The 115,343-nt window shown below is 34.2% G+C and carries 95 protein-coding genes, 4 tRNA genes and 1 riboswitch (2 of these 100 only partly in view); of the genes, 52 read left to right on the top strand and 47 right to left on the bottom strand.

Annotated features, from left to right (window positions below; genetic code table 11):
- The 10 genes from MY04_RS08095 to thrS form a co-directional block, all read right to left on the bottom strand.
- A protein-coding gene (locus MY04_RS08095; protein WP_066208467.1) for a hypothetical protein crosses the window boundary here: on the bottom strand, positions 1–15 show its beginning. The gene continues 1,344 nt to the left of window position 1, outside the view; only the first 15 of its 1,359 coding nucleotides appear in the window; the start codon lies at positions 13–15; the stop codon falls past the left edge of the window.
- A 158-nt stretch (positions 16–173) separates the two neighbouring features.
- Complete coding sequence (locus MY04_RS08100) at positions 174–1,004, bottom strand: aldo/keto reductase family protein (RefSeq protein ID WP_084005806.1); 831 nt, start codon at positions 1,002–1,004, stop codon at positions 174–176.
- 235 nt (positions 1,005–1,239) lie between these two features.
- Positions 1,240–2,514, bottom strand: coding sequence for a replication-associated recombination protein A (locus MY04_RS08105; RefSeq protein ID WP_066208471.1), 1,275 nt, complete (start codon positions 2,512–2,514; stop codon positions 1,240–1,242).
- A 172-nt stretch (positions 2,515–2,686) separates the two neighbouring features.
- Positions 2,687–4,162: an IMP dehydrogenase gene (guaB, locus tag MY04_RS08110; protein WP_066208473.1), complete on the bottom strand. Its 1,476-nt coding sequence runs from the start codon at positions 4,160–4,162 to the stop codon at positions 2,687–2,689.
- 175 nt (positions 4,163–4,337) lie between these two features.
- Positions 4,338–4,412, bottom strand: a tRNA-Val gene (locus MY04_RS08115).
- A gap of 22 nt (positions 4,413–4,434) precedes the next feature.
- Positions 4,435–4,512, bottom strand: a tRNA-Val gene (locus tag MY04_RS08120).
- Positions 4,513–4,530: 18 nt separating this feature from the next.
- A tRNA-Val gene (locus MY04_RS08125) sits at positions 4,531–4,605 on the bottom strand.
- Between the two features lie 20 nt (positions 4,606–4,625).
- Positions 4,626–4,703, bottom strand: a tRNA-Val gene (locus MY04_RS08130).
- A gap of 178 nt (positions 4,704–4,881) precedes the next feature.
- The gene (gene lhgO / locus MY04_RS08135; RefSeq protein ID WP_066208475.1) at positions 4,882–6,087 is read right to left on the bottom strand and encodes an L-2-hydroxyglutarate oxidase; all 1,206 of its coding nucleotides are present in this window, start codon (positions 6,085–6,087) and stop codon (positions 4,882–4,884) included.
- 86 nt (positions 6,088–6,173) lie between these two features.
- Entirely contained in the window at positions 6,174–8,099 is a 1,926-nt protein-coding gene (gene thrS, locus MY04_RS08140) for a threonine--tRNA ligase (protein ID WP_066208478.1), read from the bottom strand.
- A gap of 419 nt (positions 8,100–8,518) precedes the next feature.
- On the opposite strand from thrS, the gene MY04_RS08145 reads away from it, so the two are divergent.
- The gene (locus MY04_RS08145; protein ID WP_066208480.1) at positions 8,519–10,195 is read left to right on the top strand and encodes an alanine/glycine:cation symporter family protein; all 1,677 of its coding nucleotides are present in this window, start codon (positions 8,519–8,521) and stop codon (positions 10,193–10,195) included.
- 290 nt (positions 10,196–10,485) lie between these two features.
- Here MY04_RS08145 and MY04_RS08150 read toward each other — a convergent pair whose 3' ends face one another.
- Both MY04_RS08150 and MY04_RS08155 read right to left on the bottom strand, forming a co-directional pair.
- The gene (locus MY04_RS08150; protein ID WP_066208482.1) at positions 10,486–12,894 is read right to left on the bottom strand and encodes an endonuclease MutS2; all 2,409 of its coding nucleotides are present in this window, start codon (positions 12,892–12,894) and stop codon (positions 10,486–10,488) included.
- 79 nt (positions 12,895–12,973) lie between these two features.
- Positions 12,974–13,552: a DUF3109 family protein gene (locus MY04_RS08155; protein WP_066208484.1), complete on the bottom strand. Its 579-nt coding sequence runs from the start codon at positions 13,550–13,552 to the stop codon at positions 12,974–12,976.
- A gap of 118 nt (positions 13,553–13,670) precedes the next feature.
- Between MY04_RS08155 and MY04_RS08160 the strand changes: the two genes are divergently transcribed.
- A complete protein-coding gene (locus tag MY04_RS08160; RefSeq protein WP_066208485.1) occupies positions 13,671–14,654 on the top strand; it encodes a glycoside hydrolase family 5 protein in 984 nt (327 codons plus the stop codon).
- Positions 14,655–14,707: 53 nt separating this feature from the next.
- Here MY04_RS08160 and MY04_RS08165 read toward each other — a convergent pair whose 3' ends face one another.
- From MY04_RS08165 to MY04_RS08175, 3 genes are all read right to left on the bottom strand, one after another.
- Positions 14,708–15,520 (bottom strand): 2,3,4,5-tetrahydropyridine-2,6-dicarboxylate N-succinyltransferase, encoded by an 813-nt coding sequence (locus MY04_RS08165; RefSeq protein ID WP_066208486.1) that lies wholly within the window; start codon positions 15,518–15,520, stop codon positions 14,708–14,710.
- Positions 15,521–15,710: 190 nt separating this feature from the next.
- Positions 15,711–16,265 (bottom strand): DUF1269 domain-containing protein, encoded by a 555-nt coding sequence (locus MY04_RS08170; protein ID WP_066208488.1) that lies wholly within the window; start codon positions 16,263–16,265, stop codon positions 15,711–15,713.
- 103 nt (positions 16,266–16,368) lie between these two features.
- Positions 16,369–17,973 (bottom strand): glycoside hydrolase family 10 protein, encoded by a 1,605-nt coding sequence (locus tag MY04_RS08175; RefSeq protein ID WP_158297618.1) that lies wholly within the window; start codon positions 17,971–17,973, stop codon positions 16,369–16,371.
- Positions 17,974–18,219: 246 nt separating this feature from the next.
- Between MY04_RS08175 and MY04_RS08180 the strand changes: the two genes are divergently transcribed.
- The 5 genes from MY04_RS08180 (at position 18,220) to MY04_RS08200 (ending at position 23,147) form a co-directional block, all read left to right on the top strand.
- Positions 18,220–18,678: a hypothetical protein gene (locus MY04_RS08180; protein WP_158297619.1), complete on the top strand. Its 459-nt coding sequence runs from the start codon at positions 18,220–18,222 to the stop codon at positions 18,676–18,678.
- 37 nt (positions 18,679–18,715) lie between these two features.
- Complete coding sequence (locus MY04_RS08185) at positions 18,716–21,067, top strand: S9 family peptidase (RefSeq protein WP_066208494.1); 2,352 nt, start codon at positions 18,716–18,718, stop codon at positions 21,065–21,067.
- A gap of 125 nt (positions 21,068–21,192) precedes the next feature.
- Positions 21,193–21,429 (top strand): sulfurtransferase TusA family protein, encoded by a 237-nt coding sequence (locus tag MY04_RS08190; RefSeq protein WP_066208496.1) that lies wholly within the window; start codon positions 21,193–21,195, stop codon positions 21,427–21,429.
- A gap of 16 nt (positions 21,430–21,445) precedes the next feature.
- The gene (locus tag MY04_RS08195) at positions 21,446–22,051 is read left to right on the top strand and encodes a DsrE/DsrF/DrsH-like family protein (protein WP_084005807.1); all 606 of its coding nucleotides are present in this window, start codon (positions 21,446–21,448) and stop codon (positions 22,049–22,051) included.
- A gap of 1 nt (position 22,052) precedes the next feature.
- On the top strand, positions 22,053–23,147 hold the full coding sequence (locus tag MY04_RS08200; protein ID WP_066208499.1) for a PP2C family protein-serine/threonine phosphatase: 1,095 nt from the start codon (positions 22,053–22,055) through the stop codon (positions 23,145–23,147).
- 82 nt (positions 23,148–23,229) lie between these two features.
- Here MY04_RS08200 and MY04_RS08205 read toward each other — a convergent pair whose 3' ends face one another.
- Positions 23,230–24,213 (bottom strand): YhdH/YhfP family quinone oxidoreductase, encoded by a 984-nt coding sequence (locus MY04_RS08205; RefSeq protein WP_066208501.1) that lies wholly within the window; start codon positions 24,211–24,213, stop codon positions 23,230–23,232.
- 135 nt (positions 24,214–24,348) lie between these two features.
- Entirely contained in the window at positions 24,349–24,840 is a 492-nt protein-coding gene (locus MY04_RS08210; protein WP_066208503.1) for a SixA phosphatase family protein, read from the bottom strand.
- 160 nt (positions 24,841–25,000) lie between these two features.
- On the opposite strand from MY04_RS08210, the gene MY04_RS08215 reads away from it, so the two are divergent.
- The 5 genes from MY04_RS08215 to lpxB all read left to right on the top strand — a co-directional run bounded on the left by MY04_RS08215 (position 25,001) and on the right by lpxB (position 30,594).
- On the top strand, positions 25,001–26,173 hold the full coding sequence (locus MY04_RS08215; RefSeq protein WP_158297620.1) for a PorV/PorQ family protein: 1,173 nt from the start codon (positions 25,001–25,003) through the stop codon (positions 26,171–26,173).
- A 104-nt stretch (positions 26,174–26,277) separates the two neighbouring features.
- Positions 26,278–27,327, top strand: coding sequence for a tetratricopeptide repeat protein (locus tag MY04_RS08220; RefSeq protein ID WP_066208505.1), 1,050 nt, complete (start codon positions 26,278–26,280; stop codon positions 27,325–27,327).
- A 6-nt stretch (positions 27,328–27,333) separates the two neighbouring features.
- Positions 27,334–28,845 carry a PD40 domain-containing protein gene (locus tag MY04_RS08225; protein WP_066208507.1) on the top strand — a complete coding sequence of 504 codons (1,512 nt, stop codon included), beginning with the start codon at positions 27,334–27,336 and terminating at the stop codon, positions 28,843–28,845.
- An 82-nt stretch (positions 28,846–28,927) separates the two neighbouring features.
- Positions 28,928–29,347 carry a 6-pyruvoyl trahydropterin synthase family protein gene (locus tag MY04_RS08230; protein WP_066208509.1) on the top strand — a complete coding sequence of 140 codons (420 nt, stop codon included), beginning with the start codon at positions 28,928–28,930 and terminating at the stop codon, positions 29,345–29,347.
- Between the two features lie 116 nt (positions 29,348–29,463).
- The gene (lpxB, locus tag MY04_RS08235) at positions 29,464–30,594 is read left to right on the top strand and encodes a lipid-A-disaccharide synthase (RefSeq protein WP_066208512.1); all 1,131 of its coding nucleotides are present in this window, start codon (positions 29,464–29,466) and stop codon (positions 30,592–30,594) included.
- A gap of 128 nt (positions 30,595–30,722) precedes the next feature.
- Here lpxB and MY04_RS08240 read toward each other — a convergent pair whose 3' ends face one another.
- The 5 genes from MY04_RS08240 to MY04_RS08260 all read right to left on the bottom strand — a co-directional run bounded on the left by MY04_RS08240 (position 30,723) and on the right by MY04_RS08260 (position 37,257).
- A complete protein-coding gene (locus MY04_RS08240; protein ID WP_066208513.1) occupies positions 30,723–31,316 on the bottom strand; it encodes a hypothetical protein in 594 nt (197 codons plus the stop codon).
- Positions 31,286–32,515 carry a hypothetical protein gene (locus MY04_RS08245; RefSeq protein ID WP_158297621.1) on the bottom strand — a complete coding sequence of 410 codons (1,230 nt, stop codon included), beginning with the start codon at positions 32,513–32,515 and terminating at the stop codon, positions 31,286–31,288. Before MY04_RS08245 ends, MY04_RS08240 begins: the two co-directional genes overlap by 31 nt.
- Positions 32,516–32,632: 117 nt before the next feature.
- The gene (locus MY04_RS08250) at positions 32,633–33,652 is read right to left on the bottom strand and encodes a hypothetical protein (protein WP_066208517.1); all 1,020 of its coding nucleotides are present in this window, start codon (positions 33,650–33,652) and stop codon (positions 32,633–32,635) included.
- 94 nt (positions 33,653–33,746) lie between these two features.
- On the bottom strand, positions 33,747–34,550 hold the full coding sequence (locus MY04_RS08255; protein WP_158297622.1) for a DUF4292 domain-containing protein: 804 nt from the start codon (positions 34,548–34,550) through the stop codon (positions 33,747–33,749).
- 79 nt (positions 34,551–34,629) lie between these two features.
- Entirely contained in the window at positions 34,630–37,257 is a 2,628-nt protein-coding gene (locus MY04_RS08260) for a valine--tRNA ligase (protein WP_066208523.1), read from the bottom strand.
- 292 nt (positions 37,258–37,549) lie between these two features.
- On the opposite strand from MY04_RS08260, the gene MY04_RS08265 reads away from it, so the two are divergent.
- Positions 37,550–37,849, top strand: coding sequence for a type II toxin-antitoxin system RelE/ParE family toxin (locus MY04_RS08265; RefSeq protein WP_169055526.1), 300 nt, complete (start codon positions 37,550–37,552; stop codon positions 37,847–37,849).
- Between the two features lie 52 nt (positions 37,850–37,901).
- Entirely contained in the window at positions 37,902–38,192 is a 291-nt protein-coding gene (locus MY04_RS08270; protein WP_066208525.1) for a helix-turn-helix domain-containing protein, read from the top strand.
- 102 nt (positions 38,193–38,294) lie between these two features.
- Here the strand turns inward: MY04_RS08270 and MY04_RS08275 are convergent, their stop codons facing one another.
- Positions 38,295–39,233 carry a D-2-hydroxyacid dehydrogenase gene (locus tag MY04_RS08275; protein WP_066208527.1) on the bottom strand — a complete coding sequence of 313 codons (939 nt, stop codon included), beginning with the start codon at positions 39,231–39,233 and terminating at the stop codon, positions 38,295–38,297.
- A gap of 142 nt (positions 39,234–39,375) precedes the next feature.
- On the opposite strand from MY04_RS08275, the gene MY04_RS08280 reads away from it, so the two are divergent.
- From MY04_RS08280 to MY04_RS08310, 7 genes are all read left to right on the top strand, one after another.
- Positions 39,376–39,822: an SRPBCC family protein gene (locus MY04_RS08280; protein WP_066208529.1), complete on the top strand. Its 447-nt coding sequence runs from the start codon at positions 39,376–39,378 to the stop codon at positions 39,820–39,822.
- Position 39,823: 1 nt separating this feature from the next.
- Entirely contained in the window at positions 39,824–40,324 is a 501-nt protein-coding gene (locus MY04_RS08285) for a hypothetical protein (protein ID WP_066208531.1), read from the top strand.
- 5 nt (positions 40,325–40,329) lie between these two features.
- The gene (locus MY04_RS08290; protein WP_066208533.1) at positions 40,330–40,731 is read left to right on the top strand and encodes a thiol-disulfide oxidoreductase DCC family protein; all 402 of its coding nucleotides are present in this window, start codon (positions 40,330–40,332) and stop codon (positions 40,729–40,731) included.
- 62 nt (positions 40,732–40,793) lie between these two features.
- Entirely contained in the window at positions 40,794–41,897 is a 1,104-nt protein-coding gene (locus MY04_RS08295; RefSeq protein ID WP_066208536.1) for a leucine-rich repeat domain-containing protein, read from the top strand.
- Between the two features lie 302 nt (positions 41,898–42,199).
- On the top strand, positions 42,200–44,089 hold the full coding sequence (locus tag MY04_RS08300; RefSeq protein ID WP_066208538.1) for an amidophosphoribosyltransferase: 1,890 nt from the start codon (positions 42,200–42,202) through the stop codon (positions 44,087–44,089).
- Positions 44,090–44,227: 138 nt separating this feature from the next.
- Entirely contained in the window at positions 44,228–44,836 is a 609-nt protein-coding gene (locus MY04_RS08305) for a hypothetical protein (RefSeq protein ID WP_066208539.1), read from the top strand.
- Between the two features lie 116 nt (positions 44,837–44,952).
- Positions 44,953–47,202 carry a tetratricopeptide repeat protein gene (locus MY04_RS08310; RefSeq protein ID WP_066208540.1) on the top strand — a complete coding sequence of 750 codons (2,250 nt, stop codon included), beginning with the start codon at positions 44,953–44,955 and terminating at the stop codon, positions 47,200–47,202.
- Between the two features lie 77 nt (positions 47,203–47,279).
- Here MY04_RS08310 and gldC read toward each other — a convergent pair whose 3' ends face one another.
- The gene (gene gldC, locus MY04_RS08315; protein ID WP_066208541.1) at positions 47,280–47,624 is read right to left on the bottom strand and encodes a gliding motility protein GldC; all 345 of its coding nucleotides are present in this window, start codon (positions 47,622–47,624) and stop codon (positions 47,280–47,282) included.
- Between the two features lie 96 nt (positions 47,625–47,720).
- On the opposite strand from gldC, the gene MY04_RS08320 reads away from it, so the two are divergent.
- Positions 47,721–48,011 carry a putative quinol monooxygenase gene (locus MY04_RS08320; protein ID WP_066208543.1) on the top strand — a complete coding sequence of 97 codons (291 nt, stop codon included), beginning with the start codon at positions 47,721–47,723 and terminating at the stop codon, positions 48,009–48,011.
- A gap of 52 nt (positions 48,012–48,063) precedes the next feature.
- Here MY04_RS08320 and MY04_RS08325 read toward each other — a convergent pair whose 3' ends face one another.
- The 8 genes from MY04_RS08325 to carB form a co-directional block, all read right to left on the bottom strand.
- Positions 48,064–49,755: a hypothetical protein gene (locus tag MY04_RS08325; RefSeq protein WP_066208545.1), complete on the bottom strand. Its 1,692-nt coding sequence runs from the start codon at positions 49,753–49,755 to the stop codon at positions 48,064–48,066.
- Between the two features lie 83 nt (positions 49,756–49,838).
- Positions 49,839–50,195: a 6-carboxytetrahydropterin synthase QueD gene (queD, locus tag MY04_RS08330; RefSeq protein ID WP_066208547.1), complete on the bottom strand. Its 357-nt coding sequence runs from the start codon at positions 50,193–50,195 to the stop codon at positions 49,839–49,841.
- 55 nt (positions 50,196–50,250) lie between these two features.
- On the bottom strand, positions 50,251–51,270 hold the full coding sequence (gene holA / locus MY04_RS08335; RefSeq protein ID WP_066208548.1) for a DNA polymerase III subunit delta: 1,020 nt from the start codon (positions 51,268–51,270) through the stop codon (positions 50,251–50,253).
- A 124-nt stretch (positions 51,271–51,394) separates the two neighbouring features.
- Entirely contained in the window at positions 51,395–52,450 is a 1,056-nt protein-coding gene (locus MY04_RS08340) for a hypothetical protein (RefSeq protein WP_066208549.1), read from the bottom strand.
- A gap of 198 nt (positions 52,451–52,648) precedes the next feature.
- The gene (locus MY04_RS08345; protein ID WP_066208551.1) at positions 52,649–54,547 is read right to left on the bottom strand and encodes a cytochrome c oxidase subunit I; all 1,899 of its coding nucleotides are present in this window, start codon (positions 54,545–54,547) and stop codon (positions 52,649–52,651) included.
- 34 nt (positions 54,548–54,581) lie between these two features.
- Positions 54,582–55,610 carry a cytochrome c oxidase subunit II gene (locus tag MY04_RS08350; RefSeq protein WP_066208553.1) on the bottom strand — a complete coding sequence of 343 codons (1,029 nt, stop codon included), beginning with the start codon at positions 55,608–55,610 and terminating at the stop codon, positions 54,582–54,584.
- A gap of 281 nt (positions 55,611–55,891) precedes the next feature.
- A complete protein-coding gene (locus MY04_RS08355; RefSeq protein ID WP_066208555.1) occupies positions 55,892–56,347 on the bottom strand; it encodes a deoxycytidylate deaminase in 456 nt (151 codons plus the stop codon).
- Between the two features lie 73 nt (positions 56,348–56,420).
- Positions 56,421–59,237 carry a carbamoyl-phosphate synthase large subunit gene (gene carB, locus MY04_RS08360; protein ID WP_066208557.1) on the bottom strand — a complete coding sequence of 939 codons (2,817 nt, stop codon included), beginning with the start codon at positions 59,235–59,237 and terminating at the stop codon, positions 56,421–56,423.
- Between the two features lie 172 nt (positions 59,238–59,409).
- Between carB and hisF the strand changes: the two genes are divergently transcribed.
- The 4 genes from hisF (at position 59,410) to rfaE2 (ending at position 62,389) form a co-directional block, all read left to right on the top strand.
- Positions 59,410–60,171, top strand: a complete 762-nt coding sequence (gene hisF / locus MY04_RS08365; RefSeq protein ID WP_066208561.1) for an imidazole glycerol phosphate synthase subunit HisF — start codon at positions 59,410–59,412, stop codon at positions 60,169–60,171.
- 237 nt (positions 60,172–60,408) lie between these two features.
- A complete protein-coding gene (panD, locus tag MY04_RS08370; protein ID WP_066208563.1) occupies positions 60,409–60,759 on the top strand; it encodes an aspartate 1-decarboxylase in 351 nt (116 codons plus the stop codon).
- Between the two features lie 135 nt (positions 60,760–60,894).
- A complete protein-coding gene (locus MY04_RS08375; RefSeq protein WP_066208565.1) occupies positions 60,895–61,920 on the top strand; it encodes a lysylphosphatidylglycerol synthase transmembrane domain-containing protein in 1,026 nt (341 codons plus the stop codon).
- Positions 61,904–62,389, top strand: coding sequence for a D-glycero-beta-D-manno-heptose 1-phosphate adenylyltransferase (gene rfaE2 / locus MY04_RS08380; RefSeq protein WP_066208567.1), 486 nt, complete (start codon positions 61,904–61,906; stop codon positions 62,387–62,389). The genes MY04_RS08375 and rfaE2 overlap by 17 nt, the downstream gene beginning before the upstream one ends.
- A 52-nt stretch (positions 62,390–62,441) precedes the next feature.
- Here rfaE2 and MY04_RS08385 read toward each other — a convergent pair whose 3' ends face one another.
- From MY04_RS08385 to MY04_RS08415, 7 genes are all read right to left on the bottom strand, one after another.
- Positions 62,442–62,696, bottom strand: coding sequence for an acyl-CoA-binding protein (locus tag MY04_RS08385; protein WP_066208568.1), 255 nt, complete (start codon positions 62,694–62,696; stop codon positions 62,442–62,444).
- Positions 62,697–62,730: 34 nt separating this feature from the next.
- Positions 62,731–63,123, bottom strand: a complete 393-nt coding sequence (locus tag MY04_RS08390) for a DUF2147 domain-containing protein (protein ID WP_066208571.1) — start codon at positions 63,121–63,123, stop codon at positions 62,731–62,733.
- A gap of 285 nt (positions 63,124–63,408) precedes the next feature.
- Complete coding sequence (locus MY04_RS08395) at positions 63,409–64,482, bottom strand: SusF/SusE family outer membrane protein (RefSeq protein ID WP_066208573.1); 1,074 nt, start codon at positions 64,480–64,482, stop codon at positions 63,409–63,411.
- 43 nt (positions 64,483–64,525) lie between these two features.
- Positions 64,526–66,139 (bottom strand): RagB/SusD family nutrient uptake outer membrane protein, encoded by a 1,614-nt coding sequence (locus MY04_RS08400; RefSeq protein ID WP_066208578.1) that lies wholly within the window; start codon positions 66,137–66,139, stop codon positions 64,526–64,528.
- 22 nt (positions 66,140–66,161) lie between these two features.
- The gene (locus tag MY04_RS08405; RefSeq protein ID WP_084005810.1) at positions 66,162–69,176 is read right to left on the bottom strand and encodes a SusC/RagA family TonB-linked outer membrane protein; all 3,015 of its coding nucleotides are present in this window, start codon (positions 69,174–69,176) and stop codon (positions 66,162–66,164) included.
- 728 nt (positions 69,177–69,904) lie between these two features.
- Positions 69,905–71,797: a phosphoglycerate dehydrogenase gene (serA, locus tag MY04_RS08410; protein ID WP_066213132.1), complete on the bottom strand. Its 1,893-nt coding sequence runs from the start codon at positions 71,795–71,797 to the stop codon at positions 69,905–69,907.
- 156 nt (positions 71,798–71,953) lie between these two features.
- Positions 71,954–72,307, bottom strand: a complete 354-nt coding sequence (locus tag MY04_RS08415; protein WP_066208580.1) for an MmcQ/YjbR family DNA-binding protein — start codon at positions 72,305–72,307, stop codon at positions 71,954–71,956.
- A gap of 342 nt (positions 72,308–72,649) precedes the next feature.
- On the opposite strand from MY04_RS08415, the gene MY04_RS08420 reads away from it, so the two are divergent.
- The 17 genes from MY04_RS08420 to MY04_RS08500 all read left to right on the top strand — a co-directional run bounded on the left by MY04_RS08420 (position 72,650) and on the right by MY04_RS08500 (position 96,008).
- A complete protein-coding gene (locus MY04_RS08420; protein ID WP_066208583.1) occupies positions 72,650–75,055 on the top strand; it encodes a TonB-dependent receptor in 2,406 nt (801 codons plus the stop codon).
- 123 nt (positions 75,056–75,178) lie between these two features.
- Positions 75,179–75,285, top strand: a riboswitch (SAM riboswitch).
- A gap of 123 nt (positions 75,286–75,408) precedes the next feature.
- Positions 75,409–76,449 carry a homoserine O-acetyltransferase MetX gene (gene metX, locus MY04_RS08425; protein WP_066208585.1) on the top strand — a complete coding sequence of 347 codons (1,041 nt, stop codon included), beginning with the start codon at positions 75,409–75,411 and terminating at the stop codon, positions 76,447–76,449.
- Between the two features lie 77 nt (positions 76,450–76,526).
- Positions 76,527–76,709: a hypothetical protein gene (locus MY04_RS08430; protein ID WP_066208587.1), complete on the top strand. Its 183-nt coding sequence runs from the start codon at positions 76,527–76,529 to the stop codon at positions 76,707–76,709.
- A gap of 107 nt (positions 76,710–76,816) precedes the next feature.
- A complete protein-coding gene (locus MY04_RS08435) occupies positions 76,817–77,644 on the top strand; it encodes a CheR family methyltransferase (RefSeq protein ID WP_066208589.1) in 828 nt (275 codons plus the stop codon).
- 7 nt (positions 77,645–77,651) lie between these two features.
- Positions 77,652–78,260, top strand: coding sequence for a chemotaxis protein CheB (locus MY04_RS08440; RefSeq protein ID WP_066208591.1), 609 nt, complete (start codon positions 77,652–77,654; stop codon positions 78,258–78,260).
- 52 nt (positions 78,261–78,312) lie between these two features.
- Entirely contained in the window at positions 78,313–79,356 is a 1,044-nt protein-coding gene (locus MY04_RS08445; RefSeq protein ID WP_066208592.1) for a GAF domain-containing protein, read from the top strand.
- Positions 79,357–79,428: 72 nt separating this feature from the next.
- On the top strand, positions 79,429–82,869 hold the full coding sequence (locus MY04_RS08450) for a PAS domain S-box protein (RefSeq protein ID WP_236941104.1): 3,441 nt from the start codon (positions 79,429–79,431) through the stop codon (positions 82,867–82,869).
- Between the two features lie 120 nt (positions 82,870–82,989).
- Positions 82,990–83,538: a SiaB family protein kinase gene (locus tag MY04_RS08455; protein ID WP_066208598.1), complete on the top strand. Its 549-nt coding sequence runs from the start codon at positions 82,990–82,992 to the stop codon at positions 83,536–83,538.
- 9 nt (positions 83,539–83,547) lie between these two features.
- Complete coding sequence (locus tag MY04_RS08460) at positions 83,548–83,910, top strand: DUF1987 domain-containing protein (protein WP_066208600.1); 363 nt, start codon at positions 83,548–83,550, stop codon at positions 83,908–83,910.
- A gap of 187 nt (positions 83,911–84,097) precedes the next feature.
- On the top strand, positions 84,098–87,241 hold the full coding sequence (locus MY04_RS08465; RefSeq protein WP_066208602.1) for an ATP-binding cassette domain-containing protein: 3,144 nt from the start codon (positions 84,098–84,100) through the stop codon (positions 87,239–87,241).
- A gap of 60 nt (positions 87,242–87,301) precedes the next feature.
- Positions 87,302–88,204: a hypothetical protein gene (locus tag MY04_RS08470; protein ID WP_066208604.1), complete on the top strand. Its 903-nt coding sequence runs from the start codon at positions 87,302–87,304 to the stop codon at positions 88,202–88,204.
- Between the two features lie 29 nt (positions 88,205–88,233).
- Entirely contained in the window at positions 88,234–88,662 is a 429-nt protein-coding gene (locus MY04_RS08475; protein ID WP_066208606.1) for a hypothetical protein, read from the top strand.
- A 149-nt stretch (positions 88,663–88,811) separates the two neighbouring features.
- Positions 88,812–89,885, top strand: a complete 1,074-nt coding sequence (gene pheA / locus MY04_RS08480; RefSeq protein ID WP_066208608.1) for a prephenate dehydratase — start codon at positions 88,812–88,814, stop codon at positions 89,883–89,885.
- A 64-nt stretch (positions 89,886–89,949) separates the two neighbouring features.
- Positions 89,950–91,167, top strand: coding sequence for a hypothetical protein (locus MY04_RS08485; protein WP_066208611.1), 1,218 nt, complete (start codon positions 89,950–89,952; stop codon positions 91,165–91,167).
- 330 nt (positions 91,168–91,497) lie between these two features.
- Positions 91,498–93,480: a PD40 domain-containing protein gene (locus MY04_RS08490; RefSeq protein WP_066208614.1), complete on the top strand. Its 1,983-nt coding sequence runs from the start codon at positions 91,498–91,500 to the stop codon at positions 93,478–93,480.
- 1 nt (position 93,481) lies between these two features.
- Positions 93,482–94,054, top strand: coding sequence for a YfiR family protein (locus MY04_RS08495; protein ID WP_066208618.1), 573 nt, complete (start codon positions 93,482–93,484; stop codon positions 94,052–94,054).
- A complete protein-coding gene (locus tag MY04_RS08500) occupies positions 94,041–96,008 on the top strand; it encodes an ATP-binding protein (protein ID WP_084005811.1) in 1,968 nt (655 codons plus the stop codon). The genes MY04_RS08495 and MY04_RS08500 overlap by 14 nt, the downstream gene beginning before the upstream one ends.
- Here MY04_RS08500 and aroQ read toward each other — a convergent pair.
- On the bottom strand, positions 96,005–96,424 hold the full coding sequence (gene aroQ / locus MY04_RS08505; RefSeq protein WP_066208624.1) for a type II 3-dehydroquinate dehydratase: 420 nt from the start codon (positions 96,422–96,424) through the stop codon (positions 96,005–96,007). The two genes, MY04_RS08500 and aroQ, sit on opposite strands and share 4 nt — an antisense overlap.
- Before the next feature lie 228 nt (positions 96,425–96,652).
- Between aroQ and MY04_RS08510 the strand changes: the two genes are divergently transcribed.
- On the top strand, positions 96,653–98,197 hold the full coding sequence (locus MY04_RS08510) for a hydroxymethylglutaryl-CoA reductase (RefSeq protein WP_066208626.1): 1,545 nt from the start codon (positions 96,653–96,655) through the stop codon (positions 98,195–98,197).
- 40 nt (positions 98,198–98,237) lie between these two features.
- Here the strand turns inward: MY04_RS08510 and MY04_RS08515 are convergent, their stop codons facing one another.
- The gene (locus tag MY04_RS08515; protein WP_158297623.1) at positions 98,238–99,554 is read right to left on the bottom strand and encodes a sensor histidine kinase; all 1,317 of its coding nucleotides are present in this window, start codon (positions 99,552–99,554) and stop codon (positions 98,238–98,240) included.
- A gap of 119 nt (positions 99,555–99,673) precedes the next feature.
- On the opposite strand from MY04_RS08515, the gene MY04_RS08520 reads away from it, so the two are divergent.
- Entirely contained in the window at positions 99,674–100,180 is a 507-nt protein-coding gene (locus tag MY04_RS08520; protein WP_066208629.1) for a response regulator, read from the top strand.
- Here the strand turns inward: MY04_RS08520 and MY04_RS08525 are convergent.
- On the bottom strand, positions 100,170–100,577 hold the full coding sequence (locus MY04_RS08525) for a (deoxy)nucleoside triphosphate pyrophosphohydrolase (RefSeq protein WP_066208630.1): 408 nt from the start codon (positions 100,575–100,577) through the stop codon (positions 100,170–100,172). The two genes, MY04_RS08520 and MY04_RS08525, sit on opposite strands and share 11 nt — an antisense overlap.
- Before the next feature lie 109 nt (positions 100,578–100,686).
- Entirely contained in the window at positions 100,687–103,212 is a 2,526-nt protein-coding gene (locus MY04_RS08530; RefSeq protein WP_236941110.1) for a DNA gyrase/topoisomerase IV subunit A, read from the bottom strand.
- A 330-nt stretch (positions 103,213–103,542) separates the two neighbouring features.
- On the opposite strand from MY04_RS08530, the gene MY04_RS08535 reads away from it, so the two are divergent.
- Positions 103,543–104,100: a hypothetical protein gene (locus MY04_RS08535; RefSeq protein WP_066208635.1), complete on the top strand. Its 558-nt coding sequence runs from the start codon at positions 103,543–103,545 to the stop codon at positions 104,098–104,100.
- Between the two features lie 186 nt (positions 104,101–104,286).
- Here MY04_RS08535 and MY04_RS08540 read toward each other — a convergent pair whose 3' ends face one another.
- From MY04_RS08540 to cysC, 3 genes are read right to left on the bottom strand one after another with little or no spacing between them, the layout of a single operon-like run.
- On the bottom strand, positions 104,287–105,588 hold the full coding sequence (locus MY04_RS08540; RefSeq protein ID WP_205960505.1) for a sulfate adenylyltransferase subunit 1: 1,302 nt from the start codon (positions 105,586–105,588) through the stop codon (positions 104,287–104,289).
- Positions 105,589–105,607: 19 nt separating this feature from the next.
- A complete protein-coding gene (gene cysD, locus MY04_RS08545; RefSeq protein WP_066208637.1) occupies positions 105,608–106,513 on the bottom strand; it encodes a sulfate adenylyltransferase subunit CysD in 906 nt (301 codons plus the stop codon).
- A gap of 2 nt (positions 106,514–106,515) precedes the next feature.
- Entirely contained in the window at positions 106,516–107,130 is a 615-nt protein-coding gene (cysC, locus tag MY04_RS08550; protein WP_066208639.1) for an adenylyl-sulfate kinase, read from the bottom strand.
- Between the two features lie 169 nt (positions 107,131–107,299).
- Here cysC and MY04_RS08555 point away from each other — a divergent pair, with 169 nt between their 5' ends.
- Complete coding sequence (locus MY04_RS08555) at positions 107,300–108,151, top strand: hypothetical protein (protein ID WP_158297624.1); 852 nt, start codon at positions 107,300–107,302, stop codon at positions 108,149–108,151.
- Between the two features lie 133 nt (positions 108,152–108,284).
- Positions 108,285–110,474, top strand: coding sequence for a tetratricopeptide repeat-containing sensor histidine kinase (locus tag MY04_RS08560; RefSeq protein ID WP_066208643.1), 2,190 nt, complete (start codon positions 108,285–108,287; stop codon positions 110,472–110,474).
- Positions 110,475–110,525: 51 nt separating this feature from the next.
- Here the strand turns inward: MY04_RS08560 and lpcA are convergent, their stop codons facing one another.
- Complete coding sequence (lpcA, locus tag MY04_RS08565) at positions 110,526–111,110, bottom strand: D-sedoheptulose 7-phosphate isomerase (protein WP_066208646.1); 585 nt, start codon at positions 111,108–111,110, stop codon at positions 110,526–110,528.
- A 129-nt stretch (positions 111,111–111,239) separates the two neighbouring features.
- On the opposite strand from lpcA, the gene MY04_RS08570 reads away from it, so the two are divergent.
- The 4 genes from MY04_RS08570 to nadB form a co-directional block, all read left to right on the top strand.
- Positions 111,240–112,073 carry a mechanosensitive ion channel family protein gene (locus MY04_RS08570; protein ID WP_066208648.1) on the top strand — a complete coding sequence of 278 codons (834 nt, stop codon included), beginning with the start codon at positions 111,240–111,242 and terminating at the stop codon, positions 112,071–112,073.
- A 70-nt stretch (positions 112,074–112,143) separates the two neighbouring features.
- On the top strand, positions 112,144–113,082 hold the full coding sequence (locus MY04_RS08575) for a tetratricopeptide repeat protein (protein WP_066208650.1): 939 nt from the start codon (positions 112,144–112,146) through the stop codon (positions 113,080–113,082).
- Positions 113,083–113,501: 419 nt separating this feature from the next.
- The gene (gene nadA / locus MY04_RS08580) at positions 113,502–114,494 is read left to right on the top strand and encodes a quinolinate synthase NadA (protein WP_066208655.1); all 993 of its coding nucleotides are present in this window, start codon (positions 113,502–113,504) and stop codon (positions 114,492–114,494) included.
- A gap of 61 nt (positions 114,495–114,555) precedes the next feature.
- On the top strand, positions 114,556–115,343 hold the start of the coding sequence (gene nadB / locus MY04_RS08585) for an L-aspartate oxidase (protein ID WP_066208658.1). The gene runs 790 nt beyond the window's last position; 788 of the gene's 1,578 nt are visible here — the first part of the coding sequence; its start codon is at positions 114,556–114,558; the stop codon falls past the right edge of the window.

Raw genomic sequence — 115,343 nt, forward strand, 5'->3', positions numbered from 1 at the left:
GATTTGTATAAGCATAGAGAAAAATTCAAATTAGTTCTTCAGTAGTTGTTTGTTTACATATTCTACAAAAGATATTCCATAACAGTTATTAACAGCACGGTAAATACGTAAAAAAATAGGTCTAACGCAACGTTAAACCTATTTTATATTAAAAATCTATAATAATATTAGAATTATACTAATTCAGCATTTGAGATTCCATCCAATAACTCCATATCTTCATCAGATAATTCAATATTGAATAAAGCAGAATTTCTAAGTAAATGATCTCTCTCTTCAGCTTGTGGTAAAGTCACCACTCCACTTTGTAAAATCCATCTTAATGCAATTTGACAAGGAGCTACATTGTATTTTTCGGCTATCTTCACTACTTCTGGTAGTTCTAATACCTTTCCATGCTTTAATGCACCTATAGAAATGAGTTGTATACCATTATTTTCACAGTATTTCATCATTTCTGGATCCAATACCATTGGATTAAATTCTATTTGATTAGCGACAGGGAATACATCAGCATGATCAATTAATTGCTCTAATTGTGTAATAGTGAAATTACAAACACCAATTGCTCTCACTCTTCTTTCAACATAAAGCTGTTCTAATGCTCTCCAAGTTTCTTCTGTCGATTCATCAAGAGGATGTTCGATCATTAATAAATCGATGTAGGTCAATCCTGCTTTTCTTAATGTCTCGTTAAATACGTTGATGGTGTTATCAAAACCATGGAATTCATCTCCCACTTTTAATGAAACAAATAATTGGTCTCTGTCGATTGCCGATTCGTTAATCGCTTTTCCGAATCCGATCATATTATTGTATCGAGTGGCACAGTCAAAATATCTATAACCAATTTGTAGGGCTCTCTTTGTCGCATTGTAAATTGGCATGCCTTCTGAAATTTGGGAGATGTTCATTCCTAAGAAAGGCATTTTTACGGTATTTCTGAGTGTGAAAGTACCGTTCATATCAAAGATATTGAACTTACGTCTTTTAATGCTAATCATAATACTGCTGTCTAATGGTTGTCTATTGTTAATTAATCGTTGCGAATGTGTGTGTTTGTGTTATTACATTAGCAATATCATTCTTTAATTCTTTACAAACATTGACAAATATCAGCAGTTAGCATGGTTTAATATCAGTCAAAACAACACTTAATCGTGATAAATATTATTTACAGTTATTTTGAAAGGTGTTTTCAACACTTATATCATGATAATGGTAATTAATATCACCTTTTTAATATTGATACTTATTTTTCCACATATTTTGAAGTCTCTTCAGCATTTCTTGCTCTCTAGGGTTTTGTTTTGGCTGATAAATGATCTTCCCTTCTAAACTTTCCGGCATATATTCCTGTGGTTGGAATCCTTGAGGATCGTTGTGGGGATATATATATGCATCTCCATATCCTAATTCCTTCATTAAAGATGTAGCAGCATTTCTCAAATGTAATGGTACAGGTAAATCCCCTGTAGTCTTTACAATTTTCTGTGCGTCTTTTACTGCTGCATAAGCTGCATTACTCTTTGGAGAACAAGCCAAATAAGTGGTCGTTTGTGATAATATGATTCTTCCTTCGGGCATACCCACAAAATGTACGGCTTGCATACAGTTATTTGCCATAATTAAAGCAGTAGGGTTTGCATTACCTATATCTTCTGATGCGGAAATAATCAAACGTCTTGCTATAAATTTAGGATCTTCACCTCCTTCAATCATTCTTGCTAGCCAATATACTGCGGCGTTGGGGTCGGATCCTCGAATTGATTTAATAAAAGCTGAAATGATATCATAATGAGCATCTCCTTTTTTATCGTAATGAACGGCCTTTTCCTGTGCTATTAGCGCCACTAAATCATCATTCACTTCGTATTCCCCTTCCTCATTTTCTTTAGCTGCTTCAACAGACAACTCCAAAAGGTTCATCAGACGTCTTGCATCACCTCCAGAGTATCTTAGTAATGCTCTATGCTCTTTTATGTTGATGTTCTTCTTTTTTAACACCACATCATCCTTTATAGCACGATTCACTAACTGAAGTAAATCATCTTTCCTTAAGTTTTCTAGCACATATACCTGAGATCTTGATATTAAAGCGGAATTGACTTCAAAAGAAGGATTCTCAGTGGTTGCCCCTACTAAAGTGATAATGCCTTTTTCTACTGCGTTCAATAAGGCATCTTGTTGAGACTTTGAAAAACGATGGATTTCATCAATAAATAAAATTGTACCATAGGCAAAACTTGCTTCTTTTATCACCTCTCTCACTTCTTTCACGCCAGCACTGACCGCACTGAGTGTTTTAAAAGGTCTTTTAGTCGATTCTGCCAATAGTCTAGCTAATGTTGTTTTACCCACACCTGGAGGGCCCCATAAAATCATAGATGGAATCGTCTTGCTCTCGACCATTCTTGTAAATACACCATCAGGGCCTAGCAAGTGTTTCTGACCTGCCACTTCCTGAATCGATCTAGGACGCATACGTTCTGCTAATGGGGTAGCTACTATCATGACTATTTCATTTTATTATTTGATGTTGCAATTTAAATCAAAAAATGATTCTTTTTATAGCAATTGTTTAATTTTTTAGAACTAAAGGTTTTGATTAATACTTATTGAGAATTAAGTATAAAAAAAGGCCAAGCGATACATCACTTGACCTTTTATTAATATGCTCTAAAAACTATGACTTAGAAGAATAGTTTGGAGCCTCTCTTGTAATTGTCACATCGTGTGGGTGAGATTCTTTCACACCTGCACCAGTAATTTTTACAAATTTAGCTTCATGCAATTGCTCAATAGTACCTGCACCACAGTATCCCATACCTGCTTTAAGGCCACCTACTAATTGATACAATACTTCTTCTACTTTTCCTTTGTAAGGTACACGACCTGCGATACCTTCTGGAACTAGTTTTTTAATGTCGTCTTCTGCATCTTGGAAGTAACGGTCTTTAGAACCTTGGTTCATGGCTTCTACTGAACCCATCCCACGGTACGCTTTAAACTTACGACCTTCGAAGATGATCATATCTCCTGGAGACTCATCTGTACCCGCTAATAATGAACCAATCATTACAACGTTAGCACCACCTGCGATAGCTTTCACTAAATCACCTGAGAATCTAACACCACCATCAGCAATAAAAGGAACACCCATATCTTTCAATACAGACGCTGCTTCGAATACAGCTGATAACTGAGGCACACCTACACCTGCAATAACACGTGTAGTACAGATAGAACCAGGACCAACACCTACTTTGATACCATCAGCACCTGCTTCAGCCAATGCTTTCGCTGCTTCTGCTGTTGCGATGTTACCTACGATTACATCTAAGTCTGGGAATTCTTTCTTCACTTTTTTCAGACAGTCGATTACTCCTTTAGAGTGACCGTGTGCAGTATCGATACCGATAACATCTACACCTGCAGCTTTTAATTCAGAAACTCTTTCCATGATGTCTCCAGTAACACCTACTGCAGCACCAACTCTTAAACGACCGTATTTATCTTTACAAGCGTTAGGTCTATTCTTGTTTTTAAGGATATCCTTGTAAGTGATTAGTCCAACTAATTTGTTTGACTTACTTACGATAGGAAGTTTTTCGATTTTGTGCTCTTGAAGGATTTCTTGAGCCTCTTCCAAAGTTACGCCATCAGCAGCAGTGATCAACTCTCCTCTAGTCATCACATCTTTCACTGCAATCGATAAATCTTTTTGGAATCTTAAATCTCTATTTGTTAGAATACCGATAAGGATGCCCTCATCATCTACCACTGGAATACCGCCAATCTTGTATTCCCTCATTAATTCGTTAGCCTCGAATAATGTTTTATTTGCTGTTAACGTCACAGGATCTAAAATCATCCCTGACTGAGAACGCTTGACTTTTCGTACTTGGGAAGCTTGTTGCTGGATGGTCATGTTCTTGTGGATAAAACCTAATCCACCTTCCAATGCCATAGCGATTGCCAGGTCGGCCTCTGTTACTGTATCCATCGCTGCTGAAACTAAAGGAATGTTCAGAGAGATGTTTTTTGTCAACATTGTTTTTGTTGTAGTGTCTCGAGGAAGAATTTCTGAGAAACCTGGTCTTAAAAGCACATCATCATATGTGAGTGCTTCATACAAAACTTTACTTGGATCGATAGCCATTTGAAGCAAATAATTTAACTGTTATTATTTGCGATGCAAAATTATAACTTTAATCGGTTTATCAATTATATTTCTAATAATTTTTTCTGAATAAAGTATAAAACGTAAAAAATTGATTTTCAGGCAACAAAAAAAGGACATACTTGTAACTTCAAGTATGTCCTTGTCTTTTTTGTGGGACGTACTGGATTCGAACCAGTGACCCCCTGCTTGTAAGGCAGGTGCTCTAAACCAACTGAGCTAACATCCCAATTTACACCTAATGTGTAGATTGGTGGGACGTATTGGATTCGAACCAATGACCCCCTGCTTGTAAGGCAGGTGCTCTAAACCAACTGAGCTAACATCCCAATAAATAATTCTGATCGTGGGGCGTACTGGATTCGAACCAGTGACCCCCTGCTTGTAAGGCAGGTGCTCTAAACCAACTGAGCTAACACCCCAAATACACCTTCTGTGTAAGTGGTGGGACGTATTGGATTCGAACCAATGACCCCCTGCTTGTAAGGCAGGTGCTCTAAACCAACTGAGCTAACATCCCATTAAATCTGTTTTTATTGACACCGTTTGTGTCATTGCGAGTGCAAAGGTAAGAGGAGATCTTTTAGTTACAAACATTCTAGTGTAAAAAAAAGTAAATGATATAACTAAAGACTGAATTTCAAGCGTATAAAAAAATAAAATTTTTCAACTTTATTTCTTTATACGCATTGAATATATTATTTCTCTAACCTTTTAATGGCTTTAGCAGCGATCGTATCACCAATAGCTAATGATGATGTAGCTGCTGGAGAAGGTGCATTTAGCACATTAATCATACGATCTTCTTCAACAAATAAGAAATCGTCGATTAATCCTCCATTTTTATCACATGCTTGTGCACGTACGCCAGAACCACCTACTTTTAAGTCAGATTGCTTTAAATCAGGCAGTAAACGTTGTAATGCTTTTGTAAAGGCTGCTTTTGAGTATGATCTATAGACTTCACCTAAACCTGTAGGCCAATATTTTGATGCTACTTTTAAGAATCCTTTCCAAGTCAAAGACTCCGTTAGTTCAGAAATGTTAACATCAGTTTTCTTATAGCCTTCACGTTTATAAGCTAGCACTGCATTTGGTCCCGCTTCTACTCCTCCATTAATCATTCTAGTAAAGTGAACTCCTAGGAATGGAAAGGCAGGATTTGGTACAGGATAGATTAAGTTTTTCACCAAATAATGTTTATTCGGCTTAATTTCGTAGTATTCCCCTCTAAAAGGAATGATACGCACATCCAATTTTTTTAATGCCAATTGAGCAATTCTATCACTATATAAACCTGCACAGTTGACTACTAATTTCGATCTGAATGTTTCTCTACCTGTAATTACTTCAACACCAATACTTCCCAAGCGAATTTCTTCAACTTTACTATGGAAACGAATTTCTCCTCCTAATCGATCTTGAAATACCTCTAAATATTTTTTTGTTACCTCAGTATAATCAATAATACCTGTTTGAGGCACATGTAAACCTGCAATACCATTACAGTAAGGCTCATATTCTTTAATCTGAGCCGCTGTAAGACGCTTTAGGTTTTTCAAACCGTTTTCTACACCTCTTTCATAAAGTGTATTTAAGTTATCCAATTCCTTTTGATCAGTGGCTACTACAATTTTTCCACATAAATCGTAGTTTACACCTTCCTCATCACAGAATTTGATTAATTGATTGTAACCATCAATACAGTTTAATGCTTTATGGGATCCCGGCTTATAATATAGTCCAGAATGAATCACCCCACTATTATGTCCTGTTTGATGTTGTGCTACGTCACCCTCTTTTTCAAGTACAAGTACTTTAAAATCTGGCTTCTGTTGTTTAATCTTCATTGCGGTAGCCATGCCGACAATACCAGCACCCACAATGATTACATCATAGACCATCTTTGTTGTTATTTTAGTTTGTTATTTAAATCAACAATGAGCTATCAAAAAATTTCTGATAGCTCATTGATTCAATTATTTATAGCTTATACCGCTGTTTCTTTTTTGAAAAGCTCCACGAAATCAGTTACTGACATAGTACCGATATCACCTTCACCTTTCTTTCTTACTGAAACTGCAGTACCGTCCATTTCTTTTTCACCAACAATTAACATATATGGTGTTTTCTGAACTTCTGCATCACGGATTTTTCTACCAATTTTCTCAGCACGTGCATCTACATTACCTGTAAATCCTGCTTCTTCTAAAGTTGACAATACATCGTATGCATAATCATTGTATTTATCAGAAACTGGAAGTAAAGTAAATTGCTCTGGTGCTAACCATAATGGGAAATTACCACCTGTGTGCTCAATTAGAATAGCAATGAAACGTTCCATTGACCCAAATGGCGCACGGTGAATCATTACCGGACGTTTCATTGAGTTATCAGAATCTTTGTATTCTAATTCGAAACGTTGTGGTAATTGATAATCCACTTGGATAGTACCTAACTGCCAAGATCTACCTAAAGCATCACGCACCATAAAGTCTAGTTTTGGACCATAGAATGCAGCTTCGCCATATTCTACCACTGTCTTTAAACCTTTCTCAGCTGCTACCTCTTCGATATCTTTTTCTGCTCTATCCCAATCCGATTCATTACCGATATATTTCGCTCTATCTTCTTTATCACGTAATGAAATTTGTGCTAAGTAATCATCAAAACCTAATGATTTAAATACATAAAGTACCAAGTCGATTACTTTACCAAATTCTTCTTTTACTTGATCAGGACGACAGAATAAGTGAGCATCATCTTGAGTAAAACCACGTACCCTAGTCAATCCGTGTAACTCACCTGATTGCTCATATCTATATACAGTACCAAATTCTGCTAATCTTACAGGAAGATCTCTATACGAACGAGGTCTTGATCTGTAGATTTCACAGTGATGAGGACAGTTCATTGGTTTCAATAAATACTCTTCACCTTCGTGTGGAGTATGAATTGGTTGGAATGAATCCTCACCATATTTAGCGTAGTGACCTGAAGTAACATATAGATCTTTTGATCCGATATGTGGAGTAACTACCTGTTGGTATCCCGCTTTTTGCTGTGCTTTTCTAAGGAAGTTTTCTAAACGCTCTCTTAAAGTAGTACCTTTTGGTAACCAAAGAGGAAGACCTTGACCTACTCTTTGAGAGAAAGTAAATAAATCTAACTCTTGACCTACTTTTCTATGATCTCTTTTCTTTGCTTCCTCTAATCTCTCTAAGTACTCTGTTAATTCCTTTGCTTTAGGGAATGTAATACCGTAGATACGAGTCAACATTTTATTTTTCTCATCACCTCTCCAGTAAGCACCTGCAACAGACATCAATTTAATTGCTTTGATAAAACCTGTATGAGGAATATGTGGTCCACGACATAAATCGGTAAACTCTCCTTGCTTGTAAAAAGTGATCTGTCCATCCTCTAAACCTTCTAAAAGGTCTAATTTGTATGGATCTTCTTTTTCTTCGAAATATTGAACAGCATCAGATTTAGAAATATCCTCGCGCACGTAGATATTCTTTTTCTTTGCTAGTTCTTTCATTTTCTTCTCTACATTGACTAGTTCCTCAGATGAGAATTCATGATCACCGAAATCTACATCATAGTAGAAACCATTCTCGATAGAAGGTCCAATACCCAATTTTACACCAGGGTATAAAGCTTCTAAAGCTTCTGCCATTAAGTGAGCTGATGAATGCCAAAAAGTTTGCTTGCCATCCGTATCATTCCACGTTAATAATTTTACATTTGAGTCTGCGGTCAATGGTCTGGTAGCATCCCAAACTTCTCCATTTACTTCTGCTGCTAGTACATTTCTAGCCAATCCTTCACTGATGCTCTTTGCTACATCCAATGAAGACGCTCCGCTTTCGAACTCTCTTACCGAATTATCCGGTAATGTAATTTTAATCATTGTGGTATATAAATTTTAATTTTTAAATCCCCCCATTTGTGCCCCTACAACTGACCACAAAATTTGCTGTGAGAATTTCGATGTGCAAGCTAACATATTTACCGCTTTTTTCCTTACAAATAAATAGAATAAGTGTTATAACTTAAATATTAATACTTTAACTACATATCTATAAAAAAGATTTATGGATTACTTTTCTAAAGTAAACTTATCCAACTATTCATTTTAGGAATGAAAATCATTGATGAGTTTATTTACTAAATTTTTCATAACAAAACACAAATGATAAAGCATCTAAAAATCACCTCCGATTTATTGATTTTTTTATATGATATTATAAAATTTTTAGGATTCCCCCTTTTCTTTCCTATTTTCGCAATTCTATATTATTCACATACTTTCAATTATTTATTTAAAAAATGCAACAATTAAACGAGATATTAAGTCTAATCGACAGTTATATCGGTGGTTCTAATTGGTTTGTTGCACTACTATTGCTAACAGGCTTATTTTTCACAATTTACTTAAAGTTTCCTCAGATACGTTTCTTTAAACATGCACTTGATGTTGTTCGAGGCAAGTTTGACGAGAGTGATGATGAAGGTGACACTTCACACTTCCAAGCCTTAGCAACAGCTCTTTCAGGTACTGTTGGTACGGGTAACATTGCTGGTGTCGCATTAGCTATTCACCTTGGTGGACCCGCAGCCTTATTTTGGATGATCGTGACTGCCTTTTTTGGTATGACGACAAAATTTGTAGAAGTATCATTATCTCATAAATACAGAGAAAAAACAGCAGACGGAACCATGGCAGGTGGACCAATGTATTTCATGAAAAACAAATTGAACATGAAATGGTTGGCAGTAATTTTTGCCATAGCTACTGTATTATCTTCTTTTGGCACGGGTAACCTTCCTCAAGTAAACAGTATTGCCTCTTCTATTCATGCCACATTTGGTATAGAAACATATATAACGGGAGCAATCCTTTCTGTATTATTAGCTTTTGTAATTCTAGGAGGTATTAGTAGAATTGCAGCGGTAACTGAAAAACTAGTGCCTTTAATGGCTGTTGTTTACTTTATCGGCTGTATTGCAGTAATTTTTTATAACATTGAAAACATTCCTGATTCTATCAGTAGAATCATGTCTGATATATTTAGTGGCACTTCAGCTACAGGTGGTTTCCTTGGAGCGTCATTAGCTTACGCATTTAATAGAGGTGTCAACAGAGGTCTTTTCTCTAACGAGGCCGGACAAGGTTCTGCACCAATTGCCCATGCTTCTGCAAAAACAAAAGAACCTGTTTCTGAAGGTATGGTAGCCATCTTAGAGCCATTTATTGATACTATTCTGATCTGTTCTTTAACAGGTCTTGCCCTTCTTTCATCGAATGTCTGGAGAGAAAAGTTAGACAACAAATTCCAACAAACAGACTTGGTTGTTTTGAGTCAACAATATGATGACAACAAAAGTAATCCAAATAATGACCGTTTGCTTCTTGCAAAGCATGTGAGTGGAGAAGAAAAACTACCTTTATTTAATGGTTCATTGGAAGTGGTGAATGGTAAGATCATGAACTCTGTTTCTCTTATCCATGCACGATCTCTTGCTGAAAATGTAATGATCAGCTATGATGGAGAGAAGTTCTCTGGTAAGCTAGAAGTAGTTGATGGTAAAATCAATTGGCTAGATAAATTGGTCATTAATGGCAAATCATTAATTCACAGTTCACCACTTACAAGTGAAGCCTTTAAGAGAAGTTACTTCGGAGAAAAAGGTAAATTCATTGTATCTATTGGTCTTTTGTTATTTGCCTTTTCTACAGCCATTTCATGGTCGTATTATGGTGATAGAGCCATGACGTTCTTATTAGGACCGAAATCTGTAATATATTACAGAGGTGTATATGTAGTGGCTTTCTTTGTTGGTTCTTTTGCTGATACTACAATTATCTGGACACTTTCCGGAATTACCATAGCATTAATGACTATCCCTAACCTTATCGGTATTTTGATATTAAGTAAGGACATGAAGAGTAGTCTATCAGAATATAAAGACCATATGAAATCGAAATTCGGAGCTGACATTTAATAGTGGCTTTTCAGATAAAAAAACGCCCAACATTTCATTTGAAATGTTGGGCGTTTTACTTTATGTAGTAACATAAAGACGTAAACTGTTAAGTTCACGATTTCAACCAGCTATGAAGACAAAGGATTAAGACAAAGCCTTAACTTTTGACTAATTCAAATATACAATAATCTTATTATTAACAAATGATATTTAATGATTATGTCATTAACATTTTACACATTTGAGGAAATAATCATAAAATCACTATAAATAATACAAAATTGATAATTTGTAAGCTGAATATTGAATTATCTTAATGTAACTACAGTTACTCCGGCACCACCACGATCCGGGTGATCATCGGAAACATTTTTTATTCCTCGGAAAGATTTCAAGTGATTTCTTACTACTTCTCTTAAAGCACCTGTTCCTTTCCCATGAAGGATTCTTACTTCAGTTTCTCCCAACATGATGGCAGAATCCATAAAGTCATCTAATTCGTACATCACTTCTTCTGCCCTTTTCCCTCTAAGATCTAATTGAGTATTAAAATCAATTCTCTTTTGGGTGATACTAGAAGCTGCACTCATTGTAGAATGTTTCTCTCTCGTTTCTTTTCTGAAAGTTTTCTTACTGATACGTTCCAAACGGTTCAGCTTCACTTTTGTGCGAAGTTCTCCTACTAAGATCTCTGCTTCTCTTTGTGAAACTGATGCCACTTCACCCATTGTATTCTGACCTTTCACCCTTACGGCGTCTCCTACAACAATAGTACCTCCAATGACCTCGTACACTTCCTCAGGTTTATCCTGACTCTTTTTACTTGGTTTATTAGAGTTTTTGAAGTTTTCTATATTTTGACGTAACTGTTTTGTCTTTTCTTTATCTGCCTTGGTCTCTTTGATCTCCTTAATGGCTTTTTCAATCTTCTGATTGGCTGTATCCAGTACCTTTTGAGCATCTTCTCTAGCCTTATTCATGATCTTCACTTTTTTGTTTTGAAGATCCAAAGACTGTTTCTCAAATTTTTCTTTGGCAGATGACAACTTCTGCTCAAGACGATTAATTTCTTTATTTTTTTGGTTAAGTTCCTTCTTTTCTTGTTCAAGATTTCGAAGTAACTCTTCCATGTTAATCTTCTTACGCCCTGCCTTATGTCTAGCAATATTGACTACCTTTTTGGGCAAACCAATCTTTTGAGCAATTTCCAAAGCAAAAGATGAACCCGGCTGACCTTGTTCTAATTTGTATAAAGGCTGAAGGTTCTCCACATCATAACGCATAGCTCCGTTTTGTAATCCTTGCTGTTTTTCTGCATAGAATTTAAGGTTTGCATAGTGAGTGGTAATCACACCCCACATCTCTTTACGGTTCATTTCTTCAAGAATTGATTCCGCTATTACACCACCTAATTCCGGTTCAGTACCCGAACCAAATTCATCGATCAGTACCAAAGTCTTACTTCCTCCTTTTGTCAACATCGCTTTCATGTTGGTCAGGTGAGAAGAATACGTTGAAAGGTCATTTTCTAAAGATTGATCATCACCATAATCCATCATGATATCTTCGAAAACACCCATCTTAGATCCTTCAACCATAGGAACTAGCATACCACATTGGAACATGTATTGTACCAATGCTACAGTTTGCATTGCAATAGATTTACCACCGGCGTTTGGTCCAGAAATCACAAGAACACGACCTCTTTCTTGATCCAACTCAATCTTCTGTCTTACCACCTCTTCTTTTCTTCCTTGCTCCATAAATGAGTTAAGAAGTATGGGATGTGCCACATGATACCAAGCCACTAAAGGTTCGTCTACAATAACAGGTTTAATCGATTCCTGATGCATGGCAAACTTTGCTTTTGCATTGATAAAATCAATAATACCCAAGTAATTATTACCTTTTCTTAAACCTGGCACTTCAGGTCTAATCTTATTTGTGATTTCAGTAAGAATACGAATAACCTCTTGTCTTTCTCTTAGTTCTAAATCTTTGATAGAGTTATTCAGATCCAAAAGTTCTTGAGGTTCGATATATACTGTCTGACCAGTTGATGAAGCATCGTGTACAAAGCCAGTGACATGTCTTTTATGTTCAGCAGGTACCGGTACTACAATTCTACCTTCTCTTAAAGTGGGTTTTGCATCTTCCTTAGCATATCCACTTTTCTTCATGGACTGCATCACTGATGCTGTTTTCGATCTCAAGCTGTTCAACTGCTTGTTGAGTTGAGAACGGATACTCACTAATTCAGGAGAGGCATTGTCTCTAATTTTTCCTTTATCATCTAAAATCATATCAATTTGATTTAGAATTAAAGGATTGAATTCAATGTGTTCACTCACTTTTACCAACTCAGGATATAAAGTAGGATCACAAGCATTAAAAAATTGAAGACATTCTTTGAGCGTACTTAAAGCCGTTTTTAAATCAAATAATTCCTCTTCTAAAAGAAATGCATTGATAATTTCTGACTTATCTAAATAGTTGGCTACATCAATATAGCCTGAGTGAGGGAATGATTCCCCCGCTTCATAAATACGAACGCATTCATCCACTTGGGCGACACGCTGATTTATGAATCTTATATCAGAAGTAAAACGCATACGATCTACATAACTACGCCCTACTTCTCCATTACATTTATCCTTTAAAATTTCTCTCAGTTTATCAAAACCAAGCTTTTCTTCTAAATTTTTCGGATATAACATATTTTTCCTTTGTTCTTTTTATAGCAAAATGATGATGCACCGAAATACATCATCATTTTATTGTATTGTTGACTTAAGACTATCTTAAGTTTTCTTTCATCAATTTAATTTCCTGTTCCAATTTCTCATACCACTCTGCACCATATTTGGCAGTCAGTGGGCCTTTTAAAAATTGATAAACAGGCACCTTTAACTCCTTACCTAGAACACAAGCGTCGCTACAAATCTCCCAACGGTCGTAATTTACAGCATCATACGCCTCATAACTTGATATTCTTGCAGGGTATAAGTAGCAAGAAATAGGTTTTCTATACGTTATTTTACCGTCGAGATACGCTTTTTCAATAGCACAATGTAAATACTTTTTATCATCGTAAACTGCGTAAGCACACTCTCTGTTATTGATAGTAGGTGTAGAGTAATCTCCTTCAAAATCCTTGATGTATTTCCCTTGCTTTTCCACTTCTTGGATGCCCGCTTCAGACATATATGGTTTCACAGTTTCATATACTTCTTCGATTTTCTCCAACTCGTCATCATTCAAAGGTGCTCCAAGATCACCTTCTACACAACAAGCCCCTTTACATTTGTCCAAATTACAGACAAACTCCTCGTCCATCATATCGTCACTTAGGACTACTTTATCTACTACTATCACGGTTTTATATTCTAGATGAGATGTAAAATTTTCACAAAGTTACAAAAAACGTATTTCTTACTGAAGAAATCATTCTTTTTCCGTTAACTTTTGAAAATCAAATCAAACTTATTTTTTTATGTCAGTACGATTCACCTATTCAACCTTCTTTTTTATACTTTGTTTTCTTCCTTTTATCAAAGCGCAAAACAACGAAGCAATTTCTCCAAAAGAGTACCATCAATTATTACATAAAGGATTGGATGTCGATTGGGTTAAATCAGGAAAAGGCATGGATACTTATTCCTTGCAAATGTTGAGAGATTTTAAATCCTCGGGGTTAGACCATGTCAGAATTCGAATTAAGGAGGACCCAACACCAATTATTTTACATCAATTAGATAGGGTGATTAATGATTGTCTTGAAGTAGGACTTACACCAATTATTGCTTATCATGCTTATGAATTTTGTGACAATGCTGATGAGACTTCACTTCAAAAAACAATTGATTGGTGGGGTACAATCGCTAAACATGGCTTAAATTATTCCTATCTAGTATCATTTGATTTAATCATAGAGGTAAGTAAAAAATTAAATAAGGAACCTGATTTACTCAATGAGTTTTACGAAAGAACAGTCACAAGAATAAGAGCCACAAATCCATATCGAATTATATTTATATCACCTGTTGTTCGATCCGCCCCCGAAAAACTTCATTTATTAAAAATTCCATCTGATCACAATGATTATCTGATGGCAGAATTTCATTTTTATGCTTCAGGTCCAGAAAAGAAAAACCCAAACCGATTATGGACCAACGGGAATGAAATGGAAAAAGAATTGATCAGAAAGAAATTAGATACAGCATTGTCTTGGCAAGAAGAAACAGGTATTTACACTTGGGTGGGTGCTTGGATGCCAGGAAATTACTATAAAGGCGATCATTATTCTATTGAAGAACAAATGGTTTTTGCTGAATTTGTGACATGTGAATTAACAAAGAGAAGCATACCTTTTTCGTTCAATGCCGATAAAAACTATTACAAAAGAGAAAATAACACCTGGCTTCCCGGTAGAAAAAAAGTATTTGATATTATCTTAAACACAAATTGTGAGAAATAAAAAAAGGGTCAACATAATGTATAAGTTGACCCTTAATTCTATATCAAAATGTACTATACAGAAACGTTGTTATCTCTTAACGCATCGTTAAGTGATGTTTTTCTATCCGTACTTTCTTTTCTTTGACCAATGATGATAGCACATCCTACTGAGAATTCACCAGCTGGGAATTTCTTAGTGTAGCTACCAGGAATAACTACTGATCTTGGAGGTACATAACCTTTGTATTCTACTGGCTCATCTCCTGTTACATCGATAATTTTTGATGAAGCCGTTAAAGTTACGTTCGCACCTAATACAGCTTCTTTACCAATGTGAACACCTTCTACCAAGATACATCTTGAACCAACAAAAGCACCATCTTCGATAATTACTGGAGCTGCTTGAACTGGCTCAAGAACACCACCAACACCAACACCACCTGAAAGGTGAACATCTTTACCGATTTGTGCACAGCTACCTACAGTTGCCCAAGTATCTACCATAGTACCAGAATCAACATAAGCACCAATGTTTACGTATGATGGCATCATGATTACTCCTTTGTTCACAAAAGAACCGTAACGAGCAATGGCATGAGGAACTACACGAACACCTTTTTCAGCGTAATCGCTTTTTAAAGGAATTTTATCGTGGAATTCGAAAGGACCTACTTTAATAGTTTCCATTTCTGCCAATGGGAAGAACATAATTACCGCTTTCTTCACCCACTCATTCACCTGCCAACCATCAGCTACAGGCTCTGCACATCTTAATGTTCCTTTATCTAATTCTTCAACTGTTGCTTTAACAGCATCAATATATTCTTGTTGTTTTAAGAGAGCACGGTCTTCCCATGCTGCCTCGATTAGTTGTTGTCTTGACATTTTTCTAAAACGAAAACTTAGTGTTTGAGATAATAAAAGCTCAGGCCTTTATATTTGAGTTGCAAATCTACAAATTCATAAGGAAGTTTCCATTGATACAGAAAAAATAAACATAATACAACATTTTGTTATAAATATAACAAAAAAATGCTAGCCATAGGACTAGCATTTTGTGAGTTGTAGATTTGTTTTATTCTACGATTTCTTGTTTATGATGCTCTTTCCAATCATTCTCAAACTTTTCAACTACACTTCCATTAAATTGATATTCGTGCATCATTTCTGAATTGGGTTTCAATAATCTTTCTACGTCATCTACCCAATCTTCTTCTGCAACAGCTACAATTGCAGATGATCCTGGTTTTAGAGATTCCTTGATGTCCTTAATCAAATCTATTGGAATGTTTAAGGCATCACTTTTTAGCCAACCTGCTAAAGCTCCTACTCCAATTGAAGCAGCCATTGAGCCTGCGAGTACTTCAGCAGTAAATAGTGCTGCACCATAGATTGCCCCAAATGGACCAATCAAAAGCATTACTAAACCGCCAATTACTGCTCCCCAAAAAGCATCACGTCCTACTGTGTCGTGAAGTTCAGTCTTCCCATTTTCTTTTTTTGTGATGACTGTATAAGCACTTAAATCGAGTTCATCTTTTTTCTCTTTGCTGAAAAGAATGTCGAATTCTTCTTGTGCTTTTTTCTCGTTATCGTAAACTGCAATGATTAATTTTTTGTCCGCTTTCATAATAGTATAAAGTTAAAATCCGAGAATCTGATAATTCTTTTGTTGTATTTATTACACTTCTAATATCATGAAATTAATATCACATTTTGATGATCACGGTCACTTAATTAAAATCTTTCGTCATTGTAAAATTCTCATTATCAATTATATTGTTTATAATTTGCCAAGTTGCTTTTAATGCGGAACTATTTAAGTCAACCACCACTTTTTCATGATATGGCTGGGGTAAAATTACGTTTTGATCTTTAGGATATTGAGGTAAAACAGCCTCACTTTCATTCTGTAATTGATCTAAAGAAGTAATTAAATAGGTATAATCCTCCAATTGAGATGTACGCTTATCAATAAACTCTAACTGAGAGGAAGGTAGTATTTTTAAAATTTCATGTGGACTATCAATATTAGGCAACTTTCCACTCCTTGTAGAATAAATTACGTAATATTTTGGTAGATCACCATCATCTGCCATTGCCGGTGTTTTCCATTGTATTTTCACCCCTTCATCAGTAGCAAAAATCTCAGGTTCTAGAGGTATTTGAGGTGGCTGACCATCAATCCATGGCATTTGTGGAATTAATGCTGGCGTAGGATATATTGCCTTCAAAGAGTCTGCTATTCCTCCCTGATTATTCCATACAGAAGTAGAATTATAAAGGATACTGCCCTCTACCTTATCCATATTTCTAGCAGTAACAATCTGAAGAGGCATCTCTTCTTTATCTCTCCAACCATTCTCCAGCGATCTATCAACACGATAAACGGCATGACCTGCATATAAATGTTTTCCGAAAGAATTATTTGACCACCATTCTAAGGTAGGAATGAATGGAATACTTCTATGTTTCGTTGATTGATACAATTGTGGAGCAACATAATCTATCCATCCATTCATTAACCATAAGCGAACATCAGCATATAAATGATCATAGGAAGTGTAGCCGGAACGTGTAGGCGATCCATCATAATCGTCTCTTTCGTTTCTCCACACACCAAATGGACTAACACCAAACTTCAAAGAAGGCTTCTTGTTTACTATCAATCGATGTACACCTTCTACAAACGTATTTATGTTTCTTCTTCTCCAATCTCTAATCGATTCGTTGGCCACTCTATACTTTCTCCATGTTGAACGATCAGCTTTTAACTCACCATGATCGGGATATGGATAGAAATAGTCATCAAAATGTAAAGCATCAATATCATAATTAGAAATGAGTTCTTCTATTACAGAATTAACATATTGATGTACTTCTGGCAAACCAGGGTTTAAAATTTTTAAGGTATTGTATTCCAAAACCCACTCTGGGTGTGTCTTAGAAATATGGTCATCACATACTTTTACATACTGAGTATTCGTCACAGCTCTAAAAGGATTCACCCAAGCATGAAATTCCATTCCTCTTTTATGCGTCTCTTCAATCATAAATTCCAAAGGATCATAAAATGGCTTAGGGGGCATTCCTTGTTTTCCACTTATGCTCAACGACCAAGGCTCAATATTACTTGGATAAATAACATCAGCACTTGCTCTTACTTGAACAATCATTGCATTTGCTCCTCTTTTCTGATGAAAATTCAACAATGAAATAAAGTCTCTTCTTTGTTGTTCAGCAGAATCTTTCTCACTAAATGGCCAATCGATAGCATTTAATGTAGCTACCCATACTCCCCTAAACTCTCTTTTTGGTAAAGTTTTTTGAGAAAACACCTTACTAGTAGTTAGGATGATTAAAATAAGAGTAATGTTAAAAAATATCCTCATTATATCAGAGAGTTGAACAATTTGTCAAGTGTAAAAAATATTTTTATAAATTTGTCAATTCACAAAATTACGATAATGAATCAATTCTTTAAAGATAAATCTAAATACTTCAAAATATTATTAGCTCTACCCATTATTTTTTTATCGAGCTGTGATTTTTTTGGATTGGATAGTGAGATGAAACATCTAACAATGAAAAACTTAGAACTCATTTCGCAAACTAGACTAGATAGTTTAGATCCTGCAGGAGAATGGTTAGAAGCCACTACCACTGCATATGTAAACACAAGAGATAGTGTAGCACAAAAGAATTTTATTGATCTTAATCAAATTACAAAAGGGAGTATCAATAGAATACAAATTTCTACTATTCACCCTTCAGATTCTACATTATTTATTGTCGATTCTGTAAATATCTTTTTTACAGACAACAATAGAAGTATTCAAGTAGGATTCCTTTACGATGTCCCCACGAATTCAACACCTAAACTATTGGATGCCAATATTGAACAATATGACGAGGGTGATTTGGGAAATTTATTCAGATCGGATACTGTTTTTATAAAGACAAGTTTTCACCTTAGAACATTGGTCAGATCGGATTCAATGAAATTTCAGGTGGATGCCCTTTATGGACTAAGAAATCATTAGAAATAATGATTTCATTTTTTTTAAAACACATATACATATGAACAAACTTTATACTTTGCTGGGTATATTATGCCTGCCTATTATCGCATTGAGCCAAACCGACAACCAAAGTACTCTATCGATTGATGACATCATGGGTGGAGAACACTTTATTGGTCAGACTCCACATAGTCCTTTCTGGGCAAAAGATAGCAAAACAGTTTATTTTTATTGGAATAAAGAAGATAAATCATTTGACCAGCTTTATAAGTTTGATGTTAAATCAAAAAAATATACTGTTGTTGATAGTGAAGAACAAAAGCATTTACCAACTTCAAAGGCTGTTTGGAATAAGAAAAAATCTCAATTAATTTATTCAAAAGAAGGCAATATCTATCTATTTGATGTTAAAAAAGGGATTTCCACTCAATTAACGAGTTCATCAGATTATGATTCTTCTCCCAAATATCTTTTAAATGAGGAGAAAATATCATTTAAAAGAGCAAATAATCTGTATACTTTGGATTTATCTAACGGGCTGATTCATCAAATAACACATTTCAAAAAAGGGAACGCACCCAAAAAAGGAAAGAAATCTGATCAGCAAAAATTTCTTGAAGATCAACAATTAGAACTTTTTGAAATTGTTAGAAATAGAAAAGATAGAAAAGAAGAAAGCAAAGCACATAAGGATGCTATAAAATTGAATAATACATCTAATATATATATCGGCAACAAATATGTATTTGATGTAAAGTTAAGCAGTGACGAAAATTATGTAGTGTATTCTTTAGGAACATCTGCTGGAAATTTTGCTACTGAAATGCCTGTATGGGTAGAGGGAACGGGATATGTGAAAATGCAAAATGCACGTGCGAAAGTTGGAAGTCCTGAAGATACCTATGAAAATTACATATACGATATTCAAAAAGATTCTGTAATTACCATTGATCTTTCAGGATTGGAAGGTTTAGACAAAACACCAGAATTTTTTAGCGACTACGATAAATCAGCTGAAGATTACAAAAAGACAGTGGTGATGCACGAAGCTCACTTCTCTCCTATTTCTAATCATGCTGTTGTCGATATTAGATCTTATGACAACAAAGATCGTTGGATTGCTCAAATCAACTTTAATGATGGGACATTAACTCAAATTGATCATCAACACGATGAAGCTTGGATTGGTGGACCTGGCATTAGTGGTTGGAACTTTTGGGTCGCTCCTATTGGTTGGGTGAACGATAAAACAATTTGGTATCAATCTGAAAAAACAGGTTTCTCACATGTTTACACCTACAATGTAGTCTCCAAAAAGACTACTCAAGTTACTGAGGGTGCTTTTGAAATCAACGAAACAAAAGTATCTAACGATGGTCAATACTTTTATTTAACATCAAATAAAGAAAGACCTGCTGAACAACATCTGTATAAGGTAAGTATAAATGGAGGAGAAATGCTTAAAATAACGGAGAGTGTAGGTAAGCATGAAACTCTGTTATCACCTGACGAAAAATACATTGTAGATAGATATTCTTATGCAAACAAGCCATGGGAAATCTACCTTCAACAAAACAAGAAAGGAGCTGAAAGTACTCAAATCACTAAATCGACATCAGAAGCATTTGATAATTACGAGTGGAGAGATCCTGAAATTGTTCAATTTGATGCTAAAGACGGAGAAAAGGTGCATGCACGTATCTACAAACCATCAAAAGAAAAAGATTTACACAAGGCTGTGATTTTTGTACATGGTGCCGGTTATCTTCAAAATGTTCACAAGTGGTGGAGTGCTTACCATAGAGAATACATGTTCCATAATTTATTAGTTGATAATGGTTATACTGTACTTGATATTGACTATAGAGCATCTGCTGGATATGGTAGAGATTGGAGAACTGGAATCTACAGACACATGGGGGGAAAAGATCTTTCTGATCATGTAGATGGTGCTAAGTATTTGATAAAAGAACATGGAATTGATGCTTCTAAAGTCGGTATCTATGGTGGATCATATGGTGGTTTTATCACCTTAATGGCCATGTTTAATGAAGGAGATACATTTAAGGCGGGTGCTGCTATTCGTTCAGTGACCGATTGGGCACACTATAACCACCCTTATACTTCAAATATCCTTAACACACCTGCATTAGATCCGGATGCTTATAAGAAGAGTTCTCCAATTTATTTTGCAGAAGGATTAAAAGGAGATTTATTAATTCTCCATGGAATGGTTGATGATAATGTACAATTTTCTGATGTCGTACGATTATCACAAAGATTAATCGAACTGAAGAAAGAAAACTGGGAAATGGCCATATACCCTATTGAACCACATGGGTTTAAAGAAACAAGCAGCTGGATAGACGAATACAAAAGGATCTTCAAATTGTTCCAAGAAAAATTATAATTTTAAGAGGTGATCATTTTTTTGATCACCTTTTTTGTTTTTTATTAATTATAACCAATATTAAATTGTGAAAACTTAATTTATTTCAGTCTCATCACATTTTTTCATCTAAACACTTCTACTTCATGGAAACACCTGAATTAAAAAAACTGGATTGTTCGTCATTGAACTGCCCTATGCCAATTGTTAGAATAGCAAAGTCAATAAGAACAATGAGTATTGGAGAAAAACTAGAAATTACCGCTACAGACCCTGCCTTTAAAGCTGATGTTGAAGCTTGGATTCGTAAAACTGGGCAACGAATGATTTCTTTCGTTGAGGAAGGAAAATCAAAAATTACGGTAATTGAAAAAATTAAATAATTAAAATTCAATTCTCATGCAATTCGAAAATCAAGAACTTAAAGCATACATAGATCAACTTGTTGAAGAAAAAGTGAATGAAAAAACTGAAAACTTTCAACAAGAATTACAAAAATTACAATCTTCTTTACAAAACTTAAATGGGGTTCAGCAAAAAGATAAAATCACCATGTTGGTGACTAGTTTTGAGCTTGATCAAGTAATGCCTGCTTTTATCATTGCCAATGGTGCAGCAAGTTTTGGTATGGAAGTCACCATTTTCTTTACGCTTTGGGGAATTAATGCATTAAAAGAAAAGAGCATTTACAAAGGAAAAAACATCAAAGAGAAGATGATCACCATGATGCTGCCTAGTCATCCAAAATCAACCACTATCTCAAGATTAAATATGATGGGTATTGGTACTGAAATGATGAAAACAATGATGAAGGAAAACAATATTGAAACCCTTCCAGATCTTATTGACCTATCCATTGAAATGGGATCCAAGTTAATAGCTTGTCAGATGACAATGGGTATGATGGGTATTACTACCGATGAAATTAGAGATGGTGTCGAGTATGGAGGCGTAGCGCTTTATATCGAAGAGGCATCAGAATCTAGTGTGACATTAACTTTCTAATATGGAATTTACTCTCATGGAGAAAAGTGAAGATTTAATTAAGAGAGTTCAAGAATTAGAGTCAGAATTACAAGATAAAGAAGATCAAATAAGAAAACTTAAGGAAAGTGAAATGGCTCTTGCTGACGCGAATGTGCGTATAGCTGAACTATTTATGGACCTCGAAGACGCTCAAGAACAAATAATTGATCAGAAAAATGAGATTCAACAACAAAATGAAGAGTTGAACGAACATTTAGAAGAACTATCTCTTATAAATGAGCAGTTGAATATTGCTCAGACTTTAAATGAAAATCTTCATAAGCAACAAATACAAGCAGATATAATAAAAAGAGCTCATAATAGAATATTAAGTAGTATTCATTATGCTCAGAATATTCAGAAAAGTATTTTACCATCCTCATCAAAAATTAAAAATATCTTCCCAAAATATTTTAAACACTTTATTCCCAAAGATCTTGTGGGTGGTGACTTTTATTGGGTCACTCAAATTGGAAATAAAGATATTTTAATTGTTGGTGATTGTACAGGACACGGTGTCCCTGGAGCATTTATGACCTTAATTGGTATTTCATTAATAGAGAGGATTGTAAATGTATTAAAGGTAACTGACCCATCAGAAGTATTAAAAGAGCTCAACAAGTTAATTAATCAGTTATTAGTTCAGAAAAACATTGATTGCAACAGAGACAGTATTGACATGTCTATTTTTGTTTTAGATAAAACTACTAATAAAGTAATTATTAGTAGTGCAAAGAGAAATTTTATACGTGTTGGGAAAGATAGATTTGCTGAACAGATAAAAGGATGTAGATTTACTGTAGGAGATTTTTCAGAAACTGAGAAAGTTTTTGTTAATCAGGAATTCGATGTAAACAAGGGAGATCGATATTACTTCTATTCTGATGGTCTTACAGATCAGTTTGGAGGACCTAAAAACAAGAAGATTGGAAATAAAAATTTCAAAAACCTTATTGAGTCCATTCAAAACGAACAACTTTTTTCACAACAAATTAGTATTGAGAACTATTATACAGAATGGATGAAAGATGAAGTACAAATCGATGACATGGTTTTATTTGGCATTGAACTATAATTCACATTTGTCTCCATTTTCTGATAAAAAAAAAGCCTTATATTTTAAAAATATAAGGCTTTTTGATGTATATGTGATACTACTACTCTCCTACTTTTACAAGTACTCGACCACTAATACCACCTTTGATGATCAAATTAATCTTTTCTAATAATCCTTCTAAATTCACTTCCTCTGTAATATCAGAAGTTTCAGGTAACCATTCAGAAGCGATGTTATTCCAAACTTTTACTCTTTCTTCATATGGGAAGTTTTGAGAATCAATACCTACTAAACTCACCCCTCTTAAGATAAAAGGAAATACGTTAAGTGGTAAGTCGAATGAAGCTGCATTACCACAACAAGTTACAACACCTAAAGGTAAAGTCGCTTTAATTGCAGTTGCTAAATAGTCGCCACCAACAGTATCTACAGCACCTGCATAAAGTGGTTTCAATAAAGGTCTTTGATTACCTTCCAAAAACTCATCTCTACCTACAACTTTAGTTGCTCCTAGTTTTTTTAGATAATCTTCAGATTTACCAGATACTGCTACTACAGAGTAACCCATTTTACTTAGCATTGCTACAGCAAAAGAACCTACTCCACCTGATGCACCTGTTACAACAATATCACCAGCATCTGCTTTAACTTGCTGAGTCAATTTGTAGATACTCATTGCAGCGGTTAAACCTGCAGTTCCCACTTCCATAGAAGATTTTAAAGATAAACCTTTAGGCATTGGCACTACCCAATTTGATGGAACTTGAATATATTCAGAAAAGCCTCCCCAAGTATTCATACCTAGATCGTAACTTGTCACAATCACTTCATCGCCTTCTTTAAATTGAGGATCTTTTGAAGATACAACTACACCTGAAGCATCAATTCCTGGTGTGTGAGGGTAGTTTTTAGTTACACCCGGCTTACCCAATGCAGACAAGGCATCTTTATAATTTAAAGATGAATAAGCTACTTTCACTAAAACATCTCCTTCGGGAAGATCTTGGATATTTTTTGATTGGATGGATTGTTGGAATTCTTTTTCACCAACTTTTTCGGTTACAAAGGCCTTAAAGGTTGTCATTTTTAAATCAGTATATATAATTAGCAATAAACATCACTCGTTTAGTGATTTCACCAAATGTAATATGATATACGGATCATTAAAATGATAGGTGACTATAATCTATGATTAATACTTAATGATTATGAATGAGTCCTATTTTTTGGGAAAATACAATTTAGGATACTCAAAATATAGTTCCTTTCCCTCTTTTAAATCTTTCCAACTAGTTGCTTCTTCAAATTCTATAGCGATACAACCACTTGTTGGTACATTAGCAATCATCTCTTCTAAAAAATAGTTTCTAACATCAGTAATTCCAGGATTGTGGATGACTAACATAATACACTCTAATGCATCATCAAATTGTTTGATTTCATCTAAAACCTCAGTATCAAAAGCATGATAAAGATGTTTATTATATTCAATAGACACATCAAAAACGGACGCCATTTTCTCAGCAGTAATTTTTGTTCTTAATGCAGGAGAACTTATGATGAGATCAGGCACAATATTTTGCTTCATGACAGTTTCAGAGATCTTTTCTAAATCTCTTATTCCTCTATCATTTAATGGTCGATCAAAATCGGTTTGACTTGGATTATTCCAACTCGATTTTGCATGACGCATAAGTATTAACTTTTTCAAAGTCGAATTAAATTTATTTTGAGTAAAATTAATAAGGGAATTTGTTAATTTAAAAATGATGAAACCTTATATTTGATAAATTGTAACAATTTTTAGGTATATTAATAAATGATTAAAGTATTCCTATTGATTACAATCTGTTATATCTGACCTGTTTTAAATGAACGCATCATTTTTTAGAAGTTATTTAAATTATAGTACGCTTACTTGTATTCTTATCTTTATTACCGTTCAGTCTCAAGCACAGATCAATGCCCCTAAATATGTCAACGAATATTTAGCCATTGGTGTGGGTGCAAGAGGTCTAGCAATGGGTAATGCACAGACAGAAACAGTAAATGATGCTACCGCGGGTTATTGGAACCCTGCCGGATTGTTAAATCTTGAAGATCGCTATTCTGTTTCTCTAATGCATGCAGAATATTTTGCAGGTATTGCAAAGTATGATTTTGCTGGTTTTGCCACTAAAATTGATAATCAATCTGCTTTAGGAATTTCTTTTATTCGTTTTGGTGTAGATGATATTCCAGACACTAGATATCTTTTTGATCCAGACGGTTCTATCAATTGGGACAATGTGCAAAGTTTTTCATCTGCCGATTATGCCTTTTTATTCTCTTATGCTCGACAGTTCCCTAAACTTCCTAACCTTCAATTTGGTGCAAATGCTAAGGTGATTTACCGACATGCAGGTCAGTTTGCAAATGCTTGGGGCTTTGGTTTAGACATGGGATTACAATGGAAAAAAGGACGTTGGCAAGTCGGTGTGACTGCAAAAGATATTACAGGTACATACAATGTTTGGGCGTATAATCCTGCTACATTCTACGACATCTTTAAACAAACAGGAAACACAATACCCGAAAATTCTGTCGAAGTAGCTACTCCTAGACTAATTGTAGGTGGCGCTAGAAATTTTGCTATTTGGAAAGACAGCCAACAAGAAGATGCTGAAGAACTGATTGGTGCTTTAGTTTCTTTTGGTGCTGATATTACCTTTGACGGAAAAAGAAACACAGTTGTAAAAACAGACTTATTAAGTATTGATCCAAGAATGGGTGTTGAATTTCACTACAAGAAAATGGTTTTCCTTAGAGGTGGTATATCTCAATTTCAGTACATCAAAGAGTTTAATGGAAATGAAAAATTAGAGTTCCTACCTAGTTTCGGTGCCGGTTTTGCATTCAAAGGCTTTGTACTTGATTATGCATTGACCAACATTGGAGATATTTCATCCGTTTCTCTCTACTCTCATGTTTTCAGTCTGAAAGTAGACTTTGGTAGAACATTAAAAAGATCAACTAACGCACCTAAAACCGAAAAATATTACTAAGTATTACTTCAATTCGTTACTTATCAGATTATTAATTGGAATTTTTACATTTATTTACTATCCTTGATATATTCTGTAGGATTGACTTTTTTACTAATACTTTAATGAACTCAAACAATAGATCTTTACTTTTTCAGCTCTTTTGTTCACTTTTCCTTTTCGTATTTCTATTTGATGTTAAAGCACAAAAAGAAAGTTCAAATTCTTATGCCTTAGAACTAATTCATCAACCTGAAATCGAAGATCCAAAAAATACATTGTATGAGTGTAATTTGATTCTGAAAAATGATAAATCAAATTATGAGGCTTATTTTAATAGGGCACTTGCTAAAACAAGTTTGGGAGCCTTTAAAAGTGCACAATTAGATTTCAGCAAAGCATTGAACTTGAATCACCCAAGAAAGGTGGATATATATTACCGAAGAGGCATTTCTTATTTTTTAGAAAATGATTTTTTAAATGCTATTTCTGATTTTGATAGTGCTATTCGAATTGAACCGGATCATGTTCAAGCTTTATGGAAAAAAGCCCAAGCTTATTTTCATTTAGATTCGAGAGTGTTGATGATGGAGACTTTAGATCAACTGTCTATCGTTCAACCAGACAACCCTATCACATGGCATGACATGGGTACGCTTTATTACAAAAACAAAAACTTTGATAAAGCAAAGGATTGTTTTACTAAAGCATTAATCATCGACCCTAAAATGTCTGTTTCATACAATCATAGAGGGGTAGTATATAACAAACTACATGATGCCGCCAAGGCTTTTGATGATTTCAATAGAGCTATTTTCTACGATAGTTGCTTTGTAGAAGCTTACAATAATAGAGGATTAATTTATTTAGAATTTGAAGATTACTTTGAGGCTGAAAACGATTTTTTAATGGCCATTAAAAAAGACAATCATCTAAACAAAGAGGCCTTAAATAATTTAGCCATCACAAAATACCTCACTGGAAGAATAAAAGAAGGACTGGACGATATCAATGAAGTACTTAATCATTATCCTTTCTTTGCTACAGCATATATTACTAGAGGAAATATAAAAGAACGGTTACATGACGATGCCGGTGCATGTTCTGATTGGCATAAAGCGGCTGAACTAGGAATTCTTTCGGGCTTAACCTATGCCCAAGAAACTTGTCATTAGAAACATATGAAAAAATACCTACTTATACTATTCATACTACAATCTATCAATGCCTTTTCTCAAGAAGACAATGCTACCAACGTGTCTCTAGAAGAGGATGACATGAGCTTCGTTTGGCAATTAGTGGGTCTTGGTGATAGCTTATTTTACAATTTTGAACAACCGGATGAAGCACTTAAATACTATTTGGGTGCTTACGATTTTTTATCTAATAACTATGATTTAAATAAAAAAATAGGTGATTGCTACTTGGAATCAGTTACTGAAGAAAAAACATTAAGCCTACCCTATCTAAAAAAAGTAATCAACAGCTTTCCTGACTCCTTAGATAGTGATGACTATTATAATTTGGGTAGGGCCTTTCATTTCGACGAAGAATTTGATAGTGCCATTATATACTATGAGATGAGTTACGTTAGTGCAGATTCCAGCTTTTTAACTACAATTGAAAAAAGGGTTACAGAATGTATTAATGGACTAAAGTTTATAAAAAATCCAAAGAAACATATCATTATCAAAAACTTAGGCCCCTCTGTTAATTCAAAATATGCTGACTTTTGTCCATTGGTAGATGCAGTAGAAAATAAACTATATTTTACTAGTAGACGCCATGAATTCAGATTAGATAATCCAGATATTAGAGATCACCTATCAGAAAATATTTACTTCAGTCAAAGGAAAGATTTTGTAAATTGGAATGAACCTACTCCACTTCCTTACCCTGTAAATAACGACGATCATTCGGCAACAGTCTCTATCAATCTGGATGGTTCAGAAATGATCCTTTACAGGAATGGTGACCTTCTGGTATCAAATACTACTTTCGAAGGGTGGACAAAACCTAAAAAGCTTCCTAAAAACATCAATAGTATTTTTGTGGAAACATCAGCTTGTATCAATACCACAATGGATACATTGTATTTTGTGAGTAACAATGAATATTTGTCGTTAGGTGGTTTAGATATTTTCATGTCCGTGAAAAATGATAACGGAAGATGGGGGAAGCCTATTAATTTAGGACCTGAGATCAATACAAAATATGATGAAGAAGGTGTTGCATTATCAATGGATGGCAATACTTTATACTTCGCTTCTAGAGGTCATGATACTATGGGAGGGTACGATATATTTAAATCCACAAAAGATTTTCAAGGAAATTGGTCTAAGTCGGAAAACTTAGGAACACCTATAAATACTCCTTATGATGATGTGTATTTTATGATCCGTACCAACGGAAGACATGCTTACTATTCGTCTGCAAGAAAAGGTGGATACGGAGAAAAAGATATCTACCGTATCTCCATATTAGATGATGAAAAACCGTTATCTATTGCTAGAAGAGACATTTCTTATTTATATCTTGATAAAGATTCTGTAGAATTAAATAGAGATAAAACCGATCATGATCCTTTGATGGAAATCAAAAAAAACACACTCAACGCGACTACTGATCTATTAAAAACACTTCTACTTCATGCTAGCACAACTGCTAAAGATTCTGTAAATCACGTAGAATAATAACAACTATCGTCAATAAATCTAACTGAAAAGTAGTTCGTATTGTCTAAGTTGTTATTTTTGCATCTCAAATTTTGAAAAAATGATTTATATAAACAGAAGAGAGTTTTTTAACGCAGCTCATAAATTATATAATCCGAAATGGACAAAAGAGCAAAACGAAGAGTTTTTTGGTCCTTGTGCGAATGAAAATTGGCATGGTCACAATTTCGAGATGGTCATTACTGTAAAAGGTAATCCTGATCCCGATACTGGATATGTAATGAATATGAAAGACTTAGGTCGCATTACTCAAGAACATATTATCAGTAAGGTAGATCATAGAAACCTGAATATGGACGTTGATTTCCTTGAAGGTAAAATGACAAGTTGCGAAACATTAGCGATGGAATTCTGGAAAATTCTTGCTCCAAAAGTAAAAGAATTTGCCCCGAATGCTGAGTTGCATTGTATCGAACTCCACGAAACAAGAAAAAACTTCGTTCAATATTACGGAGAATAATCTCTGTAGTGATGAACCACTTGCAAATAAATAAGGATGCTTTTAATAAGTATCCTTTTTTTTATGCCCTCTCCTGTTTAGATTTGTTCATTATCGTATTCTTAACATTGTAGCAGATGAAATATTATTTGATCGCAGGTGAAAAATCTGGTGATTTACATGCCTCCAACTTAATGAAAGAGATTTTGAACAACGACCCTGAAGCGGAATTCCGTTTTTGGGGAGGGGAAGAAATGCAAAAAGTCGGTGGCACTCTCATTCATCATTATTCTGAAATCTCTTTCATGGGCTTTTTGGAAGTTGCCAAAAACCTTTTGACAATCAGACGCTACATGAACGAATGTAAAAAGGATATTTTGTGTTGGAAACCTGATGTAGTCATTCTTGTAGACTTCTCTGGATTCAACCTAAAGATTGCCAAGTATGTAAAACCTAGAGGCACAAAAGTATTCTATTACATTTCTCCAAAAGTATGGGCTTGGAATCAGAGTAGAGCCAAGAGAATCCGAACTGCGGTGGATAGAATGTTTGTGATTATGCATTTCGAAAAAGCATTCTATAAGAAATACGATTATGATGTAGATTATGTAGGCAATCCACTTTTTGATGCCATCAAACAGTTTGACCCTTCTCCTACTTTCTTGGAGGATAATCAACTTGATCCTAGCAAGAAAATTATTGCTGTTCTGCCAGGTAGTAGATATCAAGAGGTGCAAATGATCTTGCAAACCATGCTGACGATCATCCCTAAATACAACAAAGAGGAGTTTCAGTTTGTTGTTGCAGGTGTGGATCATTTACCATCAGAACTCTATCAAGAAGTGAAAGACTTGGGTGTGAAATTGGTATTTAATCAAACCTATGATCTATTAAGCAATGCCACCTCTGCTGTAGTGACATCGGGTACTGCGACTTTGGAAACTGCATTATTCGAGGTTCCTCAGGTAGTGTGTTATAGAACAAGTCCTGTCACTTACAACATTATTAAAGCCTTAATTAAAGTAAGATTCATTTCTCTTGTAAATCTTATTGCTGATAAAGAAGTCGTAAGAGAATTAATCCAAAATGATTTTACTACAGAAAATTTAGCTCAAGAGTTAGAATATACTTTAACGACTAAACGAGATAAAATTCTACAAGATTATAAAGAGATGAAAGCCAAAATTGATACGGAAGGGACTTCCAAAAAGGCGGCATCCTTAATGTATAAATATCTTACTGAAGGTATTCCAGAACAAAAGTTTTAATCAAAAAACTTTTTCGGATCCATATAAGGTTTTGATGATATACCACCCCTCTGGAATAGATGCAAGTGACATAACTTTATGTCGATGTTCTTGCCGAAGCATCACCTTATTAGTGAAGTTTTGTCCCATCAGATAAAAATCTTCACAGGCTGATTTGATGTATCTTCAATAAATATAAGGTCATGCGAAATGGTTGGATATATTTTCAAGGCTTGAAGACTATTTGATAACATCAAAAAAGTTTGGTAATAAGTAAACTGACCATCGAAATCAACTTGTTTCAACCTATAATAGATGTAGCCACTATTTGATATTAATTCATGATCAAAGTATTCGTATTTCACTAATGTATTCGAGTTACCCTGACCTTTCAATTCACCTATTAATTCCCAATTACGTTTATCAAAAGATCGTTCAATTTGAAAATACTCATTATTGATTTCAGTCGCTGTTTTCCAGTAGAGGTACACTCCATTATCCTTCAATTCAACATCAAATGATATCAATTCGACTGGTAAATCTTGATTGACTCTATCTATATGAATTGGATAAGGACGGGCAGCTGAACTATATTTTGATATAGTACCAATTTCCCAATAATCAGTAAAATCAAACCCAACAAATGACGACTCATTAACAAAATCATTTTCCGTTAAGGGATTGATTCCTCCATTATCTGTCAATGTTAAACTTAATAAGTCAGTATCATCATAATAAGCCAAAGTGATATTACCCCCACATTATTGAAAGAAGAAATACCACCAACGCTGCCCGTTAGATTACCAACGTTTAGAATGTTCAATACCGAATAAACTTCAGAAATGGTAGAAGAGCTGTAGTTACCACCAACAATTCCTCCAATAATTTCTGCATTATTTTGAAGATCAATAGTGATAATAGCATTAGCTTTTGTAATCGAACTAGAACTATTACTGTCACCCGCAATTCCCCCAATACTTTTTTTAGATTTGATAGTTCCAACAACCATCACATTTTGAATAATACCTGTATCGTTTTTTCCTGTTATTCCTCCAGCATATCTTCCCGTAGTAGTCATATTTAAATCTGTCACCACAGCATCTGTGATAGTGGAGTTGATATTTTGACCAATAACTCCACCTGCATGAGTTGCAGCTTGTATAGTTAAAGCATCAATATCAACATCAGTAAGTGTGGTATTATTTTCAGCCTTTCCAATAACTCCACCAGCCCTAGAATAATTTGTTGTTACAGTTACATTGGTTAATACAATTTTTGATAGACTTCTATTGTTATCTGTATTTGAATTATAGCCGATAACACCTCCAATATTTTCAAAAATAGCAGTAGTATTGTGCTCTATTTTTACATCTTCCACCAAAATCTCTGATAATGTAGATTTGTTATTCTGCCCAACCAAATCACCGGTATTATTCTCTCCGATGACCTTAGAGTTTACCCCACTCAGTGTTATTTTCTTTAATTCTTGGGCATTATCAACTTTACCAACAATAGCCCCAACATTGTCTTTACCAGTAATCGAAAAGTTATCTAAATGTACCTTTTTTATCACTGTATTGAATTTATTGATGTAGCCAAACAGTCCCACATTATCTTCTAATAGTCGATTGATATATAAGTTCGAAATTTTATAACCTTGATCTGAAGCTCCATCAAAATTCCCCCTAAATGAGTTCCCCTCTTCTCCGATTGGTTTAAAACCTTCTCCTCCATCATTAGAAGCTGATGCATCTATATTGTTTGTGACTAAATAAGATTTATTCCATTCAGTATCATTTTGAGAAAGCCATAATAAATTATCGTAGGTTGCAATAAGATAAGGATCAGTACTACTACCTGTCCCGCTTGGTTGTGTTTGACTATAAGTAGCAATCGTATTAATGAGAAAAAAATAAATTAATAGTTGTAGTTGTAATTTCATTTCACCTTTCATTTTATTTCAAATCAAAGGTGTTAAAAATACATTTATTAGATGTAGGTCATTTATTAAAAGATGAGGGATAAATATTTAAGAAGTATATATAATAGGGTGAAATCTTCAATATAACTCATAAGTAATGCTTCCTAAAAAAGAATAGCTTTTTAATTTCCCTGGGATCCAAGGTAATTTGTTGGCATAATTATCTATCCAACTTTGGGCTCCAACACTAAATCTTGAAGAAATTTTTACAGAAACACCTGCAGAATAAGTCGGTGATAAAATACCAATCGATAATGAAGGTCTGACTTTGTAAGTGCTTGGAAATTTATAACCTATTTGGAACGGAACATCAATATATTGAACCGATTCATTTTCCATATTCTTTGATTGGGAATAGAAAACACCCGTTGAGAAAAAGATTTTCTCATTCGTTCTAGGCAACCAAAAGTTAATTAACGTACCACCTACAAATGAGTTTTTATTCAATAAATTATTATCATTGAAGTTAATAACTCCTGTAACCGCTTGAAATTCAAATTTTATTCGTGGAGCCTTTTCTTCGTATTTTTTATAAGATGTCCCAATCTCATTATTATACAATTCAATCACCTCAATAAGGTTATCGTGTTTAGGTTTAATTATCTCCGCAATATTTTGATGCACATCATAAGCATCCATCATGCTTAAACGTAATATACCTTTATGTTTCGTCGACTTGTATAAAACCCTCTTACCATCAATTTCTCTTATTTCTTGTTTGTAAGGTAATTCAACCAAAGGCACATCCTTCTTTTCTAGAAAAAAACGAGAGATATCTCTCGGATCTTTAAAGTAGAAAAGATTAATTTCACTCTCGATCAGAAATTCTAAAAATTTCGGTTTACCCTTCACACTTTTAGACACAAAGTATCGACCATTTTTAAATCTAAAAGCCGAAATATCTTTGGGATAAAATAAGGTGACCTCTCCTTTTTTTCTTTTGAATTTACATTGTTGAGCCATCAGTACATCGCCTCTATAATCAATCTTACCATAAACGGTATCTTGATTCAAGGTAATGATGTATCCTGGTCGAAAGTCATTTTGGGCAAGACAATTGACAGATAAAACAATAAAGAGTAATAGTAGATAACGCATAACAGTGAAATAGTTTGTTATTAAGTTACCTAATTAATAAATCTGATTATCAATTGTTTATATTTCGTCGATTATTTCAAGAAAATCGGTGATTTTACTTCAAATTCCTTCTTTCCAACTCCGTTCTATCTACAATTTTATATTTTGATGGAATCTTGAAGGGCATTTTCACAGCTCCTTCTTCCACTTCTATTTTAGATAAATTGATATTGACAGAGACTTGTGTAGCAAAATCAGATTTTTGGGTACTGTTACCAATAAAGACATCTGTTTGGAAAGGAGCTATTTGAGCACTTCCCTCTTCGATGGTTTTAAAATCTTTATAGTCGACCACAGCTATTTTCCCTTCTTTCTTCAACTTTACCACTATCTCCTCTAACATTTGAGTAGAACGATTTACATAAGCACTCGACTCATATAATTTTGTTTTTTGTGTTAAAGAGAACATCTCCTCTTCTACCTTTACTTTAGAATCGTCGATAAAGGTTTGAGGAAGATCACCAGTAAAAATAGACTGTAATAAATCGTAGTCGATCTTTGTCCCTAATAATAACTCTACATCATCATAGCTTAAAACATAAGCTTCTTTACCCATTTTATCTAAAGCGAAAACGCTGTCTTGGGTTGCCAATACTCTTAAACCTTCGATTTTAGCCACACGCATAGACATCCACATTTGTTTGTCTTTTTGGATTCTTGTATCGATCGCTAACTTTTGATCTTTAGCAGCAGATTTAAATACTAACTTACCTTTCGTTGATAAGTATTCGTAATCTAAATTCTTCACATTCAATTCAGAAGATTTTCCGTTAACGGTAATGCCTGTCGATTTTTTAGCACAAGAAACACCAAATACTAAAAGTAGCACCGATGCGATAAATAAATTCGTAATTTTCACTTTTGTGAGGATCATGTGAGTTTAAAAAAAGGCAATTGAGTAGCCACCCAATTGCCTTTCAAATATAATCAAAAACTTGTTACAGTTTTGCGATAGCTTCTTCTAATGCTTTGATTTTATCTTCAGCATCTTGTTGCTTCTGACGTTCTTTAGCAACAACTGCTTCAGGAGCATTTGCCACGAATCTTTCATTAGAAAGTTTCTTTTGAACAGAAGCGATAAAGCCTTTCGTGTATTCAAGCTCTTTCGTTAACTTCTCTTTCTCAGCTTCAACATCAATTTGGTCTGCTAAGTCGATGAAACATTTATCAGATTTGTAAACAAACTGAGTGGCTCCTTCTACTTCAGCATCCACCATTGTTAAAGATTCCAAGTTCGCCAACTTCGTGATGATACCACCGAAACGATCGTAAACAGTAGAATCAGAAGCTAAAACTGACATTGGAAGAGGTACTTTAGGACCAATTTGGTTTTTGTTACGAACGTTTCTCACTTGTGAGATAATTTCGAAAGCGGCAGTTGCTTGATCCAACAATGTTTTGTCGAATGACTCAACCGTTGGGTAATCTGCTACTACTAAAGCATCCTCAGTAGCTCTTTCACGTACTGCATGCCAGATTTCTTCTGTTAAGAATGGCATGAATGGATGTAAAAGTCTTACAATCTTCTCGAAGAAATTGATAGTCGCTTCTAAAGTAGCCTTATCGATTGGAGAACCGTATTCTGGCTTCACCATTTCTAAGTACCACGAACAGAAGTCGTCCCATACCAATTTGTACACTGACATTAATGAGTCAGACAATCTATATTTCTCGTAGTTCGCTTCTACATCTTCCAATACTTGATTGAAACGTGCTTCGAACCATTCGATGGCAATTTTATTTGATTCAGGTTGTGCCTCTTCACTTACCTCAAGACCTTTAACTAAACGTAAAGCGTTCCAGATTTTGTTAGCGAAGTTACGACCTTGCTCACATAGTTTTTCGTCGAATAGTAAGTCGTTACCTGCTGCTGCAGACAATAACAAACCAACACGAACACCGTCAGCACCATATACTTTCATTAAGTCCAAAGGATCAGGTGAGTTACCCAATGACTTCGACATTTTACGGCCTTGGTTATCACGAACCAAACCAGTTAAGTATACATTTTTGAATGGCAATTCGCCTTTCCACTCATATCCAGCGATAATCATACGTGCTACCCAGAAGAATAAGATATCTGGACCAGTAACTAGATCATCTGTTGGATAGTAGTAGTTGATCTCTTCGTTTTCTGGTTTCGTGATACCATCAAATACTGAGATAGGCCACAACCAAGAAGAGAACCAAGTATCCAATACATCCTCGTCTTGAGAAAGTTGGTCGATAGTGATATCCGCATCAATTTTCTGAGCTTCAACCAATGCCTCTTCTGCAGTTTCTGCTACTACAAACTCACCGTTAGGAAGGTAGAAAGCAGGAATTCTTTGTCCCCACCATAACTGACGTGAAATACACCAGTCTTTTACATTTTCCATCCAGTGACGGTACGTATTCTTGAACTTCGCAGGATGTAATTGAATGTTATCATTCATTACATTCTCCAATGCAGGCTTAGAAATTTCTTTCATTGATACGAACCATTGTGTTGAGATTCTTGGCTCGATTACTGCACCTGTTCTTTCAGATGTACCTACTTTATTTTGAAGCTCTTCTACTTTCACCAAGTTTCCAGAAGCCTCTAGATCTTTAACGATTTCTTTACGAACAACGAAACGATCTTTACCTGCGTATTGCGCACCAGCTTTAGCGTTAATCGATCCATCTTCTTCGATAATATCAATTACTTCCAAGTTATGTTTTAAACCTAACTCGTAGTCATTGATATCGTGAGCAGGAGTTACTTTTAAACAACCTGTACCGAATTCTATATCCACATAATCATCACCAAAAACAGGGATTTCTCTGTTCGTTGTTGGTACGATTACTTTTTGTCCAATTAAATGCTTGAAGCGATCATCGTTAGGATTCACACAAACACCAGCATCTGCAGGAATTGTTTCAGGACGAGTAGTAGCAATAGTTACAAACTCACCTTCTTTTCCTACGATTGGATATTGTACATAATATAATTTAGAGTTAACCTCTTTGTGGATTACTTCCTCATCTGATAAAGCTGTTTTCCCTGCCGGATCCCAGTTCACCATTCTTGCACCACGGTACACCCATCCTTTTTTATAAAGGTCTACGAATACCTTGATTACAGCTTTAGAAAGTTCGTCTTCCATAGTGAAACGCGTACGATCCCAATCACAAGAAGCACCCAATTTCTGCAATTGGTTCAAGATGATTCCACCGTATTTTTCTTTCCACTCGAAAGCGTATTTCATAAATTCATCACGAGTAATATCAGATTTACTTATACCGTGCTCGTCTTTCAACATCTTTACTACTTTTGCTTCTGTAGCAATCGATGCGTGGTCAGTACCAGGTACCCAACAAGCTTCATATCCTCTCATTCTTGCACGACGGACCAAGACATCTTGAATTGTGTTATTCAACATGTGACCCATATGCAACACCCCTGTCACGTTTGGTGGCGGGATGACGACGGTGAATGGCTTCTTATCAGGGTTAGGCTCAGAATGAAAAAATTTGTTCTCTAACCAGAACTGATACCATTTGTCCTCTACGTCATGAGGATTGTACTTAGTCGCAAGCTCCATTGCTTTGATTTAAAATATTTCAGAAACAAAAAATAATAAAGTCCAATTTCACCACTTGATAAAATTGGGAAAGCAAATTTAAATAAAAAGAAGAATACTTAATGATGAATTAAGAATTAATAATGAAGATTTTATTTTTAGAGGAGAATTTTTTGGAATTTGTGCTACTGAGATTTTAAAATGTGGAATTATTTAAATAGGTAAGATTGTATTGCCTCTATTATCATATTCCTAATAATACTTTATGTTATTAAAATTTTGACCAAAGTAACTTATAAGTTACCTTTGTGGTTTGGATAAAAAAGTCAGAGAGGTAATTGCATATAAGAATTACTTCAAGGAGTTTTTGAAAAAACAGAATCCAAAAGTTCAAGATAAAATCTTTAAGGTAATTGAAATTATAGAGACTTATGAACGTGTACCAACTCAATACTTGAAACAATTGGAAGGTACAAAAGGGTTATATGAAGCACGAATAAAATTAGGCTCAAATATTTGGAGAGTATTCTGTTTTTTTGATAAAGGTAAGCTTGTCATTTTAATAAATGGTTTTCAAAAGAAAACTCAAAAGACTCCAAAAAAGGATTGTTAAAGGCTATTCAACTGATGGAAGAATATTTTATTAACCAAAACAGAAATAAATAATGGACACTCAAAGCTGGAAAGATATAAAGGATGAGGTTTACGGAAAAAAAGGAACCGAAAGGAGAGATAATTTAGAAAGAGAATTTGAGTCTCTAAAAATTGGAATGCTCCTAAGAAAAGTGCGAGAAGAGAAATCTATGACTCAAAGTGAATTGGCAGAATTAATAGATAAAAAACGTACTTATATTTCAAGAGTAGAAAATGACTCAAGTAATATTACTCTTAAGACTTTATTCGAGATTGTTGAAAAAGGTTTAGGAGGTAAACTTAAAATTCAGATCGAACTATAAGCCCCCGTCTCTAAATATAAAATCAACTCCAATCACTGTTATCAATCATAATTGGAGTTGGTAATTTTATTTCTAAAAGTAAGTCTTATAAATGTCTTTAAACTAATTCATAAAACTCTTCACATTCTCCGAAGTAATACTCAACAGTTTTCTTCTCGCTTCTAAACTAGCCCAAGCGATGTGCGGCGAATAAAGAATTTTACTCTTATCTTTCACATTTTTAAAAGGACTATCGTGTTCCATAGGTTCTACAGTAAATACATCTACACACGTCCCAGCTATCTGATTTTCGTTTAAGGCATCCACCAATGCACTTTCGTCTACAATTCCACCACGACCAGTATTCAGTAGGATACTAGAAGATTTCATCATTTTTAATTCTTCCACAGAAATGATGTTTTTAGTGGCCTCATTTAATGGAGAATGTATTGAGATAATATCAGATGTTTTGAACAAGGTGTCTTTATCTACCAAAGTAAAACGCTCGTCTCTTGCCACACCGGAAGTAGAATAATAAATCACTTTTGCACCAAAAGCAGTGGCAATCTCAGCTACTCGCTTACCGATGTTTCCGAGTCCTATTATCCCAAACGTTTTGCCATTGATTTCCTGAAAACCCTTTCCAATCCATGTAAATGAAGGATGGTTGCTGTATGAATTATCTTTCACAAACTCATCGTACTCATGTATATTATTCATCAATGACAATAGCATGGCAAAAGTTTGTTGTGCCACACTTTCTGATGAATAATTGACTGCATTTTTTACTGGGATGTTCAAGGCTTTTGCCGCCTCTAAATCCACGTTATTGGTTCCAGTTGCTGTAATCGCTATCCCTTTAAGTTGAGGACAAGCTTTCATCATTTCTTCTGTAATCACCACCTTGTTTGTTACAATTACATCCGCATCTTTGATACGTGATAATGTCTCTTCTTTTGGTGTTAAAGCATAATGGATCACCTCTCCTAGCTGATCAAATTGTTGAAGTTCTGTTTGTACGTCGTTCCCTAAAGATTCCGCATCTAAAAATACGATTTTCATAATTTCTTTTTATGTATTGACTGATGTCACAAATTAATAAATAATATCTCCATAGCACTATAACAACAAGTGATTTTTGTAACAACTTTCCAGAATATTAAATACCTTTGATCTATCCATCGGACATCAAAAAGTTGAAAATTTGGAAGAAAATAAAAAAGTGATTGTAACAGAAGAGTTTACTGTTTCAAAAAGCTTGCTTTGGGAGGTAATCACCCAACATTCACATCAAATAAATTGGTTCTTTTCTAATATTCCATCCTTTGAATTAGAGGTGGGGTATCAATTACTGTTTGATGTAGAAACTCCAAATCGGGTATTCCCTCATTTTTGGAAAGTGCTAGCTATTCAGCCACAAAAAAGCTTTACTTTATTGTGGGAATATCAAGGCTATGATGGAAGTTCAGAAGTTTGTTTTTCTATTGATTCAATAAGCGAAAACTTATCAAGATTAACGCTAACACATACCGTTACTGACCCTTTTAATCAAGATATTGAAGAGTTTCGATACGAAAGCTGTTTGGGTGGATGGAATTACTTTATTAAAGAAAATCTAAAACAATACGTCGACCGATTGGTCATAAAATAATATGCAAATAACTACTTGGAATAGATTGGATGATGCTTGGAAAGAAATTATTCTCTTCAGCATAAAAGTGCAAGAGGAAAATATTGAGAGCGAGAAGGTGCATCAATTCATAAAAGAAGAAAACGATCTTAGCAAAGTCTATCAATCATTATTTGATGAAACTTTAGAGGTGGTAAAATGGCCTGACTTCACTTTTTTCAATCGCCTCATTCCTTTGGATAGAATTTATGCTTCTTATCAAAAAATAGATTCTTTAGACCCGCTTATGTTCTTTCCTTTGGTGAAAGAGGTTTATGCTGACCATACCGATGTTGCCGATCTAGATTCTTTGATGTTGTGTTCTGCTTTAGAAACTTTAATTATTGATGATTCTTATGTGGATGATTTACAGCCCATCATGAATCATTCGATAAAAACATTAAGCATTAAGAACTTAGTGGTTGAACAATCTCAGATAGATACAGTTCTATTAAGACAACCTAATTGCACGATTAATCAGTAAGTGATATGGACAAAAAAGTGATCTTGTTCGATGGTATTTGCAACTTATGCGATAAAAGTGTTCAGTTTATAATTCGACACGAAAAATCGGATACTTTTCAGTTTGCGTCCTTACAATCTGATGAAGGAAAGTCGTTATTAAAAAAGTACGATCTTAACCCAGATTATATAGATAGCATTGTTTTAGTGAGTAATCAAAAAGCCTTTACGAAATCGCGTGCTGCTCTTGAAATTGCAAAAGATCTTAAATCACCTTTTCATTTACTTCGGTTTGGTACAATATTTCCTATAACGGTAACAGACCTTATTTATGATCTTATTGCAAAATACAGGTACAGATTGTTTGGAAAGAAAGAAGATACTTGTGAATTAATCCATCAACAGAAAAAATTTAGAGGAACTTCCTAGTCATCCACACAATATGAAACGATATCAGTCGTAATATATAATAGACACTAACATTTTATAGAATGATCACTTTTGATTTAAAAAAGAATTTATTTTTACTGCTCTTTCTATCCTTTTCTGCGAGTACTTTCGCACAAGAAAAGCTAAATATGGAATGGTGGAATGGTCTTGATAAATATTGGAAAGGGATTTTCACTTCCCAAATTATGTGGGATCAAGATGAAATGACCGAAGCAGGTTTACTTAAGATTGAAGAATTAACTTCAATCAATGCATCAGGTTATGATGACTTTGGCGATGAGAGAATCGTAAGTAACCTAAAGCCAATAGAGAATTTAGTAAAGCTGGAAAACGTTGATATTTCTTATACTAGAGTTAAAGATCTAACACCCCTTCAAAATCTAAAAAATCTTCAAAGCTTGAACTTGGCATTCAGTAATGTAAAAGATTTAAGCCCTTTGAGTAGTTCTACTACTTTAAAAGCCATTTATTTATCAGGTACTAAGATTGCTTCTTTAAAAGCGATCAGCGGGTTACCGTTAGAAAACATCGACCTTTTCCAAAATAAAATGTTTAAAGAGTGGGAATCTCTTTCTGCTTTCAAAACATTAAAGATGTTATCTATTGATGAGACTAAAGTTGAGGATCTTTCTTTCCTTAGTAAATTACCTACTATCGAGGAGTTAAAGGTTTCATATACCAACGTTTCTGATTTAAGTGCGATCTCTAGTTTGAAAAGCTTAAAATTGCTTCAGATCCAAAAAACAAAAGTGATGGATTTATCGCCTTTGAAGAAGTTGAAGAAATTGGAACACTTAAACATCAGTAACACAGAGATCACAGACATCTCTAGTCTAAAGAAATTAAAGAGTTTACATACTTTCTATTTCTCAGACAGTAAAGTGGAAGACATTAGTGCTTTAGCAAAATCTAAGTCGATGAACGAGTTGACGTTCTCTAACACTCCAGTGAAAGATTTATCGCCTATCTCTACACTTCCAAAATTGAGTATCCTTATTATCACTGGCTCTCAAGTAGCTACTTTAGATCCACTGGATAACTCTCCAAGTTTATCAATTATCTACTTCAGAGACGCTCAAGTTTCTGATGAAGATGTAGCGAAGTTCAAAGAAAAGCATCCAAATATCGAAACAGATTACTTTTAATCTGATTTGATAAAATAGATCAAAAGCCATCTCAATGAAAAATTGGGATGGCTTTTTTATTTCACAAATTATCTGATATACATCAAATGATCTATTCAAAGATATATACAGGCACTTTTCTGTCTTTCAATTCATTGATATAAATCGCATTACAATGAATGTAAAAAATCAAAGAATTAGTATCACTTTAAAAATTTCTCGAATATTTAATCATTAACAAATTATTTATGCCTTCTTATTTGGGTAAATAGATAAATAAGACTTTTTTTGCACTTGGATAAACATTTAACTTTCCTAGTCCAGTGAGTGAAGTAATTAAACACGAGTGCGGCATAGCCATGCTACGCCTAAGAAAACCGTTGTCATACTTTATTGAAAAGTACGGTACTCCAACTTATGCTATCAGTAAAATGTATTTACTGATGGAGAAACAGAGAAACCGTGGTCAAGATGGTGCAGGTATCGCAAGTATCAAGTTAGGTATGAAACCTGGCAAACCATTTATTGATAGAGCAAGATCGGTAGAGTCAGACCCGATCAACGACATTTTCAAGAAAGTAGGTAAGAAATTAAACAAACTTAGTAAGGATACGGAAAAGTACCTTGACGCAGACTACCTACGTTCCAACATTCCTTTTGTTGGAGATGTCTACATGGGCCACCTTCGTTATGGTACTCATGGTAACAACACCATCAACCACTGTCACCCTTTCATGAGAAATAATAACTGGCGTTCTAGACAGTTAATTATGGCGGGTAACTTTAACATGACCAACGTAGATCAGTTATTTGATCGTTTGGTAGAGTTAGGACAGCATCCAAAAGAGAATGTGGATACTGTAACGGTGATGGAGAAAATCGGTCATTTCTTGGACCTTGAGGTACAAGACTTATTTGACAAATACAGAAAGACTGAAGATGACAACATCAAGATTTCTGAGAAGATTGAAGAAGAACTAGACTTAGGTCGTGTACTCTCTCGTTCTTGTAAAGATTTTGATGGTGGATATGCATTTATGGGTCTTACAGGCTTTGGTGGCGGTTTCGTTGCTAGAGATGTAAACGGTATCCGTCCTGCATATTACTACGCTGATGATGAAATCATTGTCGTAGCCTCTGAAAAAACGGCTATCAAAACAGCATTTAATGCTGACTACGACAAAATTCAAGAGATCAATCCAGGTCACGCTTTGATCATCGACAAACAAGCTAACTATAAAGAAGTTCAATACTTAGAACCTCAAAAGAAATTATCTTGTAGCTTCGAGCGTATCTACTTCTCAAGAGGTACAGATCCTGCGATCTATAACGAGCGTAAGACTTTGGGTAAGTTGTTGATTCCAAAAGTTTTGGAAGCTATCGACTACGATCTTAAAAATACAGTATTCTCTTACATTCCAAATACAGCAGAAACTGCTTTCTTGGGTATGATGAAAGGCTTAGACAAGCATTTAGTGGCTAAGCGTTTAGAATCTATCGAGAAAGGTGTATCTGGAGAGGAATTAGAGAAGATTTTATCTTTCCGTCCTCGTCAGGAAAAATTAGTTATCAAAGATGTGAAAGCTAGAACTTTTATTGCAGACGATGCAATGAGAGACGATATGGTAGCTCACGTTTACGATACTACTTACGAGGTCATCCGTAGAGATGTAGATACTATTGTGGTTATCGACGACTCTATTGTAAGAGGAACTACTTTAGAGAAATCGATCATTCAAATGTTAGATCGTTTGAATCCAAAACGTATTGTTGTGGTTTCTTCTGCTCCTCAAATTAGATATCCTGATTGCTACGGTATCAATATGTCTAAGATGAAAGAATTTGTTGCCTTTAGGGCGATGGTCAACTTGATCAAACGAAATGGCAAAGAAGATCTTTTGGATGAGGTGTATTACCGTTGTAAATCAGCTTTAAGAAAAGACGAACCTTTGATGGTGAACTATGTACAAGAGTTGTATGATCAGTTTACTTATGAAGAAATCTCTGATGAGATTGCCAACATCATTAAGTCGCACAACATCAAAGCAGATGTGAAAGTGATCTTCCAAACGGTCGATAGCTTACACGAGGCTTGTCCTAATCATTTAGGTGATTGGTACTTTACAGGTGATTTCCCTACTGAAGGCGGTATGAGAGTTGCCAACAGAGCTTTCGTTAACTTCATGGAAGGTAAAGACGGTAGAGCTTACTAAAATTGATAATAGTGATCCTAGATCATTAATGATATTTGGCCCGGTAATAATTACTGGGCCTTTTTTATTATCTTTTGATTATAATTTAAAATCTACTCCTTTTTTAAAACATTCTGAAGAGGGAGTTATTAATACTATATGAGCAATAGAATTTTACTCCCGAGTATTCGATATGTACTTGGATTTAGAAATAGAGAGGAACGCTTAATAAAAAGAGCATTCAACGATTTTTACTACTTAGTTGAGGGACAACATCAAATAGATAACCCTGTACAGTATAAGTCGGCTTTTTGTGTGGCGTTAACGAAAACCATTATGGAATCGAACCAACTCTCTGATGATGCTGATATTGAAGCTGAAATCAATCAAAGATTCCCTACTACAGAAGAAGATAGTATTATTGAGGAAGTGGAAATCAAATTTAATGATGATGATCTTTTGTTATTGAAAATGTTCTTTATCAATAGAATAGACACCAAAAGTATTGGTCTGCGTTTAGAAAAGTCACCTGAAGAAGTAACCGATAGAGTAGAGAAATTAAAACGGATGTGGCAACAGGACATGACTTTGGAAGAATACCTACTTCAGATAAGCAGACGAGAGCTTTTTAAATCCTTGGATCAGATGATGATCCCTATACCTCAAAAAGTAACGAAAAAAGGAAGGACTGCCACAGTAGGATCAATTACTAAAGTTGATAATTCTGTTTTTTCTAAAATCAAGAATTTATTCAAAAGAAATCATTAAAACGATAAGTTGTTAAATGTTATATATTCATTTAGCGACTTATTTTTTTATCTAATTTTTAATATACTTATATTCAATTTCTATTTTTTTAATACTAGGTATCAACTTTACATACAATGAGTAGACTAAACTTATTATGGGCATTAATTCTAATGTTCATTATGCATGCTAACTACGCTCAAACCAAATCAGATCTATCAAAAACTGTGGTAAAAGAAGGAGTTTGGTATGGCGAATTTATTTACAACAGTGGTATGACCTTTCCTGTAACCTTTGAAGTGACTAAAAGTAAAAAAGGAAAATTCTCAGCCCAAATGTATTGGTTCAATTACTTTAATACTAAATGTCATATCGAAGGTGATCTTACGAAAGATGTCCCCGAATTTCACGAAACGAAATTAGTACATGGTAAAGCAATGAACTTTGGCGATTATTTTATGGAATCGGTCAAAAACGATACGCTAATAGCCTACAGTACCAATGATGACACCAATCTTAAAGACGCTTCAATACTTTTAGTACATGAAGACAAAGTGGCTAAAGATGTAAAAGAAAAATACACTAAAGACATCGCTGCTAGTGTAGAACGTTACGGTACACAAAAATTTAGTTTAATAAAGGATGATAAACTTCAAAAAGAGGTTTTAGATAAAATTAAAAATGCAGCTGAAAGCGATACCCTTTTTGGTAAAACATTTAAGGTGGAAGGTACTATTGCTCAGGACACTCAGTTTTCAGGATCAATGACTGCCTATTTCCAATTACCCGATTACCATATGATGAAAATGGAAATCATGGAATTCGAAGTCTATACTGGTATGAACAAAGAAAATATCTGGAATTATTCGAGTATAGAGAAGTCTTTGAAGCTTGAAGAAATCACTGATGAATCAAAAAAGGACAATAGCAATTCAAACATATTCAAAAGTCAGTTATTCGCATTAATAGATAGTGGATTTACAATTAGAAATTTTGGTGAAGCTGTGATCGATGGAGAAGAATGTTATCGAATTGTTGTTGAAAAAGGCATGAATTATCAGGGATATTATTATTCAAAAGATAATTTCCATACTGTCCAGAAAGAAAACGAAAATGCGATTACAACCATAAAAGTAGAGATTCTTAAAGGCGGTTATGTACCTAGATCGTACACTCAATTAAGCATGAATAGTAAATTTATCATGACTTTTGATAAGTTTAATTTTAATATAGATATGGACACTACCCTATTCTATCCTACAGAAGAAATGTTAGCAACTAAAAAAGAATCGATCGAAGATCATAGAAAAGGTGCTGATTATTTTAATGATTTAGGGATAAGTTTCTATGAAAAAGGAGAATTCGAAAAAGCCATTGCAGAATTTGATAATGCCATCAACAATTCAGTACCTAACCCTACTTATTTTGCAAATAGAGGTCGTGCTCATTTAGAGCTAGAAAATTATTATGACGCAATCTCTGATTTCAATCAGAGCATTCAATACAATAAAGAAAAGAAAAGTACTTATTATTATCTAGGTTTAGCTAAGTATAACCTGAAGGATTTCAAAAGTGCTGCAAAAGACTTCAAAACATCCTTAGAAATTGATTCCACTAAAATTGGGCGTTTACAATATAATTATCTTGCATTATCACTTTACAACCTAAATGAGTTAGACTCTGCTTATTATTATTTCAAGAAATGTACAGAACATCCTAACGCAATTGCTATGGATTATTACAATTATGGGTATCTTCTAAGAAAGGACAATAAAGACACTGAAGCTTTACCTTATTTTAAAAAGACAGTAGAATTAGAACAAGAAAATCATGCGTATATTAATCATTATGGTGTTGCTTTATTTAGAGTAGGAAATTATGAAGATGCTTTAGTTCAATTCTCAAAAGCCACTGAAATGGAAGCTGAGGCACTTACTTATAAAGATAATTTGGGCAATACATATATGCGTTTAGGCGAGCATGATAAAGCTTTATCGTTATTTTTAGTGATAGAAAAGAAATTAGACGAACCTAATGATAATATCATGAATAAGATTGGTCAGTGTTATCACTCAGAAGGTGATTATATAAAGGCCATGAATTATTATAATAAGTCAATAGAACTTAACTCTACGAATGCTGAGTATTATGATTATCGAGCTTATCTCAAAAAGATAAACAACGATAAGAAAGGAGCCATTCAAGATTTCACGACCTCAATAAATATTTATAATAAAGATCCTGAAATTTATTACCAGAGAGGTTTAATTCAGCAAGACCTTCATAACAAGCAATCGGCTTGTGAAGACTTTAATAAAGCAGCTGAATTAGGTCATGAAAAAGCTGCTGGTTTAGTGAGTGAAAATTGTAATTATAAAGAGCAATAAATACAAACCATCAACTCTAAAGTTTAGTTTTTGGTTGATCAAAAAAATAGCCCAAGATTAAATTCTTGGGCTATTTTTTATTTACCTTCTTTATTTCTAAGTTCCACTACGTGGTCAGAAAGTTTTTTACACAATTGGTGAATCTCAGCGGCCATTTTTTGATCGCCAGTAGCATTCACTATATTTTGTGCCATACCACCCATTGCATCAATGTAAAAGAATTTCAGTTCTTCGATGGTCATTTCTTTTCCCCAAAGACCGATTCTTAACGTCTCTTTTTTCTCATGATCCCAAATATTAAGATCAAATGCTCTTGTCTCGTTAAGACCTACTTCTCCTGAATCATCTGCTTTCCAGAAAATTTTCTCTGGAACATTCTGATCATCCAATTCTACTTTTAAACGAATCTGTGATTCTTTCATTTCTTATATAATAAGTTTGGCTAAATCCTTTTGATTAATGCTGCAAAGTTGCAATTTTTGAAGGATTAATAAAATTAAATTTACAATTGATTCTATATGCTTCACCGTTTTGTTCGAATGTCGTTCCAAAAAGATAACATTGATAAATTCAAAAAGTTATTTCATGAGGTACAACCTACTATTGAAAGCTTTGAGGGCTGTCAGTCAGTACAACTTTTAGAAGATGCTGATGCCCTAAATAAAGTAATGACTTTTTCTATTTGGGAAAATCAAGAAGCCCTGGATCGATATAGAGATTCTGAGTTCTTTATCACTACATGGAAAAAAACTAAGGTGTTATTTAAAGAAAAAGCAGAGGCTTTTTCGATGTTTGAAGTAAAAAAATAGGGAAGCCTTTCGACTCCCCTATTTTCATTGATAAAAGTGATATCTTCTCCATTTATAATGTATTTTCAGTAATTACCAATTTGGTAAGTTTACTTTTAAAACTCTTCAAATTGTTACCTAGATATGTATTCTCTCCAAGTTTTACATAGCTTTCTGGAACAAAATAGTACTTATCTATTCTTCCATTCTTCAGTGGTTGTACATCTCTTGAGTGTATGTTCCCATTAAAATCGACTTCAGCAAATTGAATCTTATCTACGTTCATATTAGCATAGAAGAAAAGGATGGTATCATCAAATTGCTCCATAAACATACCTTTGCATAGAATTGTGTTTCTATCAAGTACTTGATATTTATGATAATTTTTTATCCAATTTACTTTGCCTTTATCATCAAAGTTAACAAAACAAACATCACCATAATACATTTTGAAATTGCTACTAGTGCTCGTCATACCTGTATTAGGGTCGGTTGAAGTAGTTACATAAGTTTGTTCATTATACATTTCACTTGCCAAAGTAAATGAATTATTAGAATGGAAAAATAAACGTAATGGTTTTGTACGACCACTAATAAAAACATCTTTACCTTTAGCGAATTGCTTATTCAATTTCTCATCCTTACCTACAAATTTACCTGCTTTTTCTGCTGATTTAGGGTAAGCATCAGATACCATAAAATCCTTACGTTGTTTATTTGTAAAGGGAGTATGAATACTATTTAAGGTTTTAAGAGTAATTGGATCCATCATCTCAATCATAATACCTTTAATATCTTTACTCTTTGAAGTTACATCTGAATAATAACCAACTACTCCTACTTTTCCATTGTAGGGTTGTAAATAAAGGGCGTTATTATAATATTTAGTATTAGAAAACACTTTAGTAATAGCATTTCGCTTTCCATTAGAAAAGGCGTACAAAACATATTTTTCTAGTTTCTCTTTTTTCTCTTTTACCTTAGATAAGAAATAAAAAGAGCCTTCATTTGTAAGTTTAATGTTCTCCGATTTTATATTTGTCGCTTTATCTAAAGAAGACGCTAAAGTTGACAAATAACCATCCTTGTTATACTGTGGAATCTTATTAAGAATGATCCATTGTCTCTTAAAATTTCGATCCATTACTTCAACATAAACATCTGTTGATTTTGCCTTTTTCACAGAATTGTAAGAATAAATACAGAGTAGTTCCTTATTAGGTGACAACTTGTAATTATATGTTCCTTGTCTGTTATGATCTTTATCTCCTGATTGACGTGATACTAAAATAGGTTTTTCAAAACCAGAGTTATTATCATTCAAACGCATTCTATACAAATGATTGGCTGACTTTGAATGAGTAGAAAAGAATAACCAAATTTTCTCTTGTTTATCTTGGTAGATAAATTCATAAGTTTTATCAGGTGCTCCATTTAAGGCCCCTAAGGCAATGTCCTCTAAAGAAAGTTCTTTTTTAATGTTGAGATCATGATCAAAAATTTGAAGTTCAAGCTTAACTTTTGTTCCAATTCCGACAACTGGTCCAAAACCACCAGGTAATGCTAAGCCAACTCCTTTTCCTTTACCACTTAACACATAAATGAAATTGTCGTTTTTTGCAACGACTCCAAAACTTGTTTCAGTAAGACCCGTTTTGGTTTTTTCACCAAACTCAAAGTCAAGATTGTATTTTACTTGACCTATGGCATTGTTGTAGGTACAGAATACACCCAATAGTATTGCATAAATAAGTGTTAGTTTCATCTAATTAAATAATTGAAGATTAAAAAATAGTCATAAAAAAAAGGATACCTTAGTATCCTTTTCCAAATATAATAAATTTTGTATTACTCTCCGCAATATTCAGTACCTGCTTCTGGTGTTTCGAAAATTACCACTTTATAAAGTGCAGGTAAAGCAGGTTTAATTTTGTTCCAAACCCACATAGAAATCACCTCTGAAGTTGGATTCTCTAAACCTTCTACTTCATTTAAGAAATTGTGGTCTAAAACTTTCCAGATAGGGTTGACCACTTCGTCAATCTCGTTAAAATCAATGACCCATTCGTATGGCATCACTAACTCACCATCAAAGTGTAATTCCATCTTCCATGAGTGACCGTGGATTCTTCTACAAGGGTGACCCTCTGGCATATGAGGCAAGAAATGAGCTGCCTCAAACATATAGGATTTAAATATCTTCATTGTGTTCTGGTATCAATTCTGTAAAAACAGACAAAGATAACAGAGTACAAACGTTCTAATGGAGGATTTTAAACACCAATTCTTTAAGATTTTCGTCATCAGAAAGTGACGCTCGGATTCCTTTTGCTTTTAAATCGGCATCTTGTAGCGTTTCAATGACTTGTATCACCTTATTTTTTGGGTAGTTGGTAGCTGCTTCTTTATAATCTTTGATAAAGTAAGGGTTTACTCCGATCATTTTGGCTAATGCCTGTTCATTTTGATTGAAGTTTTCGTGCATCACCAACAACTTAGAGAAATAAGAGAATAAAGTGCCTACAACGACCACAAAAGGATTGCTTTTTGGATTGTTGTTAAAGTACATCACAATTCTATTGGCTTTAAGCACATCTCTTTTACCTAAGGCATTTTGTAATTCAAATACGTTATAATCTCTACTTATACCAATATGTTTTGAGATTAAACCTTCAGTAATTTCAGTTTGCTCATCATAATTTAGCATCAACTTTTCCATCTCATTGGATATTCTACTCAGATCATTTCCAATGTATTCCGCAATCATATTAACTGCTCGATCTTTTATTTTGAAGTTTTTGCTTTTACAATATTCTTTTACCCATCCAGGGACTTTATTATCGTATAGTTTTTTCGTATCTAATAAGACGGCATTTTTATCCACTGCTTTTTTAGCTGCACCTCTCCCATCCAGTTTCTTGTTCTTTAAACAGATGACTAATACAGTAGAAGGTACAGGATTAGAAGCATATTGTGCAAACATTTCCTGACTTGGCTTTCGATTAAAATCAGGCAAGTCTTGAGCTTCTTTGACAATAATCACCTGACGCATGGCCATCATAGGAAATCTTCTAGCACTTTCTAATACTTGTACAAGTGTAGTATCCTTTCCGTAAAGAATGGTTTGATTAAAACTTTTTTCGGCTTCCGTTAAAGCATTTTCTTCAACGTAATTAGCTATTTGATCGATAAAAAAGGGTTCATCTCCTTGTAATACATACAAAGGAGAAAAATTTCCTTCCTTCATTTTCTTAAGTATCGATTCGCTTGTAAAGGCCATAAAAGTTTGTAAATGTTCGTCTAAATTAAGGAGTGCAATTTATACCTATCTGCTTTGAAAAAAAAGAATTCCTAGTTCTTTATCAATAACAAATATGTATGAAGAAAAAATGTAGTGTAAAAAATTAATTTCCGGGTCTCACATTGATCCCGTATTCCAAAACTTTTTGGTTGATGGTACTTCCCACGACATTATATCCTGATGGAAAATCTGGGTTAAATACACTCACAACATAAATTTGAACTCCATTACTACTTCCTTCTGTATAGGAATTCACTATTGGAGGATTGTCCACTTGTCTTTCAAATCTATCAATCCAATTATCAATAGCCTGTTGTTTTTCTTCGGGTGTTTCCCCCTCTAAATTATCCACAAAGATGGGATTATATTCACAAGTAGGGTTTCCATAAAAAGGATTATCTATTAAGGTTCCATCACCTAATCGAACAAGTGAATCGGATACATGACTACAATAAGGGTTACCCACCAATTCTGACTCGTCTGAACGGAATACATAATAGCTCCTATTCAGTTTTGAATAATCCAAATGAACCAAACCTATATTTTGTGCATAATATGCTGTTCTTAATTCAAAATTTTCTTGAGAATCATCACTGATATTAATTTCTTTAATAGTGGCCACCCTATCGAATTGTTTATCATCAAATCTATAAAAACGTCCCACAGACTCTACCTCATATCGAATATCAACACCACTAGGTGTTTCACTTCCTTGGTTATTAAAAGCATTCTGATTCCATTTTAATCGATCATACAAAGGATTTACCAATTTAATGTAAGGCACGCCATTCTCGTATCTTATCACTTGATTATCCCTGTAAGTTACTGACCAAATAGAATCTAATGCCCATTCAGTGTTCGCATCAGGTCTCTTATATCTTTCTAGTCGATAATTCGTATGACCTAAACCATCATCAAAAGGCTTATCAATTCTTTCCATTAGTTGAATCGTACTTTGTTTAATAATACCATCAGAATTATCAGCTGTACCATAGTTTAAATCTACACTATCGATTTGATAAGAAATGTACCATCCTTCTTGAATTGGATAATATAACTCAGCATCAGAATAAGATGGAGGAACTGTATTTGTCTGACAAGAAAAACAACATAAAGTCCCAATAAATAAGGTGAGTAATCTATATATTTTTGAGGTCATATAAACGTATTTGCTTTGCAAATGAATTCTCGAAAAGTGATTTATCTATATAAATATAAAAAATGTTGTTTACTTATTTTCCTTCTTCTGATATTTTCATGAAAATAAAAAAAGAGCACCCGGATAAAGGTGCTCTTAAACGTTCAAGTTTGGGACTTAAACTGGATACTTCTGATAAAGTATATTTTTATATCACTATTAGATAAATGGATTCTTCTCTCTGTGATCGCTCAATTTTTTGAAACCTTCTTCCAATTGAACTAAATCCTTTTCTTCCTCAGTGTTCGACTCTGGAGTTTCTGATAATGGAACATTTTGCGGGATAAAGTCTCCAAAACCATCCTTGTCTGCACCAGGCTTAGATAAATCGTATGGCCAACGATAAACAATTGGCAATGCACCCGGCCAGTTACCGTGACCTGGCTTTCTTGGAGTTGTCCACTCTAATGTAGTAGAGTTCCAAGGGTTCTCAGATGCATGACGTCCTTTGAACATACTCCAGAAAAAGTTAAATACAAAGATGAACTGACCAGCAACTGTTACCATTGCAGCAATTGAGATAAATGTATTTAAGTCTGTGAATGTAGAGAATGCGTCAAAGTTTGTGAATGAGTAGTATCTTCTTGGGAAACCTGCAATACCAATGTAGTGCATTGGGAAGAATACTAAGTAAGCACCTAGGAATGTCAACCAGAAGTGAACGTAACCTAAAGCTGAGTTCATCATTCTACCGAACATTTTAGGATACCAATGGTACACACCTGCCATCATACCAAAGAATGATGCAGAACCCATTACCAAGTGGAAGTGGGCTACTACGAAGTAAGTATCGTGTAATTGGATATCCAATGCAGAGTTACCTAATATAATACCAGTAACACCACCTGAGATAAACAATGATACTAGACCAATTGAGAATAACATTGCAGGAGTAAATACGATATTACCCTTGAATAATGTTGTGATGTAGTTAAAGGCTTTTACAGCTGATGGCACAGCAATAATCAATGTTAGTAACATGAATACTGTACCCAGGAATGGGTTCATACCTGATACGAACATGTGGTGTGCCCATACAATAAATGATAGGAAGGCAATACCCAACATAGAACCGATCATGGCTTTGTAACCGAAGATTGGCTTTCTTGAGTTCGTAGAGATAACTTCTGATGTTAGACCTAAAGCTGGAAGTAATACGATGTATACCTCAGGGTGACCTAAGAACCAGAATAAGTGTTGGAACAAGATTGGGCTACCACCTGAATTTGATAATAACTCACCTTGAATAAAGATATCAGATAAGTAGAATGAAGTTCCGAAAGAACGGTCAAACACTAATAATAAAGCTGCTGCAAAAAGAACTGGGAATGATAACACACCAATGATGGCTGTGATAAAGAATGCCCAGATTGTCAAAGGCAATTTACCGAATGACATACCTACAGTTCTTAAATTGATTACTGTAGAGATATAGTTGATAGAACCTAATAGTGAAGAAGCAATGAAGAAAACCATTGATACTAACCATAAAGTCATACCTAAACCAGAACCAGATACCGCTTGTGGTAATGCTGATAATGGAGGATAGATTACCCAACCACCTGATGCAGGACCTGTAGAGATGAACAACGAAGCCAACATGATTACAGAAGCTAATGCAAATAACCAGTACGACAACATGTTCATAAAACCTGAAGCCATATCTCTTGCACCAATCTGTAATGGAATAAGGAAGTTAGAGAAAGTACCACTTAAGCCTGCTGTTAATACAAAGAATACCATGATGGTTCCGTGCATCGTTACTGCTGCTAAGTAGAATGTAGTATCCATTTTACCACCTTCTGTAATCCAATCACCTAGTAATGGTCTTAACCACTCTAAGTCAGCTTCTGGGAAACCTAATTGAATACGGAATAATAGAGACAAACCACCACCGATGATTGCCCATAGGATACCTGAAATTAAATATTGTTTGGCGATTACTTTGTGATCGTAAGAAAATACGTAATTCGTCCAAAAGTTGCCATGATGATGATCATCGTGGTGATCGTCATGACCTACTGCATTATTTTCTACGTCTAATACTACGCTTGCCATAGTTATATAACTTTAAAAATTTTTCGTTTCTGAATTAGTTTGCTTGAGCTACTGAGTTCTTTTCGGCTTTTTTAGCTTCCCAAACAGCCATGTAGTCAGGGTTTTTCTCTAACCACGATTTTTGTTTTTGTAACCAAGCATCGTACTCCTCTTGAGTCACTACTTTTACAATCTTTCTCATACCAAAGTGACCAGAACCACAAACCTCTGTACAAGCTAACTCATAGTTAAACTTAGGGTTTCCAGTTTTCTGACGCATCTCCTCAGTAGTAATTGTAGGAGTAAATTTAAATCTTGTAGGCATACCAGGTACAGCATCCATTTTCACTCTAAAGTGAGGAAGGAATACTGAGTGAATTACATCAATTGCTCTAATCTTTAACTCTACCTCTTTATTTACAGGGAAATAAAGTTCACGAGCCATAAAATCATCTGTAGCGTTCACATCGTCAAAGTCCACTCCCATTGAGTTTGTGTTGTCAATGTTGGCCACATCATATTTACCAAGTTTCAAGTCTTTACCAGGGTAACGAATTTCCCATGCGAATTGCTTACCCATCAATTCGATTTGCACTGCGTCATCTTGTGCAGGTGCTGTAATATCAGACCATGCTCTCCAACCGAAGAATACTAAAGTTGCCATTACAACTGCAGGTACAATTGTCCATGCAATCTCTAACTTATCGTTATCAGGGTAGAAGTCAGCCGTTCTTTTTTCAGAATGTTGATAAAAGAATGGGAATGTAAACAACAATACGTGAGTTAAGGCAAAAGCCAAGAATACAACTCCTAATGTAGTGTTGAATAAGAAATCAGTTTCCTTACCGTGAATCGATGCTGCTTCTGGCAAAAAGTATTGTGCCGCGTCGTTGTAAGACCAATAGATACCTATAAATCCTAATACGAGTAACACTGGAAATAATGCAGCATTAATTTTGTTACTTGATGATACTTTCTTCTTATCTTCTTTAGCTATCCCTACTAAAGTGATAATTCGATAAACCAAAGCTAAAACAGCTATGATAAGTATCGCTCCTGTGGCAAATAATAGAGCCGTTGTCATACTTTCTAAATAGTGTGTAGTTCGTGATATACTTTACATAGTGACATTTTGATCACCAAAATTGTTTTTATGTGAAGTTTAGTTCCATAAAATTCCCTCAAATATATTAAAGAAATTTGTTATTGATGATATTTATCATACTTTTTTAATGACTTTAAATGATATTTTTTATAAGTGATTTGAATTTCAAGGTTTTAAAATCAAAAAAGACCACTTATTACTAAGTGATCTTCATTATCAAAATATGATTTTATGGATTTTCAATCGGATATTGAAACCTATTAATATTCTACACGTACGACCTCAATCCCTGCCTTTCTTAGCAAATCTAAACCGGATGTGTCTCTATATTCTCGTTTATAATAGAACTTCTTGATTCCTGCTTGCACTATCAACTTCGCACATCCAAAACAACAACTATCAGTACAATAAATAGATGCTCCTTCTGTGGAATATGTAGACTTCGCTGCTTTGGTAATAGCATTCGCCTCAGCATGCAATACTTCTTCTTTGGTTTTAAGTACTACATTTTTCTCTCCTGTAGTTTCATCAATGGTCTCTAATTCAAACTCACAGGCATTTTCAAATCCTTTCGGAGTTCCATTATACCCCATTGAAATAATATTACCGTCTTTAACGATAATTGCTCCTACTTTTAAACGAACGCATCGGCTTAACTCACCAATGGATTCGGCACATCGCATAAAAGCGATATCAAATTCTTCGGCTCTTGTCATAGTTTAAAAAATTAGATGTGAAAAAAGCCCACAACCGAAGCTGTGAGCTTTTCATTTATTTCATTGTCTGAAATTATCTACTCAAGTAAAGGTTTCTTCTAGAGTAAATATCTAGGAAGAACTCATCTTTTAATGAATCGATAAAGTAAATTGCTTCACCTGTAGATTTCATTTCAGGTCCTAATTGCTTGTCAACGTTAGGGAATTTCTCGAAAGAGAATACTGGAATCTTGATCGCATAACCTTCTTTCACTGGTTTGAAATCAAAATCAGTCACTTTCTTGTCACCCAACATTACTTTAGTGGCATAATTCACGTAAGGCTCTTGGTATGCTTTACAGATGAATGGAACTGTACGAGATGCACGAGGGTTCGCCTCAATGATGTACACTTTATCATCTTTAATTGCAAACTGAATATTCAGTAAACCTTTCGTTTTCAATGCTACTGCAATACGCTTAGTGTAATCTTTGATTTGCTCAATCACTAAATCACCTAAGTTATATGGAGGTAGAACTGCGTAAGAGTCACCTGAGTGAATACCTGCTGGCTCGATGTGCTGCATGATACCTACGATATATACATTCTCACCGTCACAGATCGCATCTGCTTCAGCTTCAATTGCACCATCTAAGTAGTGATCAAGAAGAACTTTGTTACCAGGAATATCACGAAGTGTTTCCACAACATGTTGCTCTAACTCTTCCTCGTTGATTACAATCTTCATTTTCTGACCACCTAGTACATAAGAAGGTCTTACTAGAAGAGGGAATCCTAAGTCTTCCGCTTTCTCCAATGCTTCATCAGCAGTTTCGATTACGTCGAATTTAGGGTAAGGAATGTTATTTTCTTTCAACAATGTTGAGAAGCTACCTCTATCTTCAGCCAAATCAAGTGCTTCATAAGAAGTTCCTAAGATCTTGATACCATATCTAGTTAATTTCTCAGCAATCTTCAAGGCAGTTTGACCACCCAATTGAACGATTACACCTTCTGGTTTTTCATGAAGGATAATTTCGTAGATATGTTCCCAGAATACAGGCTCGAAGTATAATTTATCTGCAATATCAGGGTCAGTTGATACTGTTTCTGGGTTACAGTTGATCATGATAGTCTCATAACCTGCTTCTTTAGAAGCTAATACACCGTGAACACAGCAGTAATCAAACTCGATACCTTGACCAATACGGTTAGGACCTGCACCTAATACTACAACTTTCTTTTTCTTCGAAGTTGGTGATTCATTTTCACCATCAAACGTAGAGTAGAAATATGGAGTTTTTGCTTCAAACTCAGCTGCACAAGTATCTACAAGTTTCCACTGACGTTTGATATCAAATTCTTTGTAACGCTTATCGAATACTTCTGATTCTAAACATCCCAATAAGTGGGCAATCTGACGGTCGCCAAATCCTTTTTGCTTCGCTTCAAGAAGTAAATCTTTGCTGATCTCTTCTAATGTTGTTTCTTGAATTCTCTTCTCAACCAACACTAGATCTAAGATCTGACGTAAGAACCACTTATCAATTTTAGTAATCTTACGTACTGTTCTCATGGCGATACCCAATTTCATGGCATCCCAAATTCTGAACAATCTATCCCATGATGGGTGCTCCAATCCATGAAGGATTTCTTCTTGGTTCGTTACCTCTTTACCGTCAGAACCAATACCATTACGTTTGATCTCTAAAGACTGACACGCTTTTTGGATCGCTTCTTGGAAAGTACGTCCGATACCCATAACCTCACCTACTGCCTTCATTTGAAGACCTAGTTCACGGTTAGCACCTTTAAATTTATCAAAGTTCCAACGAGGGATCTTAACAATTACGTAGTCCAATGCAGGCTCGAAGAACGCTGAAGTTGTACCAGTAATTGGGTTTTTCAATTCGTCTAAGTTATAACCGATAGCCAACTTAGCTGCAATCTTAGCGATTGGGTAACCTGTTGCTTTCGACGCTAAAGCTGATGAACGAGATACACGAGGGTTAATCTCGATACCAATAATTTCATCATCGTTAGGAGAAACTGAGAACTGTACGTTACATCCACCTGCAAACATACCGATACCGTTCATCATCTTGATCGCAAGATCTCTCATTCTTTGATAAACTGTATCTGGAAGCGTTTGTGCTGGAGCCACTGTGATCGAGTCACCAGTATGAACACCCATTGGGTCAAAGTTTTCGATCGAACAGATAATGATTACATTACCTAAGTCGTCTCTCAACAATTCCAATTCGTATTCTTTCCAACCTAAAATAGATTGTTCGATAAGCACTTCGTGTACTGGAGACATCTCCAAACCTCTCTTTAATGCTTTCTCGAATTCGTCTGGTGAATTTACAAAACCACCACCTGAACCACCAAGGGTAAATGATGGACGGATAACTAGTGGGAATCCAATTTCTTGAGCAATCTCTTTACCTTGAAGGAAAGATTTTGCAGTACGTCCTTTACACACACTTACGCCAAGCTCAAGCATTTTCTGGCGGAACAACTCACGGTCTTCTGTAGTTTGGATGGCATCGATATCTACACCGATGATCTCTACACCGTAGTCTTCCCAAATACCTGCTTCTTGACAATCAATCGCTAAATTAAGTGCTGTCTGACCACCCATTGTTGGTAGTACAGCATCGATATCATGCTTTTCAAGAATTTCAATGATGGATTTTTTCTCTAGAGGGCGAAGATAGACGTTGTCCGCTGTTACAGGGTCCGTCATAATCGTCGCTGGATTCGAATTAATCAAGGTTACTTCGATACCTTCTTCTCGTAGGGAACGAGATGCTTGAGTTCCTGAGTAATCAAACTCACAGGCTTGTCCAATTACGATTGGTCCACTCCCGATGATAAGTACCGATTTAATGTGATTCTTCTTAGGCATTTTGCTATTCTTTAAAAAACATGTCTTAACACTCGGGATGCAAAACTAACCTTATTTATAGAAAAAACATCATAAAAAATGGATAAAATCATCAAATAGTAATTAAAGTAAAAATATCTATAGTTTATAAAAAACTTCGTCTATATTTGTATTTTTTCCAAAATCTACCTTTATGCTAACAAAACGAATAATTCCTTGTTTGGACATCAAAGACGGTAAAACTGTAAAGGGTGTCAACTTTGTAGAATTAAGAGATGCAGGGGACCCTGTAGAGCTAGCACAGATCTATTCTGATCAAGGAGCAGACGAGTTAGTCTTTCTTGATATTACTGCTACAGTCGAAAAAAGAAAAACATTAATTGAGTTAGTTCAGAAAGTAGCTGCTCAAGTAAATATACCTTTTACTGTGGGTGGCGGTATTTCTACTGTAGAAGACGTTTCTGCTTTGTTAAATGCCGGTGCTGACAAAGTTTCCATCAACTCTTCTGCTGTAAAGAGACCTGAATTAATTAATGAATTAAGTAATGAATTTGGTGCTCAATGTATTGTTGTTGCAGTAGATACTCGTTATGTCGACGGAGAACATATTGTACACGTTAGAGGTGGTAGAACTCCTACTGAATTAAGAACTATTCCTTGGGTACATGAGTGCCAAGAAAGAGGTGCAGGTGAAATTCTTTTAACTTCTATGGATCACGATGGAACCAAAGCAGGTTTTGCCATAGAATTAACAAAGGAAATATCGACAAGCTTAAATATCCCTGTGATTGCATCAGGTGGTGCGGGCTTAGAAGAGCATTTTATTGATTTGTTCTCTCAGAATGCTGCTGATGCTGCATTGGCTGCTAGTATTTTTCACTTTAAGGAGATCAGTATTCCTGACCTAAAGCAACATTTAAGAGAAAATGATGTCGAGGTAAGAATTACTCATTAATTTACAGGGCGATGAACATTCATTCACGAAATTTGTTAATATCAAATGAGATCTTGATTGTTCATTTAACAATTTTGTTTTATTATTGCATCCACAAAAAGAACAAACTTTTGATGAATTTAGGTTTATTAATTGTATATCAAGCACTTAGAATAAACTTCTGCTTTTAAGTTTCGTATATTTGTTTGTATTACTTTTCAATACCTCTATCATACATAAAGAATAATAACACTAACCATGTATATTGAAGTTTTAAAATCGAAAATCCACAGAGTAAAGGTTACTCAAGCCGAATTAAATTATGTAGGCAGCATTACAGTGGACGAGGATTTAATGGAAGCAGCTGACATTATTGAAGGCGAAAAAGTTCAGATCGTTAATAACAACAACGGCGAACGCTTCGAAACTTATGTAATTACAGGAGAAAGAGGTAGCGGAATCATTTGTTTAAATGGAGCTGCAGCTCGTAAAGTTCAGGTGGGTGATGTCCTAATTTTAATTTCTTATGCCTTAATGAAGCAAAAGAAAGCAAAGGAATATAAGCCAAAATTGGTCTTCCCTAATGATGATAATAAACTAGAGGATTAATCCTTTTTACATAAAATTTTATTTTTGCCAACTTGATTTTTTTATGATTAAGTTGGCAAATTTATTTTATATTGAAGAAATTTTTTAAAAAACCTTTCAATTCTTCAGTATACTTTAAGAAAGGGCATTATCGTAATGAAATTAAAAGAAATTCTTAAATATATCTTCTCCTTCTTTTTAGCTGGTGCGTTACTTTGGTATGTACTTAAAGGACAAGACTTAGGAGATATAAAACACACTATCTTAAATTCACATTGGCAATGGCTTTTTGTATCAGCTAGCTTTGCCTTATTTAGTCATTACATTAGAGGCTTAAGATGGGGTTTAATGTTGAAGCCACTTAATTTAAAAACTAGTCCATCAAATTTATTTATGGCTACAATGAGTGGCTACGCTGGAAATACTGTACTACCTAGATTTGGAGAATTCTTCCGATGTGGTATTCTTCAAAAATTATCTGGAATTCCTGCAAAAACTTCTTTTGGTGCTGTTCTGATCGAAAGAGCTGTAGATATGATTGTCTTTATAGTTCTATTCGGCATTGCATTTCTAAGTCAGTTTGATAGACTTTATGAAATGGTCACCCCTCATATTGATGCTCAGGGTGAGGCAATGGAAAGACGATTCCTTCTACTTGGCTTCTTAGCATTTGGTTTAATTGTCACTTGTGTTCTTCTCTACTTAGTTAGAGAACGCTTGATGAAAACCCCTTTATTCAGAAAGATTCAAACCATGTTTATGGGAGTTTATGATGGGATGCGTGCTGTCTTAAAACTCGAACGTAAAGAATTCTACATATACATTGCCTATACAGCTTTAATCTGGGTAAGCTACTTTTTTATGTCTTACGTTGTATTCTTTGTTTTAGATGATACATCCCATTTATCAATAGGTGTAGGTTTTGTAATGATGATGATGAGTGGGCTTGGAATGGTTATCCCAACTCCTGGAGGAACAGGTTCCGTTCACTTTTTCGCCACTCAAACTCTGATTGCTTATGGTATTGCAGAAGCAGAAGCTTCATCATATGCTTTAATTATGCACACCTCTCAAACCATTTTAGTTTTAGTTGTAGGAGGAATCAGTACGCTTATCGCAAATCATAAAGAAGGACATTCACAAGAAGAACATATCAATCAAGAAGATGCACTCAAAAAATAAAATCGTTTCTATAGAAGAAGCAGTTCGTATTAGAAAAGAATGGAAGGCAGCTGGAGAAAAAGTAGTCTTCACTAACGGATGCTTCGATATTGTACATTTAGGTCATGTAGATTACCTTGAACAAGCTCGTCTTAAGGGATCAAAAATGATATTGGGTCTTAATACAGACGATTCGGTAAAAAGATTAAAGGGTGAAGAAAGGCCAATTAACAATGAATATGCGAGAGCAAGATTGTTGGCAGCCTTCGAATTTATTGATATGGTGATCTTATTTGGTGATGACACTCCTCTTGATCTTATATCGACCTTATTACCTGATGTTCTTGTTAAAGGAGCTGATTATACAATAGATAATATTGTTGGTGCAAAAGAAGTGATGGACAATGATGGTAGTGTAGAAACTATTACGCTTGTAGAAGGATTTTCTACTTCATCGATTATTGAAAAAATTAGACAACATGGTCTATAAAATGATATTACAGTAAAAAAAAGCAGTGAATTTAGATTCACTGCTTTTTTTATTAGTTGCCTTCTAGCTGATTCACTAAAAGAACATATTGTGATTCTGCATCATCAGCAGACATTCCTTTGATTTTATCCCAAGCATCCCATTTGGCATTTCCTTTAAAGTCAAAACCACCTGGCCTTTCTGTGTTTACATCACCTTCTGTCGCTTGTTTGAAAAAAGCATATAGCTTTAACAAATCATCGTTCGAAGGTCTTTCCGGTAAATTGTTTACTCTCGTTTGTGCGTCTTTAAATGCTTCAGAAGCCATATAAATAGATATTAGTTAAGGTGTAAATAATATATTAAATAGAATCGCGCATCCACAATTCTGTTCTTCCAAATAATTTGATTCCAACGTATCCTCTCATCTTTAAAACGTTTGGCCCAGCACTTTGAATAGAACCACTATACGTTTTTCCTGAATCAGGGTCATACACTTCACCATCCTCCCAAGTACCTTTTCCTTTGTACTCAAAATTTGAGAGAATTGTCATGTTTTCTAATAAAACTTCTCTTTTAGAAGAGTCTGGATTAAGCTTATCAATTCTCGGCCCTCCATCTTCTTCTTTGTCTCTCAACATCCAAACAATTTTACCTTGAGCTTTACCAGTATCATCGATACTAATTTGTACTTTGGCATCCTTTAATCCAGTGAGCCAAACACCTTCAATATTTTTTTGTTGATTATCAGACATAATTTTGATTTTAGAATTTCCATTTCTATTTCATATTGAAAGTAGCAAAATAATTCCATATTATAAAAACAATCATTCACTTAAAAAGAAAGAAGATCAAAAATCATGTTTTCAAATTGCTTGATACTAACCTGATTTTGATTAAAATATATTTTTGATTTAAGGTTAAAAGAAAAGCACTTACCAAAAAATGATAAGTGCTTAAGCTATTGTTCCAATTATAAACTCTACTAAATTATCGGAACATGGAAAACTGTTTTTTATGATTTTATACTTACATCAATATTAAATCGAATTCAAGGTATAAGTGTAAGTACCTTTAGCGGGATCTAAGATCAATGTAATTTTGTAATTACCTGCTGTTACCTGAAGGTTTCCTCCACCTTCCGATAACTGTCCATCAGCATCGCCTTCTCCAAGGTTATAATCCCAATTACCATTGGCTCTAAACTTCATTTCACCATCAGTCAAAGTAGTTTCAACTGACCAAGATGAAGTTGCAGGATCTAATGTTAAATCAGTATCAACATCCCAGCTACCAGTTGCGTCACCTACGATACCCCAGCTCATTGGAACCAATGAGTAAGTTAACTCGTCGATATTAACTGTAACAGTATATTGATTAGGCTCACCTACAGGAATGTCTCCACCTTCAGGATCTAAAGTACCTTCTGTAGCACCCATACCGTAATTGGTAGCATCCCAACCTTTCATAGTTGAAACTTTAAAGTTACCACCAATAATGCTTCCTTCTTCTTCCGCTGACATCCAAATAATGTTAGTGTAATTACCAGGGTTTTCATCATCATGACTAATCACATCTGCATCGTTATGATTCCATCCATTAAAGTTACCTGCTAACCATAATGTTGGCTGATAACCCATATAAGGAATCACATCAAAAGTTGTCATTGAAGACGATAATCTTGGGCTGTTATCGTGTCCTTCTCCGATATAAGATTCCACTCTTAGTGACACTCTTACTTCTTTCACATCGCTTGGATCAGTTACACCAGTAATCTCATTTACTGTTTTACTGATTTCTTTTTCCAATAAAACCGAAGATGTTGCACTTGCAGTTGCCACCGTAATGACCTCCTCATTCTCATATCCTTCGACTGAGGTAACCACATTGTATTTATACTCTGTAGATTTACCATAATCTGCTGATGACCATTCTAAAGTAGTAAACTCATTTTCTTGAGTTTCTTCCGTAAACTCATAAAGTTTATCTTCTGGTCCTTGTGTAATTTCGGGACCTACCCAAGTATCACTACCTCCAATCTGAGTAAGCTCATCATTTGTTGAACAAGAGAAGATACTTGCAGCTAAAACTGTTAAGGCTAAAAATCTTTTCATAACTATATATTTTTTATAGGTTTTTTCGATTTAATCGAACCTATTAATAACCAGGGTTTTGATTTAAATTAGGGTTGGCGCCAATTTCTGATGCAGGAATCGGGTACAATTCGTATCTCGAATCTACATTACTGATACCGTTAGGAGTTGAAGTGTTCGTTCCTTTGAATGGCCATGCTGTAACATGCTCACTCTTAGTAAATGAATTGAATCTTCTTAAGTCCTGACGTCTGTGACCTTCCCAGTACAATTCTCTAGCTCTTTCTTCTAAAATGTTTTTCAATGTCATATCTGGTGTTTGACCTTGACGATTAGCTCTAGCCCAAAGTTTAGTAAACACTTGCTTATCGTGTTCTCCATATTTTCTGACTTTAATTTCAGCTTGCATCAACATAGCATCAGCTACTCTAAATACAGGGAAGTTTACTTCAGCAAAAGTAGCATCGCCAGGGTTGCCATTTGAATCTACGTTTCTAAATTTCATTACTGGTACACCTTGACTGAACTCGTAGAAATTTGTTACTTCTGGGGTATGTCCTTCACCGTAGAAGAATAAATCTCTTTCGTCAGAAACATTGTCGAAGTATTTATCAAGAGATACTAAAGCACGGTTACCACCCCAACCAGGTGCACCCATATAATCTCTATCCATTCCACCACCTGTCGCTGCATTGATTAGGTAAGTCATACCACCCCAAGTACGTGTTTGGTTACCGAAGTAGTTGATTGAGAAAATCACTTCATTACCTTCTTCGTAATTATCCATTAAGAATAAAGATTGGTAAGCACTTACGTTATTCTTTTTGTTTTCAGATAATGAATATCTATTTAAGACCTGCTCTACATAAGTCTCCGCTTTATCTAAATAATCACCTGGCAATAAACCTGCATCTAAATAAACTGGAGCATTAAGGTAAACTTTAGTCAATAGCATATAGGCTACACCAACGTTGGCTTGACCAAACATACTTTCACCTGTCTCTACTAAGTGTTGTTCGTTATCTTTATTAATAATCGACTCTAATTCTGAAGTAATGTACTTAAATAATTCATCACCATTATGCTTGGCTCCCCAAGGTGATGGAAGGTCCGCACCCACAGAGTTTTCTTCAGTAACTTTTGGTACACCATTACCATAAAGATCTAATGCATGCCAGTATGAATATGCTCTTAAGAAACGAGCCTCCGCAATCTGACGAGACAAATCGAATTCAGCACCTGCACAATCTCTGATAAATTGATTAGCAATTGAGATTTGATAAATTACTCTATAATACAATGCCTCGTTCAAAGTGTTAGTAGTTGACCAAGACATCGTTGACATATCAGGTTGTCCTGGGTCACCCCAACAGTTCAAAGCTTCATCAGTTGGTAATTCTTGGGCTTCCCAGTACCTTCTTAAATATTGAGAGGCTCCTTCATCAATACCACCTAAATCACCATTACCATCAGGTCCTTGCTGCCCTGTCACTGCATAGCCAGCATAAAGCTTTGCTAAACCTTGATTGTAATCTTCTACTGTTTGATATACATTGTCTTTAGTAGATACGTTTGGATCTACTGGAGTTGTATCCAATTGGTGCAAGCATGATGTGAAAGCTGTTGTTGCTACCACTGAAACTGCTGCAATATATTTTTTAAATGAATTAAATTTCATCTTAATTTCTAGTTATTGGTGATTAAAAGTTCACGTTGAAACCAATCATGTAAGTCGTTGGTCTTGGGTACATATTGTTGTCAATACCACCTTGAATCTCAGGATCGATACCTTTGTAATTTGAGAATACACAAGGGTTATTTACTGTACCAAACACTCTCAAGTTAGATTTACCTTTCAAGAAGTTATTGAAGTTGTAACCGATCATGATGTTGTCAATTCTAAGGAAGTTAGCATCTTGAACATAGTAATCAGAGTGTAATTGTCTTGTTTGGAAACCTGTGTTGTAGATATCAGTAGTTACGTTATTCGTATTGTTGTTTGCTGACACATACAATTGATCGTAGGCTGAGTTGTTCGAATCAACGTTATTGTAAACTTGAGCACCGAACTGTGCACGACCTGCTAAACTAAACTCCCAGTTTTTGTAACTTAAACGAGTGGTGAAACCGAAGTACAAGTTCGCCATTGGATCACCTGCGATGTACTTATCTTTTTCATCAATAACACCATCTCCGTTTCTATCAACATAAGCTCCTTCGATTGGCTTACCTGCATCATCATAAATTTGCTCGTACACAAGGAAAGAATATGGAGCATAACCTACTCTGTGGATTTGAACCGTTTCACCAGTACCCCCTGCGATACCACCTACTCTTACTCCTTCGTAACTTGGGTCATCTACTGTTGTTAATTTTGTAATCTTAGAGTCATTCCATGTCACGTTTACACCAAAGTCCCAATGGAAATCTTGTCTTTGAATGATCTTAGTATTCAATGATAATTCCACACCTTTGTTCTCCATTGAACCTACGTTCGTTAACAACATGTTTGTTAAGTTTGAGCCACCTGGAACAGGAATAACGTTTAATAGATCGTTAGTTACCCTGTAGTAAGCCTCAGCAGAACCTGTTAAACGATCATTAAAGAAACCAAAGTCAACACCAGCATTATATGTTACTGTCTCTTCCCATTTGATATTTTCATCATAACCACCTGGACGGGTTGTGTTAATGTACTCCCATTGTCCTGTATTTGGGTTATAGAAACCATATTTAGAGTTGTCATCACCAATTGTATAAGTTGGCATATATGGATAGTTACCTTGTCCAATATCTTGTTGACCAGTTACACCTACACCAGCTCTTAATTTCAAATCAGATACAAAATTCGCTGATTGCATCCAAGGTTCTTCGTTAATCTTCCAAGCTAAAGCTAATGAAGGGAAAGTACCCCATCTATTGTTTTGAGAGAAACGAGATGTACCATCTTGACGAACCGTAACAGTAGCCATATACTTGTTATTGAAAGTATAGTTGGCTCTACCGAAGAATGACATTAAGTAGTATTCTGTCGCCCATAATCTCATTGGGTTATCAATATTTCCATAAACGTTGTTTTCGTATGTACTACCCTCTTCATAGAAATGTTGCCAAGAATAACCACCCATTACATCAAATTTATGCTTACCAATCTCTTTATTGTATTGCGCATAAACATCTAATAATTCATTTCTCTTGTCCTGAGTATAATCAGAAACATATCCACCTTTCTTGTCGCTTCCTGCAGGTCCGTTGTTTTCATTCCAAGATGTTTCAACACCTTCATAAATACCACCTACAGATGATGAGTAATCATAACCCGCATTCACTTTGAAAGTTAAATCTTCAAATCCATGAACTTTATAATCAACCTGTGCATTACCAATACTTCTATTTACTGTAGATGTATTTGAGTTTTGGTTAATCATCGCCATTGGGTTAGAAGGTGCATTCACCGATCTACCTGATGTTGGATCATCTGAATTAGTCCAAGTGTGATATCCACCATATTGGTCGTATCTTGAATCATAAACTGATTGTGTTGGATCATAAGCAACAGCACTACCAATTGCACCAGTATTACCAAACTTGTTATTTACAAACATCCCTTTAATAGATGCATTCACTGATAAGTGATCATCTAAGAATTTAGGAGACAAATTCAAGTTTAAAGTAGTACGATCCATCGAAGATCCTTCTAAAGTACCGTTATCTAGAGTATAACCTACTGAAGCACGGTAAGGCAACCAACCTTTCACGTTACCAGAAACACCAACGTTATGGTCAGTAGAAACTGATGTTTTGAAGATTTCATTTTGCCAGTTCGTATTCGCATCACCTAATAAATGTTCACCTGGTCTACCCGACATGATATCTCTATACTGGTCAGCAGATAAAACATCGATTTGATCATTCAAAGTATTGATTGATACCGAACCGTTATAGTTTACATTGATTGAAGATTCGTGTTGTGATCCTTTTTTAGTAGTAATAATGATTACACCATTTGATGCTCTTGAACCGTAAATTGCTGTTGCTGATGCATCTTTTAGAACCGTCATTGATTCGATATCTGCAGGGTTAATGGCGTTCAAAGGGTTTCTCATACCAGAAACTCCATCGTTATCTACAGGCACACCGTCAATTACAATCAAAGGATCATTTGATGCTGACAGAGATGAACCACCACGAATACGGATTGTTGAACCAGAACCTGGAGCACCACCGCCTGTTGTAATCTGTACACCGGCTACTTTACCTTGTAATAAGCCTTGAGGTGAGTTAATGGCACCTTTGTTAAAGTTGTCTGCTGTTACAGCTTCAACAGAACCTGTAGCATCCTTTTTTGTAGTACTACCATAACCGATAACTAACACTTCTTCAAGTTGTTCAGCATCGACTTCCATATTGATATTGAAGTTAATTGTAGTTCCAATTTCTACGCTTTTCTTCGCATAACCAATATAACTAAACTCTAATGTTTTATCCTGATCTTCTAGTCCAAGAGAGAATTCTCCATCAAAATCAGTTGTAGTACCTCTTGCAGTCCCTTGAACAATAACTGCAACACCCGGTAAAGGTTGTCCTGTCTCATCGACTACAGTACCTTTTACGGTCTTGGATTGTGCAAAAACACCGTTCCCTACAAAAAGTAAGGACGCAAAGAACAGTGCACAAACGAAGAGTCTGTTTGTGATTAGTAAATTTTTAATCATAATAGGTCTATAAAATTAGTGTGTACTTATCCAGCATGGTTTAGAACCATTCATACTATCAAAAAACTATTGAATACTATTAAAGTTGTTAGAATTCAATAAAAGATATTACTATTGAATAAGACTATGAATAATGTTTAGCCCAGAAAGAATATTATCTGGATAAATTTAAGGTATTATAAAATTGATAATAACAATTCTTGTAAAAGAGGTTATTAGGTTTAAAGATTAATAATAAATTTAGGTAAATAACAATTTAAAATTAGTTATCACATTTCATTTAACTTTATGTTAGAGGATCTTTAAAATTGTCTCTATTTCTAGAGGTTTCTAATGATTACAAGTGCAATATAAACACTTAAATTTTAGTGTTAGATATAAATAATGATAAATATAAATTAACGCTTTAACAGATAGAAACCCGTTTCATTTGCACTTCAATGTTTAAATATGTTAGAATTGAAACATATAATATAAAATCAGTTAAACAACCGTTTGCTATGTATGTTAAACAAAGTTACAAAAAAGCAAGATGTTTAACACTTAACATTAATTTAACAATACAATGAACCCACTTTAGAACCCCATTATATTTATTTTCTATTTCTGACCTTTAATTGGAGTTTTTTAGTGTATTTTGAAAGGATATAATCATCATAATGTTGGGTCATAAAAAAAGACCACAACATCTCCATTGTGGCCTCTTAATATTTTAAAGATTCTTTCTATTAATAAAGAATTCTGAATTTAATGGTATGATCAATCTGCTTCATATCCTCAAGAAGTTCGTGTTGATATGATTGATCGATATCTGTAATTACATAACCAATATCTTCATTTGTTTTAAGGTATTGACCTAAGATGTTACAACCTCTATTTGCAAAAACGTTGTTCATCTGTGCAAGTATACCTGATTTGTTTTGGTGGATATGTAATAATCTATGACCGCTTTCCAATCTTGGTAATTGAACATTAGGGAAATTCACACTATTGAACGAACTACCTGTATTTACATATTCAATCATTTTTGAAGGGACGAAATCAGCTATATTCTCTTGTGCTTCTAAAGTACTACCTCCAATGTGCGGAGTAAGAATCAAATTATCGATATTCTTAACAGGAGCATCGAACGTATCGTTATTATTCTTAGGTTCTACTGGGAATACATCGATAGCTGCACCAGCTAAGTGATTCGATTCTAATGCCTCTTGAAGTGCTTCCAGTTCAACTACTGGTCCTCTTGCAAGGTTCACAAGAATAGCACCTTTTTTCATTTTTTGAATGTGCTCTCTTTTAAAGAACATTTTGTTCTCAGGTCTACCATCTACGTGAAGTGATACCACATCAGAAATTTCTAACAATTTATCAAGGCTAGATAATTTCGTTGCGTTACCCAATCCAAGCTTTTCAACTACATCGTAATAGTAAACGTCCATACCCATTGATTCAGCAAGAATAGACAACTGAGATCCGATATTACCATAACCGATAATACCTAGTTTCTTACCTCTAACCTCAAAAGATCCACCTGCAGACTTGCTCCACTCTCCTCTATCCATCTGACGCATTCTTTTTGGTATTTGTCTCATCAACATGATGATTTCACCAATCGCCATTTCTACTACAGATCTTGTATTACTATAAGGTGCATTGAAAACACAAACGCCATGTTCAGTACAAGCGTCTAAATCAATTTGATTTGTTCCGATACAGAATGCACCAACGATCATTAAACGATCAGCAGCTTCTACTACTTTACGAGTTAACATCGTTTTTGAGCGGATACCTAAGATGTGAACACCTTTGATTTTCTCACAAAGTTCATCCTCATCAAGTGCACCTCCTAAAAGTTCTACTTGATATCCTTCTTGAATAAGTCTCTCTTTTGCATCCTGATGGATATTTTCTAAAAGAAGTACTTTTATTTTACTTTTTGGAAATGATGTTGCCATAGGGTGTTTGATAGTGAAAAGTATTTCATCAAAGCTATTGGCTTCGACATCTGCTTTAGCCAATACTTTTTCTCTTTTTATATTTTCGGTAAAAGCAAAGAATGTTTTTGCATATCCTGCTTCTCTAATTTCATAGTCAGTGTATCCGTCGCCAATGACAACTACTTCACCTTCAAGTGAAAGTTCTTTCATTAGCTTTACTTTACCTTTGTGTTCTGATAAAGGGTTGGAAGCATCAAAACCTGTTACTTCATCTTTATCATTATAAGTAAATGTGTTGGCATAAATATTCTCCTCCTTAATACCATATTCAGTTACTACTGGAGTAATAAAATCTTTAAAGCCACTTGATACGATTAAAACATTATCAGTCTCATTAGAGAAAAATTCCTTATTTCTTTTTACAGATTCTGATACTAATTCCTTTAGCTCATTCGATAATTGAGTAACGTCTTTTTTCGTTGCCTCTAATAAAGCCAATCTTTGTTCTAAAGCCTCTCTGAACGACAGTTCTCCGGCCATTGCTTGATCTGTAAGGTCTTTGATTTTTTTCCCTACAATTTCTTTTTTATCTGTACCTTCATATAAAATATCGCTAAGCACGTCCAATGCTTCTACTTTAGTGAAAGTACTATCGAAGTCTATTACAAAAAATGTTTTGTCAGCCATGATCTTATTATCTGTCTTAGGTTGTTCCAATCGCAAAATCAAAAATATTACTTAATGACGACATTTTCATAATATTTAATGATTTATTGTAAAATTAGCAATAAATTAATCTAATCGATTAACATTTTGTAGTAAATAAAAAAATAAACGGAAGATTTAGTCGGTAATTAGTGTATCTTTTACTCTCTTTGGTAGTTTATCAAATACTAACTGATAGGAATGATCTATCCAATTTAATATTTCATTATCTTCCATATCTGCATTGACATCAATGGTGTTCCAATGTTTTTTATTTAAGTGGTACCCTCCTCGAACACATGCATATTTTTCTCTAAGTTCCAATGCTTTTTCAGGGTCACATTTTAAACTAATACTTTCAAACAAATCAATATTTGTCAGTGCAAACATCTTTCCTGCTACTTTAAATACAATTGTGGTTTCATCGAATGGAAATTCTTCTGTCACTCCATTTTTTGAAAGACAATGATTTCTAAAATCTTCAATATTCATGACTTAATCTAATTGTTTATATATCAAAAAATCAAATATATTTTTAAAGTTCTGAACAACAAAAAACTAGTCATATGTAACAATAAATTAATTCTTAAAATATTCAAAAATCACTTAAAGTTACCTTTCTTTGCATTTAATTTTACTAACACTTGAACTCTAATTTTTCCCGACCACTTATTACTGTATTTATTTATCAATGATTACTATTTTTTTTAACTCATAATCAAATACTTTCGAATCGGTAATTAGTGTTGTTTTAAAATTATTTGTTTAAACAAACACTAAACTAAAACAATTCATCTTTACAAGTGTTAATGAATTGGACTAAAGCAAAACACAATGAAACAAAGTTTTCTAACATTATTCAGCATTTTTATCATCTCCTCATCATTATTCGCTCAAAGTGGTATTGTTAGAGGTAAAGTGACAGAGGTACCAAAAAATGAGACTGTACCTTACGCTACGGTAGTTATTCAAGGCACAACAAAAGGAGCCACAACAGATGACAATGGTAACTATGAAATTAAAGGTTTAGAACCGGGTTTATATAACCTTGTAGTTAATTACGTTGGTTACGCCCCTGCATCACAAGAAGTAGAAGTTACCAACTCTAGACCTGCACAGGTCAATTTCCAATTAAAACCTTCCACTCAAGAACTAAACGAAGTGGAAGTTGTGGCCAATGGCTTTTACAAATCTGACGAAAGTCCTGTATCTGTTCAACGTATTGGTGTAACAGAAGTAAAGAGAGCTCCTGGTGCCAATAGAGACATTTCAAGAGTTTTACAATCACTTCCTGGTGTAGCATCTACGGCTTCATTTAGAAACGACATATTAATTAGAGGTGGTGCTCCTAACGAAAATCGCTTTTACTTGGATGGAATTGAAATTCCTAACATCAACCACTTTGCTACACAAGGAGCATCAGGTGGTCCGGTTGGAATGATCAACGTTGATTTTATCGAAAATGTAGAATTCTATTCTGGTGCCTATCCATCAGGTCGTGGAAATGCCTTATCATCAGTGATGGAATTTTCACAAAAAGACGGAAGAACAGATCAGCATACAACTAACTTAATTTTAGGAACATCGGATGTTGGTATTACATTCGAGGGACCTGTAACTGATAAATCATCAATTATTGTATCAGCGAGACAATCTTATTTACAAGCCTTGTTTAGTGTATTGGGATTACCATTCTTGCCTACTTACAATGACTTCCAATTAAAGTATAAATACGACATCAATCAAAGAAACAAAATATCAATCATAGGATTAGGTGCTATCGACCAATTTAAATTGGCAGATTCACCTGGCGAACCAACAGATGAAGATTACGAGCAAAACGTTTATACTTTAAATAATTTACCTGAACAAAATCAGTGGAATTATACTATCGGGGCGAAATATGAACATTTTAGAGACAACTCAACATTTACGTTTGTAGCTTCTCGAAATATGTTAACCAACAATCAGTTCAAACATCCTGGCAACGATAGAAATCAAGCAAAAATTTACGATTACAACTCTACCGAAGCAGAAAATAAATTTAGATTAGAGGGTGTAACGTTCACAAATAATGGATTCACATTCTCATACGGTGTGAATTATGAATACGCTACATATACCAATAAAACTTTCCAGACTTTATATGATTATGATGACGATCAGTTAAAGACCATTACTTTTGATAGTAATCTTCCTTTAAATAAATGGGGAGCGTTTGGTACAGTTTCAAAGAAATTAGCAAGTGATAAAGTCACATTATCATTAGGAGCAAGAGTAGACGCGAATGATTACTCAGATACTATGGGTAATTTATTAGATCAGTTCTCTCCTAGATTTTCAGCTTCATATCAGTTCACTCCAAGATGGAGTTTAAACTTCAATACAGGTATCTATTATCAGTTACCGACTTATACCACGCTTGGATATAAAGAAGATGGCAAATTTGTCAACAAAGAAAATGACTTAACCTATATCCGAAACAAACAATTAGTGGGTGGTTTAGAATATAAAATCCCTGAAAAGAACTTGAAATTCACTGTTGAAGGATTCCAAAAATTATACGATCAATATCCATACTCAATTAATAACCAAATCTCTTTGGCCAATTTAGGTGCTGATTTTGGTGTAATTGGTTCTGAAGCAGTAACAAGTACTTCTTTGGGTAGATCTAGAGGTGTTGAATTCTTGGCTCAGCAAAAATTCTACAAAGGATTCTATGGTATCTTAGCTTATACTTATGTACAGTCAGAGTTTACCAATGCAGATCCAAATGTATACGCACCTTCTTCTTGGGATAGTAGAAACATTGTATCCTTAACTGGTGGTAAAAAACTAAAAAGAAATTGGGAGATCGGAGCTAGATGGTTATACTCTGGAGGTACTCCTTATACTCCATACGATGTTGACGCATCTATGGACAGACAAGTTTGGGATGCAGAGCGTAGAGGAGTTAGAGATTACTCACAGATCAATACGTTACGTTTAGATGCACAACATCAATTAGATGTTAGAGTTGACAAACATTACTATTTCAATAAGTGGAGTATCAATTTCTTCTTGGATATCCAAAACATTTATAATTATAAGTCGAAAGGTCAGCCAATATTGACTACAGAAATTGATCAAATGGGTAATCCTGTAGTAGATCCTAACGACCCAAGCAAATACGTTCCTAAGTTTATTGAAACAACGAACGGTTTATTACAACCTTCAATCGGAATCATTGTAGAATTATAATATTTCAAAAAAAACAATCATTTTCCCTTACTTCTCGTAAATAAAGAGGTAAGGGTTTGTTTTTTTCTAAATTCTACATTTATTTTGAAATCGCATACCATTTACATCTTCTAAAGACGTAAGTGTTTATAAAGAAGAGGCAAGAGACTAGGCTCAAAGACCCTCTAGCAACCATCATAAATAATGAAAAGGTGCTACATCCTAGCCTAAATTTTTAGGAACTATAAGCAAATATCGGAACGTGATGAAGATGCCTTCTGTACTACTTATCCAATCTTTGTATCCTTGATTTAGGCTTTATTTGAAGTCTTTTTTTGTGTCTCATTTATTTCATTCGTAATCAAGAGCAATAAATGCAACAGCATTATTATACATACAAAGAAAAATTTGATCTGGAATTTGGGGAAAGTTTAGAAGGGTTCACCCTTTCATATTACACCTACGGTCAGTTAAACCAAGACAAAAGCAATGTCATTTGGGTATGTCATGCCCTTACTGGTAATGCCGATGTTTTTGACTGGTGGAATGGACTTTTTGGAGAAGACGCTATCTTCAACCCCAAGGATCACTTTATTATATGTGTAAATGTTTTAGGATCATGTTATGGTTCTACAGGACCTACATCTATAAACCCTAAAACCAAAGAACCTTTTTATGATTCATTTCCTAACATTTCGATTAGAGACATTGTCAACTCTTTAAATATCTTAAGAGATCATTTGGACATTAAATCTATTAATACCTTAATCGGAGGGTCTTTAGGAGGGCAACAAGCTTTAGAATGGGCAGTGATGCATCCCAAAATGATGGAAAACCTTATTATATGTGCAACAAACTCTAAACATTCTGCTTGGGGTATTGCATTTAATGAAGCACAAAGGATGTCAATTGAAGCTGATCCTACTTGGGGAGACAAAAGTGATAACGCCGGAGTTAATGGTTTAAAGGCTGCTAGAGCTATTGCTATGTTATCTTATAGAAACTATAGCACTTATGAAGAAACTCAATCTGAAAAAGACGTAAATAAAGTAGATAATTACAGAGCATCTACTTATCAGCAATATCAAGGTGATAAATTAACTAAAAGATTTAACGCTTATTCTTATTGGACTTTATCTAAAACAATGGACAGTCATCATTTAGGTAGAAACCGTAAATCTTTAGAAGAAGCACTTCAGAGTATACAGGCATACACTCAGGTAATTGGCATTACTAGTGATGTCTTATTCCCTGTATCTGAGCAACGTTTTATTACGCAACATATTCCAAATGTCACCTATGAAGAAATCACTTCTCTTTATGGTCATGATGGATTTTTGGTGGAGACTTATAAAATTGCTGCGGCAATCAGAGCTTTTTTCAAACAAAAAAATAAAAAAAGAGTAGTCTTATAATTTTAGGCACACATTTTGATTTTGCATTGGCGTATATCCGTTTGGATAATGTATGTCTATAATGAACATCAAATAACATGAAAAATATTACTAAAAGACTCTTATCCGCAAGTGCATTATTATTGTTAGGAGTTTTCGCTTTTTCTTGCTCTAACAAATACGGCAATGCATCATCTTCTTATTTCAAAAAAGAAAGAAAGAAATATGAAGTAATGGATCAACATGCAGACTGTCCTCAATTGGTAAAATCAAGAAGATAATTTCTTCAAAAAATCATATTTCAATCCTTTTTTCGTAACTTCATGAAAAAAGGATTTTTATTATTTCTACCAATTATAGATTTTTTAATCTTCTACTACCAATTATTATGCAACGTGAGATTGAAATTGCAGAGCTGCGAAGGCTTACCCAATATTTAGACGATAATTTTGATTATGATTTCAAAAATTACGCAATGTCTTCGTTTACTAGAAGAGTTCGCCGAGTTGTTGAGTTGTATAAATTTTCATCCGTAGATGCATTAATCAAAAGGTTTAAAGATAAACCTGAGTTTTTTCAAGAATTTGTTTCTGAGATTACTGTTAATGTAACAGAGATGTTTAGAGACCCTACTTTTTGGATTTCCTTAAGAGACGAAATCATTCCTGAGGTCTTAAATGAACATGATAAAATAAGTATTTGGCACGCAGGGTGTTCTTCTGGTGAAGAGGTTATTTCTATGTGCATACTACTAAAAGAAGCAAACGCTCTTGATAAAGCTACTATTATTGCAACAGACATTGATAAGTCTATAATTCAGAGAGCAAAAAAAGCAGCTATTAGTGCAAAGAATATGGAATTGAATCAATCCAATTACGAGCGCTATGGTGGTAAGGCTGCATTATTAGATTATTTTATTGAAAGAGATGGGTTTTATTATGTAAACCCTGACTTATTGGATAGAGTATCGTTTAGAGTACAGGATTTAGTCAAAGGTAATCCTTTCTCTAAATTCGATTTAATTCTTTGTAGAAATGTTATGATTTACTTTAATCAAACACTTCAAAACGAAGTACTGAAAAAGCTTCATAACAGTTTATTCAAATATGGCAATCTAGCAATAGGATCTAAAGAGTCACTTATATGGTGTGATATTGCCAATAAATTTGTCGTTGTAAACAACGAGGAGAAAATTTACAAAAAAATAAAAGAATAATTCCTCTATGCTATTCAATGTAGATAAATCCGTTTTTGAGAAAACCTACAAGGGTATCGTTATAGGGGGCTCTGCTGGTAGCTTTAAGCCAATCACCCAATTATTGGCCGACTTACCAAAAGATTTTCCAATTCCTATATTTTTATGCTTACATAGATTAAAACATGTAAGACACGGATTTATTGAAGCATTATCTATCCGCAGTAAAAAACAGATTATTGAACCACAGGATAAAGAAACTATCCGACCAGGGATGGTATATTTAGCCCCTGCGAACTACCATATGTGTATAGAATTAGGAAATTCTATTTCTCTTTCTACTGAGGGATTGATCAATAATTCTAGACCATCTATAGATCTGACTTTTCATACAGCGGCCTACACATTTAAAGAAAAAATGATAGGTATTTTGTACTCTGGAGCAAACAAAGATGGAGCAGAGGGCATGAAATCTGTCAAAGACAAAGGTGGTTATACAATAATTCAAGATCCTGATGAAAGTCTTATGGCGACAATGCCTCAATCGGCACAAGCTATAACAGACATCGATTTATGCCTTGAATCAGAAAAAATTAAAAATTTTCTACTACGTTTATACAAGGCTCAGCAAAAATAAACGTTAGTAAATAAAATCTTGTGTAATATTTTCAAGCAACCTTCTTAGCATTTTGAAAACAACGCAGAAAAAAACAAATATTCGAAGAAAAGGGTCGAGATCAGATATCCGACGATATGGCATTATCATTAGTGGTATTTTAGCAGTTCTATTTACAGCTATAATATTTCTAGAAATGAGGTTTCCAAATATCTTATCACTAGTAGGAATTTTGGACACGAAGCAATTCAATAGAGAAACCTATTTACTTTCTATTCGATTCCTCGATCTTACTTTTATATCTGCTTGTATATACTTTATCTTTGACAAATCTAAACCTTTCAATATTTATTTAGGTATCGTTTTCTTATTCATGTGTATTTATTCCATTTGGGATATTCATGAGCTACCGAATTTAATATTAACGAGCTTAGAAATTACTGATGATAAAATCATTGGTCAAATAAGAGAAGTTGCTAATCCAACATATTATACATTAGGCTTTACATTTGCCATTTTATTCTTTTTCTTATTCCGTTTGATTTCAGACTTGATGAAAGATCCTGAAGATCAGATCATCTACGTTCCTAAGTATTACAACAAGGAAAATCAAGAAAGTGAAGAAGAAAGAAAAGATGCTATCCAAGAACGCTCTCAACTTATTCGCAATAATATTCATGCAGCTATTGTAGATAGTAATGATGCAGCTGATAAAGATCAAAAGTTACTAAATGCTATTTGTAAAGAATTTAATGTAAGCACTGGTATTTATTATAAACTAAAAGAAATTGAAGGCGAATCAATATTAGAATATGCAAGAGGGTTTGCATTCTTTCTTCCTGATAACGATAAACTATCCTATCAATTAGGAGAAGGTCTACCTGGACAAGTTGCCAAAACCAAATCATCTATCATTACTAATAATGTTCCTGAAAAATACATTAATGTTGTATCAGGTTTAGGAGATGCTTCTCCTCAATCGTTAATGATCTCCCCTATTATTGACTCAGAACATGACTTAGTGGGTGTTGTTGAATTAGCATCTTTCAAGAGTTTTTCACCTGATGACAGAGAGATTCTTGACAAAGTAACCATATGGTTCACAGAAGATAATTAATAAGAAAAGCAGAAAATCTATTTATATATGTTCTTTCAAGATTTAAAGATACGTACTAAGATCACGATAATTATGCTTATGGTTGTTACCATTACAGTAGCAATTATCAGTTTTCTTTCTTATATACAAACAGAAGATTCCGTAGAAAGGCGTTACTCTGAAACTTTTGATGTTATCAGTACATTAAAATCTGAACAAATTGATCAGAAGTTTAAATTACTCGAGCAAAACCTAAAGTATATATCTAAATCTGCTCTGATTGTTTCTTCTACGACTAAATTAAAGTACTTATTCAAAACTAAATCAAGTGCATATAAGGATTCCACTTATTACGCTATAAAAAGAACGTTAGATAACGATTTATTCCCAAAACAAATCGTTAACGGATACTCTAATATTATTATTTCTGATGATAGAGGTAGTGTTTTATATACCAGTTATACTTTCCCTGCTTCTGTAATTGTAGGTGATAGAAATAAAACATTTGAAAAAATCATCAAAAAGGCGAAAACAAAAACATATTTCTCTGAACCTTTTAACACAGAAAAAGGAGTGCATATGTATATTGTCTCACCTAGAATGAAATCAAGATATGGTGAATTAGGTCACGTTATCATCTTATACTCCCTGCAAAAAAACATCTATCCTATCGTTGAAAATAGAACTGGACTTGGTGACACAGGAGAAATTCTATTGTCTAGAATGTCTGAAGGTGCAGCAAAGAATGTAACAATTATTTCCCCATTAAAAAGTAGCCAAAATCTCCTCACAGAAGTAATTAGTGAAGGTGACCCTAAAAACATAGCTATACAAAAAGCAGCTAAAGGTGATTCCAAAGACTTCGGTTATGATATTGACTGGAGAGGAAAGAAAACAATCTCTTATTGGAACTACATTCCAACGACTAAATGGGGTTTGGTGGTAAAGATTGATTATGATGAAATCAAAAGTGGTCTAAATGGGTTGATATTAACCTTTGTCTACACAGCCATTATTATCATTTTGATTGTAATGCTTGTAGCAGTTACCTTCTCTAAGTTCCTTACATCGCCGATTATTCGATTAAAAAATAGACTAAACTATATCGCCAAAGGTATCCTACCTCACGAAGTATCTGATGATATCCAAAATGATGAAATTGGAGAGATGCAAATGGCCGTTCAGGAAGTAGTCAATGGTATGAAACGTACCGCTAACTTTTCGGAACAAATTGGTGATGGTAATTATGATGCCGTTTATTCTGCCTTATCAGAAGATGATACTTTAGGTAATGCCTTAATCTCTATGAGAGACAGTATTCAAAAGGCAGAAAAAAGAGATTATGAACGTAACTGGATTATTACGGGTGAAGCTGAAATTGGTCAAATTCTTCGAACGCATAATGACTTGATTGCTTTAGGTGATGAAGTTATTGCATACACCACTGAAAAAATTAATGCTGTTCAAGGTGCTTTTTATGTTGTTGAGGGCGCTACAGATGAATTATCGATTGACAAACAAACTATTGAATTAGTTAGTACATATGCCTATAACAAGAAACGTTTCCTTAAAAAGCAATTCAAATTTGCAGAAGGACTTGTTGGTCAGGCTGCAATTGAAATGGAAATGATTTTAAGAACTGAGATTCCAAGTGATTATCTTTCAATCACTTCAGGACTTTTAGGTGAGAAAAAACCTAGATCGGTACTTATCATGCCTTTGATTGCCAACGAAAAAGTATATGGTTTATTGGAGTTTGCTTCTTTAGACAACTTCTCTCCTATGACATTGGAGTTTGTGAAAGAAATTTCTCAAATCATAGCAAGAACAATATTCAACATTAAGATTAACGAGAGAACAGTAAGGCTACTGAAAGAATCTCAACAGATGTCTTCAGAACTTTCTGTACAACAAGAAATCCTTCGTCAGAATGCTGAAGAAATGGAGTCTACTCAAGAAGAACTTCAAAGAACTAACCATCGTCTGGAGGAACAAGTTGAGGAAGTGAAGCACTCACAAAATAGATTACAATCCCTATTAGAAAACGCTTCTGAGGTGATTACAATTTTTGATAAAGACTCAAAAATTAAGTTCGTATCTCCTTCATCAAAACACATCTTAGGATACAAACCTCAAGATCTAATTGATACTTCATACCTTTCTAATTTGCACAAAGACAGTTTAGATCACGTAAAAGAATTTATCAACAATCTTGTCGAATCTGAAGGACGTCAAACATTTAGTTTAGAATATAGATATAAACTACAGGATGGACGATATATTTGGTTGGAAGCGACCGGTATTAATTTAACGGATGATCCTGCAGTTGAAGGTATTGTAATTAACGCTCAAGATATTACAGAGAGAAAGCAAGCTGAAGTGGAACGTAGAATGAGAACACAAATGCAGGCACTTTCTGAAAACTCACTTGACTTAATTCAACGACTAAACGCTGAAGGTCACATCTTCTATACAAACCCAACAATCGAAGATTATACTGGGTTAGCAGCAGAATTATTTACAGGTCAGCAAATTGACAATACAAGTCTACCAGAAAATATTATTCAGCTTTGGAAGGAGATGTTGATAGAAGTATCTTCAACTTCAGAAAAGTGTACTAAAGAAGTTGAATTCCCTACGAATCAAGGCACACGTTTCATGACAGTGACGGCCATTCCAGAGTTTAATGACGAAAAGGAATTTGAAAGTGCTTTATTCGTATCTCACGACATCACAGAAAGAAAGAAAGTCGAACTGGAGATCTTATTGAAGAATAAGAAAATTACAGAGTCGATTAACTATGCAAAACGTATTCAAGGAGCTATCATCCCTAATACTGAGCACATTAAGAAAGATCTAAACGATTGCTTTATTTTCTACAAGCCTAGAGATGTAGTATCTGGCGATTTCCCTTGGTATTATAAAAAAGGCAAAGACATCTACATAGCAGCTGTTGACTGTACAGGTCATGGTGTACCAGGAGCATTGATTTCATTAATTGGTTACTTCCTACTTAATGATATTGTTTCTAGTAACGAACACATCGAACCTGGAGAAGTCCTTAATAAATTACACGAGGGTGTGACCAAAACATTACGTCAAGATTCGAATAGCAGTACTAGAGATGGAATGGATATTGCTCTATCAAAAATTGACTTAGAATCCAAAACTGTACAATATGCTGGAGCTCACCGTCCGCTTTATGTGTATAAATCTAATAATAAAGAGTTTACACAAATCAAAGGCGATAAATTCCCAGTAGGCGGTGAATACAAAACGAGAACTTCGTTTAGTACTCATCAGCTCGATTTAGAACAAGGAGATGAAATCTTCATGTTCTCAGACGGTTACCCTGACCAATTTGGAGGTGAGGAGAACCGTAAGTTTGGAGCAAAACGTATAAGAGAGCTAATTGTCAATACTGATCATTCTTCAATGGAAGACATTGCTACGACTTTTAGTAACACATTTGAAAACTGGAAAGGCAATTTCAAGCAGACAGATGACGTTATAATGATAGGTATTGGATTCTAACAATATTACTTGTTAGTTGACAAGGTTTGATTATATTTGAAAATATTTTTTTTATAAATCGCTTTTGATCAATCAAAAGTGGTATCAGTATCACAGCTGAAGCAAATAGTGTTCGGAAATATGAAATACATCTACGAACTTCATAGGACAATGTTAGATAAAGATCTTATCCTTATTTATGAAGGGGAGATCACCCAAGACATTACTAAATCTGTTCTTTCTATGGCTGAAAGAAACATGGACTCTTACGGCGAACAATCTAAGATCAAAAGAAAAGTGTTTAACGTAATGGTTGAATGTCTTCAAAATATCAGTAAATACGCTGTGCCTATGGAGGAAACTTCAGACAAGAAAAACAGTGCCGTATTCATGATTGGCAAGGAAGATAATTCTTACTTTATCACATCAGGCAATCCCATTTTATCCAGAAATGTTAAGGATATTGCGGGAAGATTAGAAAAAATTAATGACCTTGATAAAGACGGTCTTAAGAATTTATATAAAGACATTATCAAAAATGGTAAGATTTCTGCCAAAGGAGGTGCAGGTCTTGGCTTTATTGATATGGCTAGAAAATCTGGCGAGAAACTTCGCTTTGATTTTGAACCCATCAATGATGAGTTCACATTTTTTTCTCTTAAAACGACAATTCCAAGAAAACTAAAATAGCTTTTATACATGAAAGTCCTAAATCTAGCAGGAACAGAAGATACACCGAAGGTAGTCCTTGATAAAGAAAATGAAATTTTTGAAATATCAGGAAGGTCCCTCCCAGAAGATTCAGCAGAATTTTTTGCCCCTATTTTAAGTTGGATTGATGAGTATGCTGAAGAAAATAATAGTGAGACTAAGTTTTTATTCAAACTAGAATATTTCAATACAGCCTCTTCAAAATTAATCCTTGATATCTTATCTAAACTTGAAGAAGTAGAAGGCGTTACTGTTGTCTGGTATTATCATGAAGATGATGAAGATATGCAGGAAGCGGGAGAAGAATTTGAAGAATTAGTAGAATTAGAGTTCGAATTCGAGACTTACTAAAAAAGTATCACGAATTATAAACACTTGATTTTTAGACACAAATCAAGTGTTTTTTTATTTATTAGAAGAAATAATCCTTATTATACAATATTTGTTATCACTTTTGCATTAATAATGTGTATGCTTTTTGCTAATACACTATATTATTTTTTAGGGATACTGAATATCCGCACTACGACGGCTATCTATGAGTGAAGAAATATTAAAAGCACTGACTCAACTATTTGCCATCATCTCTACACAAGGTGAAGGAACTACTGATACGGAAAGAAACTTCGTAATAAAATTTCTTAATACGGAACTTGAGAAAAGTTCAGTAGAAGAATACATCAAGTTATATGATGGATTAGTTGAAGAGGAAGAAGAAAAAATAAAAAAGAGAATAGAGAAGGAGAACAAGAAACGTGAGAAAAAAGGAGAACCATTAATCTCTAATTTAACGGACGGTGTTTCTGTTCTGAATTCTGTAAGAACTCTATCTATTTGTCGTAAGATCAATAAGACTCTTGATCAAAAGCAAAAGGCTATTGTATTAGTTAAATTGCTTGAGATTGTTTCTATTGATGAGAATTCTTATACGCCACAACGTATGGACATTATCCATACTGTTGCTGATGTATTTAATATTCCTTCCGCAGAATACAAAACACTAGAACGATTCGTCATAGAGCAACACTCTTCGAAAATTGATAATGAAGATATTCTTATTTTCGACGATGAAATGCCTCCTGAGGGTAGTAAAATCAAATTTATTGATTCAGGCCTTTTAGATGGAGAAATCATTTTCATAAGAATGAGAAGCGTTGGTCTATATTTTACAAAATATACAGGTGTTGAATCAGTATATTTAAATGGACAGCTTGTCACAAAAGACAGTGTTTATCTATTCTCTCCAGGCAGTATCTTTAAAACTCCTAAAGGTGCACCACTTTATTATTCTGATTTAGTAAACAAATACAACTCAGACGAAATTGGTGGTAATATTTCTTTTGTAGCTGAAGATATCGAATATAAATTCCCTAATGGTCAGCTTGGTTTAAGAGATATCAACTTTGGAGAAAACACAGGACAATTGGTAGGAATTATGGGTGCCTCTGGCGCCGGTAAAACTACTTTATTGAACGTTCTTGCAGGTTTAGAAAAACCATCTTCAGGTGAAGTGAGAATTAATGGATATAATATCCATACTGAAAAAGAAAATATTGAAGGGGTTATCGGTTATATTGCTCAAGATGATTTATTGATTGAGGAATTAACGGTATTCCAAAACTTATATTACAATGCTAAGTTGTGTTTTAAAGACATGACCGAGCAAGAACTTACTACTAAAGTAAATGAGGTATTGAGTAGTTTAGGTCTTGACCGAATTGCTCACCTTGTTGTTGGTAATGTTCTAAACAAGAAAATATCAGGTGGTCAAAGAAAGCGTCTAAATATTGCATTAGAACTTATCCGTGAGCCTGCAGTAATGTTTGTTGATGAGCCTACATCTGGACTATCATCAAGAGACTCTGAAAACGTAATTGACCTTTTAAAAGAATTATCTCTTAAAGGAAAATTAATTTTTGTGGTTATTCACCAACCATCATCAGACATTTACAAGATGTTTGATAAAATGTGGTTACTTGATACTGGTGGATATCCTGTATTCTATGGCAACCCGATTGAAGCTATTACACACTTTAAAGGTGTCGTAGGACAAGTAGATAGTGATCAAGGGCAATGTAATACCTGTGGTAATGTCAATCCAGAACAATTATTCAATATCATTGAAGCTCAGGTGGTAGATGAATATGGTGAATTCACCAATAAGAGAAAATCACAACCTGAAGATTGGCATAGAATCTATCAATCGAATTTCAAAAAACCTGAAATTGAAGAAGCAAATGTTGAGCCTCCAAAAACTTTGAATATCCCTTCGAAGTTGATGCAAACAGTAATCTTCACTATCAGAGATTTCCTTTCGAAATTTAGTAATAAACAATATTTATCCATCAATTTATTAGAGGCTCCTTTCTTAGCATTATTGCTATCTTGGGTAATCTACTACATTAAAGATGGAGATACTGAATATGTTTTCAGACACAACGAAAACATCCCTCCTTATATTCTAATCGCAATTTTGGTCGCCCTATTTATGGGTATGACTGTAAGTGCGGAGGAAATAATTAAGGATAGAAAAATCAAGAAAAGGGAATCCTTCCTGAACCTCAGTAGAAGCAGTTATCTTTTCTCAAAATTGATAATTCTTTTCGGTTTCTCTGCCATACAGACACTTACGTTTGTCTTAATAGGGAATACTCTCTTAGAAGTTCATAATTTAACATGGCAATATTGGTTGGTATTATTTACTGTCTCATGTCATGCGAATTTGATTGGTCTAAATATCTCATCTGCTTTTAATTCTGCAATCACAGTATATATTTTGATCCCAATCTTATTAATTCCACAAATGATTTTAAGTGGTTTAATATTCGATTTCTCAAAGCTTAACAACACTATAAGCGAACACGGAAAAACTCCACTTATTGCGGATATTATGGCTTCACGATGGGCTTACGAAAGTTTATCTGTTGAGCAATATAAAAACAATGAATTCAAGAAGCCTTTCTTTGATTTGGACATGCAACTAAGTCAAAGTAATTACAAAAGTGCTTATTGGGAACCAAGAATGGAAGAAATTCTATTCAGTGCTCAAATGAACAGTAAAAATACGAATGATAGCACTGCATTAATTCTTGCAGATGACATCAAAACATTGGTAAACGAAATAAATGCTGATAAATATTTTACTGCTCACGAAGATAAAAAGAAAGAAGCCCTTGCTTTCCTAGAAGATGGAAAAATCACTTCTCAAGAAGGTAATCAGCTTAGAAAGATCTTATACGAATCGTCAATTTTCTATAATGATCAATTAATAAAAGCTGAAGAAGAGAGAGACAAAAGAATTTACGCAATGAAAAAAGAATTTGGCGATGACTTTAATCTCTCAAAAGCAAAAGATTTATATCACAATGATCAGTTGGAAACATTTGTGAAAAATAAAAATGTTTTAAACCGTACAGTCGTTGATAAGAATCGTATTGTTCAATTAATCGATCCTATTTACTTCGTGAAAGAGAACACATCTGGACCTTTAGATTACAGATCTCATTTATTTGCACCGGAGAAAAAAGTATTTGGCACATATATTGACACATTTACATTCAACGTGCTTATGATATGGCTAATGTCACTATTCTTATATATTACGTTATATTTTGAATGGCTGAAAAAACTCATTGACGGAGCAGAAGTTATTTTTAGTAAACTTTTCTCTAAAGAATCATAAGTAATTTTTTCAACGATGATTTATAATCGATAAAACTACCTTTGAAAAAGCAAAGATAAGATGAATACCAAATATCTGAATACATTGGCGGCCTCGGTCATGCTAGCTGCTACAACTGTTTCAGCAGGAGAATTACCGAAAAATGGGCCTGCTAAAAACTTGAATACAACGGCCCCTACTAAAGTTTCTCAAGAGGTGCTTCCGGTGAGTGAAGTATTGGAATCAATTCCATCTCCTTTAGAAATTTCAGTACTAATTAAAGAAAGTGGTACTATATATAACAAAGCTGACTTAAACGCACCGGAAGCTGTTTCTCGTTATAACACAGGTTTCCAAAAAGCTATTAACTTAGGCATTTATGGTACTGATTTAGGTTTTGCCAATATTTACGGTAAAAACCAAGATGCAATTTCATTCCTTAACTCTGTTAGAGATTTGGCTGATGGTCTAGGAATTGGAGCATTTTTCGATTATGAAACAATAAAAGAATTAGCAGAAAGTTCAAACAGATTGGACGAATTGATCCAACAAACAACGTTGAACTTCGAAAAAATAAATAATAACCTAAGAGAAAGAAAGAGAGAAAATGTTTCTGTCTTGATTCTTACAGGCGGTTGGATTGAAGCTGTATATTTAACTACAGTTATCAACCAAAGAGAGCCAAACGATTTGTTGAAAGACAAAATTGGTGATCAAAAAGTGGTTTTAGATCAATTATTACTTGTTTTAGATATTTACAAGTCTAGCCCAGGTTTTGAAGATCTTATCAATGACCTAACTGCTCTTCAAGAAATCTATGATCAAATTGAAGTGGAAGTGATCGTTGGCGAACCTACTATGGAAGAGATCGATGGTGTTTTAGTAGTTACAGATGGCACAAGAAGTGTTGTTCACGTTACTGACACTGACATCCAAAAAATTACAAGTTTATTAAAATCAATCAGAAACAAAGTTATTAGATAACTCATACTTCTCAGAAAAATTTCGGAACGATGAAAAAAATATTTTTAGCTATCACTTTTATCTTCGCCTTATTCACTGTAGAAGAGGCCTCAGCGCAATGTAATGCAGAGTTGTACGTAACGAAAAGTATGAAAGAGCTTAATCCAGGCTTTCAATTTTCGAAAAGTTACAGAATCGATGGACGTAACGGTACTCGTCGTAAAATCGAATATACTTGCGTTTTAGCAAAAGATACTAGCTACCAAATTACTATTTCTGGTAAAGATGGTGGTGCACAAGGACTAATTTCTACGCTTTACAATGCGAAAAGACGTAAAATTATTTCTTCTTTCTACAACAATAGGTTTTTAAATACTTGGACTTACAAGTGTACGTCTACTGGTATTTACTATTTAAGTTTTACATTTAAAGATTCAAAAAGTTATTGTGGAGCAGCTGTTTTAGGCTTTAAGCGTTAATTGAATCTTTTATATATTCCTAAAAAGGACAGCAGCGACAGGCTTCTGTCCTTTTTTGTTTTTCAAAACTTAAAAAATCAATAGATTTGTAGGATCAAGTAATTCAACTTGAACTTTAATACAGAATCTTATAAAAAATTGTGCGGTAAATGGACTTACTATCATTAAGAAATCAAATCGATGCTATAGATAATCAACTTTTAAGGCTTCTAAACGAAAGAATGGATGTCGTTAAAAAAGTTGGTGAATTAAAAAAACATGAAAAGTCTGTTATCTATCGCCCAGAAAGAGAAAAATCGATTATTGATCGTTTAACTCATATTTCTCAAGATGATAAAGGAACTTTAAATAACTCTGCAATTGAAGCAATATTTTTGGAAATATTTGCCGTAAGTAGAAATTTAGAATTACCTGAAAAAGTTGCCTTCTTAGGCCCTGATGGAAGTTATACCCACCAAGCTGCTGAAAATAGATTTGGTGCAATGAGTGAATATATTCCATTAAAGACTATCAAATCTGTTTTTGATAATGTAGAAACAGAAAGAGTACGTTTTGGCGTTGTCCCTATTGAAAATAATCAAGAAGGAACTGTAGCAGAAACGATTGATCAATTATGTTATAGAGATGTAAAGATTGTCGCAGAATTGCCAATGTCGATTAGCTTCAGTTTAGCATCAAATCATGATGATTTAACTAAAATCAAAAAAATATATTCAAAAGATATTGCATTTAGACAATGTCGTAATTTCTTGGAGGATTATTTCGGAGATGATATCAGATTAATTCAAGTATCATCTACCTCTAGAGCTGCAGAAATGGCCTCAAAAGAGGAAGGTGCTGCTGCTATCTGTTCTCATATTGCCGCTAAATTATTCCAGCTACCAATTCGATATAATAATATTGAGGATAGTCAGGATAATACCACGAGATTTTTAATTATTGCTAAGAACTTTGTAAATCAACAAAGTAACAATGACAAAACATCAATTCTTGCAAAAATTGGTAATCAGCCGGGTGATTTGGCAAACTTCTTGGAAGAATTCAGACAAAGAGATATCAATCTTACTAAAATTGAAAGCAGACCAGCAAAGATGAAGGATAATTTTAATTACTGGTTCGTTATCGATTTTGATGGACATTATAACGATCCTAAGACTCAGGAGATCATAAGATCCTATTCTGACACAATTACTTTCTTAGGAAGCTATGTTAAAATGGTCTGATAAAATAAGTTTCGATTTTTTACGTTTGATAAGTAGTAATTCTATTTGACCTAATAATTAAGGGATGAAACAATTTTTTTTCATAGTACTCACTATTCTGAGCATCAATATATATGTTCAAGCAGATAACGCACCTATAAAAACTTCCTCAACATTTAATAAAGTATTAGGAGGTGGCAAATATGACCAAGGTAAGTGTATAATTAAAGCACATGACGGTGGTTATATCATCGCTGGTCGTTCTGTGGGAACTAGTGGTAATATGGACATGAGCCTTTGGAAAATTGACGAAAGCGGGAATGTAAAATGGAATTACAAATTTGGAGATACCGAAACAGAGGAAGTCTATCAAATTATTCCTACTTCTGATGGTGGTTATATCACTGTAGGTAGTTCTGACTCCTATGGTTTAAGTATCGACTTAAAAGATACTTGGATTGTAAAAGTAAATGCTCAAGGTAAGCAACTTTGGAGACAAACTTACGGTGATGAAAACTCCATTGAGGAAGGCACTGCAATTGCTGAAACAAAAGATGGTGGTTTTATTATTGGTGGCGGAATTCTAAAATTAGATAAAGAAGAGCCATCTGAAGATGCCTTTTTGTTGCGTATAGATGCAAAAGGAACTGAACTATGGAGAAAGTTTTATGGTGGTGCTAAAAACGACAGAACTGTAGATATTATAGTAAATGAGGACAGTTATACTGTTGTTGGTAACACTGAGTCACTAGGAAGAGGAAAGTGGGACATTTGGATGTTTAAAACTGACCTTGAAGGAAATAAACAATGGGAACGCACTTATGGTGGTGGCGACACTGAAAAAGCAAATCAGTTTGTAAAAACAAATGATGGTGGTTATGCTATTGTTGGATACTCTTATACTTTTGCCGAGGCATCATTGGATGCATGGATTGTGAGAACTGATGCTGAAGGTCAACAATTATGGCACAAATCATTTGGTGGTTTAAGCTACGACGAAGCTCATGGCATTACTAAAACTAAAGATGGTGGTTATGCATTAGTTGGTTACACAGAAGTGTATGTTCCGGATGAATATGGTGATAACACTTCTCTTGAAGGGTTTAATACATTGCTTGTAAAAATTGATGACAAAGGTCAAAAGCAATGGGAGAAATCAATAGGTGGTGTAAAAGAACAAAGAGGTAATGCTGTTGTTGAAGCTGATAATGGCGATTTTATTATTGTAGGTTCTAAACAAACTTCAGATCAAAATAATTTTGGTATATTACTTATCAGAACAAATTCTCAAGGTTCGATCTAAATTTTTTAAAAGCTGAACTACATTAAACTACATATTGCTCTTATATTTACCCTTTTCTTCTCCTCTACTCTTTTTGCTCAGCAAGCAATTACATTAGAGGCAGCCGACAAGGCCTTTGAAAATGGTAACTATTATTTAGCATTAGATATCTATCATAAACTAGAGACCAAGGATATTCATTCTTGCGATCTGAAATATAAGATAGCTTTATGTTATTTAAAGTCACCTTTTAAAGTAAATGAAGCAACCCCCTACCTTAAGTATTTAATTCAAGAAAACTGTAATACACTTCCGTCGGATAGATATTATTTATATGGTCATCTTTTACAATTGAATGAAAAATATATTGATGCCATCAATTATTTCAACGAATATCTTGAAGCAAATACAACTAAAGAAAAAACATTTGATGATGTCGAGTTGAGAATCAAACAATGTGAAAATGGAATCAAATTAAACAGTGTGGATGATCTATCTTCTGAAACAACTGCGATTATGGATATTCCTATAAACACTTCGTACGATGAGACTGCTCCTATCATATCAAAAAGAGATAATTTTATTCTTTTCAACTCCAATAGACAAGTAGATAGTTATAACTATGTCTATGGAGATCAATACGCTTTTTTACCAGAAGATTTAAAAAGTAAAGACAGCGACATCTATCTTTCTTATCGAAAAGGTGTTCAATTCTCCCATCCCTACCCACAATTCGATGGTGAGTTTAATACTATATACCCTCTATATGTTCAGGATGGCTCTTATATGCTTTTATATATTGAATACAGCACTGACGCAAAAGGAAAAGGCAATATATACGAAACGAGAGTAAAAAAAGGAAGATGGCAAAAACCAAAAAAATTAAACTCTAAAATCAATTCCAATCACGAAGAAAGAGGTGCTATTCTTGCAAACAATGGCACAACAATTTACTTTTCATCAAATAGACCTGGTGGACAAGGCGGTTTTGATATATATAAATCTATCCGTGTTGGAAAAGACGATTGGTCTAAACCAATCAATTTAGGTCCAACAATCAATGGCCCTAATGATGAAGTTTTCCCTTTCATTCATAACGATAATAAAACACTTTATTATAGTACTAATGGGGTGTTATCAATGGGTGGTTTTGACTTAGTCGTTGCTAAAAAAGAAGGCGCCAATTGGAGTAGACCAAAAAATTTAGGAAAGAAAGTCAACTCTCCTTTTAATGAACTTCAGTTTTCTCAAATCCCAAGCAAAAGATATTCTTATTTTACTTCTGATAGGCAAAATCAACAATCTGTAGGAGGAAAAGATATATATGCCATTTTCAAGCCTGTTCACAAAATGAAAAGGGCTATTGTCACGGGAAAAATTAAAGTGATGAAAAACGGTGTTTCTCTACCGATCACTTTATTAGTTAAAGACAATTCTGATATTACCTATAAAAAATACGTTTACGACCCCTCTCCTGATGTTGGGAAATTCTTTATGATTCTTCCCCCAGGAAAAAATTATAGCATCACAATAATTTATGAAGATGTAGAATTATATACCATGGCTATCGACCTCCCTAAAGATACTTACAGATATCAATTGGATAAAGAATTCGCCATTAACGAAATTGAGGTGTTCAATAAAGTAGTGGGGTATGATGTCATTCCTGGAAAAACCAAGTTTGAAATCACTACTTTTGATGAATTAAAAACACAGGATGTGAGTGAAAGTACAGATGCTCGTTATGATGCTTTATTGATGCTCATGGAAATGATTGTGGATAGAACAGATAAAGAAGGTCTTGCTAATTTAAATGATTTAGATGATCCAGTTAAGGATCTATCTCTAGTGAATACTCAAAGTGCATCCAATAATCCTGACCCTTATTATACACCTTTATTAGACCTTATAGAACGTGCTTTTAATGAAGCTAATCCTGATTTAATCACCTCATTGGATAGTATTCGAGGAGATCAAGGTGATAAGGTTGTAAAAATTGGTAATCAACTTCATCAAAATGTAATTGTTGAAGAACGCTATTATTTCCCAGAAAAAGAATTTGATATCTCAAGAGACAATAAAGCAAGTTTAAATGAATTGTCTGAATTTCTAAAAAATAGAGATAATGTGATATTGGACGTCGTTTGGTTCTCTAAAAATGAATCAAATAAAACATTATCAACGATAGATCAATTGAATGAAATGAGAATGAATTCCATCTTAAATTACCTTTCAGCAAAAGGTGTGTCTAGATGGCAATATCAAATAAAAAATAAACAATTAAACACCTCAAAAGATAATGCCTGTATATTATTATCTGTTAGACTAAAATAAATTGAAAGCAATTTTTCAAGACATATCGATAAAAAAACTACTACTAATTGCAGTTGGATGTATTGCCTATTTTACTGTTTCGACTTCCTATGCTCAATTTGATGAATATGAAAGGAAAGCGGCAATGGTCAACACTTTTGCCAAATTTGTCAATTGGCCCTCAAAAGCATTTAAAGATAATAATAAACTAGTATTAGGCATTTTGGGGGATGACCCTTTTGGAGATGTAATCGACAATATGTTCAAGAACAGATATGTTAATGGCAGACAATGGGAAATAAGAAGAGGTAATAGTATTAAAGAGTTAAAAGGATCGCATATTGTATTTATGACTCAAGGGTTTTCCAATGAAGAAATAAAAGCATTACTAAATGAGATTTATGAAAAGAATAACTCATTTGTTTTGACCATAGGTGATAATATTCCTAACTTCTGTAAAAATGGAGGCATAATTAATCTCACTCCAAATGGTTTATATACTCTTAATATTGTCTCAGCAAATAAAGCACAACTGACGATAGACGTAAAACTCCTTAATCTAGCAAGTGATATTATTCCATATGACCCAGATTAAAAAACTATATCAACAATCTCTAAGAATTAAATTAATCAGTATAATACTATTGGTTAGTTTGATTGCTTCATCTTTATCAACAATTTTGTATTGTACATATGATTTCCAACAATATAAAACCAAGTTTATAAACGATACCCAACAATTAGCTAAAATTATAGGTGATAATAACGATGCCTCTGTTGAACTTCAACAAGTAAATGCCGCACAACAAAATTTATCTGATTTATTAATCAATAATCCACATATCCTTACTGGAGTTATCTTTGATAAAGAACAACGATTATTTGCTTATTTTAATCAGAAAGCTGTTTCATTAGCAAAAAAAGATTCTATAAATCAGAAAAAGAATATTCTTCTTGATAAAGAATGGCAACTTTCGCATGCTGATTATATCCCCAAATACACTCAAAATGAAACCAATTTTTCGTTAATCGAAAATCATCTGGACATATATGTAAGTACCTTTGATGAAAATGGCAGGATAAATACTGTTTTTCTTAGATCTAACTTGGACAGTATACAAGGCCGTTTAACCACTTACTTTGTTATGTTTATTGTGATTGTGGGATCGGTAGTACTCCTAGTATTTTTCCTATCAGTACCGTTACAAAGAACGATCTCTAAACCCATTCTTGATTTAGAGAAAACCGCGCATAACATCTCTAATAAAAAGGATTTTTCAATTCGTATTCAAGACCAAAGGCATGACGAAATTGGTCAATTGATTACAGCTTTTAACGATATGCTTTCGAAAATCGAAGAGCAAAACGAGTCATTAATCCATGCAAAAGAAGTGGCAGAAAGTTCTGCGAATGCTAAGCAAGAGTTCTTAGCGAATATGTCTCACGAGATCAGAACACCTATAAATGGAGTAATGGGTATGGCTGATCTACTACAGGACACACCATTAGATGATGAACAAAAACATTTATTAAAAGTATTAAAAGGTTCTGCTGACCACTTATTGGTTGTAATTAATGACATACTTGATGTATCCAAAATTGAATCAGGTAAGCTTTCACTAGAAACCACCAAAATCGACTTATTTGATTTATTGAATAGCATTATTGAAACTCATAAAATTCAGACTGAGGAAAAAGGATTAAATGCCTTATTAGATATTTCTAAAAAAGTCCCTCAATTTGTTATTGGAGATCCTGTTCGATTGAAACAAATACTTATCAATCTATTCTCTAATGCCATTAAATTCACTTTTGAAGGGAGTGTAATCATCACTGTTAGATGTTTAGAGCAAAGTGAAAATGAGTCGAACCTGCAGTTCTCTGTAAAAGATTCTGGTATTGGTATTCCTAAAGATAAAATTGATCAAATCTTTGATAGTTTTACTCAGGCATCCAATGCGACTACTAGAAAATTTGGAGGTACAGGCCTAGGATTAAGTATTTCTAAACAATTAGTAGAATTACAAGGAGGAGAAATGTTTGTTGAGAGTAAACCCAATTTAGGTAGTACTTTTTACTTTAACATCACCTTTAAAAATTATCTTGCGACCAAAGAAACTCAAGAGCAAAAGGTTCCTTCTGAAGAAGAAAACACTATCGAATTTGATCAGTCAACTAAAAAAGTACTCTTAGTAGAAGATAATGAAGTCAATCAAATGCTTGTGCTTAGATTACTGAAAAAGTGGGGATATAAAACTGAAGTAGCTGATAATGGGCTTATTGCTATCGAAAAACTAGATGAAGATCACTTTGATTTGATTCTTATGGATGTGCATATGCCAGAAATGGATGGTTATACGGCAACAAAAAAGATTCGATCGGAGTTTGATGAACCGATCAAATCTATTCCAATTATTGCCATGACAGCTTCAGCTCTGAAAGGTGAGTTCGAAAGATGTAAAGAAGCTGGAATGGATGATTATATCTCTAAGCCTTTCAAAAAAGACGTATTAGAAGACAAAGTAAAAACACTTATACTGTCTAATTAAGACTCGGTAAAATATCTTACTCCTAATTCATAACCTTTCAACCCAAGTCCTGCTATTGTTCCAACACAATTTTTTGCCATGTAACTATGGTGTCTAAATGCTTCTCGTGCATGCACATTTGAAATATGTACTTCTATTACTTTTGTTGTCACACCAGCAATTGCATCTGCAATAGCTACGGAAGTATGTGTATATGCCCCTGCATTGAAAACAATACCATCATAAGAAAACCCCACCTCATGAATCCAATCCACTAGTGTTCCTTCATGATTCGATTGTCTGTACTCTAATTCAACATTTGGGAATACCTTTTTTAATTCTTCAAAATATTCTTCAAAACTTCTATTTCCATAAATAGTTGGTTCTCTTTTGCCTAAAAGATTTAAGTTTGGTCCGTTTAAAATTAAAATCTTCATTTTGAATAATTATTGATTAAATTAGTATTGGAAAAGGTAAATATAGTAATGAAGAAAATATCTTTCTTGATTCTATACTTATTTTGTACAACACTTTATAGTTTTAATTTTGAAAAGCACTGTAAATATACTTTCTTTTCACTTTGATATTGATATTACTGTAAAGCAAATGTTCAATAACTCAATTGAAATATAGACTATAATCATTAAATCAAACAACAAATTCCTATGTTTATCCCAAGCATGTTGCTTAAGCAACTTTACACAAGAGGTAGTTTAATAAATACTGATAATGGCATTAGCTTTTCAATAAAAAACCGACTTAAGGATGCTGAATTAAAGGAAATACTCCACATTAAGATTAATGGTAATGAAGTAAATCTTGAAACAGTCACTCTTACTACCTCAGATCAATCAGACATAAAAGCTAAAGACATAAATAAAGAAAATCGTTTAGCCTTCCCTCTCCGAAAAACAATCCAAATAAATATTACTGATTTTGATGAACTTCCTATAGAAAGACATGAATTGGAAATTAGCGTGAAGGCCTCTCCTTTTGGAACATTAAAATTATCTGTAAACGACACCGTAGCAGATCCAAACAAAGTGGAAAAAAGAATGCCTAGGGATGAAATGGATGATTTTGGGGAAAAGATTATCAAGGAAAGGCAAGCTTACGTTTCAGAATTTACAAAGAAACCAATCAATCATATTGGTAAATATTCAATTGATCCCCATGAATTGGCCGGAAACATTGAACATTTCACAGGTGTAGCTCAAATACCAATGGGGTTTGCAGGACCTATTAAAGTAAATGGAGAACATGCTATTGGTGAATTTATGATTCCTATGGCTACTACTGAAGGAACTTTAGTAGCATCATATAATAGAGGGATGAAAGTAGCTAATATGTGTGGAGGTATTAAAGTATCTGTAGTTGATGATGCCATGCAACGTGCTCCTGTATTCGAATTTTTAGATGCCAGAGGAGCTAGAGATTTTGTAAAGTGGATTCAATTAAACTTTGATAAAATAAAAGAAGAAGCTGAAACCACCTCATCAGTGGCCAACTTGGTTTACATCGATCATTTCCTATCTAATAAATTTGCCTTTTTGCGTTTCAACTTTAAAACGGGAGATGCCGCTGGACAAAATATGGTAGGCAGAGCAACTTTTGCAGCTTGTAGTTGGATTTTAGATCAATATCCAGGTATTAAAAACTTCTTCCTTGAATCTAATTTCGCCACAGACAAAAAAGCCTCTCAAATCAATATCATGAGAACAAGAGGTAAACGTGTAACAGCGGAAATCACCTTGAAAAAAGAAGTATTGCAACAATACATGAGAGTTGAGCCAGAACAATTGGATCACCATTCTAGAATTGCTGCTATTGGCTCTTTTTTATCTGGAGTAAACAATACCGGTCTACATTCTCCAAATGGCATAACAGCCATGTTTATTGCTACAGGGCAAGATGTAGCAAATGTATCTGAATCATCAGCTGGAATTATATATACTGAGTTAACAAAAGATGGAGATTTATATATTTCCATAACAATACCATCTCTCATTATTGCAACCTATGGTGGGGGTACAGGTATTGGTACTCAAAAGGAATCCTTAGAATTACTGGACTGCTATGGCAAAGGTAAAGCTTATAAATTTGCTGAGATTGTAGCAGCTGTTGTGCTTGCTGGAGAGATTTCTTTGGCTTCAGCTATCTCATCTTCCGATTGGGTAAGTTCTCACGAACAGTATGGTAGAAATAGGTAATATTTAAGTTGAATAAAGATATCATTTCCAAGATCAGGTATTAATAATGTATTTGATCTTGGATATTTTTTTGATCAATTTTTAATCTCTTTGATATACTAAAATAGAATTTACTTCCTTTATCAACTTCACTTTCAACCCATATTTTACCAAAATGCCTATCAACTAAATTCCTACAAAAACTCAATCCTAGTCCAGATCCATCATATTCTGATTCAGAATGAAGTCTAGTAAAGAATTTAAAAATTCTTTCTTGATATTCAGGACGGATTCCAATACCATTATCTTCAACACAAAATACCCATTCATCTTTGTTTTCTTTATGTGTGACTGATATAATAGGTTTTTGTTTTGGTCTTTGATATTTTATTGCATTAGAAATTAAATTGGCAAAAATTTGTTTCACATCAGTTGAATAGCAAACTATTATAGGTAGTTTTTTATACATAATAGCTGCATTTTTTTCGAGTATAACCTCATTTAGCATTAACTTCACTTCTGTTAGTGCATCATTAATATCAATAGATTCTAAATCTGAGGTTTTACCAGAAGTTGCCAATTGAGCCAAAGCATCAATTAATGATCTCATCTTATTGATGCCTTGATCTACATAACCAAAATATTTATTCAATTCTTTTTTATTATCATCATGATATTCCATTTTAATGATTTCTGTAAATCCAGAAACCGATCTTAAGGGTTCTTTTAGATCGTGTGATAAATAGGCGAAATACTCTAAAGATTTGTTCTTTTCCTCAATAAAAATATTTCTTTTAATTTGATCTAAAAATCTCAAATTCTCTTTGTTTAAGAAATAAAACAATAATATCACAACCAATATTGTGATGATATTATTACTTAAACGTTGAGAAAAAACTTGATCTTCTGGTACAGGTGTAAGTGGGCTGAAATTCAAAAAATGCCATTCCAAATAAATAAAAACAAAAAGGCCTAAAAATGATAAGTAGTTTTTTGCATTTCCAATATCATATCCAAAAATAACCATTGGTAAACCTAAATAAGCAAAAATAAAGTATTGTGCTTGTACTTCTGGTCCAAGAGTAATACTAAGTATAACTACATTTAATAATGAATAAAAACAATAGATATACCTAGGTAATAACTTCATACCATATTTATGTAAAACAGGAATTGATATAAGGATAAGCAACATTATGAGAACTGAAAAAGTTGCATAAATATTTACTCCTTGAATAACAAAATTCAAAAGTTGAATAAAGGCAAATACACTTGAAAATAATGTAAGAGTGTTAGTTAATCGAATTTTCTTTTCTGTCTCAAAATCGTAGCCCAATCCTGTTCCAAACTTGATTACCTTAGATAGAAGTTTTTTCATCACAATAGTATAAATAGTACCAGAGAAATCTTTCAATATTTAAAATAATAAAAAAAATAAATAAAATTCTTCTTAAATTAGGAAACCCTACATTGGTTTATTCAGAAACTACTCTATTAATGATTGATTTATCCATAAAAATTCTCATAGTTGAAGATAACCCTGCTGATGCAGAATTGATCGCCTATCACACAAAAAAAATAGTCAACTCTCCTGTTGTACATATCACCTACAAGTTTGAAGACACTGCTAAAATTATACAAATTGTTGAACCTGATATTATATTATCTGATTACCAATTGAAGAGTTATAATGGATTAGAAATCTTATATTTCATTTCTGAAAATCAAATGGTAATACCTATTGTTTTTATTACTGGAACTGTAAATAATAAAGAATTGGCTCCTCATGCAAAAGTGAAAGATGGTAATGGACTAATCTTAAAAGAACACATGAGTCAATTACAATCTCACTTAATGCCTTATCTAAATAATCTTCAATTACTAAAATTCATCAAGAAGATGAGAATTGAAGAAAACAAACCTAATTGCTCAATATCTGTTGAACACAGAAAAAAACTTGAAAGTGCAATACAAAAGATTGAAAGTGAATTGACTAATGTTTAATCCTTAAATAATCAATAATCATTTTATTAGACGGAGCTATTGGATATTTATCAACATCATCTATAGTCACCCAAGAGATCTCATCGTGCTCTAATAATTTGATATCGCCTGAAGTAATTACCACTTCGAAAGTATGTAACTCTAGAGAAACTTCAGGGTAATGATAAATGTGATGTGTCACTTTTTTATTTACAGTTACTTCAACATCAAATTCCTCTTTTAATTCTCTTATAATTGCCCTTTCAGGAGTTTCATCAGCTTCTATTTTTCCACCGGCGAATTCCCATAGACCTCCTAAATGTCTATCCATTGGACGTTTTGATAAAAGAAATTTCCCTGGGTGCAAAGGATGTAAAATCACCCCTGCCGCCACTTGAAGTAATTGTTTTGTTTTCATAAAAGTTTGAGATGTAGATGTAATTTTAAATCTACAAAAAAGACCTTGTATAAAAAGAAAAAGCCCAAGAAATTAAATCCTGGGCTTCTAAAATAAATTTTCAATCTAATTAGAATAATCGTAATGAATCATGTCCATCATTATGATCATCGTTAGAAGAATCATCTTCTTTCTTTGTAGTCGACTCTGTTGTATCAACAGCATCATCTTTACTTAAAAGTTTTGCATCTGTTACTCTATCGTGTGGAATTCTATTACCTAAAGCTTTCCAACCTTTCACTTCTACAAACTCTTTTAAATTCACTTGATATTTTTCACGTTTTCTTCCATTTGTATACGTTAGCTCCACCAACGGTGACATCTGAGTAGTAACAAGCAATAATCTAGAAGCATTTGCTTCATTGATAAACTTAAAGCGCTTGTTCATCGTCGATGTTTCGATATGGAAACGTTTGATGTAATATTGACGGTTATTCGTATCGTAATGAACAGCAGATATGGCTTTATACGGTAAGAACTTCTCGATTAATACTACTTTCTTAGCATCGTAACGATTAGTTATTTCAAAGTTGGTCAGTTCATATTCACCATCTTCATAGAAAATGATAATTCTGTCCTCATCTTTAAACTTACCAAGATATTTACCGTTTTCATCTTTGTTTAATAATCCAACAGATTCATCGTACCAAAGATCAATAGCTGGTAAAGTAGAAACACCCTCACGTTTTAACGTAACTCTTCTAACAGGATACTTAGTTAGGATATTTCCTTGAGACCCTCTACCCTTAATTTCTAGATCCGCAAAATCATATTCAAACGATTTTACTTTTGCACTACAGTTAGGTGATAGAGATACTCCTACTACTTCTGCTTCTCCATTAGGGTTGCTCGAGAAGTAAGTGACTTTAGATTTAGGGGATCCTTTAGTTACGTTATATTCCTTATCCCTAGTAAAACTAGGTACTTGGAAACGTTTAACTCTGGTAATACCCGTTGCTCCGTCTAAGTAAATAGCGTTATACACTTTACGCTCATCTCCTTTTACATAAACTTCTGCATGAAGAATGTTTTTACCGACGAATTTCTTATCTCCGATTTTGGTAATCACATACTCTCCAGTATTTCTAAAGACAATGATATCATCGATATCTGAACAATCCATTACTTCCTCAACACCTTCTTCTTTTTTCAGGTTGAAACCAATGAATCCTTCTTTTTTATTCACATACAACTTCGCGTTGTTTGCTGCTACTTTTGATGCCAAAATAGTATCGAAAGTAGTCAACTCAGTTAAACGCTCATGCTCTTTTCCATACTTCTTCAATAAGTTTTGGAAATATTCAATAGCGTATTCGATAATGTGAACAAGGTTGTGTCTTACCTCTTCTAGTTCTTCTAAAAGTGATTTAAGTAATTCATCCGCCTTGAAAGTATCGTACTTAGAGATTCTCTTAATCTTGATTTCAGTTAAACGAACAATATCGTCTTCTGTAATCTCTCTATAGAAGCTCGGTTTGAATGGTGTTAACCCTTTATCGATTGTTTCGATAACTGCTTCCCAAGTCTCACACTCTTCAATATCTCTATAGATTCTATTTTCGATGAAAATCTTCTCTAAAGAGCTAAATAAAATTTTCTCTTGAAGCTCACCTTCACGAATCTTTAATTCTGTCTCAAGTAATTTTACAGTATAATCAGTATCGCTCTTAAGGATATCCTCTACTCCAATAAATACCGGTTTATCATCAATGATGACACAAGCGTTTGGAGAAATAGATACTTCACAATCTGTAAACGCATAAAGTGCAGCAATTGTCACATCAGGAGACTGACCATTGGCCAATTGAATCTCGATTTCTACATCCTTAGCGGTATTATCAATTACTTTTTTGATCTTGATTTTCCCTTGATCGTTCGCTTTAATGATCGAATCAATCAAACTTGATGTTGTACAAGTATATGGAATCTCTTTGATCAATAACGTTTTATTGTCAGGCGACTCAATTCTTGCTCTATTTCTGATCTTACCCCCTTTCAGACCGCTATTGTAATTAGAACAATCTGCCAATCCTCCTGTAGGGAAATCAGGCAATAGATGCACCTTCTTACCTTTTAAAACATCAATAGATGCTTTGATCAACTCCTTTACGTTGTGAGGCATAATCTTCGTTGCCAAACCAACCGCAATACCTTCTACCCCTTGTGATAAAAGTAATGGGAATTTCACTGGTAAGTTGATAGGTTCTTTCTTACGTCCATCATAAGAAAGTTGCCATTCTGTAGTCTTTGGATTAAAAACTACCTCTAATGCAAACTTGGATAACCTAGCTTCTATATAACGAGGTGCTGCCGCACTATCTCCCGTTCTTATATCACCCCAGTTACCTTGAGTTTCTATTAATAGTTCTTTTTGCCCTAAGTTTACTATTGCATCACCAATAGCCGCATCACCATGTGGGTGATACTGCATTGTCGATCCAATAATGTTCGCCACTTTATTGAAACGTCCATCATCCAACTCTTTCATTGAATGAAGGATCCTTCTTTGTACAGGTTTTAAGCCATCATAAATGCTAGGCACCGCTCTTTCCAAGATTACATAAGAAGCGTAATCAAGGAACCAGTTTTGGTACATACCATCAATATGTATGACATTATTATTTTCTGAATTTTGCTCGTTTTCCACGTTAATCCTCAAAAATTGGTAGTCGAAAAAAAATTGCCTAGATCACAAAAATATAGATTTGTAGCTCACATACAAATGAAAGTGATCATAAGTCGATATTTAGATTACAAATAAATTACCAAAATTTAAACATTGCACAAAATAATGACATTTATTGATCAAAATAATCGAAAAATGAAACGTATTTTGAACATTTTTTTACAATCTTAACAAGTTTTAAGGGTAGCTACTTTTTTCAATAATCTGCGTATAAAAATTATATATTAAATAATTAGAAAAATGTATTCATCTAAATACCTATTATCTATACTACTATCACTTTTCTTTCTTGGGAAGATCCATGCTCAAGAAATGAAAAATAACCTAAAAGTTAGTCGTACAGATCACGCAACAATTCTTACATGGGCGGATCATTCAAAAGAGCATTATAAATTTGAAGTCCAAACCTCATCGGATAAAGTGCATTGGAAACATGAAGCAGTCCAAGCGAATGATCATGCAGTTTATCAATATAAAATAGCTGCAAACCAAAATGACGACATCTACTATAAGGTCATGAAATGGGAAACTGATTATCTATGTACTGTATACGCACATGGTAGTACCAATCAGTTAAGTAATAAAAATGTCATCATTAAGAAACAAAAAGATGGTTTCTTTATAGAGGGCAAGAAAGATGAAACCATTGGTATTATTGTTTTGGATGCTAAAGGTAGTTTAGAGTTCCAAGACCCCTATGGTAAAATCAATAAATTCTACAAGCTTGGAGAGGGTGAACACTTTGTAAAAGTAAGTGTAGGTGGAATCGTCGAATTTGAAAAAATTATCATTGAATGATTCTCTCCCGTGAATCAAATAATTAACAACAAACTCCCCTTTATTATTAACTAAATTATGGTAATTGTATTTGTAACCATCGCTTTTCTATTGACGTGTGGATATCGTCTCAGAAAAGTTTCATAAATAAAAAAACACAACATCCTGTTAAAGATGTTGTGTTTTTTAATATATAGCTGAATGAAATTATTTAATCATACCCGCCGCAACAGTTTCATTTGTCTCTTGATCAATTAAGATCAAGCTACCTGTTGCTCTGTTGGTCTTATAGCTATCTGTAACAATAGCAGATGATAAACTAATCGAAATCTCACCAATTTCGTTCATCTGAAGACCTGAATCTGTGCTGATGTGCTCCATTGTATTGATATCCAATTTGTCTACTACAGTTGTTACAGTGGCTTCTACCTCTGTTGTTGTGTGCTTCAGTAAATATTTACCACCAACTGATAAACCATTCTGGTTCATCCAACAAACTGTTGCATTAATTGAATCTACTTCTGAAGGTTGGTTGTCCGCCTTAGCGATCATGTCCCCTCTCTTCAGTTCCAATTCTTTATCTAAAGTGATCACCACTGACATTGGAGGAAATGCTTCTTCAATACTTCCGTCCATTGTTTCAATAGATTTAATCTTTGCGGTCTCTTTTGAAGGGAAGGCAACAACCTCGTCACCTACCTTAATGATACCACCGTCAACTCTACCAGCAAAACCATTGAAATCGTCAGTTTTCACTACTCTTTGGATTGGGAAACGACCATTCACCAAATCAAGATCTTGATCGATTTCTACTTTCTCCAAGTTTTCCAATAATGATCCACCCGTGTACCAAGGTGTTTGCGTAGAATCGTCTACTACATTATCCCCTTTAAGTGCTGAGATAGGAATAAAACGGATATCCTCAATACCGATTTTTTCAGAAAATGCTAAGAAATCAGCTTTGATTTTGTTGAATTGCTCTTCAGAGTAATCCACCAAATCCATTTTATTTACAGCCACTACAATATGCTTGATTTTCAATAATGAAGCAATGAATGTGTGACGTTTTGTTTGCTCTACGACACCATTTCTAGCATCTACAAGAATAATTGCCAAGTTCGCAGTCGATGCACCCGTTACCATGTTACGTGTGTACTGAATGTGGCCCGGAGTATCAGCAATAATAAACTTACGCTTAGGTGTTGCAAAATATCTGTAAGCTACATCAATGGTGATGCCTTGCTCTCTTTCTGCTTTTAGTCCATCAGTTAGTAAGGCCAAGTTAACGTTCTCGTCCCCTCTAGACTGACTTGATTTTTCGATCGCCTCTAATTGGTCTTCGAAAATTGCTTTTGTATCGTACATCAGACGACCAATCAAGGTACTCTTACCATCGTCTACACTACCTGCTGTAGTGAAACGAAGAAGGTCCATATCTAAATACGATTGATCAACAGCTGAAGCTGATTCTTCTCTGATGATACTTGGATGATTTAATACTTCGCTCATTGTTTTTGATGTCTGAATGTTAGAAATAACCTTGTAATTTACGCTCTTCCATTGCGGCTTCCGATCGTTTATCGTCCGAACGGTTACCTCTTTCTGTTACTCTAGAAGAGGCTACTTCTTGAATGATACCCGATAAGTTATCTGCATCAGATAACACAGCACCCGTACAAGTCATGTCGCCTAGAGTTCTGTAGCGAATTAAACGCTCCTCGTACTTCTCGTCTTTCAACAAAGTGTTCCAAGGAGATTCAGCCAGTAAAATACCGTTTCTTTCTACTACTGGACGCTTGTGAGCGAAGTAGATAGAAGGTAAGGCAATTTTTTCCTGAGCAATATATTGCCACACGTCCATCTCCGTCCAATTGGAAATTGGGAAGATACGGAAGTGCTCATAATCGTTATAATGACCGTTGTAAAGTGTCCATAGTTCTGGACGTTGGTTCTTTGGATTCCACTGACCGAATTCGTCACGGTGAGAGAAGAAACGCTCTTTTGCTCTTGCTTTCTCTTCATCACGACGTCCACCACCAAAGGCAGCATCGATGTTGTATTCTTCCAAAGTTTCCAATAGAGTAATCGCCTGCAAGCCATTTCTACTTGGGTTTACCCCTCTTTCCTCTACTGCAGTACCTTTATCGATAGATTCCTGAACAGACCCTACGATTAAATCAAGATCGTATTCTTTCACCATCCAATCACGGTAGTCGATCGCTTCTGGGAAGTTATGACCCGTGTCGATGTGAATTAATGGGAAAGGAACTTTACCTGGCCAGAATGCTTTTCTAGCCAAATGTAACATTACGATAGAATCCTTTCCACCAGAAAATAGCATAGCTGGACGTTCGAATTGTTCCGCCACCTCTCTGAAGATATAGATCGCTTCAGATTCCAGCTGTTTTAAGTGAGTTAGTGTATGAGTCTGCATACCTATTTGTTTTCGTCTAATTTAATGATCGGCAATACGGCTTCTAAAAGCTGTTTTAAGCTATCCTCCAAAGATTGCTCATGCGTTGGGATACGCACAAATGGGTCTTTTGGAATATCGAATGGAGAATCCAAACCAGTAAAGTTCTTGATCTCCCCTGCCAATGCCTTTTTATATAATCCTTTTACATCACGTTCCGCACACACTTCAAAAGGACAATCAATATGTACTTGTTTAAAATCTTCTTCGCCAATAATGTCTCGTGCAATTGCTCTGATTTCCTCTGTTGGGCTAATCAAAGAACAGATGGTCACCAAACCTGCCGAAGCAAATAATTTCGATACTTCAGCCGAACGACGAACATTCTCCATTCTATCTTCTTCAGAGAATCCAAGATTATTATTTACGCCTGTTCTAAGATTATCTCCATCCAAAAGCATGGTTTTATAACCTAAATCATACAATGCAAACTCCAGTGCTTTTGCAAGAGTACTTTTTCCAGAACCAGATAAACCTGTCATCCATAAAACAACTCCATTTTGTTTAAGGAGACCTTCCTTCTTTTCTCTGCTTAATAGAGAATTGAATATCGGATGTATATTCGTAGCTTCGCTCATATCTTTATTTGTCGAGGTAATTTAATTAATTCTATTACCCTATATATTTAATAGGCAAATATAGAGTAACGTATTTCGATTACAAAGATTTTTAAAAAAATTTGAGATTTGCATCAATAAATCAGTAAAAAAATGGTCAAAACAATGTGAATTTCTCAATCATTAACAATTGAGTTTGATAAATTTGGGTATGTATGATATCACCATTTTCCAAAAATTATTTCAGTTTATTGAAGATCAAAAGTTTAATTATTCTATTGAGCTTTATGATGAAATAAGCCCTTATCCATTTATTAAGATTGATGACAAATCATTGTTCATTCATCTTATTGAACCGGATTTAGTACATAAAGAATGGCATGCTTCATCATCAAGTATTATAGAGGTTGGCAAATATTTACACCCAAATAAAGTGATACATCTTTGGAGTGATACATTCGAATTTAGAACAGAAGCTTGTTTATCTAGAATTGCTGCATCACTAGGTAAATCAAAAGTGATTTATGGACGAAAGGTGAAAGTCGCAAAAATAACAAAGCCAGAATTAGATGACTTTCTATCTATTAACCATACAGGTAAAATTACTAATGCTAAAATCAAATACGGGCTTTTCCTGAATAAAGCATTAATTGGTGTAGCCTCTTTTAGTGGGAAAAGAAAAATGACAAAAACTAATATTGGTCATGAATCCTATGAAATGATTAGATATTGTAATAAAAATGGAATCACCATAATGGGAGGACTTAGTAAAGTACTCAAACAATTTGTGATTGATTATTCTCCAGATGACATTATGACTTACACAGAAAATGACTGGTCGTTTGGAGATAGTTTCTCTCAAATTGGGTTTAAAAAAATAATGAATAATCATTCAGTTATTTTCATATGGAATCAAACTACAAAAAGTCGAAAATTACTTCCCTACAATCAGACTATCAATGATTTAAAAGAAGATGAAATAATCCTTTATAATTCAGGGAGCTCAAAATTTATTTTTAACTTTAATTCGATTAACGTTTAAAATTCCTTAAGTTCTCTAAAAGTTATTATATTTCACAAATTGAAAACCTGAAGTCACTCTTAATAAACTCCTATTTTCAATTTTAACCGAAAGGAAACACCTTAATTAAAAGCATTTTTGTAAGCGCTAAGCGATGAAAAAAGCACTATTACTTCTATATTTATTCACTATCTGCATCTACACTACTTCCAACGCTCAGAAAGCCATTATTGATAGCCTCAAAAAGGAGTTAGGAAATTTAGATGAAGAAGAATTAATTGACGCATATTTTCAAATCATGTGGAACTCTAGAGATCTGTCTCCAGATACCACAATTTATTATGGTGAGAAAATTTTAAATATTACTGAAGGCACTTCTGAATTTAAAGATCGAGCAAAAGTACTTAACCTCATTGGGGTAGCCTGTAGAAATAAAGGACACTATTCTAAAGCATTCGATTTCTTCAAACAAGCATTATTACAAGCAGACGTTTCAAACAACCAAATTCAAAAAGGATATTCATATATAAATATCAGTAATTTATTCTTTTACGAAGGGGATAATTATGAATCCCTTAAAAATATTAATGAAGCAATTATTATCGCAAACAAAACCGGTGATGCTCAATTGATTGGTTATGCCTATCAAGTTTTTGGTAATATTCAATTATCAAGAGGAAAGTATGAGTTGGCTTTAGAGAACTATCACCACAGTTTAAATCAGCGAAAATCTATTGGTAAACAAGACCTGATTGCCTCTGCTCATCAAAGTATTGGAGAAGCTTATTTACAAGCAGGTAGTCCTTATGACGCAAGGGTTCAGTTTTTAAAAGCTAAAGAAATCGCTATTGAAGCCGATTATGAATCTTTGATTTACACTTGTGAAGCTTCTCTTGGAGAAACCTATTTTAATAGTAGCTCAGATAGTTTAGGTATTGCTTTAAATCATTATGGAAAAGCATACAAAGGTTTTCTTAAGCTGAAACAACAACTTAAACAAGCTAAAATATTAGAGAAGATCGCACAGGTTTATCTGTTGCAAAATAGTATATCAAAAAGTATAGAAGCTGCAAACAAAGGTTTAGTGATTGCAGAAAAATTACCTGCGATTCAAGAGGCACTATTACTTTCAGACGTTCTCTCTAAAGCATATAATAAAAGAGGTGATATTATTAAAGAAGCAGAAGCCCTACGAAAATACATCTATTATATACATCTTTATCAGGACGAGGAAAAGCTGAGAAAAGCTCAAATGATTGAGAATAATATGGCTATTGCTCAAAAACAGGAAGAAATAAATCTCCTTAATCAGAAGAATACTTTATCAGAAGAGAAGATTGTTTACAGAGAATACGCTTTAATTTCCGTAATTGTCACACTAGTGCTAATGGGGGTTATTATTTATCTGATCAATCAGAAAAAGAAACGATTTAAAGAGTTTAGTAATACTTTAAAAGTTAAAACTAAAGAAATCCAAGATCAAAAATTTATTATTGGTGAAAAAGTAGTTCAGGTTTTAGAACTCAATGAGCAACTCACTAAAAAGAATGATGAGTTAAAAGAAAATTTGGTACAAACTAAAAAAATTCATGAACAGTTAGCTCGATCTGAAAAAATGGCAATCGTTGGACAAATGATGGCTGTTGTTGCTCATGAAATAAATAATCCTTTAAACTTTATCTCCAACAATATTGTACCTATTAGCGACAATCTAAAGGAGGTACAAGAGATGGTAAAGGAACAAGAGATTGATAACAAAGAAGAGTTTCAAGAAGATATTGAAGAGTCTATTCTTCTTTTAGAAGGAATTGATGATGGGGTGAAAAGAATTCGAGAGATCTCACAAGATCTAAAGAATGCGGTAAAGTCAAACCACGGGGTACCCAAGCCTCTTGATGTTAATCAAAGTATTAACACTACACTCAATCTTTTATCAAAAAAATATAAATATGATGGTATTGACCTTCAGGTAGAACTTGAAGATCATCTTCCTGAAGTTGTTTGTCTAGGAGGTAAAATATCACAAGTATTTATTAATGTAATAGACAATGCCTATCAAGTTGTAAAAGAAAATGACAATGATACTAAGGTCATTAAGATATCCACCAAAAAATTAAAAGACGATAGAATTGGCATTAGTATATCTGACAATGGAGGTGGCATAAAAGATCTTGACCATTTATTTGAGGCTTTTTATACTACAAAAAAAGAAGGCTTAGGTTTAGGGTTAATTATCAGTAAAGACATTGTCGAACAGCACAAAGGAAGCATAAACGCCTTTAATAACAAGGAAGGTGGAGCAACATTTACAATTCAGCTTCCATTAGAAGGAATTCAGGTATAAAAAAACACCCCATGGGGTGTCTCCTAAAATATATTATAAATGAATGGGCTATTAGTAGCCCATTTTCTTTTCAATTAGCTGAATAATTATGTGAATCACTTTGATGTGTATTTCCTGTATTCTATCAGCAAAACCAAAATGAGGCACCCTAATTTCGACATCAGCTAGCCCTGCCATTTTACCGCCATCTTTACCAGTTAATGCTATTACTTTAATACCTTTCTCTTTAGCGACGTCAATAGCATTGACAATATTCTGAGAATTACCACTTGTGCTCAATGCAAAGAGGACATCTCCTTTTCTACCAACTCCTTGCAAGTATCTTGAAAAAACATACTCAAATCCATAGTCGTTACTTACGCATGATAAGTGACTAGCATCAGATATGGCAATTGCACCAATTGATGGTCTGTCTTCTCTGTATCTACCAGTAAGTTCCTCTGCAAAATGCATTGCATCACAATGTGAACCACCATTTCCACAAGAGATTACCTTTCCATCATTTTTAAAAGAATCCACCAAAAGATCAGCAGCCTTTTCTACAGAATGAATATTATTTTCATCTGATAGAAACTTTTCCAACACCGTTTGAGCTTCTTTTAGCTCACCCTCAATTAATGATTTGAAATCTGACATACGTATTTTGTGAATCTTTTTTTGATCTTAATTGTACAAATTTGTGCTTGATCTTACAAAAAACTAAAAAAACTTTCTATTTTTATAAAATATTAACTCAATCCAAACACAATCTTAATTTAATAACTGATGGATTTTAACTCTTCAAAGCTACAGGATCAACTTACGTTCGTTTTGACTGAATACGGTCTAAAGGCTGGCATGGCAATATTATTCCTCATTGTAGGATTTATGATTGCCAATAAAGTTGCCCATATTGTTGCTAACCAAGTAAAAAGGAAATCATCTGATAATCATGCATTGATCGACTTCATTACCTCTTTGGTAAAAATTGGCCTAAAGGTGATTATTCTAATTGCCGCTATTGGTATTGCGGGGGTAGAAACAACATCTTTCATTGCAATGTTAGGTTCTGCAGGTTTAGCTATTGGTCTTGCTTTACAAGGTTCTTTAGCAAATATTGCTGGTGGAGCGTTACTTCTAACTTTAAAACCAATGAAAAAAGGAGAATTGATCGAAGCACAAGGTCACCTTGGTGTCGTAGAAGACATTGGACTTTTTGCTACCTCAATCGTCACTCCTCATAGAAGACATGTATTTATTCCTAATGGCGGATTAGCTGGAGGAGTAATTAAAAACTATACAAGAGAAGGTTTTGTAAGATGTGATGTACCTATTGGCATTTCTTATGACTCTGATATCAAAAAAGCCAGACAGGTACTTCTAGACGTCATTAAAGATGACAAAAGAGTACTTACGCAACCTGAAGCTCCAGTAGTTTGGGTGACTAACCTTGGTGATAGTTCTGTTGATCTTCAATTAAGAGTACACCTTAAAGTAGATGATTACTGGGCATTTTTATTCGAAACATTAGAAGCGGGTAAAATTGCTCTTGATAATAACGGTATTGAAATTCCATTCCCTCAAAGAGTGGTACATATGAAACAAGAAGCTGAAGCTTAGTTCATATTAATTTATTATATTGAAGCTCTACTATTTAGTAGGGCTTTTTTTTCAAACAAACTTTTGTATCATGAAATACTATCTATTAACTCTCAGCTTCTTTACTATTTCATTTTTCTCCATTGGACAAGTGGGAAAACAACATTTTTATGATTTGACTGAGGAACAAGTCAATTATTACATAGATTCTTTAAACCAATTAGAATTTGATAATGAAACAGATCGAATTACAAATGAAGTAGATAAATCGTTAATCTATTCCTATTACAATGATTATCAAAAAGCCATTGTGATTATTAATGATCTCATTTTGTTCCACCCTAAAGATTACAAATTATATCATCAAAGAGGTAATTATCACATTGAATCAAATCATCATCAAAAAGCAATAAGAGATTTTTCTACAGCTTTAATGTATGCCCCTGATAGTGCTTATGTTGAAATACTCGTCAACCGCGCAGCTGCTTTTTCTCACATCAGACAATTTGATAAGGCCTATAATGATTTACAAAAGGCCTATGCTAAAGATAGTACTGATTTAGGTGTATTAAATAATTTAGGAACAGTAAGTGATGAACTTGGAAGAAAAGAAGAGTCATTTATCTATTTCAATAAAATAATTGAACTTGATCCTACTTTTATGCCCGGCTATTTAAACTTAGGTTTTAAATATCAATTAATTGGTGAACATGAAATGGCTATTGAACAGTTCAATATCGTTATAGAGAATAGTCAATATTTAGGATTGAGCTTAAACAACAGAGCCTACAGTCGTCTACAACTTGGAGATGTAAAAGGAGCGTATGAAGATGTAATGAAATCTTTATATGTTGACGACACTAACTCCTATGCATTCAGAAATCTAGCTTTGATTTACATTGAAATGAAAGATTATGAAAAAGCTTGTGAAGCCATTGATGAATCAATAAACAAAGGTTTCATTCCACGTTATGGTAACGAGATTGTTGATTTAAAGAACAAATATTGTGAGATAAGTTCTACTCAATAAATAGTCAATATTTATTTAAATGAGACAAGAAGTGTAAATCATAAAAACGTCATGATTTGCACTTTTTTTCTTACATAAGCTACTTTATTTAGAATTAATCCAATTTAGTTTTATATATTTGATCATTAATCAAGAATAAGTCTAAATAAACAAAACTTATGCAACAACAAGATCCGCTATTTATCAGTACAACAAGCTCAAGGTTATTAGAAATGTTATCAGTCACTGATGATCAATTTCTTGAAGACATCCCTTGTAAGAAAAAGAACTGCTGCAAAAAGTATAAGCGTAAGGGCAAGCATTGTAAAAAATGTCCAAAAATTTAGATTTAGTTGAAATTTACATTTCATTTCGCATATAGCTATTGACACTTTTTGTGTAACTTTGCGGTAACTTAGGTAATCGTATAAAATAAAAAAATGCTTACACAAGAGCTTAAAGATAGAGCAGATCAACTAGGATTTATTGATGTTACAGAAAATAACCCTATTGATCTCAAAAAAGAAATTACACGTTTAAAAGAAGAAAAAAACGCTGTTTTTCTAGCCCACTATTATCAAGATGCCGAGATCCAAGATCTTGCAGACTTTGTTGGAGATAGTTTAGCATTAGCACAAAAAGCAGCTGATACCGATGCAGATATTATTTTATTTGCAGGTGTACATTTCATGGCTGAGACAGCTAAAATTATCAATCCCGAGAAAAAAGTTATTCTTCCAGATTTCAAAGCTGGCTGTTCATTAGCGGAAGCAGCTCCAGCAAAAGAATTTTCGGAATTTGTCAAACAATATCCAGATCATACTGTTGTCACTTACATCAACTCTTCTGCTGATGTAAAAGCATATACAGACATTACAGTTACATCTACTAATGCTTTAAAAATCATCAACTCACTTCCTGAAGACGAAAAGATCATATTTGCACCTGATAGAAACTTGGGTAAATATATCATGAAGGAAACAGGTAGAGATATGTTGCTATGGGACGGTGCTTGTATCGTTCATGAAGCATTTGCTTTAGACAAGATTCTTGATTTACACAAGGAAAACCCTCATGCAAAAATTATTGCTCATCCAGAATCTGAAATGCCACTTCTTAAAGTAGCCTCTTTCGTTGGTTCAACTGCAGCGTTACTAAAATTTGTGCAAGAGGACGATAGCGACGCTTATATTGTTGCTACAGAAGCTGGAATTTTACATAAAATGAGAGAAGCAGTTCCTCATAAAAACTTAATTCCTGCCCCTTCTAAAGAAGACAATACTTGTGCATGTTCTGAATGTCATTTCATGAAAATGAATACATTGGAAAAAGTGTACAATTGTTTGAAATATGAATACCCTGAGGTAGAGGTAAGCGAAGACATTCGTGTTAAAGCTATTGGTTCAATAGAAAGAATGTTTGAACTATCATAGATTTATAATGCTGTTTTCGTTAAAAACGAAGACAGCATTTTATTTTTTTTTAAAATAACCAATGACAAAAGTAGATTTTCTAGTAGTTGGTTCTGGTATTGCAGGTCTGAGTTACGCATTAAAACTATGTGAATACTATCAGGACAAGGAATACCACCCACAAATTTGCTTAATTACAAAGGATGAACCCTTTGAAAGTAACACAAGATATGCTCAAGGAGGAATTGCGGCGGTCATTGACGCAAGAGACTCTTATGAAAAACACATCCAAGACACCCTTATTGCTGGATCGCATATTAACAATGAAGAAGTTGTAAAACTCGTTGTTGAAAATGGCCCCGAACGTATTCGAGAATTGATCAATTGGGGAACTCAGTTTGATAAATCTGATAATGGAGAATATAACCTTGCTAAGGAAGGTGGACACAGTGACCACCGTATACTTCATTTCAAAGATGTTACTGGGCAAGAAATTCAACGCGCACTTCTTAATGCCATCAAACAATATGATAATGTAAAAATCCTTCAAGATTACTTTGCTGTCGATTTAATAACACAGCACCACCTTGGGGAAGATGTTACACGTTATCGTAAGGACACTCAGTGTTATGGTGTTTATGCTTTAAATAAAATTACTGGTGAAGTAGAAACTATCCTTTCCAAAGTAACTTTATTAGCTACTGGAGGTATTGGTCAGGTGTATAAAACAACGACAAACCCTTCTGTCGCTACCGGTGATGGTATTGCTATGACCTATCGGGCAAAAGGACATGTTCAACAAATGGAGTTTGTTCAGTTCCACCCTACCGCCTTATATCAAAGAGGACATGAAGGGAATGCATTCCTAAT

The organism is Flammeovirga sp. MY04, from assembly GCF_001682195.2.
In the GTDB taxonomy this organism is placed as follows: Bacteria; Bacteroidota; Bacteroidia; order Cytophagales; family Flammeovirgaceae; genus Flammeovirga; species Flammeovirga yaeyamensis.

Excerpts from the sequence above, each read along its gene's own strand:
- MY04_RS08100 (WP_084005806.1), bottom strand. The coding sequence starts at position 1,004 with ATGATTAGCATTAAAAGACGTAAGTTCAATATCTTTGATATGAACGGT.
- MY04_RS08105 (WP_066208471.1), bottom strand. The coding sequence starts at position 2,514 with ATGATAGTAGCTACCCCATTAGCAGAACGTATGCGTCCTAGATCGATT.
- guaB (WP_066208473.1), bottom strand. The coding sequence starts at position 4,162 with ATGGCTATCGATCCAAGTAAAGTTTTGTATGAAGCACTCACATATGAT.
- lhgO (WP_066208475.1), bottom strand. The coding sequence starts at position 6,087 with ATGGTCTATGATGTAATCATTGTGGGTGCTGGTATTGTCGGCATGGCT.
- thrS (WP_066208478.1), bottom strand. The coding sequence starts at position 8,099 with ATGATTAAAATTACATTACCGGATAATTCGGTAAGAGAGTTCGAAAGC.
- MY04_RS08145 (WP_066208480.1), top strand. The coding sequence starts at position 8,519 with ATGCAACAATTAAACGAGATATTAAGTCTAATCGACAGTTATATCGGT.
- MY04_RS08150 (WP_066208482.1), bottom strand. The coding sequence starts at position 12,894 with ATGTTATATCCGAAAAATTTAGAAGAAAAGCTTGGTTTTGATAAACTG.
- MY04_RS08160 (WP_066208485.1), top strand. The coding sequence starts at position 13,671 with ATGTCAGTACGATTCACCTATTCAACCTTCTTTTTTATACTTTGTTTT.
- MY04_RS08165 (WP_066208486.1), bottom strand. The coding sequence starts at position 15,520 with ATGTCAAGACAACAACTAATCGAGGCAGCATGGGAAGACCGTGCTCTC.
- MY04_RS08170 (WP_066208488.1), bottom strand. The coding sequence starts at position 16,265 with ATGAAAGCGGACAAAAAATTAATCATTGCAGTTTACGATAACGAGAAA.
- MY04_RS08180 (WP_158297619.1), top strand. The coding sequence starts at position 18,220 with ATGAAAAACTTAGAACTCATTTCGCAAACTAGACTAGATAGTTTAGAT.
- MY04_RS08185 (WP_066208494.1), top strand. The coding sequence starts at position 18,716 with ATGAACAAACTTTATACTTTGCTGGGTATATTATGCCTGCCTATTATC.
- MY04_RS08190 (WP_066208496.1), top strand. The coding sequence starts at position 21,193 with ATGGAAACACCTGAATTAAAAAAACTGGATTGTTCGTCATTGAACTGC.
- MY04_RS08195 (WP_084005807.1), top strand. The coding sequence starts at position 21,446 with ATGCAATTCGAAAATCAAGAACTTAAAGCATACATAGATCAACTTGTT.
- MY04_RS08200 (WP_066208499.1), top strand. The coding sequence starts at position 22,053 with ATGGAATTTACTCTCATGGAGAAAAGTGAAGATTTAATTAAGAGAGTT.
- MY04_RS08205 (WP_066208501.1), bottom strand. The coding sequence starts at position 24,213 with ATGACAACCTTTAAGGCCTTTGTAACCGAAAAAGTTGGTGAAAAAGAA.
- MY04_RS08215 (WP_158297620.1), top strand. The coding sequence starts at position 25,001 with ATGAACGCATCATTTTTTAGAAGTTATTTAAATTATAGTACGCTTACT.
- MY04_RS08220 (WP_066208505.1), top strand. The coding sequence starts at position 26,278 with ATGAACTCAAACAATAGATCTTTACTTTTTCAGCTCTTTTGTTCACTT.
- MY04_RS08225 (WP_066208507.1), top strand. The coding sequence starts at position 27,334 with ATGAAAAAATACCTACTTATACTATTCATACTACAATCTATCAATGCC.
- MY04_RS08230 (WP_066208509.1), top strand. The coding sequence starts at position 28,928 with ATGATTTATATAAACAGAAGAGAGTTTTTTAACGCAGCTCATAAATTA.
- lpxB (WP_066208512.1), top strand. The coding sequence starts at position 29,464 with ATGAAATATTATTTGATCGCAGGTGAAAAATCTGGTGATTTACATGCC.
- MY04_RS08245 (WP_158297621.1), bottom strand. The coding sequence starts at position 32,515 with ATGAAATTACAACTACAACTATTAATTTATTTTTTTCTCATTAATACG.
- MY04_RS08250 (WP_066208517.1), bottom strand. The coding sequence starts at position 33,652 with ATGCGTTATCTACTATTACTCTTTATTGTTTTATCTGTCAATTGTCTT.
- MY04_RS08260 (WP_066208523.1), bottom strand. The coding sequence starts at position 37,257 with ATGGAGCTTGCGACTAAGTACAATCCTCATGACGTAGAGGACAAATGG.
- MY04_RS08270 (WP_066208525.1), top strand. The coding sequence starts at position 37,902 with ATGGACACTCAAAGCTGGAAAGATATAAAGGATGAGGTTTACGGAAAA.
- MY04_RS08275 (WP_066208527.1), bottom strand. The coding sequence starts at position 39,233 with ATGAAAATCGTATTTTTAGATGCGGAATCTTTAGGGAACGACGTACAA.
- MY04_RS08285 (WP_066208531.1), top strand. The coding sequence starts at position 39,824 with ATGCAAATAACTACTTGGAATAGATTGGATGATGCTTGGAAAGAAATT.
- MY04_RS08290 (WP_066208533.1), top strand. The coding sequence starts at position 40,330 with ATGGACAAAAAAGTGATCTTGTTCGATGGTATTTGCAACTTATGCGAT.
- MY04_RS08295 (WP_066208536.1), top strand. The coding sequence starts at position 40,794 with ATGATCACTTTTGATTTAAAAAAGAATTTATTTTTACTGCTCTTTCTA.
- MY04_RS08305 (WP_066208539.1), top strand. The coding sequence starts at position 44,228 with ATGAGCAATAGAATTTTACTCCCGAGTATTCGATATGTACTTGGATTT.
- MY04_RS08310 (WP_066208540.1), top strand. The coding sequence starts at position 44,953 with ATGAGTAGACTAAACTTATTATGGGCATTAATTCTAATGTTCATTATG.
- gldC (WP_066208541.1), bottom strand. The coding sequence starts at position 47,624 with ATGAAAGAATCACAGATTCGTTTAAAAGTAGAATTGGATGATCAGAAT.
- MY04_RS08320 (WP_066208543.1), top strand. The coding sequence starts at position 47,721 with ATGCTTCACCGTTTTGTTCGAATGTCGTTCCAAAAAGATAACATTGAT.
- MY04_RS08325 (WP_066208545.1), bottom strand. The coding sequence starts at position 49,755 with ATGAAACTAACACTTATTTATGCAATACTATTGGGTGTATTCTGTACC.
- queD (WP_066208547.1), bottom strand. The coding sequence starts at position 50,195 with ATGAAGATATTTAAATCCTATATGTTTGAGGCAGCTCATTTCTTGCCT.
- holA (WP_066208548.1), bottom strand. The coding sequence starts at position 51,270 with ATGGCCTTTACAAGCGAATCGATACTTAAGAAAATGAAGGAAGGAAAT.
- MY04_RS08340 (WP_066208549.1), bottom strand. The coding sequence starts at position 52,450 with ATGACCTCAAAAATATATAGATTACTCACCTTATTTATTGGGACTTTA.
- MY04_RS08345 (WP_066208551.1), bottom strand. The coding sequence starts at position 54,547 with ATGGCAAGCGTAGTATTAGACGTAGAAAATAATGCAGTAGGTCATGAC.
- MY04_RS08350 (WP_066208553.1), bottom strand. The coding sequence starts at position 55,610 with ATGACAACGGCTCTATTATTTGCCACAGGAGCGATACTTATCATAGCT.
- MY04_RS08355 (WP_066208555.1), bottom strand. The coding sequence starts at position 56,347 with ATGACAAGAGCCGAAGAATTTGATATCGCTTTTATGCGATGTGCCGAA.
- carB (WP_066208557.1), bottom strand. The coding sequence starts at position 59,237 with ATGCCTAAGAAGAATCACATTAAATCGGTACTTATCATCGGGAGTGGA.
- hisF (WP_066208561.1), top strand. The coding sequence starts at position 59,410 with ATGCTAACAAAACGAATAATTCCTTGTTTGGACATCAAAGACGGTAAA.
- panD (WP_066208563.1), top strand. The coding sequence starts at position 60,409 with ATGTATATTGAAGTTTTAAAATCGAAAATCCACAGAGTAAAGGTTACT.
- MY04_RS08375 (WP_066208565.1), top strand. The coding sequence starts at position 60,895 with ATGAAATTAAAAGAAATTCTTAAATATATCTTCTCCTTCTTTTTAGCT.
- rfaE2 (WP_066208567.1), top strand. The coding sequence starts at position 61,904 with ATGCACTCAAAAAATAAAATCGTTTCTATAGAAGAAGCAGTTCGTATT.
- MY04_RS08385 (WP_066208568.1), bottom strand. The coding sequence starts at position 62,696 with ATGGCTTCTGAAGCATTTAAAGACGCACAAACGAGAGTAAACAATTTA.
- MY04_RS08390 (WP_066208571.1), bottom strand. The coding sequence starts at position 63,123 with ATGTCTGATAATCAACAAAAAAATATTGAAGGTGTTTGGCTCACTGGA.
- MY04_RS08395 (WP_066208573.1), bottom strand. The coding sequence starts at position 64,482 with ATGAAAAGATTTTTAGCCTTAACAGTTTTAGCTGCAAGTATCTTCTCT.
- MY04_RS08400 (WP_066208578.1), bottom strand. The coding sequence starts at position 66,139 with ATGAAATTTAATTCATTTAAAAAATATATTGCAGCAGTTTCAGTGGTA.
- MY04_RS08405 (WP_084005810.1), bottom strand. The coding sequence starts at position 69,176 with ATGATTAAAAATTTACTAATCACAAACAGACTCTTCGTTTGTGCACTG.
- serA (WP_066213132.1), bottom strand. The coding sequence starts at position 71,797 with ATGGCTGACAAAACATTTTTTGTAATAGACTTCGATAGTACTTTCACT.
- MY04_RS08415 (WP_066208580.1), bottom strand. The coding sequence starts at position 72,307 with ATGAATATTGAAGATTTTAGAAATCATTGTCTTTCAAAAAATGGAGTG.
- MY04_RS08420 (WP_066208583.1), top strand. The coding sequence starts at position 72,650 with ATGAAACAAAGTTTTCTAACATTATTCAGCATTTTTATCATCTCCTCA.
- metX (WP_066208585.1), top strand. The coding sequence starts at position 75,409 with ATGCAACAGCATTATTATACATACAAAGAAAAATTTGATCTGGAATTT.
- MY04_RS08430 (WP_066208587.1), top strand. The coding sequence starts at position 76,527 with ATGAAAAATATTACTAAAAGACTCTTATCCGCAAGTGCATTATTATTG.
- MY04_RS08435 (WP_066208589.1), top strand. The coding sequence starts at position 76,817 with ATGCAACGTGAGATTGAAATTGCAGAGCTGCGAAGGCTTACCCAATAT.
- MY04_RS08440 (WP_066208591.1), top strand. The coding sequence starts at position 77,652 with ATGCTATTCAATGTAGATAAATCCGTTTTTGAGAAAACCTACAAGGGT.
- MY04_RS08450 (WP_236941104.1), top strand. The coding sequence starts at position 79,429 with ATGCTTATGGTTGTTACCATTACAGTAGCAATTATCAGTTTTCTTTCT.
- MY04_RS08455 (WP_066208598.1), top strand. The coding sequence starts at position 82,990 with ATGAAATACATCTACGAACTTCATAGGACAATGTTAGATAAAGATCTT.
- MY04_RS08460 (WP_066208600.1), top strand. The coding sequence starts at position 83,548 with ATGAAAGTCCTAAATCTAGCAGGAACAGAAGATACACCGAAGGTAGTC.
- MY04_RS08465 (WP_066208602.1), top strand. The coding sequence starts at position 84,098 with ATGAGTGAAGAAATATTAAAAGCACTGACTCAACTATTTGCCATCATC.
- MY04_RS08470 (WP_066208604.1), top strand. The coding sequence starts at position 87,302 with ATGAATACCAAATATCTGAATACATTGGCGGCCTCGGTCATGCTAGCT.
- MY04_RS08475 (WP_066208606.1), top strand. The coding sequence starts at position 88,234 with ATGAAAAAAATATTTTTAGCTATCACTTTTATCTTCGCCTTATTCACT.
- pheA (WP_066208608.1), top strand. The coding sequence starts at position 88,812 with ATGGACTTACTATCATTAAGAAATCAAATCGATGCTATAGATAATCAA.
- MY04_RS08485 (WP_066208611.1), top strand. The coding sequence starts at position 89,950 with ATGAAACAATTTTTTTTCATAGTACTCACTATTCTGAGCATCAATATA.
- MY04_RS08500 (WP_084005811.1), top strand. The coding sequence starts at position 94,041 with ATGACCCAGATTAAAAAACTATATCAACAATCTCTAAGAATTAAATTA.
- aroQ (WP_066208624.1), bottom strand. The coding sequence starts at position 96,424 with ATGAAGATTTTAATTTTAAACGGACCAAACTTAAATCTTTTAGGCAAA.
- MY04_RS08510 (WP_066208626.1), top strand. The coding sequence starts at position 96,653 with ATGTTTATCCCAAGCATGTTGCTTAAGCAACTTTACACAAGAGGTAGT.
- MY04_RS08515 (WP_158297623.1), bottom strand. The coding sequence starts at position 99,554 with ATGAAAAAACTTCTATCTAAGGTAATCAAGTTTGGAACAGGATTGGGC.
- MY04_RS08520 (WP_066208629.1), top strand. The coding sequence starts at position 99,674 with ATGATTGATTTATCCATAAAAATTCTCATAGTTGAAGATAACCCTGCT.
- MY04_RS08525 (WP_066208630.1), bottom strand. The coding sequence starts at position 100,577 with ATGAAAACAAAACAATTACTTCAAGTGGCGGCAGGGGTGATTTTACAT.
- MY04_RS08530 (WP_236941110.1), bottom strand. The coding sequence starts at position 103,212 with ATGTACCAAAACTGGTTCCTTGATTACGCTTCTTATGTAATCTTGGAA.
- MY04_RS08535 (WP_066208635.1), top strand. The coding sequence starts at position 103,543 with ATGTATTCATCTAAATACCTATTATCTATACTACTATCACTTTTCTTT.
- MY04_RS08540 (WP_205960505.1), bottom strand. The coding sequence starts at position 105,588 with ATGAGCGAAGTATTAAATCATCCAAGTATCATCAGAGAAGAATCAGCT.
- cysD (WP_066208637.1), bottom strand. The coding sequence starts at position 106,513 with ATGCAGACTCATACACTAACTCACTTAAAACAGCTGGAATCTGAAGCG.
- cysC (WP_066208639.1), bottom strand. The coding sequence starts at position 107,130 with ATGAGCGAAGCTACGAATATACATCCGATATTCAATTCTCTATTAAGC.
- MY04_RS08560 (WP_066208643.1), top strand. The coding sequence starts at position 108,285 with ATGAAAAAAGCACTATTACTTCTATATTTATTCACTATCTGCATCTAC.
- lpcA (WP_066208646.1), bottom strand. The coding sequence starts at position 111,110 with ATGTCAGATTTCAAATCATTAATTGAGGGTGAGCTAAAAGAAGCTCAA.
- MY04_RS08570 (WP_066208648.1), top strand. The coding sequence starts at position 111,240 with ATGGATTTTAACTCTTCAAAGCTACAGGATCAACTTACGTTCGTTTTG.
- MY04_RS08575 (WP_066208650.1), top strand. The coding sequence starts at position 112,144 with ATGAAATACTATCTATTAACTCTCAGCTTCTTTACTATTTCATTTTTC.
- nadA (WP_066208655.1), top strand. The coding sequence starts at position 113,502 with ATGCTTACACAAGAGCTTAAAGATAGAGCAGATCAACTAGGATTTATT.